The organism is Burkholderia sp. MSMB1078WGS, assembly GCF_001528895.1.
GTDB lineage: Bacteria > Pseudomonadota > Gammaproteobacteria > Burkholderiales > Burkholderiaceae > Burkholderia.
On the sequence record NZ_LPDI01000078.1, the window covers coordinates 1 to 83750 of the forward strand.

75 protein-coding genes and 2 pseudogenes are annotated in these 83750 nt (G+C 66.5%); 29 read left to right on the forward strand and 48 right to left on the reverse strand.

The window, feature by feature from the left end; translation table 11 throughout:
- Positions 1-642, forward strand: a 642-nt coding sequence (locus WT24_RS35650; RefSeq protein WP_060035310.1) for a hypothetical protein, incomplete at its 5' end; no start/stop codon positions are given.
- A 2-nt stretch (positions 643-644) separates the two neighbouring features.
- On the opposite strand, the pseudogene WT24_RS35655 reads toward WT24_RS35650, so the two are convergent.
- A pseudogene (locus tag WT24_RS35655) lies at positions 645-1316 on the reverse strand (ESPR-type extended signal peptide-containing protein); the annotation flags it as partial.
- Positions 1317-1414: 98 nt separating this feature from the next.
- Here WT24_RS35655 and WT24_RS33035 point away from each other — a divergent pair.
- Complete coding sequence (locus WT24_RS33035; protein ID WP_082742215.1) at positions 1415-2065, forward strand: H-NS family nucleoid-associated regulatory protein; 651 nt, start codon at positions 1415-1417, stop codon at positions 2063-2065.
- A gap of 183 nt (positions 2066-2248) precedes the next feature.
- Positions 2249-2932: a response regulator transcription factor gene (locus WT24_RS33040; protein WP_179949369.1), complete on the forward strand. Its 684-nt coding sequence runs from the start codon at positions 2249-2251 to the stop codon at positions 2930-2932.
- Positions 2933-3380: 448 nt separating this feature from the next.
- Here the strand turns inward: WT24_RS33040 and WT24_RS17975 are convergent, their stop codons facing one another.
- Both WT24_RS17975 and WT24_RS33045 read right to left on the reverse strand, forming a co-directional pair.
- On the reverse strand, positions 3381-4652 hold the full coding sequence (locus tag WT24_RS17975; protein WP_060035314.1) for an MFS transporter: 1272 nt from the start codon (positions 4650-4652) through the stop codon (positions 3381-3383).
- A gap of 237 nt (positions 4653-4889) precedes the next feature.
- On the reverse strand, positions 4890-5822 hold the full coding sequence (locus tag WT24_RS33045) for an AraC family transcriptional regulator (RefSeq protein ID WP_082742217.1): 933 nt from the start codon (positions 5820-5822) through the stop codon (positions 4890-4892).
- Positions 5823-6630: 808 nt separating this feature from the next.
- On the opposite strand from WT24_RS33045, the gene WT24_RS17980 reads away from it, so the two are divergent.
- Complete coding sequence (locus WT24_RS17980) at positions 6631-7473, forward strand: hypothetical protein (protein WP_059499341.1); 843 nt, start codon at positions 6631-6633, stop codon at positions 7471-7473.
- A gap of 119 nt (positions 7474-7592) precedes the next feature.
- On the opposite strand, the gene WT24_RS17985 is transcribed toward WT24_RS17980, so the two are convergent.
- Positions 7593-8855: a glycosyltransferase family 9 protein gene (locus WT24_RS17985; protein ID WP_060035316.1), complete on the reverse strand. Its 1263-nt coding sequence runs from the start codon at positions 8853-8855 to the stop codon at positions 7593-7595.
- 322 nt (positions 8856-9177) lie between these two features.
- Here WT24_RS17985 and WT24_RS17990 point away from each other — a divergent pair, with 322 nt between their 5' ends.
- Together WT24_RS17990 and WT24_RS17995 are read left to right on the forward strand one after the other, a co-directional pair.
- Positions 9178-9648, forward strand: a complete 471-nt coding sequence (locus WT24_RS17990) for a hypothetical protein (RefSeq protein WP_257127512.1) — start codon at positions 9178-9180, stop codon at positions 9646-9648.
- A gap of 538 nt (positions 9649-10186) precedes the next feature.
- The gene (locus tag WT24_RS17995) at positions 10187-11371 is read left to right on the forward strand and encodes a porin (RefSeq protein WP_060035381.1); all 1185 of its coding nucleotides are present in this window, start codon (positions 10187-10189) and stop codon (positions 11369-11371) included.
- 124 nt (positions 11372-11495) lie between these two features.
- Here WT24_RS17995 and WT24_RS18000 read toward each other — a convergent pair whose 3' ends face one another.
- The 9 genes from WT24_RS18000 to WT24_RS18040 all read right to left on the reverse strand — a co-directional run bounded on the left by WT24_RS18000 (position 11496) and on the right by WT24_RS18040 (position 18614).
- The gene (locus WT24_RS18000) at positions 11496-12383 is read right to left on the reverse strand and encodes an ABC transporter permease (RefSeq protein WP_059499338.1); all 888 of its coding nucleotides are present in this window, start codon (positions 12381-12383) and stop codon (positions 11496-11498) included.
- Positions 12380-13369 carry an ABC transporter ATP-binding protein gene (locus WT24_RS18005; protein ID WP_059499337.1) on the reverse strand — a complete coding sequence of 330 codons (990 nt, stop codon included), beginning with the start codon at positions 13367-13369 and terminating at the stop codon, positions 12380-12382. The genes WT24_RS18000 and WT24_RS18005 overlap by 4 nt, the downstream gene beginning before the upstream one ends.
- 67 nt (positions 13370-13436) lie before the next feature.
- Positions 13437-14468 (reverse strand): ABC transporter substrate-binding protein, encoded by a 1032-nt coding sequence (locus tag WT24_RS18010; RefSeq protein WP_059794265.1) that lies wholly within the window; start codon positions 14466-14468, stop codon positions 13437-13439.
- A gap of 48 nt (positions 14469-14516) precedes the next feature.
- The gene (locus WT24_RS18015; RefSeq protein WP_060035320.1) at positions 14517-15443 is read right to left on the reverse strand and encodes a TauD/TfdA family dioxygenase; all 927 of its coding nucleotides are present in this window, start codon (positions 15441-15443) and stop codon (positions 14517-14519) included.
- A gap of 200 nt (positions 15444-15643) precedes the next feature.
- Entirely contained in the window at positions 15644-16648 is a 1005-nt protein-coding gene (locus tag WT24_RS18020; protein ID WP_060035322.1) for an SDR family oxidoreductase, read from the reverse strand.
- Positions 16649-16705: 57 nt separating this feature from the next.
- Positions 16706-16987 carry a hypothetical protein gene (locus tag WT24_RS18025; protein ID WP_060035324.1) on the reverse strand — a complete coding sequence of 94 codons (282 nt, stop codon included), beginning with the start codon at positions 16985-16987 and terminating at the stop codon, positions 16706-16708.
- 120 nt (positions 16988-17107) lie between these two features.
- On the reverse strand, positions 17108-17380 hold the full coding sequence (locus WT24_RS18030; RefSeq protein ID WP_179949370.1) for a DUF2934 domain-containing protein: 273 nt from the start codon (positions 17378-17380) through the stop codon (positions 17108-17110).
- Positions 17381-17406: 26 nt separating this feature from the next.
- Positions 17407-17832: a CBS domain-containing protein gene (locus WT24_RS18035; RefSeq protein WP_059794252.1), complete on the reverse strand. Its 426-nt coding sequence runs from the start codon at positions 17830-17832 to the stop codon at positions 17407-17409.
- 71 nt (positions 17833-17903) lie between these two features.
- Entirely contained in the window at positions 17904-18614 is a 711-nt protein-coding gene (locus WT24_RS18040; RefSeq protein ID WP_060035327.1) for an MgtC/SapB family protein, read from the reverse strand.
- A gap of 407 nt (positions 18615-19021) precedes the next feature.
- Between WT24_RS18040 and WT24_RS18045 the strand changes: the two genes are divergently transcribed.
- Together WT24_RS18045 and WT24_RS18050 are read left to right on the forward strand one after the other, a co-directional pair.
- Complete coding sequence (locus WT24_RS18045; protein ID WP_059499329.1) at positions 19022-19306, forward strand: helix-turn-helix domain-containing protein; 285 nt, start codon at positions 19022-19024, stop codon at positions 19304-19306.
- Positions 19296-20600, forward strand: coding sequence for a HipA domain-containing protein (locus tag WT24_RS18050; protein WP_060035329.1), 1305 nt, complete (start codon positions 19296-19298; stop codon positions 20598-20600). Before WT24_RS18045 ends, WT24_RS18050 begins: the two co-directional genes overlap by 11 nt.
- Before the next feature lie 64 nt (positions 20601-20664).
- Here WT24_RS18050 and WT24_RS18055 read toward each other — a convergent pair whose 3' ends face one another.
- Positions 20665-21630 carry an SDR family NAD(P)-dependent oxidoreductase gene (locus tag WT24_RS18055; RefSeq protein ID WP_060035331.1) on the reverse strand — a complete coding sequence of 322 codons (966 nt, stop codon included), beginning with the start codon at positions 21628-21630 and terminating at the stop codon, positions 20665-20667.
- A gap of 139 nt (positions 21631-21769) precedes the next feature.
- Here WT24_RS18055 and WT24_RS18060 point away from each other — a divergent pair, with 139 nt between their 5' ends.
- The gene (locus WT24_RS18060) at positions 21770-22690 is read left to right on the forward strand and encodes an AraC family transcriptional regulator (protein ID WP_060035333.1); all 921 of its coding nucleotides are present in this window, start codon (positions 21770-21772) and stop codon (positions 22688-22690) included.
- Positions 22691-22849: 159 nt separating this feature from the next.
- Here the strand turns inward: WT24_RS18060 and WT24_RS18065 are convergent, their stop codons facing one another.
- Positions 22850-23062, reverse strand: a complete 213-nt coding sequence (locus tag WT24_RS18065; protein ID WP_006489184.1) for a twin transmembrane helix small protein — start codon at positions 23060-23062, stop codon at positions 22850-22852.
- Positions 23059-23409, reverse strand: coding sequence for a hypothetical protein (locus WT24_RS18070; protein WP_034209179.1), 351 nt, complete (start codon positions 23407-23409; stop codon positions 23059-23061). Before WT24_RS18070 ends, WT24_RS18065 begins: the two co-directional genes overlap by 4 nt.
- A 240-nt stretch (positions 23410-23649) precedes the next feature.
- Here WT24_RS18070 and WT24_RS18075 point away from each other — a divergent pair, with 240 nt between their 5' ends.
- The gene (locus tag WT24_RS18075) at positions 23650-24408 is read left to right on the forward strand and encodes a YoaK family protein (RefSeq protein ID WP_059499325.1); all 759 of its coding nucleotides are present in this window, start codon (positions 23650-23652) and stop codon (positions 24406-24408) included.
- Between the two features lie 89 nt (positions 24409-24497).
- Entirely contained in the window at positions 24498-24683 is a 186-nt protein-coding gene (locus WT24_RS18080; RefSeq protein ID WP_006489181.1) for a ribbon-helix-helix protein, CopG family, read from the forward strand.
- Positions 24684-24740: 57 nt separating this feature from the next.
- Here WT24_RS18080 and WT24_RS18085 read toward each other — a convergent pair whose 3' ends face one another.
- Together WT24_RS18085 and WT24_RS18090 are read right to left on the reverse strand one after the other, a co-directional pair.
- A complete protein-coding gene (locus WT24_RS18085; protein ID WP_060035334.1) occupies positions 24741-25577 on the reverse strand; it encodes a spermidine synthase in 837 nt (278 codons plus the stop codon).
- Positions 25578-25642: 65 nt separating this feature from the next.
- Positions 25643-25996, reverse strand: coding sequence for a zinc ribbon domain-containing protein YjdM (locus WT24_RS18090; RefSeq protein ID WP_373557108.1), 354 nt, complete (start codon positions 25994-25996; stop codon positions 25643-25645).
- A gap of 358 nt (positions 25997-26354) precedes the next feature.
- On the opposite strand from WT24_RS18090, the gene WT24_RS18095 reads away from it, so the two are divergent.
- The 3 genes from WT24_RS18095 (at position 26355) to WT24_RS18105 (ending at position 27810) form a co-directional block, all read left to right on the forward strand.
- Complete coding sequence (locus WT24_RS18095; RefSeq protein ID WP_059499323.1) at positions 26355-26618, forward strand: HPr family phosphocarrier protein; 264 nt, start codon at positions 26355-26357, stop codon at positions 26616-26618.
- Positions 26619-26684: 66 nt separating this feature from the next.
- Entirely contained in the window at positions 26685-26906 is a 222-nt protein-coding gene (locus WT24_RS18100; protein ID WP_034209183.1) for a hypothetical protein, read from the forward strand.
- Between the two features lie 337 nt (positions 26907-27243).
- A complete protein-coding gene (locus tag WT24_RS18105) occupies positions 27244-27810 on the forward strand; it encodes a GNAT family N-acetyltransferase (protein ID WP_060035336.1) in 567 nt (188 codons plus the stop codon).
- A gap of 21 nt (positions 27811-27831) precedes the next feature.
- Here WT24_RS18105 and WT24_RS18110 read toward each other — a convergent pair whose 3' ends face one another.
- Positions 27832-28053 carry a hypothetical protein gene (locus WT24_RS18110; RefSeq protein ID WP_059794237.1) on the reverse strand — a complete coding sequence of 74 codons (222 nt, stop codon included), beginning with the start codon at positions 28051-28053 and terminating at the stop codon, positions 27832-27834.
- Positions 28054-28076: 23 nt separating this feature from the next.
- Positions 28077-28409: a hypothetical protein gene (locus WT24_RS18115; protein ID WP_060035338.1), complete on the reverse strand. Its 333-nt coding sequence runs from the start codon at positions 28407-28409 to the stop codon at positions 28077-28079.
- 590 nt (positions 28410-28999) lie between these two features.
- On the opposite strand from WT24_RS18115, the gene WT24_RS18120 reads away from it, so the two are divergent.
- Positions 29000-29710 carry a response regulator gene (locus tag WT24_RS18120; protein ID WP_060035340.1) on the forward strand — a complete coding sequence of 237 codons (711 nt, stop codon included), beginning with the start codon at positions 29000-29002 and terminating at the stop codon, positions 29708-29710.
- A gap of 65 nt (positions 29711-29775) precedes the next feature.
- Here the strand turns inward: WT24_RS18120 and WT24_RS18125 are convergent, their stop codons facing one another.
- The 3 genes from WT24_RS18125 to WT24_RS18135 form a co-directional block, all read right to left on the reverse strand.
- Positions 29776-31419, reverse strand: coding sequence for an efflux transporter outer membrane subunit (locus tag WT24_RS18125; protein WP_156441831.1), 1644 nt, complete (start codon positions 31417-31419; stop codon positions 29776-29778).
- Between the two features lies 1 nt (position 31420).
- A complete protein-coding gene (locus tag WT24_RS18130; protein ID WP_059499318.1) occupies positions 31421-33013 on the reverse strand; it encodes a DHA2 family efflux MFS transporter permease subunit in 1593 nt (530 codons plus the stop codon).
- Between the two features lie 85 nt (positions 33014-33098).
- Positions 33099-34487, reverse strand: a complete 1389-nt coding sequence (locus tag WT24_RS18135) for an HlyD family secretion protein (protein WP_059794232.1) — start codon at positions 34485-34487, stop codon at positions 33099-33101.
- A 172-nt stretch (positions 34488-34659) separates the two neighbouring features.
- Here WT24_RS18135 and WT24_RS18140 point away from each other — a divergent pair, with 172 nt between their 5' ends.
- Positions 34660-34860, forward strand: coding sequence for a hypothetical protein (locus WT24_RS18140; protein ID WP_059499316.1), 201 nt, complete (start codon positions 34660-34662; stop codon positions 34858-34860).
- Between the two features lie 199 nt (positions 34861-35059).
- Positions 35060-35533 (forward strand): NUDIX hydrolase, encoded by a 474-nt coding sequence (locus WT24_RS18145; RefSeq protein WP_059499315.1) that lies wholly within the window; start codon positions 35060-35062, stop codon positions 35531-35533.
- On the opposite strand, the gene WT24_RS18150 is transcribed toward WT24_RS18145, so the two are convergent.
- The 9 genes from WT24_RS18150 to WT24_RS18190 form a co-directional block, all read right to left on the reverse strand.
- Entirely contained in the window at positions 35508-35990 is a 483-nt protein-coding gene (locus WT24_RS18150; RefSeq protein WP_060035342.1) for a hypothetical protein, read from the reverse strand. The genes WT24_RS18145 and WT24_RS18150 overlap by 26 nt on opposite strands.
- A gap of 111 nt (positions 35991-36101) precedes the next feature.
- Positions 36102-36581, reverse strand: coding sequence for a BON domain-containing protein (locus tag WT24_RS18155; RefSeq protein WP_060035345.1), 480 nt, complete (start codon positions 36579-36581; stop codon positions 36102-36104).
- A gap of 181 nt (positions 36582-36762) precedes the next feature.
- Positions 36763-37266: a low affinity iron permease family protein gene (locus WT24_RS18160; protein ID WP_059499312.1), complete on the reverse strand. Its 504-nt coding sequence runs from the start codon at positions 37264-37266 to the stop codon at positions 36763-36765.
- Positions 37267-37427: 161 nt separating this feature from the next.
- Complete coding sequence (locus WT24_RS18165) at positions 37428-38168, reverse strand: FRG domain-containing protein (RefSeq protein WP_060035347.1); 741 nt, start codon at positions 38166-38168, stop codon at positions 37428-37430.
- 127 nt (positions 38169-38295) lie between these two features.
- On the reverse strand, positions 38296-38679 hold the full coding sequence (locus WT24_RS18170) for a DUF305 domain-containing protein (RefSeq protein ID WP_059499348.1): 384 nt from the start codon (positions 38677-38679) through the stop codon (positions 38296-38298).
- A 98-nt stretch (positions 38680-38777) separates the two neighbouring features.
- Positions 38778-40448, reverse strand: a complete 1671-nt coding sequence (locus WT24_RS18175; RefSeq protein ID WP_060035349.1) for a GMC family oxidoreductase — start codon at positions 40446-40448, stop codon at positions 38778-38780.
- Positions 40435-41100, reverse strand: a complete 666-nt coding sequence (locus WT24_RS18180; RefSeq protein WP_060035351.1) for a gluconate 2-dehydrogenase subunit 3 family protein — start codon at positions 41098-41100, stop codon at positions 40435-40437. Before WT24_RS18180 ends, WT24_RS18175 begins: the two co-directional genes overlap by 14 nt.
- The gene (locus tag WT24_RS18185; RefSeq protein ID WP_059499308.1) at positions 41097-41948 is read right to left on the reverse strand and encodes a hypothetical protein; all 852 of its coding nucleotides are present in this window, start codon (positions 41946-41948) and stop codon (positions 41097-41099) included. The genes WT24_RS18180 and WT24_RS18185 overlap by 4 nt, the downstream gene beginning before the upstream one ends.
- 18 nt (positions 41949-41966) lie before the next feature.
- A complete protein-coding gene (locus tag WT24_RS18190; RefSeq protein ID WP_060035353.1) occupies positions 41967-43067 on the reverse strand; it encodes an enolase C-terminal domain-like protein in 1101 nt (366 codons plus the stop codon).
- 131 nt (positions 43068-43198) lie between these two features.
- On the opposite strand from WT24_RS18190, the gene WT24_RS18195 reads away from it, so the two are divergent.
- Positions 43199-45043: a thiamine pyrophosphate-requiring protein gene (locus tag WT24_RS18195; protein WP_060035355.1), complete on the forward strand. Its 1845-nt coding sequence runs from the start codon at positions 43199-43201 to the stop codon at positions 45041-45043.
- Positions 45044-45068: 25 nt separating this feature from the next.
- Here the strand turns inward: WT24_RS18195 and WT24_RS18200 are convergent, their stop codons facing one another.
- Together WT24_RS18200 and WT24_RS18205 are read right to left on the reverse strand one after the other, a co-directional pair.
- Positions 45069-46847 (reverse strand): glycoside hydrolase family 15 protein, encoded by a 1779-nt coding sequence (locus WT24_RS18200; protein ID WP_060035385.1) that lies wholly within the window; start codon positions 46845-46847, stop codon positions 45069-45071.
- A gap of 5 nt (positions 46848-46852) precedes the next feature.
- The gene (locus WT24_RS18205) at positions 46853-47836 is read right to left on the reverse strand and encodes an SDR family oxidoreductase (protein ID WP_060035386.1); all 984 of its coding nucleotides are present in this window, start codon (positions 47834-47836) and stop codon (positions 46853-46855) included.
- Between the two features lie 312 nt (positions 47837-48148).
- On the opposite strand from WT24_RS18205, the gene coxB reads away from it, so the two are divergent.
- Genes coxB through WT24_RS18225 form a run of 4 tightly spaced genes read left to right on the forward strand, consistent with a single transcriptional unit; the run spans position 48149 to position 53826 of the window.
- On the forward strand, positions 48149-49204 hold the full coding sequence (gene coxB, locus WT24_RS18210; RefSeq protein ID WP_059499303.1) for a cytochrome c oxidase subunit II: 1056 nt from the start codon (positions 48149-48151) through the stop codon (positions 49202-49204).
- A gap of 13 nt (positions 49205-49217) precedes the next feature.
- On the forward strand, positions 49218-51857 hold the full coding sequence (gene ctaD, locus WT24_RS18215; RefSeq protein ID WP_060035357.1) for a cytochrome c oxidase subunit I: 2640 nt from the start codon (positions 49218-49220) through the stop codon (positions 51855-51857).
- A complete protein-coding gene (locus WT24_RS18220) occupies positions 51854-52255 on the forward strand; it encodes a hypothetical protein (protein WP_060035359.1) in 402 nt (133 codons plus the stop codon). The genes ctaD and WT24_RS18220 overlap by 4 nt, the downstream gene beginning before the upstream one ends.
- The gene (locus tag WT24_RS18225; RefSeq protein ID WP_060035360.1) at positions 52246-53826 is read left to right on the forward strand and encodes a cytochrome c; all 1581 of its coding nucleotides are present in this window, start codon (positions 52246-52248) and stop codon (positions 53824-53826) included. Before WT24_RS18220 ends, WT24_RS18225 begins: the two co-directional genes overlap by 10 nt.
- 101 nt (positions 53827-53927) lie before the next feature.
- On the opposite strand, the gene WT24_RS18230 is transcribed toward WT24_RS18225, so the two are convergent.
- The 7 genes from WT24_RS18230 to WT24_RS18260 form a co-directional block, all read right to left on the reverse strand.
- Entirely contained in the window at positions 53928-54326 is a 399-nt protein-coding gene (locus WT24_RS18230) for a RidA family protein (RefSeq protein WP_060035362.1), read from the reverse strand.
- A 109-nt stretch (positions 54327-54435) separates the two neighbouring features.
- Positions 54436-55212, reverse strand: a complete 777-nt coding sequence (gene benD / locus WT24_RS18235; protein WP_059794205.1) for a benzoate diol dehydrogenase BenD — start codon at positions 55210-55212, stop codon at positions 54436-54438.
- Positions 55209-56231, reverse strand: coding sequence for a benzoate 1,2-dioxygenase electron transfer component BenC (benC, locus tag WT24_RS18240; RefSeq protein WP_060035363.1), 1023 nt, complete (start codon positions 56229-56231; stop codon positions 55209-55211). The genes benD and benC overlap by 4 nt, the downstream gene beginning before the upstream one ends.
- Positions 56232-56270: 39 nt before the next feature.
- A complete protein-coding gene (gene benB / locus WT24_RS18245; protein ID WP_059499297.1) occupies positions 56271-56759 on the reverse strand; it encodes a benzoate 1,2-dioxygenase small subunit in 489 nt (162 codons plus the stop codon).
- Complete coding sequence (locus tag WT24_RS18250) at positions 56756-58114, reverse strand: Rieske 2Fe-2S domain-containing protein (protein ID WP_060035388.1); 1359 nt, start codon at positions 58112-58114, stop codon at positions 56756-56758. Before WT24_RS18250 ends, benB begins: the two co-directional genes overlap by 4 nt.
- Before the next feature lie 117 nt (positions 58115-58231).
- Positions 58232-59173, reverse strand: a complete 942-nt coding sequence (gene catA, locus WT24_RS18255; protein ID WP_060035365.1) for a catechol 1,2-dioxygenase — start codon at positions 59171-59173, stop codon at positions 58232-58234.
- Positions 59174-59224: 51 nt separating this feature from the next.
- Positions 59225-60361 carry a muconate/chloromuconate family cycloisomerase gene (locus WT24_RS18260; RefSeq protein ID WP_059794200.1) on the reverse strand — a complete coding sequence of 379 codons (1137 nt, stop codon included), beginning with the start codon at positions 60359-60361 and terminating at the stop codon, positions 59225-59227.
- 645 nt (positions 60362-61006) lie between these two features.
- On the opposite strand from WT24_RS18260, the gene WT24_RS18265 reads away from it, so the two are divergent.
- The 5 genes from WT24_RS18265 (at position 61007) to WT24_RS18285 (ending at position 67103) form a co-directional block, all read left to right on the forward strand.
- Positions 61007-61603: a Crp/Fnr family transcriptional regulator gene (locus WT24_RS18265; protein WP_257126858.1), complete on the forward strand. Its 597-nt coding sequence runs from the start codon at positions 61007-61009 to the stop codon at positions 61601-61603.
- A gap of 137 nt (positions 61604-61740) precedes the next feature.
- A complete protein-coding gene (locus tag WT24_RS18270; protein WP_060035367.1) occupies positions 61741-62676 on the forward strand; it encodes an SDR family oxidoreductase in 936 nt (311 codons plus the stop codon).
- Between the two features lie 459 nt (positions 62677-63135).
- Positions 63136-64605 (forward strand): benzaldehyde dehydrogenase, encoded by a 1470-nt coding sequence (locus tag WT24_RS18275; RefSeq protein ID WP_060035368.1) that lies wholly within the window; start codon positions 63136-63138, stop codon positions 64603-64605.
- A 14-nt stretch (positions 64606-64619) separates the two neighbouring features.
- Complete coding sequence (locus tag WT24_RS18280) at positions 64620-65747, forward strand: NAD(P)-dependent alcohol dehydrogenase (RefSeq protein ID WP_060035370.1); 1128 nt, start codon at positions 64620-64622, stop codon at positions 65745-65747.
- A gap of 165 nt (positions 65748-65912) precedes the next feature.
- Positions 65913-67103, forward strand: coding sequence for a helix-turn-helix domain-containing protein (locus tag WT24_RS18285; RefSeq protein ID WP_257127514.1), 1191 nt, complete (start codon positions 65913-65915; stop codon positions 67101-67103).
- Here WT24_RS18285 and WT24_RS18290 read toward each other — a convergent pair.
- Complete coding sequence (locus tag WT24_RS18290; protein WP_059499291.1) at positions 67100-68284, reverse strand: sugar transporter; 1185 nt, start codon at positions 68282-68284, stop codon at positions 67100-67102. The genes WT24_RS18285 and WT24_RS18290 overlap by 4 nt on opposite strands.
- A 196-nt stretch (positions 68285-68480) precedes the next feature.
- Here WT24_RS18290 and WT24_RS18295 point away from each other — a divergent pair, with 196 nt between their 5' ends.
- Positions 68481-69155, forward strand: a complete 675-nt coding sequence (locus WT24_RS18295) for an HAD family hydrolase (RefSeq protein WP_034209221.1) — start codon at positions 68481-68483, stop codon at positions 69153-69155.
- 144 nt (positions 69156-69299) lie between these two features.
- Here WT24_RS18295 and WT24_RS18300 read toward each other — a convergent pair whose 3' ends face one another.
- The 3 genes from WT24_RS18300 to WT24_RS18310 all read right to left on the reverse strand — a co-directional run bounded on the left by WT24_RS18300 (position 69300) and on the right by WT24_RS18310 (position 78052).
- A complete protein-coding gene (locus WT24_RS18300) occupies positions 69300-71387 on the reverse strand; it encodes an alpha-galactosidase (protein ID WP_257127515.1) in 2088 nt (695 codons plus the stop codon).
- A gap of 297 nt (positions 71388-71684) precedes the next feature.
- Entirely contained in the window at positions 71685-75119 is a 3435-nt protein-coding gene (locus WT24_RS18305) for a hybrid sensor histidine kinase/response regulator (RefSeq protein WP_082742221.1), read from the reverse strand.
- 320 nt (positions 75120-75439) lie between these two features.
- Positions 75440-78052 carry a YadA-like family protein gene (locus WT24_RS18310; protein WP_257127516.1) on the reverse strand — a complete coding sequence of 871 codons (2613 nt, stop codon included), beginning with the start codon at positions 78050-78052 and terminating at the stop codon, positions 75440-75442.
- Positions 78053-78082: 30 nt separating this feature from the next.
- On the opposite strand from WT24_RS18310, the gene WT24_RS35375 reads away from it, so the two are divergent.
- Positions 78083-78370: a hypothetical protein gene (locus WT24_RS35375; RefSeq protein WP_257127517.1), complete on the forward strand. Its 288-nt coding sequence runs from the start codon at positions 78083-78085 to the stop codon at positions 78368-78370.
- A gap of 231 nt (positions 78371-78601) precedes the next feature.
- Here the strand turns inward: WT24_RS35375 and WT24_RS35830 are convergent.
- The 3 genes and pseudogenes from WT24_RS35830 to WT24_RS18320 all read right to left on the reverse strand — a co-directional run.
- Positions 78602-78733, reverse strand: a pseudogene (locus tag WT24_RS35830) (ESPR domain-containing protein); the annotation flags it as partial.
- A gap of 271 nt (positions 78734-79004) precedes the next feature.
- Complete coding sequence (locus WT24_RS18315; protein ID WP_060035376.1) at positions 79005-79727, reverse strand: OmpA family protein; 723 nt, start codon at positions 79725-79727, stop codon at positions 79005-79007.
- A gap of 108 nt (positions 79728-79835) precedes the next feature.
- The coding region (locus WT24_RS18320; protein WP_179949371.1) for a YadA family autotransporter adhesin at positions 79836-83750 on the reverse strand (3915 nt) is incomplete at its 5' end.

The window sequence follows — 83750 nt, forward strand, 5'->3', positions numbered from 1 at the left end:
GCCGACGTCGACAGTGAAGTGACCGAGCTGTTCGTCGAGCTCAGGCCGGTCGAGAGCGACGTCACCCCGCTTTGCGCTGTGCTGATGCCCGTCGAGGCCGACGTCGACAGTGAAGTGACCGAGCTGTTCGTCGTGCTCAGGCTGGTCGAGAGCGACGTCACGCCGCTTTGCGCCGTGCTGATGCCCGTCGACGCCGACGTCGACAGTGAAGTGACCGAGCTGTTCGTCGTGCTCAGGCTGGTCGAGAGCGACGTCACGCCGCTTTGCGCCGTGCTGATGCCCGTCGACGCCGACGTCGACAGTGAAGTGACCGAGCTGTTCGTCGAGCTCAGGCCGGTCGAGAGCGACGTCACCCCACTTTGCGCCGTGCTGATGCCCGTCGACGCCGACGTCGACAGTGAAGTGACCGAGCTGTTCGTCGAGCTCAGGCCGGTCGAGAGCGACGTAACCCCGCTTTGCGCCGTGCTGATACCGGTCGACGCCGAGGACGACAGCGACGTGACCGAACTGTTGGTAGAACTTAGCCCTGTCGAGAGCGATGCAATTGCGCTACTTTGCGACCCAGAACTAGAATTGGCAACGACAGTAGACAAGCTGGAAACACGCGAATCGACGGCAGTGACAGCTAAGTTTGTTGAATAAAGTTGCGATCCGTTTACCGCATCCGTACTCGTTGACAGTAGCTGCCCCGCAGCGACATTGGTAATAGTTCTCTCAGAACCGGCGGAGCCCACGCTGACGGTCCCGATAGGACCAATTCCAGCGAAAACATAGGTCACACCGTTGATAGTCGCCCATCCAGTAGCGACCGCACCGCTCGATTTTGAGCCATTCCCTAAAGCCACGTCGTTAGTGCCTCCAGCCGTGGCGTAATAGCCGATCGCAGTCGCGCCCGCAGCCGCCGCGAGACTACCTGAACCGAGTGCCGTAGCGTTCTTTCCGGTCGCGCTTGCAAGGTGCCCCACCGCTACGGACTCAAAGCCGGTAGCAGTTGCATACGAGCCGACAGCTACCGCTGGGACGTAGGTTGCAGTTGGGCTCGAAACCGAATTCGCAAGAGCCCCTTGTCCGATGGCGATATCGCCGGCGCCCGTCGCAGTCGAGGTCGATCCGATCGCGATCGTGCCAGTTTGAGTTGCAATCCCGCCGTCGGCAGAATATTGCGCCAAAACCAATTGGGGACAAGCGACCAAAGCAACCGCGACCAACGCGGCGACACTTCGTTTGTTAGGTTTCCCACGAGCCGACTCATTTTCCGATGCCGCTACCCAGGCGCCGAGCGCCTCGTTCCAAATTGTCCTGTAACTCTTGTTCATTTTCGACCCACCCGAATCACGCAAAACGGTGCTATCACCATCCAGCTTTCACACCACACCGATCTCTGGATAAAGATCGGCAATCTGACGGTGGCCGAATGAATCTATTCCACCGATTAGCCGTGATTTTCCAATCCATCGTCATCACCAGGGCTGAACGTTTATCAACATTGCGCACCACTTCGGTGAAAAATTGCAAACTTTCGCAAAACAATCTCGCACTCGATCAATCGCCAAATAATTGGCGAGTGTCGTTTTCTCTGAACTTTTCAAAAATTTTTCACTTCCGCATCGATCACGAAAATTTCGAAAGCACGAGCGTGACATTCGTGACAATATTTCACGGAAGGCTACAAAAAGGTATTTCCAAGGATTTTTCCGGCATCAAGAACCGATGTAGCCCCCTTAGGCCAAGAGCAGCCACAACGCAATCCGATTTACCTTCCAGGGGAAAAATATTGGAAAAGTATCGAAAATATATTGAATTCAAAAATCGACTCGATCAAGAGCTCGAACTCGAGCGAAGGAAGGTGATTGATGAGGTGATTTCGGAGATCCGCGCCTGTATCGATTTGTTCAAACTCTCTGAGGTCGACATTTTTCCTCATAAACACGAACATCGACGAACAAGGAAACCGAAATACTACGACCCGGTCTCTGGCCAAACATGGTCGGGAGTAGGTCGTGAGCCGCTCTGGATTAGGAATGGAGATCGAAGCAAATACCTTATCAAACAAACCGATCTTTAGTAAGCTCGAATAACATAAATCCCGACACCCCTATAAATACTCGCCGGGCACCCAAGAAGTGCGAAGTCCATATGTGAATATAGGGGCATTCAATCGAAACATTCGATGGGACCCCACGTCGGATCTCACACTCCAGCACGTCTCATTCGCAGACGGCATTCGACCATTTATCGGCAGTTAGATATGAAGATATTGTTATTGGATAGCAACCAAGCGCACCGCGATTACGTGATTGCCCTTGAGAAATCCAAAGAAAATGACGTGACTTTCGCAATCAATGGCGCTCAAGCGTTGAATATTCTTCGCCGAGCCATGTTTGACCTCATTATTCTCGACTTGTCATCTCCACATATTTCTGGAATAGATGTACTTCGATGGATTCGCAACAATCTTGGCAATAAAATTCCGGTTGTTATTTTTTCGAGCAAATCTACAGATTATTCTCCAGTAGAAGCATTAAACGCCGGCGCAGACGACTGTATCAAAATGCCTGTAAGCACAAGTGAGTTTATCGCAAGAGTGAATGCCGTCTCTAGGCGCGCGATCGCCCGAGAAGATTATGACGGAACGATTTCAGTCGGTGCGTACGTTGTTCCGCGGGGAGGGCAAAATATCTTCGTCGACGGGCAAGCTGTGAAAGTAACCAGAATGGAGTTCGACATTATTGCCGCACTTTTTAGAAATATCGGACACACGGTTCCGCGCGAGCACTTTATTACTTCTTTGTGGGGAAGCAGGGTCGATATATCCTCACGTTCGCTCGACACTCATGTGTATCGCGCCAAAAGTAAACTTCGATTAAATGGTTCTCACGGATTTCTCTTGCGGTCAATATACAATCTCGGCTACCGCCTTGAAAGGGTCTGAAAAAATGACCAAGTCATTGTAGGTGGCCCGCGATCTCATGAGCGGTGTCTGACGAAGAGATTCAATGACGTGTCCGTTCTATTGCTGTATTTCTGGTTTAGCAGCAGCGTCTCAAACACCGTGCAACCTCGTCAAGGAAAACGCTCGTTAGGAGTATTCGGATCACTCCGCGGTTGCCCACGGTTCTCGGATCCGCAGTGTACTCAAAATCTCTTTCATGGAAAGCGAGGGATATGGTGGAAAGCAACGTCCACCACACTCTCTGAAAATAAGGACCCACCCAAGACGATCCGGCAAGCGTCGGCCGCCGACTGTCGATGCCCTATTCCGTCAGCTGCGGCCAATGAGGCTGTTTGCCGGCAAAAAAGCTTGCAGACCGACAGCTTCCGATAGATGGCGGCCGTTGGATGGCGAGCAGTCTCCGGGTTCAGGCACGCAGAACGTCTCCTTACCAAACGAGGATATTGTCAAACGTTCGAGTGCCTCTCAACAAGACGATAAGCAACGCCGCACCGATGAGGTCATATGCGCCAAATGCGGCAAAGAAAATCCCATAGCCCAGTTTGTCGGCTGCTAAACCCAATAGTAGAGAAAATCCGAGACCTCCCAAGGAGGCGAACATCCCTATCATGCCAGCCGCTGTACCCACTTCGCCAGGTTCAAAGAGATCTGTAGACAAGGTATTTAGAAGAACAGAAATCATTTGATGAGCAAATCCTCCGACGCAGAATAATGCGATTGCTTGATAGGGAGAAGCCGTCAATCCAATGCAAGCCGGCCCCAGCATCAGAACTGCCCCAAGGGCAACGCCGACGACACGCGATGCGACTAAGGATATGTGGAAGCGCTCGGTCACGAAGGGAGAAAGATACCCACCAAACAGACCACCCAAATCAGCAGCCAGGAACGGCAACCAGGCGAACATTGCAATCTGCCTCAAGTCCATGTGCCGTTCTGTTGCAAGATAAAGCGGTACCCAGAAGATTAGCGTTTGCCAGACCGGTTCAGCGAAGAAACGTGCTTGGGCTATTGCCCAGAAACCACGCTCTCTAAGAATTTTTCCCACGTGGCGGATCTTGTCGTTTGGTTCGCTCGTGATTTGTAGGTATCCGTTTCCACTTTTAGCTCGTACCCGAATCATACCAATGTACCGTGCCGGGGAGCGGTAGGCGAGATACCAAATTACTGACCATACAAAGCCAAGGCCGCCCGTAATCGCGAACGCACTTTGCCAGCCGTACTGGCGCACCAGGAAAATGACGACTGGTGGGGCGAATAGGGACCCGAGCGACGTTCCAGCATTAAAGTAGCCGACTGCCACCGATTTTTCTCGATGCGGAAACCATTCGGAAACAATCTTCATGCCAGCTGGAATCGCAACAGCGTCTGCGGCTCCCTTTACAGCGCGTAGCGCCGCCAATGAAAGCCATCCGCCCGCGAATCCATGCAGTACACCAGAGAACGAGGATATGCAAATAAAAATGGCTACCCCCGCCCGCAGACCGATAGAGTCAAGGATCAGTCCACATACCGGCTGCATCACCAAGTAGCCAACCTGAAACGCGCCCACTACATACGAATATTCTCGTGTACTAAGGTCGAGCACGGACTTTAGTTCAGGCGCCATCACCCCTAATGCGTTGCGAGACAGATAATCGATGATTGTGCCGAGACACCCCAGAACCACGATCCACCAACGCATGCCTGATGGTTGACTCATAATATTTTTGGATGCAATTGTAACAGCAGTTGGCGGCTCGACGACACAGTAGCCTCTAAACCAATATTCCCCAATCAACAAAGTTGGCGTCACGAACAACCTATCGAATACCACTCAGAAAAATCAAATTCCATGGCGCACAAATACCCCGCTGAATATCGGTTAGCACCGGTACGGGAAATTGATCACATAATGCACAGGCGACGCAAATCGCGGACAACGATTGCCGAATTAACGTCAATCAACCACCATTTCTTGATTGAATCGATTCCGCTTGATTAATTCTGATGGCCTAACCTTCCACCGTCGCTTAAAGGAAGTTGAAAAATGGCTCATGTTGTTAAACCCGCATGACAAAGCGACATCGGTTACGCTAATATTTCCTTGAAGCAACATGTTCTTTGCCTGTTCAAGGCGCGCCTCCATTACATATTGATGCGGGGGAAGACCAGTATACTTAGAAAACAAGCTAACGAATCCATACAGATTTGATTCGAAGCCGGCGGCGTTTGCGATCTCCCGTACACGGAGCGTTGTATCAAGTCCGGAGTGAATGAACTCCAGGGCCCTGTCCATGATCGCATCTACGCGAGTCATGTCGCACTCCCACGTGGTATTCCTCGCCAACGCAGTGAAACGATAAAGCGCCGAGAGTGCTAGCCATTCGGAATGCTCGATTCCGGCTGGGGTACCAGACAACGCGTCCTGTGCGATCTCCTCCAGGAGTTGCACTAGTACGCGATCGTGGATCCCTGCATACCATCCATGCAGCGGGATTGGCCCTGGGCCGGTTACGCCCTGAAGCCAGTCTACGTTGATGACGAGGTGGGTCTGATCGAGGCTCGTTCCCCATCGGTAATTCAACGCTGCATTGGGCGGACCATATGCCACACTGCCATCTGAAGCGTCCACATATTGCCACCGCCCGAAACGGTTTAGGCTCTCGACTTGCTTGTGAGGCTTTCGATACAAGCAGAGGAGAAGATTGGACTCGAACCTCAAATCCCGAACTTCGCCTTCTTCGCCAATGTGATAGCGATGCACCTGCATTCCGTCCCAGGGCGATGCTATCGGTCCAATTTTCCATGCATCCGGCAGGTCCGTCAGAACCCGCCCCTCAGCCGGGGAATTGTCGAAAGGCGGCGACTGCCCCACCGAATTATTGCTCATGGTCTGTGACGTTTGGCGTACAAAGTCAAGGTAATTGGACCATATTTTGGACACAACTGCGAGATGATCATTTTGTATGACGAAAATTTAGCCAGCCTCAGCGCCCAATGCACCTAATGCAAAACGCTAAGAGCGTTCAGTAGAGCAAGAGGCTTCCGTACAACCTCTCTGGCCAAGGATTGGCCAACATTCTTGTCCATCTCCAACAGGTGAATGGCAATGCTTCGTCTGCACGACAAACGTCCCACATTGCTTGCGCACGCCCGGACAGCAGTTTTGGCCACTTCGGAGCAACAACCCTTAAAATTCCCCTACTTAGCGTTCGTCGGAGGCGATCAAGATTGCTTCCATCGCGCACTAACCGACGGCCTGTCCATCGCTCGAATTGCGCAATTGCTCAGCGATTGCACCCATACCATTCGGAATTACGTCGCGGACCACGCGCCAATTCCGTGGCATCGCATCGAGCTGCTTCGACTGCTCGCACGCAAAGTCGATGCACCGCCGGTCCGTGCTGTAGCCGCATCGACGACGACCGAACAACCGGCCGTGGTCGCGAACATCGAGACGGACCCCGCCCCCCCCCGGCGCTCTGCCCGACGAGATGCTCGCATGGGTCGGCGTTCACGTCGCATTTCCTCTCCAGCCAACACCGCATTTCGTGATATTCCCGATCCGGGAAGCCGGCTTCCTGAACTGAACGAACCGACAACGCGTTATATTCTGGCCCCAGGGCAGGACCACTCCGGAGCCTCCCGCCATCGCCACCCTTCCCTACGCGCTTCTTCACCCCGAGAGAACGATAAAAATGGACCACGCGCAATATTTCAACCAAAGCTCGATCCAGGCCGCGAATCTTCGCCTGCACTACCTATCGCAGTTGCTGCGCGAGCAGACGGGCTCGATCGTCCAGTACGGCATCCTGCGCGGGTTTCCGATCGGTTTCAGTCATTGGGCGGAAGTCGCGGTCGGCGGCTATCTGCTCGGCACCTACGAGATCGCCGTTTGCGCGATCCTGGAAGCGCTCGGGTCGCCTGAAAAGGTGCTGGTCGATCTCGGGGCCGCCGACGGCATTTTCGGCATCGGCCTGGTCAGGAACAACGTCTTTGCGCGCAGCCTGTGTTTCGAGATGGACGAGCAACGCCGCCACGCGATCCAGCACCGCGCCGCGGAAATGGGGCTGGCGGACCGCGTCGCCGTCTACGGCAAGGCCGATCGCAACCTGCCCGCGATCCTGTCGGAGCACGGCGGGGAGCCGGCCGGACGGGTCATCCTGTGCGATATCGAAGGCGCCGAGTTCGACCTGTTCGACGACGCGCTGCTGGAGCAGCTCTCCGGCAGCCACGTCATCGTCGAAATCCACGACTTCCTGCTTGCCGACCCTGAGCAAGCCGCTCGCGCATTCGATGAATTGAGTCAGCGCGCGAGCAAGTACTTCAACGTGTACGAGATCCGCGACGGGCTGCGGGACATTCGCAACATCCCGTTGCTGCGACACTGGTCGGACTGGGACGCATGGCTGATGTGCGTCGAGGCACGCTACCGCATGATGCGGTGGCTCTGGCTCGAGCCGAAAAGCCAGCCGCGGCGCTCCGATCACGACATCGATCGTCTGATCCTCGACTACCAGCGCCGAATTTTCGCCGTGTGACGGACGCGCGCGGCGTGTAACCGCCGCGCGCGGCCGGCAACGTCACGATCGGGCGCATCCGGGCGAATCGCCGCCCGTTCGAACGAATGCGCGCTGACGATGGATGTGGACGGTAGCGCCTACCCGATTGCATCGTCGCCGGACAACGCCTGCGCCATCTCCGATATCGGCCTGCTCCAGTCACCCAATGTCGCTTGCCGATACAACTGCATCGACCTGTACCACGGCGTGTCTCGATGGCAGTTGGACCAACGCTCGTCGCACGCCGCCGACAGCAGTACCCACACTGGCCGTCCGAGCGCGCCGGCGAGGTGGGCAGGCCCCGTATCCACCGTGATCAACAAATCGAGCGAATCGAGGATCACGGCCGTGTCTCCGAGATCGCTCAGCTCGTCACTGATGACGCCAATGCCATGTTTATCGAGCACCGCATATTCGTCGTCGGTGATCTTGCCGAACTGCAGCGCATGGAAGCGGCTCTGGGGCGCACCGAACAACGGCGTAAGTTGCGCCAGCGAGATCGATCGATAGGGTTCATGGCGCACCGAGGTACCGCTACGCCAGATCAGGCCAATTTCGCGAACGCCGTGGCGTCGATTTTTGAAAATGTCGGCAACCCGCGCCGTCATTTCCCGTCCGGCCGGTGCCTGCAAGTATGAATCGGTGTAGCTGGGAAAGTATGGCGTCGCCTGATAGCGCACGAAGAGGTCGAAGGTACAGATGACGCAATCACTTTGGTCGATCGCACTGCGGGCATCTTCTACGACGGTGATCCAATCCCATGCGGAAAATATCGCCGCCAGTGTGTTCGGCGCCTGCAACACGACAGCCTGTGCCCCTTCGTCCCGCAAGAGATGCAAATACCGAGAAAACATGATCACGTCGCCCAGTCCCCCCTCCTGAACGACGAGGACACGCTTTCCCGCGACCGATTCGTCGAATCGCAGAAGCTTGCCGACGATTTTTTCGTACTCGACGGTATCGCTCCGATAGATATTGGAAACGATAGCGGCTCGGCTCCAGGTATCGCGTAGCCGTCGGCTCAGGGCGTGGGCCTCGCGAAAACGACCTTGAGCGTATTGCGAGATCGCGAGTTCGACCTGCACGATTCTGAGATCAGGCTCATGATCGAGTTCGGTGATGGCTCGAGCCAATAGCGTTTCGGCCTGCGAAAAAAGGCCGAGATAGTTCATGTCGATGCCGATCTGCGCGCGAAAGAATGGCTCTTCAATGCGATCCGCGAGCTCCTTCACCAGTCGAATCGCTTCCTCCGCGTGGCCCGACAACCTGAGCGCGCGGCCCAGCGCGAGGCCGGTGCTCGCGGACTTCTCGCGAAGGTAGGCGTTGTATGCAACGTCGAGCGCGAATTGATCGCTTGTCAATTTATCCCCGCATGGAATTCCGGTGATTCGGTTTCTATATACGATCGAGTTTTATTTTGGGCGCCGTCGACACGACGACGTATCGCGTTCGCCATTTCCGGTATCCGCCACCGCCACGCGATTCCCCAGTATCGGCAGCTTGCGGTCGCAGGCTGCGGGAAATATACCGCTTGCGCGCGCGACCTCAATCCGCGAACGCGACAGGAAGATGGCCGGCCGTCGGAGGCATACCGCTACGACGCCGCGGCCACTTGCCGAACCTTACACTTTGCCCGCGCGACATAAAAGCCCTCCGCCCGGGAACATTTGTCAAATAACTTGAATGACCGACAATGGGCCGACGATTTCCCTTAACATCCGCCGTCATGTCGGCTCACGTCGAACACGGTCGACCGACCGTCGGGCATCGGCTATCGATCGTTCTATTGGACGCCCACCCGGCACCGATTTCATCCGCACCCCAGGACCGATCATGTTCCAGACTCCAGGAGATTCCTTCGTCAACGGTTCGTTGCTGGGCCTGTGCGTCGAGGTGCCGATTGCCGTGCTGGTTTCGCTGGCCATGCACGGTGTCGACTGGAACGGCCCGCGCGTCGCGATGCTCGTCGCCACGCCCGTGCTGATCGCGTGCGTTGCGCTGCTGCCCCGTCCGGTCGCATTCAGCACGGTATGGAAGCACAAGCGCTCGCCTTTCGAGCTCGACGACAATCTCCGCGCCTCGATCTATGGCCGGCTCTGCGGGATCGCGCTCGGCGTGGTGTTCGGCATCATGGTCGCGACGACGTTCTCCTGATCCGGTCGCCCGAACCTTCCGGCGAAACCCGCATCGCCATTGGTCGGCAAGCGCTTCCCGTTTCCTTGCATCACCCCGCCGCAACCGGCGGATCGAACGACGTATCCCACAACGGCGCGACACGGGCCGGGCCGTTCAACACGCCGATGCGGGCAAACAGGCCCGCTCCCGCCCTACCAACGTTTCGCGGAATCGATATGCGAACGTGCGTAGCGCATCGGTCGGCCCTCGCCTAGCGAGGCGTTGCGTAAACGCATCGTCATGCGAACGACGGGTATTGCGCACATCGAACGATTTCATCGATCGATATGACCGCACACGTGCATTTTCGACACGCAACGTTCGCGGTCCGCGCGATGCGTTCGCCACAGCAGGCGTGCCGGACGCGATCATGGCGCACATGCCGGGCCGACGGCAACGCACATTACAAATCGGCCGCGCAGCGATTTACAAACCACGGATCGGCCGTTCGTCGGCGCGTTCGTCGTCAATAGCATCGTGATCCTCACAAACGTATCGATAACGACAGAGGATGATCATGATCAAAAAAACGGTGGCGCTGGGTTTGGTTTCGATCGGGTCGGTCAGCGCGCATGCGCAGAGTTCGGTGACGTTGTACGGCGTGGTCGACGCCGGCATCGCGTATACGAACAACCAGGGCGGCGCGAGCAACATCCAGCAGACGAGCGGCAAGCTGAGCGGCAGCCGCTGGGGCCTGAAAGGCGCGGAGGATCTCGGCGGCGGCCTGCAGGCGATCTTCACGCTGGAAAGCGGGTTCCGGCCGAGCGACGGCGGGCTCGGCCAGGGCGGCCGCCTGTTCGGCCGGTCCGCGTACGTGGGGCTCGGCAAGAAAGGCCTCGGCACGCTGACGTTCGGCCGTCAGTACGAGCCGATCACCGATCTCGTCGCGCAGTACTCGGGGGCCGGTTTCTGGTCGCCGGCCACGCACGTGGGCGACAACGACAACATGAACCAGAGCTTCCGGCTGAACAACGCGGTGAAGTTCCGCAGCGACACGATCGCCGGCTTCACGGCCGACCTGCTCTATGCATTCAGCAACCAGGCCAATGGCGGCGCGGGCACCGGATTCTCGAACAACAACGCGTGGGGCGCATCGGCGAACTACGTGAACGGCCCGCTGTCGATCGGCGGCGGCTATGTGCGATTCAACCATCCGAATACGACGTCGAATACGAGCGGCGCGGTGGGCGGCGCGACCTCGAGCACCGGCAACGACTACAGCGGCGCGTTCTTCTACGGGCTGAACGGCGGCGTACTGAAGCAGCAGATCGGCGCGGTGGGCGCGAACTACGCGCTCGGCCGTACGACGCTCGGCTTCGCATGGAGCCACACTCAGCTCGACTATCTCGACGGCTCGTCGCGCAAGCTCAACAACTACGACTTGAACGCACGCTACCAGATCACGCCGGCGGCCACGCTGATCGGCGTCTACACGTTTACCGACGGGCGCGCGAGCGGCTTGCCGGGCACGAGCGGCCAGACGCTGAAGCCGCGCTGGCACCAGTTCACGCTCGGGTTCGACTATGCGTTGTCGAAGCGCACCGATATCTATGTGTCGGGTATCTACCAGCTCGCAGCCGGCGATGCGAGCACCTCGACGCCGGGCGGCTATCGCAAGATCGCGGCGATCTCGAACATCGGCAGCGCGTCGTCGACGAACCGCCAGCTTGCGTTCGTCAGCGGGCTGCGCGTGAAGTTCTGACGGCACCTGCATCGGGCGCGGCGCGACAAGCGGCATCCGTAGCGTATCGGGACGCCCCGGCGCATGTGAAAAGCCGCTTTCGGCCTACGTCATGCATGCGCCGGGATCGATCGCGCCAGGCCCGTCAGTGCTGGATGCCCCAGCGCCGCACGGTCGCGCGTTCGAGCGTATCGAACACGAGGTTCTCGATCAGCAGCCCGATCACGATGACGGCCGCGAGGCCCGCGAACACGCGATCCGTATACAGCTCGTTGCGATTCTGGAAGATATACCAGCCGAGGCCGCCCTGCCCGGCGCTCGCGCCGAACACGAGTTCGGCCGCGATCAGCGTGCGCCATGCGAAGGCCCAGCCGACGCGCAAGCCGGACAGGATCGACGGCAGCGCGGCCGGCACGAGGATCAGCGCGATCTGGCGCAGCCCCGTGAGCCCGTAGTTGCGCCCCGCCATTTTCAGCGTGGCGGGCACGCCGGCAAAGCCGGTATACATGCTGAGCGCGAGCGGCCACAGCACCGCATGCACGAGCACGAACAGCAGGCTGCCGGTGCCGAGCCCGAACCACAGCAGCGCGATCGGCAGCAACGCGATCGACGGCAGCGGATTGAACATCGACGTGAGCATCGTGAGCAGATCGCGGCCGATGCGCGTGGATACCGCAAGCGACGTCAGCGCGAACGCCAGCAGCACGCCCAGCGCATAGCCGCGCAGCAGCACCGACATCGAGATGCCGGTCTTGACCAGCAGTTCGCCGGACTCGATGCCTTGCACGAACGCGGCCAGCGTTGCGCCGAAAGTCGGGACGAGCAGATCGTTCGCGACGATGCGCGCGACGATCTCCCATGCGGCGATCAGCACGAGCGCGATGACGCTGCGGCGAAACCACGCGGCGGCGCCGATGCGGCGCATGAGCGGCGCCGGCGCCGCGCGCTCGGCGTCGGGCAGCGCGTCGAGCGTGCGCGTGTATTCGGCGCGCACGGGCGGCAGCGGCGGCAGGAGGGGATCGAGCGTACTCACGATGCGGCGTCCTCCGTCGTCGGTGCGTGGGGTGCGTCGGTGTCGAACAGGAGGCGATGGATCCGCGCGACGTTGTCGCGGAAGTCGCCGGTGTCGACGTCGTCGAGCGAATGCTCGTGACTGTTGAGCTCGGCGCGCACGCGGCCCGGATGCGGCGACAGCAGCAGAATCCGGTTGCCGACCACGAGCGCCTCCTCGATCGAATGCGTGACGAACAGCAGCGTGAAGCGGAATTCGTCCCACAGTCGCAGCAGTTCCTCCTGCATCTTGCGGCGCGTCAGCGCGTCGAGCGCGGCGAACGGTTCGTCCATCAGCAGCACGCGTGGCTGCATCGCCAGCGCCCGGGCAATCGCGACACGCTGTTTCATGCCGCCCGACAGCGTATGCGGATAGGCGTCGGCAAACGTGCCGAGGCCAACCTTGTCGAGATAGTGCAGCGCGCGTTCGCGCGCTTCGGCACGCGACAGCTTCGCGGCGGCGCGCAACGGAAACGCGACGTTCTCGACGACCGTCTTCCACGGCGGCAACTGGTCGAACTCCTGGAACACGACGATGCGGTCCGGCCCCGGCCCGCGTACCGGCCGGCCGTCGAGCGCGATCGAACCCGAGACGGGCTCGATGAAGCCGGCGATCGCCTTCAGCAGCGTCGACTTCCCGCACCCCGACGGGCCGAGCAGCACGAAGCGGTCACTGCCGTACACGTCGAAGCTCACCCGATGCGTCGCGCGAACGATCCGCGCGCCGCTGCGGTATTCGAGGCTGACCTCGTCGATGGCGAGCAGGCGTTCGCTGTGCGTGCCGGCGGGCGCGGCGTTCGCTGCGGGCCGGCCGGCGGCACGTATGTCGGGCGCGGCGGATGCGGCCGGCGACGCGCCGTCACGCGCCGCATAGGGCGGCAACCAGGTTCGGGGAGAAGTGGCGTTCACGATCGAATCTCTTGCGGGCAAAGCATCAACATACGGCCGGGCGTCGTGCGGACCAACCATCGATTGTGCATATCGAAACCGCGCCGACGCATAAGCGTCGATCGCGGCGTCGCAGCATCGGCGCCGCTCAACTGCCGCCCGCCGTCGCGGGATCGTCGAAGAAGTAGTCGCGCCACGACTTCGGTTCGTTGCGGATCGCACCGGTGCGATGCATGAACTGCGCGAGCGGCAGCGTATTCTGCGGCGCGGTCTTGAACTGCACCTGCGGATTGCGCAGGATCTTCAGCAGCAGCGCGCGATCGATCTTCGACGCGTTCACGCGAATATAGGTATCGGCCGCCCGCTCCGGATCGGCCGCGATCTGCCGGGCTGCATCGGCCAGCGCGGCGACGAACGCGCGGTAGGTCTTCGGGTTGTCGTCGCGGAATTTCTCGGTCGCGTACAGCACCGTCGCGGAGCTCGGGCCACCGAGCACGTCATACGAATTCAGCACGATGTGCGCGTTCGGGTTGCCGGCGAGTTCCTGCTCCTGGAACGGCGGATTGCCGAAGTGACCGGTGATCACGTTGCTGTTCGCGAGAATCGCGGCCGTCGCGTCGGGATGCGGAATCGCCTGCGTGAGTGCGTCGAGCTTGTCGAACTGCTTGTCGCCCCACTGCTTCGCGGCCGCGTACTGCAGCACGCGTGACTGCACCGACACGCCGACCGCCGGCACCGCGATCCGGTCCTTCGCGCTCAGGTCGGCGATCGTCTTCACGTTCGGGTTGCTGCTCACGAGGTAATACGGAAAATTGCCGAGCGACGCGACGCCCTTCACGTTCTGCCGGCCGCGCGTGCGGTCCCACACGGTCAAGAGCGGGCCGACGCCCGCGCCCGCGACGTCCACCGCGCCGGACAACAGCGCGTCGTTCACGGCCGCGCCGCCCGACAGCCGCACCCAGTCGACCTTGATGTCGAGGCCCGCCTTGCGCCCCTCCTTCTCGATCAATTGCTGGTCGCGCGCGACGTTCAGCATCAGGTAGACGACGCCGAACTGCTCGGCGATGCGGATGCGGCCCTCTGCGTGCGCAGCTTGCGGGATCGCCGCGCCCGCGAAAGCGAGCGCGGCGGTGAGTGTGGCCGCCAGCGCGCGACGCGCCGGCAAAAACGAAAACGACATCGGAACTCCGGTCAGGAAGGGGCGAAAATGAACGACGCGGCGCGCGGCTCAGAAAGGCGCGTCGCCTTCGATCGTCGTGCGGTACAGCTTGCGGCGCAGGTGGTCGGGCGTGCCGGCGGCGAGATGCATCAGCGAACGGTTGTCCCAGAACACCAGGTCGTGGTCGCGCCATGCGTGTCGATACAGGTGCTCGGCGCGCACGCTGTGCGCGAACAATTCGTCGAGCAGCGCGCGGCTTTCGTCGTCGGGCAACCCGACGATGCGCGTCGTGAAATGCTCGCTGACGAACAGCGCCTTGCGGCCGGTTTCCGGATGCGTGCGCACGACCGGATGAACGACCGCCGCGACCTGCGCGATCTGCTCGGGCGACAGGTTGGGCCGCCACGGGCTGCGCGCCTGCAATTCCGCATAGCGCGCCAGATACGTATGCTCCGCGCGCCGCCCTTCGACCGCGCGGCGCAGATGGGCCGGCAGCGTGTCCCATGCGAGATGCATGTTCGCGAACAGCGTGTCGCCGCCTTCCGCCGGCAGCTCCTGCGCGTGCAGCAGCGAGCCGAGGCTCGGCTTTTCCTTGTACGACAGGTCGGAATGCCAGAAATGGCCGGCGTCGCCGAGCCCGATCGGTTTACCGTTCTCGACGATGTTCGACACGATCAGCACTTCCGGGTGGCCGGCCAGCGCGAACTGGTGCAGCACGTGAATCTGCAGCGGGCCGAAGCGGCGGCTGAACGCGATGTGCTCGTCCGGCGTGATGCGCTGATCGCGAAATACCAGCACGTGGTGATCGAGATGCGCACGATGGATGCGCGCGAAATCGTCGGCACCGAGCGGTTTTGACAGGTCGAGGCCGATCACTTCGGCGCCGAGCGGCGCGTCGAACGGCACGATGTCGAAGTGCTGCGCCACGCCGTCCGGCCGCAAGGCGGGATGCCCGGTGGAAAGCGTTGCGGCGTCGCGGAGGGCGGTAGTCGTCACGGCACGGCTCCTGATTCGGTCAAAACGCGAATCTACGAGGGCGTGCCGGCGGGCGTCAACGAAGCGATTCGGATACGTTTATCTGCTGCGGTGATAAAGATCGCTGCTCGCGCATACGGCGCCGATTCGGGCGGAATCGGCGATCGGCGTCGATGGCGGGAGGTTCCGGCCGCGTCCGACCGCGTCGCGCCGCCAGCCAACTAAGGTTGCCCGGCGCCACCCGACGCGCCATAGATCTGCCCGGTCACATAGCTTGCGCGCGACGACAGCAGCTCGACATAGATCGACGCGATCTCGGCCGGTTGTCCCGGCCGCCCCATCGGCACCTGTTCGCCGAACGTCTCCACGTTGTGCGTCGTCTGTCCGCCGCTGACCTGCAACGGCGTCCAGAACGGCCCCGGCGCGACGCCGTTCACGCGGATGCCGCGCTTGATCATCTGCTTCGCGAGCCCCTTCGTGAAATTTGCGATCGCCGCTTTCGTCATCGCGTAGTCCAGCAGATTCGCGGACGGGTCGTACGCATTGACCGACGTCGTATTGACGATCGCCGAACCGGGCGGCATGTGCGCAATCGCGGCCCGCGTGATCCAGAACATCGCGTAAAGGTTGGTGCGCAGCGTCCAGTCGAACTGCTCCGTGCTGATGTCGAGGATCGATTCGTGGCTCTGCTGGCGAGCCGCGTTGTTCACGAGGATGTCGAGCCCGCCGAGCGCGGCGACCGCCCGCTCGACGAGCCCGTTGCATGCGCCTTCGCTGCGGATGTCGACCGGCAGCGGCACCGCCTTGCGTCCCGCGCTGCGGATGAGGTCCACGACTTCGCGCGCATCGGGCTCCTCGTCGGGCAGATAGACGATCGCGACGTCCGCGCCTTCTCGTGCACAGGCGATCGCTACCGCGCGGCCGATGCCCGAGTCGCCGCCGGTGATCAGCGCCTTGCGGCCGTCGAGCCGGCCGCTGCCGCGATAGGTGCGCTCGCCGTGATCGGGACGCGGCGTCATGCGGCCCGCAAGGCCCGGCCACGGCTGGTGCTGCTGCGGAAACGGCGCATGCGGGTAGAGCGTGCGCGGATCGCGCGGCGCCGTATCGCCGGCGTCGGGCGGGCCGCCCGTTTGCGCGATCGTCGGCAGCGCGACGCTGGCGACCAGTCCGGCCGTCGTGCCCTGCACCCATTTGCGACGGGATTCGGAAACTTCGTCTGATGACATGATGGACTCCGGTGCGTGGATGGCGGAACGGAACGGGCGATTCGGGCGGCGGCGCCGCTACAGCGGTCGCGGCCGGTTGCCCGAATCGTCGGGCGCGTCGTGCTCGTCCGGCCACGGCTTGCCAGCCGGATCGCGCGCCTCGGTCTGGCGCGGATCGTCCGGCACGACCTGGCGCGCCTGATCGTCCGGAATCGTGTCCAGCTCGCCGCCGCCGGGTGCATGGCCGGAGCGCGCGGTCGATGCGCGGCCGGGTGTCGGCTTGCGCCGGTCCGGCGCGCCGGCCGCCTCGCGTGCCGGGTCGGGCGACGCGGGGTTCTTTCGTCGAGTGTCCTGGGTCATGACTATCTCCCTGTTCGGATGGTGTCGGGCCGACCACGCGCGGGGCGGACGGGATCCGTAATCGCACGTGGTCCGCCTGCGTCGTCCCGCGGCTGCCGCCGGGTCGCGGCCGGACACGTTTCACCGCCGGCGCCGCCTTTCGTGCGCGACCTCGCCGGTCGGCACCGCGTCGACGTCCTGCAGCGGCTCGCCGGGGATGCGGCGCTTCGCGGACTGATCGGCCGGCAAATCCTCCGTCTGCCCGGCGCGCCCGTCCACGCTGCTGCCGCCTTCCGCATCGAGTTGCTGCTCGGCCCGCCGCCAGTATTCGTCGGCGCTGCCGTCCGGCGCGCCATCCGCCTGCCACAGCCGGTATGCGCGCTCGCGGATCTGCGTTTCCCTGTCTTCGTTCATGCCGTTCTCCGTGTCTGCCATGGCGATCACCGATCCGGGCGCGACGGCGCCGACACCGCGCCGAGCGTCGACGACATTCCGCCGTCCGCGGCGGTAGCGAGATCGCCCAGCGCGACGATGCCGACCAGCCGCTTCTGTCGGTCGACCACCGGCACGCGGCGAATCTGCGCGTCTTCCATCTTCTTTTGCACCGCCGAAACGTCGTCGTCCTCGTAACACCAGTTCGCGGGTCCGCTGACGACGCCCTCGACCGCCTCGTCCGGCGGCACGCCCATCGACACCGCGCGCACGACGATGTCGCGGTCCGTCAGCATGCCGATCAGCCGTGTGCCGTCGCACACGGGCAGCGCGCCGACGTTCAGGTCGTTCATCAGCCTGGCCGCATCGCGCAGGCTCTGCGTCGGGCCGATGGTCGCGGCATCGCGCGTCATCACTTCCGATACACGTGTCATGTTTCGCTCCTTGGAAAGCCGCCCACGGCGGCCTGCTGCACGAGCATCGCGCGTTCCGGCCGTCGCGCGGGTCAGTTCTCCGCCGAGCAGCGGACCGACGTGAGGCCGGCCGATTCGAGGATCCGCATCAGTTGCTTCAGCATCACGTCGTCGTCGGCCGCTTCGCGCCACTGCACAAACATCTCCTCCTCGCGCGCCGCGCATGCAGTCGTTTCGCGAAAACTCCTCGTTCGGCACGTGAAACCCGCGTCGCGCAATTTCCCGCCCAGTTGGTTGCGCGCGGCCGACCCCAGCGGATATTCGACCGTGACCAGCGCGGTCCTGGTGCGCCGCAAGCGCTGCTCGACGAACCGCAGCGGCCAGACGACCAGCAGCGCCAGCACCAGCCCGAGCGCACCGAGCGACAACTGGCCGCCGCCGATGCACAGCCCGATGACCGTCACGAACCACAGCGTCGCGGCGGTCGTGACGCCGGACACGAGGCCGTCGCGATGAAGAATCGCGCCGCCGCCGATGAAGCCCATCCCGGTCAGGATGCCGAGCGGCAGCCGCATCAGGTCGAGCACCGAGAACGCGCCCTCCGGTTTGCCCGCTTGCAGCAACAGCGCATTGACCTGCAGCATCGACAAGCACGCGGCGAGGCAGACGAGGATCGTCGTGCGCAGTCCGGCCGTCTTGCCGGATTCGCTGCGATCGATGCCGATCAGCCCGCCCGCGACGAGCGCCAGCAGGATCCTGACGAGAACGTCGTGCCACTGCAGTACGACCGGCATCGGTTCCATGCGCGCCTCCCCATGCGAATCGTCATGTGCCGGGGCGCGAACGCCGCCGACGACGCTGAACCGAGCAAGGACCGGGCCCGCGTTCGGGGTATGGCGGCGCGTGTAGCGAGTCGGACGGAATTGTAGAAAGGGGCGTTCCGCGCGAGAGCGGCGAACGGCTGCCGTCGGCGTTGGCCCGCGCTTTGCGACGACCGGACAAAATGCGTTCGATAGATCGCTTTCCGTATCCGAGCGGATACGGACATTCTCTTCGCAATCATTTCACGACATTCGGTTCCCGATCGGGTACGAAACGACGCCCCGGGCGTCGCGACTACTTTTTCGTTCCCGCACGAATACGAAGTGGTGCCCGCGCCCGCGAGTTATGCAATACTGTTCCCGATCAGATACGAAGCACGGAGAACGTCATGTCGGAGTCCCGGTCCGTCGACACGATCGGCGCGCTCGCCCACCTCATTCGCGCGACGCGGATCCAGCAGGGATTCACGCGGGACGAGCTCGCGAACGCGACCGGGCTGTCGCCAAAATTCATCAGCCAGGTGGAAGCCGGCAAGCCGACCGCGCAAATCGGCAAGGTCATGCTGTTGCTCGGCGAACTGGGGGTGCGGCTGTATGCCGAATCGTCGATCGAGATTTCCGAAGCCACCGCGCTGAAGGCCGCGCAACGCCGCAGGAGCAGCCATGGCGGCTAGAACGCTGATCGCGTCCGCGAACGGCGTGCGCATGGGCACGCTGACCGACGACAAAGGCATCTGGTCGTTCGCGTACGACGCGAACTGGCTCGCGTCGCCCGCCGCGTATCCGCTGTCGCCGGCGTTCCCGCTTCGCGCCGGCGTCTTCACCGACACGTCGACCGATCGCCCGGTTCAGTGGTTCTTCGACAACCTGCTGCCGGAGGAAGGCATGCGTACGTCGCTCGCGCGCGAGGCGAAGGTCGATGCGGCCGACGCGTGGGGCCTGCTCGCGTACTTCGGCCGCGAATCGGCCGGCGCGCTGACGCTGCTGGCCGACGGCGAGCACGAAGCGGCCGGCGGCCTGCAACCGCTGCCGCTCGACGAGCTCGAGCGCCGGATTCAGGCGATGCCCGAGCGCGCGCTGACGGCCACCGCACCCAAGCGCATGTCGGCGGCCGGCGCGCAGCAAAAGCTCCTGCTGGTGCTGCGCGGCGATGCGCCCGACTACGCGCTGTTCGAGCCGGTCGGCAGCGAGCCGTCGATGCACCTGCTCAAACCCGACATGCGCGCGGCCGGCTATCCGCATTCGGCGATCAACGAGTTCTTCTGCATGCAGCTCGCGAAGAAGATGGGGCTCGACGTGCCCGACGTTCATTTCCTGCGCGCGCCGTCCGCCTGCTACGTGATCGACCGGTTCGACCGCGACGTCACGTCCGAACCGGCCGGGCGCGTGCATACGATCGACGCGATGCAACTGCTGAACTACGACCGCGGTTTCAAATACCAGCGGGCCAATGCGCAGGAGCTTGCCCGTGCGATCGACCGCACCAGCACGCGCGCGCTGACACGCCTGTCGGTGTTCCGCTGGACCGTGTTCAACGTAGTGGCCGGCAACGCCGACGCGCACCTGAAGAACCTGTCGTTCTTCGTCGACGCGCGCGGCTACCGGCTCGCGCCGTTCTACGACATCGTCAGCACGGTCGCGTATCACACGCCGACGCACCGCCCCGGCCATCGGGGCGATCACTGGCCGCACTGCGAGCTGACGATGCCGCTCGGGCATGCGACGCGGTTTGCCGATATCGACGTGGAGGCGCTGGTCGCGTTCGGTCAGGCGCTCGGGCTCAGGGAGAAAGCGGCCGCCACTGAATTGCAGCGTTTTCTCGAACCGCTCGATCGTCACGTCGAGCAAACGCTCGATGAAGTGCGGAACGTCGCGCATCCGGACGCCGGGGAAATGCGGTTGCTGAATTCGATCGTTGCCATGCCGATCGCGGAGATGGGGCGCGTGCTGCGGCAGACGCGCGGATAGGCTGCCACGCGCGGGCGTCGTGCCGCCCCCGATACCCGCGCGGCGCCCGGCGAATGTCGGGGCGTCAGCGGCGCGCCGCAAAAGCATCGACACCCGTCGCTGCCGCGGACCACGCCCACAGCCGCGACGCCTCCTCCGGATCGATCGCATGCGGCCGCACGCCCGATTCCTCGTTGCCGCGCGTCACCGCCGCAACGTCGCAATCCTCGCAATAGACGCCGCCGAGATCGGCGATGCGCGGCGACGTCGCCGCCCATACCTGGGTTGCCGCCCCCTGCGCAGGCGTCTTGAACGTCGGATCGACCGGCACGCCGTGCTCGTCGACCCAGCCCTGCGCCATCATTTCTTCTCGCGTCAGATGACGCTGCAGCGGCGTCGCGATCTTGCCGGGATGCAGCGAATACGCTCGGACACCGAACGGCGCCCCAAGCACGTCGAGCTGCACCGCGAACAAGGCGTTGGCGGTTTTCGACTGCGCGTACGCCAGCCACTTGTCGTAACCGCGCGCGAACTCGATATCGTCCCAGCGGATCGGCGACAGCCGGTGCCCGAGCGACGACACCGCAATCACGCGCGCGCCGTCGCCGTGCGTCAGCACAGGCCACAGCCGGTTGACGAGCGCGTAGTGACCGAGGTGGTTGACGGCCATCTGCGCTTCCCGACCGTCGCCGACGCGCGTCTCGGGGCACGCCATGATGCCTGCGCTGTTGATGACGATATGCACGTTGCGCCGCGCGTCGACGAACCGCGCGGCGAATGCGGCCACGCTCGCGGCGTCGGCGAGTTCGAGCGGCGCGATCTCCACGCCGGCGATGCCGCGGGTCGCTTCGCGCGCGGCCGCGATGCTCCGTGCGCCGACGACGACGTGCGCGCCGGCTTGCGCCAGGGCACGCGTGGTTTCGAGGCCAAGGCCCGAATGGCCGCCCGTGACGACGGCGGTCTTGCCGTGCAGGTCGACGCCGGCCAGGACGTCGCTCGCCGTCGAGGCGGCGTCGAATCCGGAATGAAGAGGGTGCTGCCTGCTCGTCATTGAAGGCTCCAGGAATGGTGCGCGAAGCACGCGGCCGCCCATCGGCCGCGTCACCGCACGAGATCATTCTCCGGCCGTACAACCGGACTGTGAATGCAATAGAATCCGGTTTTTCGTCGAGATCGTCCGGGGGCTGTGCGTGGACCCGCTATCGGAAGTGCTGTCGCTGCTGGAGACGCGCGACTCGTTTTTCACCGGCTTGCGGGCCGGCGGCCCGTGGGCGGTCGACCTTCCCCCACCCGACGGGATCAAGTTCAATGCGGTGGTCGAAGGCAGTTGCTGGCTGACCGTCGACGGTGCGGGACCGCCCGTCCGGCTGCGCGCGGGCGACTGCTTCCTGCTCGCCGCGCCGCGGGCGTTTTCGCTGGCGAGCGATCCGTCGGTCGCGCCGATCCCGGCCGCCGACATGTACCGGCATGTCGAACGCGGTATCGCGCACTATGGCGAACCGGCCGACTGCTTTCTGATCGGCGGCCGCTTCGCGTACGAGGAAGGCATGCCGCTGCTGCTCGGCAACCTGCCGCCCGTGGTGATCGTGAGCGGCGATTCCGAATCGGCAGCGGTGTTGCGCTGGTCGCTACAGCAGCTCGCGCGGGAATTCGACGCGTCGTCGCCGGGCGGGTCGCTGATGGTTCGGCATCTCGGCCACATGATGCTCGTACAGATTCTGCGGCGCTATGTGGACGCCGGCGCGAACGGCGATGTCGGGTGGCTTGCCGGGTTCGCGGATTCGCGGGTCAGCGCGGCGCTGGCCGCGATTCACGCCGCGCCCGAGCGACGCTGGACCGTCGACGCCCTGGCGGCCTGCTGCCACGTGTCGCGTTCCACGTTCGCGCTGCATTTCAAGCGGCGGCTCGGGTTCGGGCCGCTCGAATACGTGCTGCGGTGGCGGATACAGATGGCGATGCGCGAACTGCGCCGCTCGAACGCGCCGGTATCGACGATCGCGCAGCGGCTCGGCTACGACTCGGATAGCGCGTTCGGTCATGCGTTCAAGCGCATCGTGGGTTGTTCGCCGCGCGCATATCGTCACGGCGTGACGAGCGAGTCGGGCAGCTAGCGTCGTTACCGCACCCCGGGCATGCGAGTTTGCGATTCCATCGACGCCACGCATTCGCATCGCGACTATCGGGATAAGTATTCTTATCACAATAGCTTCATTATCCGATCAAACCAGCGTTTGCGAAAACGCCCCGCCTGCGGCGAGGCGTCCACCGGTTCACCGCCCGATCGGCAATCCGGTCGGTTCGATCCAGCCGAGCTTGTATGCGATCAGCAGCGACAGAAACAGCGTGACCGACAACCCGACGCGCGCGGCGAGCGACCACGCCATCCGCTTGGACTTGCCGCGATCGTGATTCATGAAGTACAGCGCGAAGATCAGGCTCGCGATGATCATCGCGAATGCCACAGAGACCAGCAGGGTTTTCATTGCCGTTGCCTTTGAAGTTCCGAATCGGCCCGAATCAGTTCGGCCAGTTTGTGCCGCTCGTCGGCGACGCCGCCGACGCCCGATGCCGGCCAGTCCAGCGCGACGCCGTTGCCGAGCGAATCGCGCACGAGTGCCTGATAGCGCCGGTCGTTGATCGTGCCGTGCGCCATCGTGTCCGAGATCTCGCGCCGGAACGGCAGCGGGAAACTCGCGTACGCGCGCGACAGCGCCGCGTATTGTCTCGCATCGATCTCTTTCGACGATGGTATGACAGTCCAGATCACCACGGCGACGATGGCCGTGAACGGAATCGCCGTGTAGCGAAGGATGAACTTGATCGGGGTCATGAAGCGGTGAGCAGAAGTGATCGCAAGCGCGCGCCGCGCAGCGGCGAAACGGCCAGCCAGCGGCACTTTGCATCATTGTACTGAAAGCACCATCCAGCCAACAGAGTATGATAATGACATTACCATGTTGATCACATGATTCGATGGCCCGGCATCCGCTGCGGGCGGTGTGCCCGTCACGCCGCCCGCAGCGGTTTTCCGCCCGTACCCGCGAACCCGCGACGATTGAGCGAAGCCCTTATGCCAGCGCAGTACTTCCGAAACCTGACGGGAAAACACCGCAGTGCGACCGCGAACCGCCAGCTCGGGTTTTCGCTCGCGTTCGTTGCCGGCGCGGCCAATGCCGGCGGTTTTCTCGCGGTCAAGCAGTACACGTCGCACATGAGCGGGATCGTGTCGGCGATCGCCGACCAGACGGCGCTCGGCGACGTGCGGTTCGCGCTCGCCGGCATCAGCTCGCTCGGGTCGTTCCTGATCGGCGCCAGTTGCTCGGCAATCCTCGTCAACTGGGGGCGCCGCCGCGGGCTGCACAGCCAGTTCATGCTGCCGCTGCTGGTCGAAGCCGCACTGCTGTTGCTGTTCGGGCTGCTCGGCAGCCATCTCGCGCTGTGGGAAACCTTCTTCGTGCCGGTGACCGTGACGCTGCTGTGCTTCATCATGGGGCTGCAGAACGCGACGATCACGAAGCTGTCGGGCGCGGAAATCCGCACGACGCACGTGACGGGCATCGTGACCGACCTCGGCATCGAACTCGGGAAGCTGTTCTACTGGAACCGCTCCGCCATCGACGTCGACGCGCACGCGGTGATCGCCAACCGTTCGAAACTGAGGATTCACGCGACGATGCTCGCGTCGTTCTTCGTCGGCGGCCTCGCCGGCGCCATCGGTTTCAAGCACGTGGGCTACGTATCGACCGTGCCGCTCGCGGCGATGCTCGTCACGCTCGCGATCGTGCCGGTGATCGACGACCTGCTCGCGCTGCTGCGCAGCCGACGCTGATCGTGCGCTACGGGCGGTGCTTGCGCACGGTAACGCCGAAAGCGGATCGATTATAATTTGATTAACATATCGACCACCCTCGCCCCGTCATGGAAACGAAAACCGCCCGCCTGACCGTCCTGATCGATCCCGCGAAGAAGGAAGCCTTCGAGATGCTCTGCGCGGAGCAGGATCTTACGCCATCGCAAGTCGTGCGGCAGTTGATCCGCGAATATCTCGACCGGCACGGCGTCACGTACAAGACCCGCAGCGCGATCGGCAAGCGCGTGAAGTAAGCGCGACCGCAAAGGCGCGCGCCGCCGCTCAGTGCCCCCAGGTATCCGCAACGATCGTTACGTGCCGATCTCCCAGCGTTCGTGCGACTGCGCGCGCCTGACCAGCCGGCGTGGATCGATGCCCTCGCCGTGCTTCATGCGCCTCGCGGTGGCCGCCAGCTTCAGCTCGCCGGCCTGCGGGCAGGCGAGCGCCCGCTCCAGCAGGATACGCAACGACGGCAGCCGGCTGCCGTCCTTCCATGCGAATGCAACGAAGTTGTTGTCGTCGCCGCACGGCGCCAGCGCATACGACGAACCGAATACCGCTCGCAGTTGCTCGAGGTGTTGCGGCAATGCCGGATCGTCGTCCATGAAGTTGATCGCGAGCACCCCGGATTCGCTCAGGCGCGCGCGGCACGCATCGAGGAAGGTGCGACCCGTACAGCGGCCGCGCATACCGTCGGCGACGAACGCATCGTGCAGGATCACGTCCGTGCGGACGTCCGCCCGTTCCAGATGATCCGCACCGTCCGCGCATACCACGCGAAAGCGCGCATCGTCGGCAGGAATCCTGAACACGTTGCGCAGCGCGATCACGTCCGGATTGATCTCGACCGCGTCGATCGCCGTGCCGGGCAGGTGGCGATAGCAGTACTTCGCGAGCGAACCGCCGCCGAGCCCGAGCATGCAGATGTGTGCGGGCTCGGCCTGCAGCAGCAGGAAACCCATCATCACGCGCGTATAACCGAGCGTCAGCTGCACCGGATCGCGCAGCGACATGAAGCTTTGGGTGCCGAAATGATCGAAGTGCAGCGAGAGCGCGTGCTGCGTCTTCAGCACGAACGGCCGGCCGTCGTTCAGCGGCGTCGCCAGGAACCTGACGAACGCGTCGTAGGAAGTTCGATCCTCGGCCATGCGCGGGTACTCGGCTGAAAACGCGGCGGATGAAAACGCGGATGCAACGGTCGCTAACCGCGCGCTCAGACCTTCTTCAGGTAGCACGCCTTCAGCATGAAGCCGCCCATGTCGGTCTTGCAATCGACTTCGTGATCGCCGCCGACGAGCCGGATGCTCTTGACCTTGGTGCCCATCTTCAGCGTGATCGACGAACCCTTCACGCGCAGATCCTTGATCAGCACCACCGAATCGCCGTCCGACAGCACGTTGCCGTTCGCGTCCTTGACGACGTCGCCTGCCGGTTCGTCGCCGGCCTCGGCGCCGGCGTCGGCCGACCATTCATGGCCGCAGTCCGCGCACACGGTCAGCGCGCCGTCAGGGTAAGTGTTTTCCATCGCGCATTGCGGGCAGGCGGGGGCGTTCATTGCGGTTTCCATTCGGGGAGGCATTCGGGTCGATCGACGATGCCGGGCGAGCAGATTGCGCGCCCGGAGGTGCGGCGACTCGCCCGCGGCAGGACCGCAGGCCGGCATCGGCGCACACGGCATTATAATGCAATTCACATGATCGGGCCGATGCATTATAATCGTCCACTTTCGACAATCCGCGAATTTGAACGCACCTTTGCAGCCGATGTCGGCAGGTTCGCGCCGAATGACGCATGCAATCCGCCCGGCCGGCGCCTCGCAATCCTGCGGGAAATCTGCGCGCCGGCCGCCCGAGGTCCCGCAGCACGTGCGCAACCGTGCATGTCGCGCGCTGCCGCGCCCACCCGCCCGGAGGCTTTCCAGCATCGTGGCAACCGTCGTGTACGTTGAAATCGGCCCCGCATGGAACCGCAATCGGGGTCGCGCCGCGCGCGACGCGGCCGTCGCCGCGGCACGCCGCTTCGAGAGCGACATCCAGTTGATCGCGAACGGGCTCGGCAGCAATGCAAAAGACAGCGGCGCGATTGCGGCGCTCCAGGTTCACGGCGGCACGTCGGCCCAGGTGCTCGCCACCGGCCCCGACGAGGAAGCGGCGCTGCACGCGCTGCTGCCGTTGCTCCAGGCAAGCTGATGCTCGGCGCCGCCGATCCCGCGGCCGCGCGCCGTCCACCCCGAAACGCCATTTCCCGAGGAAGCGATGAACGACAACCTGACGTCCAACACCCCCAACCTGTCGGCCTCCGCGATCTGGGCGCTCGAACGCCTCGCCGATGTTCGCTACGGCCGCGACGCGCCGGCGCTCGGCTGGTCGATCGAACAGGAACTCGTCGGCGCGGGCTTCGTCAGCCATGCGGCGAACGGACGCTCCGGCGCGTCGATCACCGCGCAGGGGCGCAATTTCCTGAAGAGCCGCAAGTAACCCGCCATTCGGCACGGGCACGATCTCGCGTTGTACGCAACACGCAGGCGCGTCGATTGCCGTTGTCAGCAAGCGGACCGACAACTCACCCCAGGCCGTGTTCGCACCGGTATTCGCCACACGGCGGCGAACGGCCCGCATCCGTCGAGCGCCCCGCGTGACGCGCACCAGACCGCGACGCCGTCACGCGAGCCGGTCCGTGCGAGCACCGCCGGCCCCCGGCCATCCGCATGATGCGGTCGCATGCGCCGATGCGGGCGGGGATTGCATCCACATCGCCGTTTAGCGGTATCGTAAGGGGCTCAAGCGCGGCGCCCTGCGTCGCCATCCCTTCCTCATGGAACGCCCGATGACATTCAGCGCCGCCCCCTCCGTCTCGTCCCCGCCCGTTCTCGATACGCCGCGCCTGATTCTCGAAGGCCATCCGCTCGGCGACTTCGACGCACTCGCCGCGATGTGGGCGGAACCCGGCGTCGTCGCGCACATCTTCAACGGCGAGCCTTCCAAGCCGCGCGACTCGTGGATGCGCATGCTCGCGTATCGCGGGCTGTGGCCGCTGCTCGGCTATGGCTACTGGGCGATCCGCGAAAAGGCGTCGGGCCGCTATGTCGGCGATCTCGGCTTCGCGGATTTCCACCGGAACATCGAGCCGCCGATTCGCGGCGTGCCGGAAGCCGGCTGGGCGCTGGCGACGTGGGCGCAGGGCAACGGCTATGCGACCGAGGCGCTCGCGGCCGCGCTCGGATGGCTCGACGCGCAGCAGCGGTTCGAGCGCAGCGTATGCCTGATCGCGCCGACCAACGTCGCATCGATTCGGGTCGCGGAGAAAGCCGGTTACGGCGAGCCGCTGCGCATCCGCTTCAACGACGCCGATTCGTTGATGTTTTCGCGAAAGTGTCGCTGAGCACGGCGAGTCGGCGCCGGGTCAATCGGCGACCGGTTCGTAGCAGTGCATGAACAGGCCGTCGTCCATCGGCCAGCAGTTGCCGCATTCGTCGCGCAGGATCCAGTCGCCCGGCTTCACCGAGCGCCAGCCTTCCGGCGTCGCGACCGCCCACTTGCCGTGACGGCGCTCTACCCGTTCATGGTCGCCGTCGGCGAACCAGCGCGTTGCCTCGACTTGCCCGGCGCGTTTTCTGAATTTCATGCCACCACCGAAAGAAACGAATCTCAGTGTCGCGTTGCCGCGGCACCGGTGTCGTGCGACTGCGGCCACACACTCGGCGCGCTCGTTGTCGCGCGGGCCGCGTGCAACGCCGCCCAGCCTTCCGCGATGAGCGCCTCCAGCGTGTCGCGCGCGACGGTGGAGATCCGGACGTCGATCTCCTGCAGTTTCATCAGCGCCGACACGACCTCGTCCGGTTGATCGGGTGCGAGCGCAACGATGAACGCCGAACGCCTCTCGGCAGCCCGGACGGCCTCGCTCCAGTCGGCACGCGCCACCGCTGCTTCGATCGCATGCGTTAGCGACTCGAGACTCAGGACGACTTGCAACGGCGTCATTTCGCCTCCCGTTGAATAATTCGCACTGTCCGCTTGCCCGCTCGCCGGGAGCCGGCGCGGCGTCGATCCGACCCGTGCGCCTCCGGTCACGCATGCGCGCATGCATGACTCGACGTGTCGCCGAAGCAGGCAGTCGATGCGACCGGGAAACGGACGCCACCGCAGTATGCGATGCGCGCGAGTCAGGTTCGGGAATTGTAGGAAGCGAGACGCGACAACGTCGGTAATATTTTGTAATGATATGTCGACTAACCTTGCCTGGCTTAGGTTCGGCCGGTGCGGGCCAGATTCGCGACGCCGGATTGGCGCAAACGTTTTCGTCTGAAGGATGCCCGCTCGCGCATCGTCGCGCGCGCCGCGCCGGATCTCGCATCGACCCGTTTCGATCTCACCCGCGGCCCGGCGCCGCCCGCCCCGCGCTTTCCCCCCTCCAGCAGCGATTTGCCCATAGCTCAGTTCACCGAACGATTCAGATTTCGTCACATACCGCCGGAATGTTGCGCAGTATCATCCACGTCGCTTCGGCTACGACGCGCTCGGACTGGGCCTGACCGCTCGCCACCTTCCCGTTTTGCCCCCTTCGTTTACCGATGCCGATCCGAATCCTGCTCGTCGAAGACGACGTCCCGCTGTCCGCGCTGATCGCCGACTATCTGCGCAAGCATCATTACCAGGTGGATACGCTGTACGACGGTGCCGGCGCGGTGTCGGCGATCGTCGCGAGCCGCCCCGACCTGGTGCTGCTCGACGTCAACCTGCCGGGCAAGGACGGTTTCGAGATCTGCCGCGAAGCGCGCGTGCATTACGACGGTATCGTGATCATGGTGACGGGCCGCGACGAACCGTTCGACGAATTGCTCGGCCTGGAACTCGGTGCGGACGATTTTCTCCGCAAGCCGGTCGAGCCGCGCCTGCTGCTCGCGCGGATCAAGGCGCAGTTGCGGCGCACGCGCGTGCCGGCGAGCGACCCCGTGCCCGATACGCCGCAGCGATACGTATTCGGCAAGTTTTCGATCGACCGGGCCGATCGCCGCGTGCATCTTCCCGACGGCAGCGTGCCGCGTTTGACGTCGACCGAATTCGACCTGCTGTGGGCCCTCGTGTGCCGCGCGGGCGAGGTGGTCAGCCGGGAAGAGCTGACGCTGCTGCTGCGCGGCATCGCGTTCGACGGCCTCGATCGTTCGATCGACGGCCGCATCTCGAAGCTGCGCCGCAAGCTGCGCGACGATGCGAACGAACCGAAACGGATCAAGACCATCCGCTCCAGGGGCTATCAGTTCAGCAAGCACGCGTGGGATTGAGGCCGCGCGTGGACCGACGAACGGCATCGCACGCGCGGCCCGCGATGTCCGGCGCGCGCTCGCAGCTATTGCGGGCGAGCCGTACCGGTATCCGCATTCGTGCCCGCGCCGGCCTGCCATCCGCCGCCGAGCGCCTTGTACAGCGCGACGAGATCGGTCGTCGTCTGCAACGCACCCTGCTCGGCCTGCTGCCGGCCCTCCGACCATTGCCGCTCGGCGTCCAGCACGTCGAGGAACGGCGACAACCCCTTTCGGTAACGATCGCGCGCGAGGTCCAGCGCGCCCTGTTCGGCCTTCACCGCATCGTCGAGCGCGGCCGCGCGCGCCTGATCGGTGCGGTACACGGCCAGCGCATTGTCGACGTCGCGCAGCGCGACGAGCACCGCCTGCCGGTAGGCGAGCGCCGCCTCGGCCTGGCGCGCCTGCGACAGCCGCAGGTTCGACACGAGCGCGCCGCCGGAAAAGATCGGCAGGGACACGGCCGGCCCGAACGCATAGAACAGATGCGACCAGTGCGCGAGTTCGCGCACGTGCGACGCGCGCAGGCCGACCTGCCCCGTCAGCGAAATGTCCGGATAGAACTGTGCGACCGCGACGCCGACGTCGGCGGTGGCCGCGTGCAGTTCGGCTTCCGCGCGGCGGATGTCGGGGCGCCGGCGCGCGAGCGTCGACGGCAAGCCGACGGGTACGGTCGGCGGCACGTCCGGCAACGCGCGCGGGGCGGCAAGCCAGTCGTCGAGCGCGCCCGGCGCGCCGCCGACCAGGTACGCGAGACCGTTGCGCAGCAGCACGATCTGCTGGTCGAACTGCGGCAGTTGGGCGCGAATCTGCGCGAGCCGCGCGTCGGCGCTGCGCACGTCGAGATCGCTCGCGAGACCATGCGCGGCCTGCTCGCGCGTCAGGTCGAGCAGGTCGCGCTGCGCGCGTTGCAGGTCGTCGGCCAGCGCGCGCTGCGCTTGCGCGCCGCGCAGTTGCAGATAGGTCTGCGCGACCTCGGCCTCGAGCGACAGCAGCGCGTCGTCGCGGCTCGCGACCGCCGCGCTCGTCTGGGCGCCGGCCGCTTCGACCGAGCGACGCACGCGCCCGAACAGGTCCAGTTCCCATGACGCGTCGAACCCGGCCTGCCACAGGTTGACCGGCGCTTCGAGGGCATCGAGCGCGCCGCGCGCGCCTTGCTGCACGCGCGCGCCGGTTCCCGGCCCGAACCGGTCGAGCGGTGATCCCGGCGCGCCGAGACGATCGACGCGCTGGTCGATGCCCTGCTCCTCGACGATGCCTTTCAGGCCGAGCTGTTCGCGCTGGTAGCTGGCGGTCGCACGCACGTCCGGCAAACCCTGCGCGGCGGCGGCGCGAACCTGCGCGCGCGCCTGTGCGATGCGCAGCACGGCGGCCTGCACATCGAGGTTGTCGTGCGCGGCGCGCTCGACGAGCCGGTCGAGCAGCGGATCGCCGAACGCGCGCCACCAGCGCGGATCGGGGTCGGCGTCGATCGTCGGCGAAGACCGGACGGCCACGCCGGATGCGGGGGCCGCCGCCCGACCGTCCGCCTGCATCGCATGCCAGGTGTCCGGCGCGTCCGCGTGCGGCGGCTGGTAGTCGGGTCCGACGGTGCAGCTTGCGATACCGACGCATCCGATGAATATCGTCACCGTGCGACACGCGATAGCGCGAATCCAGCGGCGGTTGCGGTGCTCCCGATGCATGCGCATGTCAATGCCCTCCCGCGCCGCCCGCGGCCTTCGCCGGCGTGAACAGGAACGTCAGCGGAATGCTGAATGCGCAGAACACCGCGAGGATCGCGAACACGTCGATATACGCGAGGATCGTCGCCTGCGCGATGAATGTCTCGTACAGCCGCCCGTTCGCCGTCTGCAGCGCGGCCGGCGGCGGCGCGCCCGTCAGCGCGGCGATCGCGCGCGCGTTCTCCTGCAGCGCGTCCTGGAAGTTCTGCGACAGCGTCGACATGTGCGTGGACAGATGGGCCATGCGCGCCTGCGTGCGTTCGCGGATCAAGGCGGTCGACACCGAGATGCCGATCGAGCCCGCGACGTTGCGGAACATCGTGAACAGCGCGGACGCGTCGTCGTTGAGCCGCTGCGGCACGGTCAGGTACGCGAGCGTCGTGATCGGCACGAACATGAAGCCGATCGCGAGCGACTGCGCACACCGGATCATCATGAGGTGCGTGTAGTCGATGTCGGGCACCAGCGTGCGCGAATAGATCAGCGAGGCGCACAGCAGCACGAAACCGAACCCGACGAGATAGCGCGTCTGCACGTGCGGCATCAGCCGGCTCACGAGCGGAATCTCGAGCGTGATCAGCAGCGCGCCGGGCGACAGCACGAGGCCCGCGAGCGTCGCCGTGTAGCCGAGACGCTGCTGCGCGAGCTGCGGCACGATCACCGCGCTGCCGTACAGCACGGCCGCGAACGTCGCGATCGTCACGCAGCCGAGCGCGAAATTGCGATCGCGCAGGCACGACAGGTCGACCACCGGTTTCTTCGTACGCAGCAGCCACAGCGTCGCGCCGATCAACCCGAGTGCGGACAGCACGGCAAACACGCGGATGAAGTTCGAGCCGAACCAGTCCTCGTCCTCGCCGCGATCGAGCATCACCTGCAGGCAACCGAGCCCGATCGCGATCAGCCCGATGCCGATGTAGTCGATGGAGATCCCGCGGTCGGCGCCGCGCCGCCACGGCGGATCCTCGACGAGCTGCATCACCGCGAGCACGGTCAGCGCGCCGATCGGCACGTTGAGCAGGAACACCCAGCGCCACGAGAAATGGTCGGTGATCCAGCCGCCGAGCGTCGGCCCGAGCACCGGCGCGACGACGATCGCGATCGCCGAGATCGAGAACGCGCGGTTGCGCTGCTCGGGCGGAAACGTATCGAGGATGATCGACTGCTGGTTCGGCTGCAGGCCGCCGCCGAACAGTCCCTGCAGCACGCGGAACACGATCAGTTCGCCGAGGTTGGTCGCGACGCCGCACAGGAACGAGCACACGGTAAACGCGGCGATGCACAGCAGGAAGTAGCGCTTGCGGCCGAGCATGCGCCCGAGGAAGCCCGAGATCGGCAGCACGATGCCGTTCGCGACGAGATACGACGTGAGCGTCCAGGTCGCCTCGTCGTAGCTCGCCGACATCGTGCCGGCGATGTGCGGCAGCGCGACGTTGACGATCGTCGTGTCGAGGATTTCCATGAACGCGGCGAGCGTGACGACGATCGCGATGAGCCACGGGTTCGCGGCGGGACGCCACGTGCCATCGGATGCGCCGCTGCGATCGGGCGGCCGGTTCATCGGCGGGCCTCGTCAGGCGGGAACGGCATGCGGGTATCGGGCATCGGATCGCTCCGGTCGAAACCGGCCGCGGCACGGCGGCCGGTCATTTCAGATGGACGGTCGGCTCGACCGACAGGCCGAGACCGAGCGGCGGACGGGTCGGCAGCGGGCCGTCGAGCACGATCTTCACCGGCACGCGCTGCACGATCTTCACGAAGTTGCCGGTCGCGTTCTCGGTCGGAAACGCGGAGAAGCGCGACCCGCTGCCGAGCTGGATGCTGTCGACGTGGCCGTGCAGGTCGAGATCGGGGTACGCGTCGACCGACACGTCGACGCGATCGCCGATGCGCATCCGCTCGAGCTGCGACTCCTTGAAATTGGCGGTGATCCACACGCGCGGCGTGACGATCGAGAAGATCGACGTGCCCGGTTGCAGGAACGAGCCCAGTTGCACGTTGCGTCGCGTGACCCAGCCGTCGGACGGCGCACGCATTTCGCAGTACGACAGGTTCAGGTTGGCCGTCTCGAGCTGCGCGCGCGCCTGCAGCACCTGCTGGCGGCGTTCCTCGACGGCCGTCTCGGCCTGCCGGATCTGCTGCGGCACGAGGCTCGCGGTACGCGCCTGCGCCTGGGCCATCGCGACGTTCGCGTCGGCGGTCGCGCGCTGCGCGTCGGCGGCGTCGATCGCCTGCTGCGACGTCGCGCGCGCATCGACCGCGCGCTGCCGCGTCTGCGCGGCGAGCGCCTGCCGGTACGCGGCTTCCGCGGACTCGATCTGCGCGCGCGCCTGCCGGTACTGGGCCGGATACTGCACGCGCGCGATATCGAGCTGCACGCCCGCCGCGTCGAGCTGCGCCTGCGCGAGACCGAGCTGCGCCTGCGCCGCGTCGACCTGCGCGCGGTAGTCGCGCGGATCGATCTCGACGAGCACGTCGCCGCGCCGCACGAACGTGTTGTCGTCGATCGCCAACCGCGTCACGTAGCCGGACACGTGCGGCGCGACCGCGACCGCGTTGCCGTCGGTATACGCATCGTCGGTGCTGACCTGGTTGCGCGTCGCGAACCACCAGACGAACCCGGCGACGAGCAGCACGACCACCACCGCGCCGAGGATGATCAGCGGCTTTTTGCCGGGGCGCTTGCGTTCGCCGTCGCCGTTGCCGCCCTCTCCGTCGCCGCCGGTGCGGCCGCCGCGATCGTCGTGCGGATGATCATCGCCGCCACCGCCGCCCGGGGCGTCGGTCGGGCGCTCGCCGTCGTTGCGGCCCGGCGCGGCCGCCGAGCCGCTGCCGCCGCCGGACTGGCCGTCGCCCGCACGCGCGAGCTCGGTCGGCCAGCGGGCGTGCAGCGGCGTCGACAGGGCGACACCGGCCGCCGCCGACGCGAACGCGTCCGGCGCGCCGGTGCCGGGCGGTCCGGGCGTCAGCGCGCGCCGGACCGCGGCGCCAAATCGCTCACGAACGGACAACGGGCACAGGATCGCATCGGGCATAAACGGAACTCCAGGCGGTGGCCGCAAGCGTCATTGCCCGCGCCGACCTCAAGCGCGCGCTCAAGCAAACAGCGGACCCGGGGGCGTGCTTCGCCCGAAACCGGCAGCCCGGACCCGGCACGCCCGATGCGCGACACGTACGCTTCGACGGCCCCGACAGGACTCGCGAACCATGAAGCGCTCGACCTCACTCGATACCGACACGCGCAACGAAGATCGCGGCGACAGCACGCCCGGCCCCGAAGGCAAGCGCCGTGGCACAGCCACGCCGCCGCCGCGCAGCGCCCGCGACCCGGCCGAAGGCAAGCCGGCGGAGCCGGAAGGCGGGACGCCGCCGCATCCCACGCCATCGAGCGAACACGGCGATTCGTGAGCACCGCGCGCCGCACGGAATCACCGCCCGCGTGGCCGCGACAGGCGGCGGCAGAAATGACAAGCCGTTGAAAAATCGCGGACGACGGCCCGACAGGCGGCCCCGAAACGCTCGCGCGACGGCCGGCGCGGCGGCGACGCAGGAACGCATGTTGCGGCACCGGATCATGGATCTTTCAATCACCCGTCGCCTGCCCTTCATGACGCTCCCCGACCCGTCCGATTTCCCTGTTCGCGCGGTACCGCTGGCGCCGCTGGCGAAGGAACGCGCGACGATCGTCTGCCATCGCAACCAACGCGTGCTGCTGGTCGCCCGCGGACCGTCGTCGCGCTGGACGCTGCCGGGCGGCGTGATTCGCCGGGGCGAATCGGCGCTCGACGCCGCGCATCGCGAACTTCGGGAGGAAACGGGGCTCGCCGATCTCGAGCTCGCCTATTTCTTCTACGTGGACGGCAGCGTGAAACGCCATCACGTATTCGTCGCGAACCTGCCGCGCGGCGCGCACGCGTGCCCGGGCCGGGAAATCGCGCTGTGCCGCTGGGTCGGGATCCACGCGGTGCCGCACTGGCCGGCGAGCGCGCCGACGCAGCGCATCATCCGTCAGTTCGCGGACCTGTGCGCCGCGTGCGGCCTGCCGCCGGCGCCGGTCACGCGTCTTTCGTCGCCTCGTTGAGTCCGGCGACCGGGGATTGCGGATCGCGCGCGAGCCCTTGCGCGAAGACCTTCAATCCTTCGAGAAGCGGCGTCAACGCATCCCACAGCGCCTCGTCGTGCAGCAGCCGGTAGATGCCGCGCACGCCGGGCGCGACATGCTCGTGCTGTGCCGGCTGCCATGCGCCGACGTGATGCAACGCGTCGGCTGCCGCAAACGCGGCGCGGCCGAACTGTTCCGGCGGAATGCGCGACAGCGCCGTCACGAGCATGGCGAGATTCTGCATGCCGCTCTGCATGCCGGGTTTGTCGAGCGCGTCGACGAACGTGTCGGCCAGCCGCGCGTTCGCGCTGACCACCTCGTTCGCGAAGCGCAGGAAGCCGTGCCGATGCAGGCTGCCGAGCAGGTGTTCGAGCGCGTCGTGCGCGCCGGGCTCCGGATGCGGAGACGTCGTGTCGGGGGGCTGGCGTTCGGTCATGGGCTTGCTCCGGGTGGGGCGCCAGGCCGCCGTCGTGCCGGCAGCCGTGCGTGCGCCGAATGCTTGTCGTATTCGTTCACCGGCCTGCCGGTGCAGGCAGCCGCCGCCGCGTCAGTGCGCATGACTGCCGGGCGGCGCCTTGTATTCGCTGCGCGCGCCCATCGCATCCTCGACGCGATGCACGCCATGCAATGCGGCGACGCCGTCGATCAATGCCTGCCGTTCGGACTCCTCGACCTGCCCGGTCAGGCACACGTTGCCGCGCTCGACGCTCACGTCGATGTCGCGCGGGCGACCGACGAGCCGGCCGAGCGCAGCACGCACGCGCTCGGCGACCTGCACGTCGCTCGCATCGCCCGCGAGCCAGTCCGCCCGCAGGCCGGCAATCGCGCCGCGCGCATGGTCGGCCGCCCGCTTCGCCTGCGTATTCGCATAATCGGCCACGCCATGCCGGCCCGCGACCGCCTTGTCGCGCAAATAAGCGCGTCGCCGCCGGCCGGACGAAGGATCGAGGAAGTACATCGCGGCCGCCCCGCACGCAACGGCCACCGCAAGATTCAACAACGGATTCGAAGGGGTTCTGGAGTTCATGGAGGCACCGTAGGCAATACCCGGGACAGCCGGGCTTCGTTTCGGTATGCAGCACGTGCCGTTCCCCGGTGCAAGCGTCGAGTGCAAGCCGCCGCGCGGCGATGCGGCGCCGGAAACGACAAGCGTTTGAAAAATCATCGGGCCGCGCATCGCTCGACCTGAAGATCGGAAAATCGGAAGATCAGGATTCGGGCGTGCCGGCCGTTTCCGCCCGCTTGCCGCCCGGCTCGTCCTCGCCGCGCTCGGCCGCGCGCTGCGCCATGTCGACGTAGGTTTGCGCCAGCGCGCGCAACTCTTCCTCCGACGCATCCTCGATCCCGATCAGCCGGTCGCTCGCCGCGCGCGTGACCGCGAGCAGTTCGTCGAGCTTCAGATGCAACGCCACGCTGTCGCGGTTCTGGTTGCGTTGCAGCAGGAACACCATCAGGAACGTGATGATCGTGGTGCCGGTATTGATGACGAGCTGCCACGCGTCGGAGTAGTGAAACACCGGCCCGCTCACGAGCCACAGCACGGTGATGGCGACCGCGCTGCCGAACGCCACCGGCGAGCCGGCCCAGGTGGTCACGCTCGACGCAAAACGTTCGAACGCGCGGGTGACGGCGTGCCCGGCCGGCCGGGAACCGGCGCCGGCCTCGCACGCCGTGTCGCGACGGTCGCGCGGTGGTTCGTTGGGTTCGCGCATGAGAGCCTCCGATTCGATGGTTGGTTTGAATGCGCATGAACCGCGTCGCCGCCCGCCGCGGAGCGCACGCAAGCGAGGGCCGCTCGGGGTTCGGTCCCGTCTGCGCGCCGTCGAGACGAGCATCGCGCGTGCCCGCCCGCACACCCCATCCGGCGGCGGCTTCACTGCGGCGCGTGCGTGTCCTCGTCGTCCGGGAAAAAGCGCGTGTCGGTCAGCTGTGCGATGCCGTCGAGATCCGGAAAGATCGTCGCGACGCTCACGCCGACGCCGGCAAGCTCCTGCCGGATCGTCGCGAACCGGGCGCCCGGCACGACGATGCGCATGAGGCGGCCGGCGAAGTCCGCATGCTCGTCGAGCGGCACGAAACGCTCGGCGCCGGCGTCGTAACAGTGAATCGTGAACCAGCCATCCTGCGCGGTGATCCTCGGCATCACGTGGCGCGGCCGGAACACCTTGGTGCGCGCGACCTGCAGCGGGGCGCGCCGTTCGGCGGCGGTCGCGATGTCGTCGGCGTCGTGCGACAGGCACCACACCACGCCGTCGCCGCCCGATTCGCCCGCGCGCCTGACCGCGAACCACAGCGCGGCCAGTGCGTTGCCGGACCAGTCGAGCAGACGCGTGCGCATCCCGTGCTGCTGCGCGAGCGCGAGCCAGTCGCACGCATCGAGGTTCTGCCCGGGTTCGAGATGCGGGAGCGCGCGCCGCGTGAATTCGTCCAGCATCCGCGCTTCGACGTCGGGCGACGCGCGCTGCCGCGCGATGCCCGGAACGAGCGGCCAGCCGGCGTTGCACTGGCCGCGAAAGAGCCGCAGCGCCATCGTCCGGCGCTGCGCGCCGATCACGGCCATGTAGTCGGCCACGCTGTCGATCGAGCGGCCTGCCGCCTCGTGCTCACCGTCCATGCGTCGCGCCTCCTGTCGCGTCTGCCCGTATTCGCGGCCGTCTCGGCGGCACGCGTTCGGCAGGGTCGCTTGCCGGATGCGGCGCGACCGGTACGGCCGGCTGCGTATCGCCGTATCGCATCGCGGCTCACGGCGTCTTGCCGTGCTCCTTCTGCCAGCGCTCCATCAACGCGATCTCGTCGCGCTGCGCGGCGACGATCCGGCTCGCGAGCTGCCGCAGCGTCGGGTCCTTGCCGTATTTGAGTTCGACCTGCGCCATGTCGATCGCGCCCTGGTGATGCGGCGCCATGTGCGCGACGAAATCGCGATCGGCATCGCCCGTGTACGGCGCACTCTCCATCGCTTCCATCATTTTTCGGTCGGCGCGCTTGAACGCCTGCGTGGACGTGTCGGGCACGCTGACGGGATTGGCGGGGCGCAACTGCCCGGCCGCGGGCAGCGCCGACGCGCACGCCGCCAGCAGTGCGCAGGCGGCGCAACGGCGCAGGGATGAACGGTTGAATACTGGCATGAGACGATTCCTCGACAAGAAAGTGAACGGTTCGCTCGCGGCATCCTCGCTCGTAAGCACGCGTCGTATCGGTCGCTGCGGGGGCCGCGCCGTGCGATTCACCGCCATCGCGCTCGCGCATGCGAATCGCCGCGTGCGACCAGCGCGCGGATGCGGTCGGCGGTGCGGCACGCGATCGCCTGGATCGTCAGCGACGGATTCACGCCGCCCACCGTCGGAAACACCGAGCCGTCGCACACCCACAGGTTCGGTATGTCCCAACTGCGGCAATCGGCATCGACGACGCTCGTCGCCGGGTCGTCGCCCATCCGCACGGTGCCGGCGAGATGGCACGTGTCGTCCTCCTCGTGCCAGATGTCGCGCGCGCCGGCCGCTTCCAGCGAACGCCCCATCTGCGCGAGCGCATGGCGGATCATCCGGCGATCGTTGTCGTCGTACGAATAGGTCACGCGCGCGACCGGCAACCCGAACGCGTCGCGTTCGTCGGCGAGCGTCACGCGGTTGTCCGCGCGCGGCAGCGTCTCGCCGACGATCTTCAAGCCGGCCTGGAAGTTGTAGCGCGCCATCTCGCGCTTCAGCGCGTCGCCCCACAGCCCGCGCGCGGCGACCTTGCGCGCCCATTCGATCGGCAGCGGCCCCTGGCTCATCCAGCAATAGCCGCCGAAGAAATCCTTGCCTTCGTCCGCATAGTTCCAGTGCTCGGTGATCGACAGCGACGGCGGCCCCTTGTACCAGCGCACTTCGTCGTCCATCGTCCCCCACGAAGCCTGGTTGAGCTGCGCCATCAGGTAGCGGCCGACGAGGCCCGAACGGTTCGCGAGCCCCTGCGGATGCCGCCCGTTCGCAGACAGCAGCAGCAGGCGCGGCGTCTCGATCGCATAACCGGCGACGACGACGTTGCGCGCGCGCTGGAACCGGGTGCGGCCGTCGCGCGCGTAGTGCACGCCGGTCACGCGATCGCCGTCGGCCTCGATCCGCAGCGCCATCGCGAGATCGCGCACTTCGGCGCCGGCCGCGACCGCCCGCGGAATCCACGTGACGAGCGCACTCTGTTTCGCGTTGGTCGCGCAGCCGGCGATGCAGAAGCCGCGGTACACGCACGGATGCGCGCGGCCGCGCGGCGCGGACAGCGTCGCGAGCGGCGTCGGCGTCCAGTCGATGCCCAGTGCCTCCGCGCCGCGCGCCAGCACGAGCGCGGCCGCGTTCAGTTCGTGCGGACGATACGGATAGCGCGGGCGCGGCGGCCCCCACGGGTAGTTCACCGGCCCGCTGATCTTCAACGCCTGTTCGACCTCGCGGTAGTAACGCCACATCTCGCGCCAGTCGAGCGGCCAGTCGACGCCGTAGCCGAGCGCGGTGCGCGAGCGAAACCACTCGGGCCGGAAGCGCAGCGACACCATCGCGAAGTGCACGGTGCTGCCGCCGATCGCGCGGCCGCTGTTGTTGGTGCCGAGCGTGAGCGGATCGGCGCCGTCGCAGATCCGCTCGTCGGTCCAGAACAGCTTGTGCTGATGCGTCTCGTCGGACGCGAATTCCTCCAGGGGCCGCCACCATGCGCCCGCGTCGAGCGCGACGACCGAGAAGCCGTATTCGGCGAGCTTGCACGCGAGCGTGCCGCCGCCGGCGCCGGTGCCGACGATCACGAAGTCGACCGCGTCGTCGTCGCGGAACATCCGCATCGGCGACCAGCCGCCGACCCGCAACGGATCGGGCGCACGGCCGTCGCGGCCGCGCGGCGACGGGGCGGACAGCGGTTCATCGGCGGCCATCGCGATCGCCCTCCTCCACGCGCATTTCCGCTTCCCACGGGTCGCGCCGGTTGAAGTCCATCCGCACGTAGCCGCGCGGGCTCGCGGGGCCGCCGAAGCCGATCTCGTTCCACGCGAACGGATGGCCGTAATACGCACCGCAGATATCCATCAGCACGCGCTTCGCGAAGAACGTGCGCGGGTCCATGCCGGCCCAGGCCGGTTCCACCTGTCGATCGACGTCGCCTTTCTGCACCGCGTGCAGCAACGCGTCGGCGTCGCGCGCGGCGAGCGCCGCGAACGGGCAGCCGTGCGCGTGCCGCGCCATCGCGTCGAGCGCGGCGAGGCCCGTCTGCCACGCGGCGCGCAGCGGGGGAAGACGCGCATCGCGATAGCCGTCGCCGTCGTCGGCCGCGAGCCGCGCGTCGACCAGCGCGGCGGTCGGGATCGCGCCCGCGCCGCCCGGCTGCTGCGGCACGATGCGCGTGCACAACGCACCGAGCGTCGCGAATCGTTCGGCATCCAGATGACGCGGCGCATTCGCAGCCACGCGCAGGCGCGCATCGATCGCGCGCCGCGTCGCATCGTTCCACGACGGCGTGTCGCGCTTGGCGAGCACGTCGTAGCCCGGATAGCGCGGCAGCGCGACCGGCTTGCGGTTCGCATCGTTCATGACGCCTCCTGTTCGGCGAGCGCGGTCGCGGCCAGCCCCGCGATCGCGAGCGCGGTGAAGCTCGGCGGCGCCGGCAGCGGTGGGCCCGACAGCAGGTTCTGCGACCAGTTGCGCCAGCCGCCCATCTGCCGCGCGACGCCGCGCGCATGAAACGCGACGCCGACGAACCCGAGCACGGCCGTCGCGCGCAGCCACCCGCGGCAGAACCGCCGGTCGGCACGCGGGCGCGACAGCGCGAGCCGGGCAGTCGCCAGCGCGGCAAGCGGCGGCACGACGAGCGGTGCGAACATCGCGCGATGCTGGAAGGCGCCGCGAAAATGCAGCAAGCCGACTTCGCCGAGCGTGCCGACGAGCCCTGCCGCGACCAGCCCGGCAAGCGCCCGCCCGGCGGGCAGCCCGGCGAGCCGCGGCGCATCGGCCGGACTCTCGCGCAACCGCTCGCCCGCCGCGCCCAGCGCGCCCGACAGCAGCAGCGCGAACGGCGCGCCGAGCGGTGCGCCATAGAACAGGTTGTGCCAGCTGAAACCGCCCGGCCGCTTCGTCACGTTGTACAGGTGGAACGCGGAACCGGCGACGCCGACCGCGGCCGATGCGACGTGCACCGCGTCGCGCAGCCGGTGACGCACGGGCGTGTCGTCCGCGTGGCCGTGCACGCTCGCGATCACCGACAGCGTCGACATCGCGAGCGGCGCGAGCATCGCGCGATTGTGAAAGGTGCCGCGATAGTGCTCGACGCCGCTGTCGGCGAGCACCGAGCCGGCCAGCAGCAACGCGCTGCGGTTCAGCAGCCGCGCGGCGTCGGCCAGCAGCCTGTCGCGCTCGGCGGCGCGATGTCGGCGGTGTCGCATCGTTCCTCCTCGTCGAGGTTAAAGCGCGAAATCCAGCAGATCGGCGGTGCGCAATTCGAGGCCGAGCCCGGCGCGCGTCGCGTCGATTTCCAGTGCGCCGTCGACGAGCATCGGCGCGCCGTCGAACAGCATCCGCTCGATGCGGACGTGATCGTGAAACCATTCGACGTGGCGCAGGCGCGGCGCCGCGCAGCCGATGTGCCGATGCAGCGCGGGCGCGCAATGCGCGGACAGGTCGACGTGGTGCGCATCGGCGAGCGCGGCGGCCGCGAGAAAACCGCTGACGCCGCCGCAGCGCGTCGCGTCGGCCTGCAGCACGTCGACCGCACGGCCTTCCAGCAAGCGCCGGAAATCGTCGGGCGTATACGCGTACTCGCCGGCCGCGACGTCCACCCGCGCGCCGACGTGCTCGCGCACGAATCGCAACCCGGCGGCGTCGTCGCTGCTGACGGGCTCCTCGAACCAGCGAACGTCGCAATCGGCGGCCGCCTGCGCGAACGCGAGCGCCGTGCGCGGCGCGTACGCGCCGTTCGCATCGACGAACAGGTCGACGTCACGCCCGAGCGCATCGCGCGCCGCGTGCACGCGCGCCGGATCGCGCGCGTCCTCCACGCCGATCTTGATCTTGCACGCGCGCACGTGCTCGGCGCGCCATCCGTCGAGTTGCACGGCGAGCGTCGGCGCATCGTAAGTCGTGAACCCGCCACTGCCGTACACCGGCACCCGTTCGCGCAGGCGGCCCAGCAGCAGCGCGAGCGGCACGTCGGCGAGTTTCGCCTTCGCGTCCCACAGCGCGGCATCGAGCGCCGATATCGCGGTCGCCGCGATCCCGCTGCGGCCGAGGTTGCGCACCGCGCGCCACAGCGCGTCGACGGCGGCCGGGATGTCCACCGCCGGCCGGTGGCGCAGCACGCCGGCCAGCAGCGACGTCACGAGCGGCACGGCGCTCGCATCCGTGTACGTATAGCCGAGCCCCGTCACAGGCCCCGCGTCGATCTCCACGACGACGACCGTCGTCGCGGTCCATGCATAGGTGCCGTCGGCTTCGGGCCGGTCGGTCGGCACGCGATACGCGCGAGCGCGCACGGCGTCGATCGCCGGTGCGGCGGAAAGGGCCATCGTTGCGCTCCGGTCAACTTGCTTTTTGCTTGCGGACCACGCGTGCAACCGCTGTGCCCGACGCGCGCGGCGCGGCACGTGCCTTGCGCCGCTGCCTCGCATCGGCTCATCCCGAACCAAGGAGAAACGGCATGGCGACAGTGGCGGATTTCATCGTCGAGCGGCTGTACGAGTGGGGCGTGCGCCGCATCTACGGCTACCCGGGCGACGGCATCAACGGCTTTTTCGGCGCGCTGAATCGCGCCGACGGCAAGATCGAATTCATCCAGGCGCGCCACGAGGAGATGGCGGCCTTCATGGCGTCCGCGCATGCAAAATTTACAGGCGAGCTCGGCGTATGCGTCGCGACGTCGGGGCCCGGCGCCGCCCACCTCGTGACCGGCCTGTACGACGCGCGGCTCGACCACATGCCGGTGCTCGCGATCGTCGGCCAGCAGGCGCGCGCGTCGCTCGGCGGCCACTATCAGCAGGAAGTGGATCTTCCGGCGCTTTACAAGGACGTTGCGGGCGCATTCGTTCAGCTTGCGACGGTGCCGGGCCAGGTGCGCCATCTGGTCGACCGCGCGGTGCGCACAGCGCTCGGCGCGCGCACGGTCACCGCACTCGTGCTGCCGAACGACCTGCAGGAACTCGACTACGCGCCGCCGAAACGCGCGCACGGCACCGTGCATTCGGGGGTCGGCTATACGGCGCCGAAAGTCGTGCCGTATGCGGACGACCTGCGGCGCGCGGCCGACGTGCTCAACGCAGGGTCGAAAGTCGCGCTGCTGGTCGGCGCCGGCGCGCTGCACGCGACCGACGAGGTCATCGCGGTGGCCGACCGGCTCGGCGCGGGCGCCGCGAAAGCGCTGCTCGGCAAGGCCGCGCTGCCGGACGACCTGCCGTGGGTCACCGGCTCGATCGGGCTGCTCGGCACCAAGCCGAGCTACCAGCTGATGACCGAATGCGACACACTGCTGGTCGTCGGCTCCGGTTTTCCGTATTCGGAATTCCTGCCGAAGGAGGGGCAGGCGCGCGGCGTGCAGATCGACCTGAAGGCCGACATGCTGAGCCTGCGCTACCCGATGGAAGTCAACCTGGTCGGCGACAGCGCCGAGACGCTGCGCGCGCTGCTGCCGCTCTTGAACGAGCGTCGCGATACCGCGTGGCGCGACCGGATCGCGAAATGGAACCACGACTGGCACGAGACGCTCGCGGCCCGCGCGGCCGCGAAAGCCAGCGCGGGGCGCGGCGTCAATCCGCAGCGCGCGTTTACCGAGCTGTCGCCGCGCCTGCCCGACGACGTGATCCTGACGAGCGATTCGGGCTCCTGCGCAAACTGGTATGCACGCGATCTGATGATGCGGCGCGGAATGATGGGCTCGCTGTCCGGCGGGCTCGCGTCGATGGGCGCCGCGGTGCCCTATGCGATCGCCGCGAAATTCGCGCATCCGGTGCGCCCGGTGATCGCGATGGTCGGCGACGGCGCGATGCAGATGAACAACATGGCCGAACTGATCACGGTCGCCAAATACTGGCGCCAGTGGCCCGACCCGCGCTGGATCTGCATGGTGCTGAACAACGAGGACCTGAACCAGGTCACTTGGGAGCAGCGCGTGATGGAGGGCGACCCGAAATTCGACGCGTCGCAGCAGATCCCGAACGTGCCGTATTACCGCTTCGCGACGCTGCTGGGCCTCAAGGGCATCTACGTCGACGATCCGGAGCAGCTCGGCGCCGCGTGGGACGAGGCGCTCGCGTCCGACCGGCCGGTCGTGCTCGAAGTGAAGAGCGACCCCGAGGTGCCGCCGCTGCCGCCGCACGTGACGCTGCAGCAGGCGAAGCATTTCGCCGAAATGCTGGTGAAGGGCGACGCGCGCGAAGCCAACGTGATCGTCGAGACCGCACGGCAGGTGCTGTCGGCCGTGCTGCCCGGCAACGGCGAACACAGCGACAAGGCCGGCAAGGGCAGCAAGGAAGGGAAAGGCGAATCGTAAGCCGGGCAAGCGCGGAACGGCGCGACTAGTCGATGTCGACGTCGTCCCGCCCGTCGCCGTGCAGCGCGAGCGCCGCATTCACGAGCCCGACCTGCGCGAGCGTGAACGGAAAATTCCCGCACATGCGCCGCGCGTTCACGTCGTACTCCTCGGACAGCAGCCCGACGTCGTTGCGCAAGCCGAGCAGCCGCTCGAACAGCGCGTGCGCGTCGTCGTCGCGCCGCTGCATCCGGTACGCCTGCACGAGCCAGAAGCCGGCCGCGAGAAACGCGCCTTCGTCGCCTTCGCAGCCGTCCGCGAAACGCGGCGGGCGATAGCGGAACGGCAAACCGTCGTCGACCAGCTCGCGCTCGATCGCGGCGACCGTCTCGACCACGCGCGGGTCGGACGCGTCGAGCATCCCCGTGAGCGGAATCAGCAGCAGGCTGACGTCGATGCCATCGCCGTCGAAACGGTCGACGAAGCGGCCGAGCGGCGCGTGGTAGCCGCGTTCGAGCACCTCCGTGCGCACCGCGTCGGCCCAGCGGCGCCACACGTCGAGCGGCGCGTGGTGGCCGAACGCGCGTGCGGAGCGATACGCGCTTTCGACCGCGGCCCACACCATCACCTTCGACGACGTGAACGGGTGACGGCCGCTGCGCACCTCCCAGATGCCTTCGTCCGGCTCGCGCCAGATCGTCGCGAGATGTTCGAGCAGGCGCCGCTCGAGCGTCCATGCGTCGTCGTCGGGCGGCAGCCCGTGCCGGCGCGCCTGATACAGCGCGCCGAGCACCTCGCCGTACACGTCGAGCTGCAACTGGTCGGCCGCCGCGTTGCCGAAGCGCACCGGCTGCGCGCCTTCGTAACCGGCCAGATGCGCGGCCTCCCACTCGGCCGCGCGCCGGCCGCCGTCGGCCGCATACAGCACCTGCAGTTGCGACGGATGATCGGCGATCGCCCGCACGAGCCAGTCGCGCCAGCGCGCGGCCTCGTCGCGATAGCCGCAGCGCACCAGCGCGCGCAGCGTGAAGCTCGCATCGCGCAGCCAGCAGAACCGGTAGTCCCAGTTGCGCGCGCCGCCGAAGCGCTCGGGCAACGAACTGGTCGGCGCCGCGACGATGCCGCCGGTGCGCAGGCTCGACAGCAGCTTGACCGTGATCAGCGCGCGTTCGACCGCGTCGCGATACGGGCCGTCGGCCGCGTTGCAATCCGACCAGGCGCGCCAGAATGCCTGCGTGTCGCGCAGCGACGCATACGCATCGGGCACGGCCGGCGCCGGGTCGAACGAACGCGCGTAACTGATGCAGAAATCCGTCCGCTCGCCCGCCGAGATCCGGCGTGTGCCGACGAGCCGGTCGCTCTGCACGTCGAGCCGCGCATCCGTGTCGAGCCACATCGCATCGCCGCCCGTCATCATCCGCCAGCGCCGGCCGAAACGCCGGCACCACGGCAGCGCGCTGCCATAGTCGAAGCGCACGCCGAGATCGACGTCGATGTCGACCGTCCCGCGCTCGCCGCACACGCTGCGGATCAGGCACGGATCGCGCACGTTCCAGCTCATCCAGTCGGTGATCACGATGCAGCCGGACGGCGTATCGAACGTCGTCTCGAGTATCGCGGTGCCCGGCAGATAGCGACGCGTCACGCGCGCATCCGGCTCGCTCGGCGCGATCCGGAACCGGCCGTTGTCCCGCGTGCCGACGAGCGCGGCGAAGCACGGCGGCGAATCGAAGTCCGGCCAGCACAGCCAGTCGATGCTGCCGTCGCGGGCGACGAGCGCCGCGCTGCGACCGTCGCCGACGAGCGCGTAATCCTCGATCCGCATCGCGCTCACCGGTTCCACTTGCGCGCGACGGCAAGCGCGGTCGCGAGCACGGCGAGCGCCGCGCCGAACGCGAGCGCACGCGATGCGCCGAGCCCGGCCTCGACGCCCGTGCGGCACGCTTCGTCGGTGAACGCGCCGCGCGTCGCATGCCCGCCGGGCACGGTCGCCCACAGGTTCGACGGGCGCGGCCCGGCCGGCGCGGCGCGCTGCTGGCCGCGCACCGCCGTTCGTGCGAGATAGCGGTCGAAGCAACCGGGCGCGATACCGTTCGCGACGATCGCGGCGAGCGACGACCAGCCGACCCAGCGCTCGCGGCACGGATGCCGCGCAGCGTGCACGATCGCGTCGGCCGCCACCTCCGGCGCATAGACCGGCGCAACCGGACGCGGCGCGTGCGGCAGCACGGATTCGGCCCAGTCGAACTGCGGCGTGTCGATCGCGGGCAATTGCACCATCGTCACGCGCACACGGCTGTGCGCATGCAGCAGTTCGCAGCGCAGCGCGTCGGTAAAGCCGCGGATCGCGTGTTTCGCGCCGCAGTACGGTGCTTGCAGCGGAATCGACCGGTACGCGAGCGCCGAGCCGACCTGCACGATCGTGCCGCGGTTGCGCGGCGCCATACGCGCAAGCGCGGCCCGCGTGCCGTACACGCAGCCGAGGTAGGTCACGGCCGTCACGCGCGCATAGTCTTCCGGCGAGATTGCGTCGAACGGCGCGAACACGGTGACCATCGCATTGTTGACCCACACGTCGAGCGGCCCGAGCTCGTGTTCGATCCGCTCGGCGGCCGCGTCGAGCGCGGCCGCATCGCTGACGTCGACGGCGATCGGCAGCGCCCGGACGCCGTACGCACGCACCTCGCACGCGGTGTCGTGCAGTGCTTCCGGGTCGCGAGCGAGCAGCGCGACGTTCGCGCCGCGCCGCGCGAACGCGTGGGCGGTCGCACGGCCGACGCCGGCGCTCGCGCCGGTGATCGCGACGGTCTTCACGGTCGGTTCCTCCCGTTTTTCGATTTTTTCGATGAGGGCCGGCATGCCGACGAAGCTTTTGCGCCGCTGCGTGCCGGAACGCGATCGGCGCAGCAAACGACATGCCGCGGACGATGCGGACCCATGCGGACCGTATCGTGCCGGCGCGCGCCGTGAACGGCCACCCGATTTACAAACCGGCTGTAACGCACCGGCGCGTTGCGTGCGCCATTCCGCCTCGCCGCGGCCGCAAGCATGCGAGCCGCGTACGCACGAAACTTGCTCGGCCGCGAACGGCTTTCGTCATGCCGCCGCCATCGGCAAGGAGTCGCGTTGCTCGTTCCGCTGTTCAGAAAAACGCGTCATATCGCATGCATCGCACCGTTCGCGTGGGCGGTCGCGCCGCTCGTCGCGCGCGCGGCCGCCGAGCCTGCGGAGTCCGGCAATCCGGCCGCGCCGCTGCCGCTCGCCTACGTCGTGCACGCGGCCGGCCCCGCCGCGCAGCCGGTCTTCGTGCTCGGCTGGGCGCTGCTCGCGCTGTGCCTGTTCGTCTGCGTCGCGATCGCCGTGCTGCTGCTGATCGCGCTGTTTCGCCGTCGCGCGCGGGCGGGCGGCGGCCATGGCAGCGGGCTGACGATCGTGACCGTGGGCTCCGCGATCTCGATCCTGCTGCTGTTCGGCGCGCTCGTCTACATGCTGCGCGTGCTCGGCGCGATCGCGACACCGCCGCGCCCGCCCGCACTGACGATCGCGGTGACCGCGTACGACTGGTGGTGGGCCGTTCGTTATCCGGACGATGCCGGCGGCCCGGCCTTCGTCACCGCGAACGAAATCCATATTCCGGTGGGCGAGCCGATCGCGATCGAACTGAAAAGCGCCGACGTGATTCATGCGTTCTGGGTGCCGCAACTCGCCGGCAAGACCCAGACGATTCCCGGCCAGACCAATCGCCAATGGCTGCAGGCCGACCGGCCGGGCGTCTATCGCGGTCAGTGCTCGCAATACTGCGGCGCGCAGCATGCACACATGGCGTTCGAAGTGGTGGCCGAGCCGCCGGCCGCATTCCGTGCGTGGCTCGCCGCGCAGCGCCAACCGGCCCCGGCGCCCGCGGCCGGCGCCGAGCGCCGCGGCCAACGCGTGTTCGCCGCGCGCTGCGCGGGCTGCCACGCGGTGCGCGGCACCGACGCAACGGGCGACGCGGGCCCCGATCTCACGCACGTCGGCACGCGCCGGCTGCTCGCGGCCGGCACGCTCGACAACACGCCCGACAACCTGCGCCGCTGGATCGCGCATGCGCAGCAGATCAAGCCGCAATCGCTGATGCCGTCGATCGCGCTCGCGCCGCGCGACGCCGACGATCTCGCCGCGTATCTCGCGACGCTGCACTGAACCGAGGATGCCGATGGCCATTGCCCGCGACACGCCCACCCCGCTCAGCCGCGTACCCGATCTCGGCGAAGCGCCGCCCGGTTCCGCGCACGAGCGCGCGCTGGCCGAGCAATGGGAGTCCGAACCCGGCTGGCGCGGCTGGCTCGGCACCGTCGATCACAAGCGCATCGGGCTGCGCTACATCGTCACCGCGTTCGCGTTCCTGCTGCTGGGAGGCGTCGAGGCGCTCGTGATGCGCATCCAGCTCGCACGGCCGAACGCGACGCTGCTCACGCCCGCGCAATACGATTCGCTGTTCACGATGCACGGCGTCACGATGATCTTCCTGTACGCGCTGCCGGTGCTGTCCGGCTTCGCGAACTACTTGTGGCCGCTGATGCTCGGCTCGCGCGACATGGCGTTTCCGCGGCTCAATGCGTTCTCGTACTGGGCGTTCCTGTTCGCCGGGCTGTTCCTGTACGCGAGCTTTCCGCTCGGTGCGGTGCCGGACGGCGGCTGGTTCAACTACGTGCCGCTCACGTCGCTCGACTACAGCGCCGGTGCGAACATCGACATCTATGCGCTCGGGATGATCCTGCTCGGCATCTCGACGACGGGCGGCGCCGCGAACTTCGTCGTCACGCTGCTGCGGATGCGCGCGCACGGCATGTCGATCGACCGGCTGCCGATCATCGTGTGGGGCACGCTGACCGCGTCGGTCGCGAACCTGGTCGCGGTGCCGTCGGTGAGCCTCGCGTTCCTGCTGCTGTGGCTCGACCGCAATGCGGGCACGCACTTCTTCGACGTCGCGCACGGCGGCCGGCCGCTGTTGTGGCAGCACCTGTTCTGGATGTTCGCGCATCCGTGGGTCTACGTGGTCGTGCTGCCGGCGATGGGGATCGTGTCCGACGCGCTGCCGACCTTCTGCCGGCGGCCGCTCGTCGCATACGAGGCCGTCGCGGTATCGACCGTCGCGACGATGCTGATCGGCTTCGAAGTGTGGGTCCACCACATGTTCGCGACGGGCATCGCGCCGCTCGCGCTCGCGTTCTTCGGCGCCGCGAGCATGCTGATCTCGATTCCGAGCGCGGTCGCGGTGTTCGCGTGGATCGCGACGATCTGGACCGGCCGCCCCGTGTTCCGCACGCCGTTCCTGTATTTCGCGGGCTTCGTGCTGATGTTCGTGATCGGCGGCGTGTCGGGCGTGATGACCGCGGCCGTGCCGCTCGACTGGCAGCTCACCGATACGTACTTCGTCGTCGCGCATCTGCATTACGTGCTGCTCGGCATCAACGTGTTTCCGGTGCTCGGCGGCGTCACGTACTGGTTCCCGAAGTTCACCGGGCGAATGATGAACGAGCGGTTCGGCCGCTGGACCTTCTGGGTCGTGCTGGTCGGCTTCAATCTCGGCTTCTTTCCGATGCACGTGTCCGGGCTGCTCGGGATGCCGCGCCGCATCTATACCTATCCGTCCGGGATGGGCTGGGACACGTCGAACCTGCTGACGACGATCGGCTCGTTCGTGTTCGGGATCGGCATCGCGATGTTCGTCGTCAATGCGCTGGTGAGCGCGCGGCGCGGCACGCGCGCCGGCGACAACCCTTGGGGCGGGGCCGGCCTCGAATGGTCCGTCGCGTCGCCGACGCCGGTGTACAACTTCGCGGTGCTGCCGCTCGTCGCGTCGCGGCATCCGCTGTGGGAAACGCGCGACGATCCGGCGCGCACCAGCCTGCGGGTCGGCTACCGGCTCGCGGACGGGCGCGAGGCGCTCGCGGTCACGCCGCTCGCCGCGGCACCCAGCGCGATCCTGAAGATGCCCGAAGACAGTTGCGTGCCGTTCGTGCTCGCGCTGCTGGCGACCGGCGTATTCGCGGCGATGCTCGCGCGCTCGCCGACCCTCGTCTGCGCGGCCGTCGCCGGGTGCGCGATCGCCACCGCCGCATGGCTGTGGCCGCGCCGCACGCTCGGGCAGCGCGCGCGCCTGCCGGCCCGCGCCGACACGCAGGCGCCCGCCGCGGCCGCCGGGCCGCATCCGGACGAGCCGCCGTCCGCGACGGCGCCGGCCGGCGCCCCGGCCGCGTGCATCGAGCCGCTGCCGGTCGGCAGTTGCGGCGAGCGCGCAGGCGGCTGGTGGGGCGTGCTCACGCTGATCGTGACGGAGGCCGGGCTGTTCGGCTACCTGCTGTTCTGCTACTTCTACCTGCAGTCGCAATGGTCCGCGCCGTGGCCGCCCGAAGGAATGCCGAAGATCGGGCTCGCGGCCGCCAACACGGTCGTACTGCTGTCGAGCAGCGTGTTCGTGTGGCTCGCGGAACGCGCGGTGCGCGCCGACCGGCAAGTGCGCGCGGTCGCGATGCTCGTCGTCGCGCTGGTGCTCGGCGCCGCGTTCGCGCTGGTCCAGTGGCACGAATGGCGCGACCATCCGTACGGCCCGACCGCGCATCTGTACGGCAGCCTCTATTTCACGATCACCGGCTTCCACCTCGCGCACGTCGTGGCCGGCCTCGCGATCCTTGCGCTGCTCGCCGGGTGGACGGCCGCCGGTTTCTTCGGCCGCGAGCGACGCGTCGCGTTGACGGTCGGCGGGCTCTACTGGCACTTCGTCGACATCGTGTGGCTGTTCATCTTCACCGCGCTGTACGTATCGCCATTCTGGCTGAGGAGTACCGGATGAACGACGCACGCCGCGCGTGGACACCGCTGCTCGCGATCGCGGCCGGCCTGGTCGGCGCGCCCGCGCTCTGGTTCGCGCAGATGCTCGTGTCGGAGACGCTCGCGTCCACCGCGTGCTATCCGCTCGGCGTCGCACAGGCCGCGCCGCGCTGGGCGCACGTCGGCGTGTGGCTCGCGCTGATCGCCGCGGGCGCGTTCGCGCTGGCCGCGGCCTGCGCAACGTGGCTCGCGCGCGCGTGGCGGCAGCGGCACGATGCCGATGCGCCCGTCGCGGCGCGCGACGACAGTACGCGCTTTCTCGCGCGCTGCGGGATGCTCGCCGCGCTCGGCTTCGTGATCGGTCTGGTGTTTACGGGGATCGTCACCGCTTTCGTGGGGCCTTGCAGCCCATGGCGCTGATCTCGTTCGCTCCGTGCTTCGTGCCGGGCCGCCGCGCGGGCGCCGCGGTAGCGGTCGCGATATGCGTCGCGCTCGGCGGATGCGACATGCAGCGCGACGACAACGCGGCCGCTGCGGACACGGCCGGCGCAGCGTCGGCGGCGCAAGCGCCCGAGCCAGCATCGGGCTGGCGGTTCGTGCGGATTCGCACGTCGGCGGCCGATGCCGGCGCGTCGATGTCAGCTCGCGCGAGAGACGACCCACGCCTTTCCCGGTCGCGGGCGGCGGATTCCGGCGCATCTGGCGCATCTGGCGCGGCCGCCCAGCCTCCGCATGCGGCTTCCGCTTCGACCGCCCGCCGCCCGACGATCGCCGCGGCTGCCGCGAGCGCCGACGCCGCGACGCTCGCGCGCGGCCGCTACCTCGCGCTCGCCGGCGACTGCGCCGCGTGCCACGACGCGGCCGACCATACGCCGTACGCGGGCGGTCAGCCGGTGAATTCGCCGTTCGGGCCGATCTATGCGCCGAACATCACGCCGGACCCGACGCACGGAATCGGCCACTACACGCTGCGCCAGTTCGACGATGCATTGCGGCGCGGCGTGCGCGCGGACGGCAGCCGGCTGTATCCGGCGATGCCCTACCCGTCGCTCGCGCACCTGAGCGACGACGACGTGCGTGCGTTGTATGCGTATTTCATGCGCGGCGTCGCGCCTTCGCCGAACGCGGCGAAGCTCACGCAGTTGCCGTTTCCGTTCAACCAGCGCTGGGCGCTCGGGCTGTGGAGTCTCGCATTCGCGAACCGCGACCGGTTCGCGCCGCAGCCGTCTCGATCGGCGGAATGGAATCGCGGCGCCTATCTGGTGCAGGGGCTCGGCCATTGCGGCGCCTGCCATACGCCGCGCGGGCCGGCCTACAACGAACGCGGCTACGACGAGCGCAGCCCCGCGTTTCTCACCGGCGGCATCAACGATCACTGGTTCGCGCCGAACCTGACCGGCGCGGACCCGGACGGCCTCGGCCGCTGGTCGGCCGACGACATCGCCGCATTCCTGCGCAGCGGCCATGCGGCGCGCGGCGCGGTGTTCGGCGCGATGGCGCCGGTCGTCGGCGAAAGCACCGCGTTGCTGACGGATGCCGACCGCCATGCGATCGCGGTGTACCTGAAGTCGTTGCCGGCGCAACCGACTGCCGCGACGAATCCGGTGGGGGTGGGCGTGCCGCGGCTGACGGTGGCCGGCCCTCGTCCGGAAAGCGGCCAGCAGGCGCCGGGGGCCGGCGTGTATGCGGGGTTCTGTGCGCGTTGCCACGGTGCCGAAGGCAAAGGCGTCCCCGATCGCGGGCCGGCGCTCGCGGGCAGTTCGATCGTGCTCGCGGCCGATCCGACCAGCACGATCCGGATCGTGGTCGAAGGCGCGCGGCCCGCGCCCGGGAAGCCCGGGCCGGTGCAGCGGATGCCGGCGATGCGCGGCGCGCTGACGAGCGGCGAGATCGCCGCGGTGGTCAGCTACGTGCGCGGTGCGTGGGGAAATCGGGCCGCGCCGGTGTCGGAGCGGGATGTGAGGCGGTTGCGGGGGGCGATTCACAAGTAGGGTGTCGGTTTCGTCGCCAAGCAGCAGCCGGCTGCGTCACCTGTCGACATCACCACCCCTCACGCCGGAGGACGCAAAGTAGCGTTCGGCGACGAACCGAATCAGCGTGCCAGCACCGCCACCGCCTTGATTTCGACGATATAGCCGGGCGAGCCGCCGAGCATGTGCGCGCCGGTCGCGGTCCACGCCGGCCGCGGATGCGCATGGAAATAGCGGTCGCGTACCTGCATGAACAGCGGCAGGTCGCGCATGTCCGTGTGAAACGTCGTGAGATCGACCACATCGTCGAACGATGCGCCGGCCGCCTCCAGCACTTGCCGCAGGTTCTCGAACGCCTGCACGATCTGGGCTTCGCGGCCCTCGATCAACTGCATCGCCGCGTCGCGGCCGATCTGGCCGGATACGTAAACGGTATCGCCGACCTTGATCGCCGGCGCATAGCCGATTTTTTCGTACACGGCCTCCATGCCGGCCGGGATGATCGCTTCGCGTTTGCTCATGAATGTCTCCGTGGCCGGGCTCGCCGCGCCGGCCGGTTATGTGATCGTCGTCGCACGCTCGACCACGGCGCGTGCCGCTGTGGAACAAGCGAATCGGCAGGCGCGCCCTTCAACCCGTATCCCCACCCGCGACCGGCAGCACCGTACCCGTGATGTAGCTCGCCTCGTCCGACGCGAGGAACAGGATCGGCGCGATCTGCTCGTCGAGGCTGCCGTAGCGCTTGAAGTACGTCGATTCGGTCACCTGCCGCACGGCCTCGGCCATCCACGCCTGTTCCTGCTCGGTGTCGCCGGCCGCATTGCGCGGCACGCGGCGCGGCGGCGCGTTGGTCCCCCCGGGCGCGGTGGCGACGACGCGGATGCCGTGTTCCGCGTATTCCATCGCGAGCGCCGACGTCAACGCGTTCACGCCGCCCTTCGCCGCCGAGTACGGCACGCGGCGAATGCCGCGCGTCGCGTTCGACGAGACGTTGACGATCGTGCCGCCGCCGCGCGCGATCAGATGCGGCAGCACCGCATGGCACGCATAGAGCGTCGGCATCAGCGAACGGCGGATTTCCGCGTCGATCTGCGCCGGCTCGAACTCGGCGAACGGCCGCATGCGGATCGCGCCGCCGACGCCGTTGATCAGGATGTCGATGCCGCCGAAGGCCTGCACCGCGCACGCCATCGCCGCATGCGCGCCGTCGTACGTCTCGAGATCCGCGACGAAGCCGGCCGTATTGCCGCCCGGCGCTTGCGCGGCCACCTCCGCCACGAAATCCGCGCGATCGACGAACAGCACCTTGCCGCCCTCGGCCGCCGCGCGCAGCGCGACACCGCGGCCGATGCCCTGCGCCGCGCCGGTGACGACGACGACCTTGCCGGAGAATCGTTGCATGGTCATGCCGCCTTTGCCGTGACGTTGGGGGTGAACTTCTCGTAGTGGAAGCTGTGCGGCTTCACGCCTGCGTCGTCGAAATACTGGCGCACCGCATCGACCATCGGAGGCGGCCCGCACAGATACACGTCGACGTCGCCGTCGTTCAGCGCGTCGGCCGGGATGTGCTGCGTGACCCAGCCCTTGCGCGGATGGCTCGACGCGGCGTCCGCGACGACCGTCGCGAAGCTGAAGTTCGGCAGCTTCGCCGCCACCGCCTCGATCGCGTCGACCAGCACGAGATCGAGATCGCGCGTGACGCCGTAGATCAGGTGCACCTTCTGCTGCGACCCGCTGCGTGCGAGCACGTCGAGCATCGACAGGAACGGCGCGAGGCCCGTGCCGCCGGCGAGGAACAGCAGCGGCCGCTGTACGTCGCGCAGATAGAAGCTGCCGAGCGGCCCGTGCAGTTCGAGCGTGTCGCCCGGCCGCGCCGATTCGAGCCACGTGCTCATCACGCCGCCGGGAATCTTCTTGATCAGGAAGCCCACCTTCGCGTCGCCCGGCGCGGACGAGAACGAATACGAGCGGTGCTGGCCGCTGCCCGGCACGCCGATGTTCACGTACTGGCCCGGGAGGAACACCGGCGCGCTCGCGCCGACATCGAGTTCGAGCACGACGGCCGCATCGTTGTGCTGCTCGACCTTCGCGACCGTCGCGGCAAAGCTGCTCTGCCCGGTCTTGCAGGCGACCGACGACGTCGGCACCGCGATCACGCAATCGCTTTGCGGCACCATCTGGCACGTCAGCACGAGGCCGTCGTCCTTCTCGTCCTCGGTGAGCGCGTCGTCGATGTAATCGTCGCCGAGATCGTAGCGGCCGCTTTCGGCGCGGCACTTGCAGGTGCCGCACACGCCGTCGGAGCAATCCATCGGCAGGTTGATCTTCGCGCGAAAGGCCGCGTCGAGCACTTTCTCGCCAGCCTTGCAGTCGATGAAGCGGGTGACCCCGTCCTCGAAATTCAGTGCAATCTTGTAGGTGGACATGACGTCGCCTCCCTTTCCTTCCTGTCGAAACGATCGGCGTCAGACGTGGTACACGTCGAGCACCTGCCGGATGTAATCGTTCTTCAGCACGATCTTCTTGTGCGAGATCAGCAGCGCGTCGCCCACCTTGCGCAACGTGACGAACATCGTGCCGAAGAAGTGATCGGTCACGCGGTAACGGTGGTTCAGCGTGTGAAAGTTGTAGCGCACGTCCACCTCGCCATCGCGCTCGGCCAGCACCTCGACGTTCGTCACGTTGTGGCTGGTGCGCGGCTCGGGTGTCGATGCGCCGCTGCGCTCGGTCTTGATCCGGAACACGCGATCCTCTAGACCGCCGCGGTCCGCGTAGTACATCAGCGAGATCTGGCTGGTCGGATCGTCGGTCGGACGATCGTCGTCGTCCCACGCGGGCATCCAGTACGTGACGTCCTCGGCGTAGCAGGTCAGCCACTCGTCCCACGCGCGATCGTCGAGCAGGCGCGCTTCGCGATACAGCGCCGCGCAAATCGTCCGGTAATCGAAGCTCATGCCGCCACCTCCCCGCGTTCCTTCTTCAGCGCATCGCGCATCACGTTCACCCAGTGTTCGTGCTGGCACACGAACAGCCCTTCGTCCTCGCTGCGCTCGCCGGAAATGCGCGGGTTCAGCCCCATCCTTCTCGCGTTCTCGTCCGGCCCGTCGATCCACAGCGGCGCGCCGCGCGACAGGTCGTTCCACATCGCCGTGATGCCCGCATAGCCGGCCTGGCACGCGCGGAACTCCTCGAGATCGTCGGCCGTGCCCATGCCGGTCACGTTGAAGAAATCCTCGTACTGGCGAATCCGCGTCGTGCGATCCGCTTCACTCTCGCCCTTCGGCGCGAAGCAGAAGATCGTGACCTCGGTCCTGTCGACGCCGAGCGGCCGCACCACGCGAATCTGCGTGCTGAACTGGTCCATCAGGAACACGTTCGGGTACACGCACAGGTTGCGCGTCTGGTTCACGATGAAATCGGCCCGCACGTCGCCGACGCGCGCACGGATTTCGTCGCGGTGCCGGTACACGGGCCGCACTTCCGGGTTCATCGTCCGGGTCCACAGCAGGATGTGGCCGTGGTCGAAGCCGTACACGCCCGCGACCGACTTGCTCCAGCTGTTCGCATCGACAGCCTTGGTGCCGTCTTCCTTGCGACGGCCCATCGTCGCCGCATAGTTCCAGTGCACGGTGCTGACGTGATAGCCGTCGCAGCCGTTCTCCATCTGCATCTTCCAGTTGCCTTCGTAGATGTAGGACGAGTTGCCGCGCAGCACTTCGAGCCCGTTCGGCGCCTGGTCGACGATCTGGTCGATGATCACGCGCGCTTCGCCGAGGTAATCCTCGAGCGGCAACACGTCCGCGTTGAGGCTGCCGAACAGGAAGCCGCGATAGTTCGCGAAGCGCGCGACCTGCTTCAGGTCGTGCGAGCCGTGCGTGTTGAACTGCACCGGATACTCGGTCGTCTTCTCGTCCTTCACCTTCAGCAACTTGCCGGTGTTCGAGAAGGTCCAGCCGTGGAACGGGCACGTGAAGCTGCCCTTGTTGCCATGCTTGCGGCGGCACAGCATCGCGCCCTTGTGCGCACACGCATTGATGACCGCGTGCAGCTCGCCGGTCTTGTCGCGCGTGATGACGATCGGCTGGCGGCCGATCCACGTCGTGTAGTAATCGTTGTTGTCCGGAATCTGGCTTTCGTGCGCCAGATACACCCAGTTGCCCTCGAAGATGTGCTTCATCTCGAGCTCGTACAGTTCCGCGTTCGTGAAGATGTCGCGGCGGCAGCGGAAAATGCCGGCCTCCTTGTCATCCTGCACGGCGGTTTCGAGCAGGTGATCCAGTGTGTCGGTGTGGTCGATCGTGGCGGACATGATGGCTCCTTCCATGCGCGTGCCGCGTCCTGCAAGCACGCTCGCATCGGTATCGGTTGAATCTCGGGGGACCGGCCGGCAGCGGCGGCGCACACGCGCCGCCCGAGCCGCCGGCGGTTATGCCGCGGCGGAAGCGCGCGGGCGTTCGACGATCTGGTTGTCCCGGCCCTGCACCAGCGGCGTCAACACGAAGTTGAACTCGATGTCCTGGTACGCATCGGCTTTCATGCCGAGCGCCGTGCCGCCGGTCTTGGCGACCACGGGCGGAATCAGCTCCTCGCGCGTCGCATACGCGAAGTCGTCCCAGATCAGCGGATCGCCGTCGATGTTGAACTGCGTCGTCAGCTTGCGGTGACCGGGACCGTCGACGAAAAAGTGCACGTGCGCGGGACGATTGCCGTGGCGCCCAAGGCGGTTCAGCAGTTGCTGCGTCGCGCCCTGCGGCGGGCAGCCGTAGCCGACCGGCATCAGCGTGCGGAATTCGTATTTGCCGTCCGCACCCGTCCTCACCGCGCCGCGCAGGTTGAAATCGCTCTGCGCGCCGGTCGGGTCGAAGTGCGAGTAGAAGCCATGCGAGTTCGCGTGCCAGCACTCGACCAGCGCGCCGGCCACCGGCTTGCCGTCGAGGCCCGTGACCGTGCCGTGAATCACGAGCGGGCCCGCGCCGTCGTCGGCATCGAGGTCGATCTTCGCGACGCCTTCGCGCACCGGTGCGCCGGCCACGTACAGCGGCCCCTCGATCGTGCGCGGCGTGCCGCCGTGCAGGCCGATCGCTTCGTCCTCGGCGTCCATCCGGATGTCGAGATATTTCTCGAGACCGAGGCCGGCCGCGAGCAGCGCTGCTTCGCCATCCTGACCAAGCTTGTTCAGATAGTTCACGCCGGCCCAGACTTCGTCCGGCGTGATGTCGAGATCGTCGATCGCCTTGAACAGGTCGCCGAGCAGGCGCAGCACGATCTGCTGCGTGCGCGCGTCGCCCTTCGTGCCGTTCGCGCCCGCGTTCGACGCGGCCTTCAGCAGGTCCTGAACTTCCCTGGTATCGAAAACTTTGACGCTCATGATGCTGTCTCCACGTGTATTTGGGGGAATGACGGTCTTTGCCTGACCCGATTACCGCACGACTTTCGTCAGCCCGTCGCGGGTGAAACGCCTGACCTTGTCCTCGTCGAGCGCGATGCCGAGACCGGGGCCGTCCGGCACGGTCAGTTCGAAGTCGCTGTAATCCAGCGGCTGCGTCAGGATTTCTTCGGTGATCAGCAGCGGCCCGAACAGCTCGGTGCCCCACTGCAGGTTCGCGACACTCGCGAACAGGTGCGCGGACGCCACCGTGCCGAACGCACCTTCGAGCATCGTGCCGCCGTACAGCTCGATGCCGGCCGCGTCCGCGATCGCGGCCACGCGCTGCGCGGCGAACAGGCCGCCGCTCTGTTCGATCTTGATCGCGAACACGTCCGCGCCGTGATGCTTCGCGATGTCGAATGCGCTGTCGGGGCCTTGCAGGATTTCATCGGCCATCAGCGCGACGGGGAAGCGGCGCATCAGGCGCGCCAGCGCCGCCGCGGACGCCACCGGCTGCTCGACCAGCTCGCAGCCCGCATCGGCGAGCGCCGGAATCGCGCGGGCGGCCTGCGTTTCGCTCCACGCCATGTTCACGTCGACGCGCACCGACGCGCGATCGCCGAGCGCCTTCTTGATCTCGGCGACGTGGCGGATATCCGTTTCCGGCGCTTTCGCGCCGATCTTCAGCTTGAATACGTTGTGGCGGCGCAGGTCGAGCATCCGTTCTGCTTCGGCGATGTCGGTGGCCGTGTCGCCCGACGCGAGCGTCCACGCGACCGGCAGGCGATCGCGGCGACGGCCGCCGAGCAGTTCGCTGACCGGCACGCCGAGCCGCTTGCCGTGCGCGTCGAGCAGCGCGGTTTCGAGTGCGCTCTTCGCGAAGTGGTTGACCTTTGCGAGCTTGCCGACGAACGCCATCAGCGTCTGGACGCGCGTGGCGTCCTTGCCGACGATCGCCGGTGCGAGGTACGCGTCGATCGCGAGCTTCATCGCTTCCGGGCTTTCCGGGCCGTAGGCCATCCCGGCGATCGTCGTGCCTTCGCCGATACCGATCGCGCCGTCGCTGCAGAACACCTTCACGAGCATCAGCGTCTGGCCGTGCATCGTGGCCACCGACAGCTTGTGTGGACGGATCGTCGGCAGATCGACGAGGCGGGTTTCGATGCGTTCGATGGTGGCGGAGGACATGGGGCACGCTGCGTGGGGGGAGTTCATGGGACGGATTTATACGCGGCGGGGAAATGGAGCGTCCAATACTTTTGGTCGGGATTTTTGATACCTGATGGGTATGGAAATGCCGGTCAAGATGCGAAATATTGCGTTGCACCATACCTGATTTGGCTAGGTATGCGGGCTGGAAGGCTTGCTGGAGCGCGGGTGCGGGGGGCGGGATATCGCTTGGGTGAGAGCGCGATGCAGCTGCTTTCTGCAGCGGGAAAACCGGCCGAAATCGGCGGCCGGCCTGGGTCGATCAGGGTTTTCCTGATGGGAAAACGGTGGTGCGGGACGCGCCGGAAGATTCCAATTCCTTTGCTCGGGCGTTCCACGCATGGACAGGAAAAACGCCGCAAAAGGCACGAACGGAAATGGGCGCGATCATCGGTGAGCCGAATACGGGGGTGGCTGGGGAGTAGAGAATTCCAACGACTCGTCGGGATTCGATCTGGGCCAGCCATCGGCCAAGAGCTGTCCTTTACTCTGGCAGGTTGATGTCCAATTTGATCACGTTCGCGAGCATTCGCCCCGCGAGCGCTACTTCAGGTCTCAGCAATGGATTCAAAAGGGCTGATCCATCGTCTTAACATGTCTCCCTCGCCGTCATGAGTACGGCATTTGCGACTCGATCTGGCCTGTGCCATATTGCGACTCATGCACGTAAACACTGTCCTACGCGACTATTTTTTGGAATTCGGCGAAGACGTCCATGTCGATGCCAATAAGCCACTGTTGCGTGCGAGCGAGGTCGCCAAATACCTGTACCTCATTCAGTCCGGTGCAGTGCGTCTCTGTGTGCGCAATGCCGAAGGTGCGGAAACTACAGTTCAGTTCTTCTTCGAAGATGACATGGTTTGCTCGCTGGAAAGCATGCTGAGCGGTTGCCCTAGTGGACTTGAACTGATCACTATGGAAGCATGCCAGTTGCGTGTGCTGCATCGGGATACGGTGCTGACCAAGTTTCAGTCCCATGCGACCATGCCATCCGAACTGCTGGCGCTCACGCAACAGCGACTCGTCGAGTACATCAATCTTTACACGACCGCCATCGCCCAAACGCCGACACAGCGCTACCAGACCATGCTGGTATCCCAGCCGGACAAGCTCGCACGGATTCCGCTGCACATTCTGGCGGGCTATCTGGGCGTGACCCCGGTGCATTTGAGCCGCATTCGGCGAAGACTGAAATCCGGCCCGGGATCACAGGCGTTCTGAACATTTGTAAATGACAGCATTGCATCGACCGCGCACCATCGGCCCATCACGACTTTCGTTGGGCCTCATCGAGCGTATCTCCCTGACGGAAGTAGAGCGACGGTATAACGACTCCCACATATTCCGGAGAACCTTCGATGGCGATTGATGCGTCTGTTGTACTGCAATTGGGCGGCGCGGCACTTTTAATCTGGGCACTGGTTGGGCTGGCCCGCTGGCTTTGGCTCTATCTTTGGCTACCACAGCGGTTGAATGGAGAGCACCTGGCCGAGCGTTTTGGCCCCGGAAGCTGGGCGCTCATCACCGCGGCCAGCGATGGACTGGGCAAAGCCTTCGCACAGGATCTGGCGCGCCACGGCTTCAACCTGATTCTGGTATCGCGCACGCAGTCCAAACTCGACCGATTAAAAGAGGAAATGCAGGCGCTGGGCGTTCAAGTTCGCACTGTGGCAGCAGACCTGTCGAACACCGCCCCGCAAACCTACGAATCCCTGGTCGCTGTTGCCCAGGATGTTGATTTGTCGGTGCTCATCAATTGCGTGGGCACCACGGTGCATCGGCGCTATGGCGATGTACCGCCCACGACCCTGCGCCATTTGCTGGCCGTAAATGTCAGCACAACGGCCATCGTGACATACACGCTGCTTCCGCTCCTGTTGCGCCATGCCGCGTCCACCGGACGGCGTGCGGCGCTGTTGAACGTGGGCTCCATCGTCGGCCGATTTTACTGGCCTGGCACTCAGCTCTATGGGGCATGCAAGGCATTTATCGACCACCTGAGCATTCCACTGGCCTATGAGTATCGCGATCAGTTGGATGTGCTGTCCTTCCAGCCCACCGTAATGGCCACGGCCATGGCTGCAGGCACCGAACCAGCGGCCATCACCATCCCTCCACAACAGGCCGCACATGCTGCGCTGTCACAACTGGGGCACGCGCTGACGTCCCATGGCCACTGGCGCCATGGCCTAATGGCTGCGTTCTTGGCGGTCTTGCCACGCGGGATCCGCAATGCACTTCTCTTAAAACAGGCACTGGCAATGGGGGAGGTCGAGTTGGCGAGAAATGAGTAAGCGACGGAATCAGAAAGACTTCTCTGACGTCCAAAGAAGGGGCAGTAAGTTCCACCTCAATGGTTCGCTTGTAGGCAGGACGACCGAAGTTGGCAGTAAAGCAAGCATTCGCCGGAGTCGGGTGTGTGGCTGCAATGGGTCGGCAACCGCCGCGCCGAAGAAGCATGAAGCGCATACGTCTATCTCGGCGCAGCTGCGCGCCGAGCCTTCAGACGCGGAATAGGTCGTACCGCACAACGATATCTGCGTGTTATCCGACAGCATGCGGCAAAAACTCCACAGCAACTGTTCAGTTTCCGCACACAGAATCGCAAACACCTCCCAATCCACGCGCCCTCCGCGCGTGGGAAGAAACCCGGATAGCCCCGCTTCTCCGCCCCCGCCTACCTTCCCACGCATGCCGGCCGGCCCTCAAGCAACAACCCCGCCCCGGCCGATCCGAATTCCACAGGAGCGCAAATGGATAGCAGCACCCCCGCCCTATTCGACCCCGACGTCTGGCGCGGCAAGACCTTCACCGGCCGCTGGCACGCGAGCCCGCACGCGGCCGACGTGATCGAACCGGCGACCGGCAACACGCTTGGCCGCATCGGTCTCGCCGACGGCGCGGCCATCGCCGAAGCGTCAGCCGCCGCGCATCACGTACAGCCCGCATGGTTCGCCCTGCCCTACGACGAGCGCGCGGCGGTCCTGCGCCGCGCGGCGGCCGTCGCGCAAACGCACTTCGACGCAATCGTCGACTGGCTCGTACGCGAAAGCGGCTCGACGCGTGCGAAGGCGGCATTCGAAACGTCGGTCACGATCAAGGCGCTCCACGAAGCAGCCGGCCTGCCATCGCGCGCGGCCGGCGAAGTGCTGCCGTCCGCAGCCGGCCGGCTGTCGCTCGCGCGCCGCCGCCCGCGCGGCGTGGTCGGCGTGATCTCGCCGTTCAACTTCCCGCTGTACCTCGCGATGCGTGCGGTCGCACCCGCGCTCGCGCTCGGCAACGCGGTCGTGCTCAAGCCCGATCCGCGCACCGCCGTATGCGGCGGCGTATCGATCGCGCGCGTGTTCGAGCTCGCCGGCTTGCCCGAAGGCGTGCTGCACGTGCTGCCCGGCGACGGCGCGGCCGGCGCGGCGCTGGTCGCCGACCCGCACGTCGCGATGATCCAGTTCACCGGCTCCACCGCGGCCGGGCGCAAGGTCGGCGAAGCGGCGGGCCGCTACCTGAAGAAGGTGTCGCTCGAACTCGGCGGCAAGAACTCGCTGATCGTGCTCGACGATGCCGATCTCGACCGCGCGATCGCCAACACCGCATGGGGCGCGTACCTGCATCAAGGCCAGATTTGCATGGCGACCGGCCGCGTGCTCGTGCAGCGCGCGATTCACGACCGCTTCGTCGCGAAGCTCGTCGAGAAGGCGCGCAGCCTGCGCGTCGGCGACCCGGCCGCCGGCGACGTCGGCCTCGGCCCGCTGATCAACGCCGCGCAACGCGACCATGCCGCGAACCTGGTCGACGCGGCGCGCCGCGCGGGCGCACGCGTGGAGACGGGCGGCGGCCATCGCGGCATGTTCTTCGAGCCGACCGTGCTGAGCGGCGTCGCGCCGGGCAATCCGGCTTTCGACGAGGAGATTTTCGGGCCGGTGGCAGTCGTCGTGCCGTTCGATACCGACGAAGACGCGATCGCGCTCGCGAACCGGACCGAATACGGGCTGTCGATGGCGATCCTGTCGGCCGACGTCGGCCGCGCGCTACGCATCGGCGAGCGCTTGAACACCGGGCTGCTGCACATCAACGACCAGACGGTCAACGACGAGGCGATCAACCCGTTCGGCGGCGTCGGCGCGTCGGGCAATGGCTCGAGCATCGGCGGTGCGGCAAACTGGGAAGAATTCACGCAGTGGCAGTGGCTGACGATCAAAGGCGAAGCGCCGCTCTATCCGATTTGACGAGGAGACCGACCATGTACACCGAACACGATACACGCGCCGTCACCGCGGCCGTCGCGCGCGCCGCCGGCGCGCCCTTCTCGATCGAAGCGGCACGGATCCGCGCGCCGCGCGGCGACGAGGTGCTGGTGCGCGTCGTCGCGACCGGCTTGTGCCATACCGACCTGATCGTGCGCGACCAGTACTATCCGGTGCCGCTGCCGGCCGTGCTCGGTCACGAAGGCGCCGGCGTGGTCGAGGCGGTGGGCCCGAACGTGAAGACGCTCGCCGCGGGCGATCACGTCGTGCTGACCTACGGCGCGTGCGGCCACTGCACGTCGTGCGTCGGCGGTCACGGCGCGTATTGCCGGCAGTTCTTCGCGCTGAATTTCGGCGGCGCCGACGCCGACGGGCAGACCGCGATCCGGGACGAAGCGGGGCAACCGCTGCACGATCATTTCTTCGCGCAGTCGTCGTTCGCGAGCTACGCGCTCGCGCGCGAGAACAACGCGATCAAGGTGCCGAAGGAAGCGCCGCTCGAGCTGCTCGGCCCGCTCGGCTGCGGGATCCAGACCGGCGCCGGCGCGGTGATCCATTCGCTCGCGGTGCGCCCGGGCAGCAGCTTCGCGAGCTTCGGCGCGGGCGCGGTCGGCATGAGCGCCGTGATGGCCGCGCGCATCGCGGGCGCGACGACGATCATCGCCGTCGACATCGTGCCGTCGCGGCTCGCGCTGGCGCTCGAACTCGGCGCGACGCACGCGATCGACAGCCGGGAAGTCGACGTCGTCGACGCGATCCGCGAGATCACCGGCGGCGGCGCCGACTTCGCGCTCGAATCGACCGGGCTGCCGGCCGTGCTGTCGCAAGGGATCGAAGCGCTCGGCTCGCGCGGCACGATGGGCGTGGTCGGTGCGCCGAAGCTCGGCACGAAGGCCGAATTCGACGTGAACAGCCTGCTGCTCGGCGGCCACACGATCCGCGGCATCGTCGAAGGCGACAGCGTGCCGCAGACGTTCATCCCGCAGCTCGTGCAACTGCACCTGCAAGGGCGGTTTCCGTTCGACCGGCTGGTGAAGTTCTATCCGCTCGACCAGATCAACCAGGCGGCGGCGGACAGCAGCGACGGGAGCACGCTCAAGCCGATCCTGCGCTTGCCGCACTAGTTGGGGGCACCGCCGGCCGGCCGCCGACGCCAGTCGGCGCCATGCGGCGGGCGCCGTTGCCGGGAACGAAAATACCCGGCTTCGGGCACCGGGCTATATTACGCATTCGCGCGACACGCCGGGCCGGCAACACCGGCCCGGACATCGACCCAACTGGAGCGCAGCGTGAAGCCAGCCCCCGAATCCCTTTCACGGCCGGTCGACCTCGACCGGCTCCGCGCCCGCTTCGCCGCGGGCGAGCCGCTGCCGGAAACGGCCTTGCCGGCCAGCGTCGCGCGCTCGTGGCTGCGTTCGCGCGACGCCGGGCTGCGGCCGTGGCAAGCCGCCCGCTATGAAATGCAGCGCGAACTCGACGAATCGCGCGCGGACCGGCGGCTGATCCGCTGCGTCGCGCAGGAAATCGAACCGCTGTGGGCCGCATTCGGCGGCAGCGAATGGACGATCATGTGCGTCAATCCGCACGGCACGATCGTCCATGCGCGGCGCAGCCCGCAATGCGACGACGCGCTGCTCACGCCGATCGTCGCCGGACGCCGAATCGTCGAACCGAACATCGGCACGACCGCCCCGAGCTGCGTGATCCACGACGGCGCCGAAACCGTCGTCGCGGGCGCGCAGCACTATCTCGACGCGTTTTCGCGGGTGTTCTGTCTCGCGGTGCCGCTGGTCGGCTTCGACGGCGAAGTGATCGGCGCGCTGGACATCACCGGCGTCGGCCGGCGCAACGTCGCGCAGTTGCGCGAGTCGTTCCGGCACGCGTCGCTGTCCGCCGAGCAGCGGCTCTATGCGATGCTGCGCGACTGCCATCTGCTGCAGGTTCAGCATGACGCGCGCTGGCTCGGCACGCCGCTCGCCGGCGTCGTCGCGCTCGACGCAGCGGGCCGCGTGCGCGCGGTGAGCCGGCTGGCGCGCCGCATGCTCGATCTCGCGCCGGAAGGGCCGCTCGGGCCGTACGATCTCCGGCAACTGTTTCCCGGCGCGACGCCCGCGCAGCAGCGTCGCTTGCTGACGCCATCGCGCACGCCGCAGCGGATCGCGCGCGACGACGGTAGCCACGTATGGGTGCGCACCGTGCGTGCGCCGCTCGATCGCGCGACGCCCGCGCGTCAGGCCGATGTGCTCGAAGAAGCCGCCGACGTATGCAACCCGGCGCCGGCCGCCGGTCCGCAGGCGAGCCTGCACGAACAGTCGCTCGATGCGATCCGCCGGGCGCTCGACGAGCACGACGGCAACGTGTCGGCGGCCGCGCGGCAACTCGGCATTTCACGCACGACGCTGTACGCGAAACTTCGGCAGCTCGATGCGGCGGGGATCCGGCACGACGGGCCGCATCGACGATTCGGGACGAAGCCCTAAGCCGCTGCCCGCCGCTCATGCAGCCGCAACGCGAGCCACGCGATTCCGGCCGCGAAGATCGCGACCACGCCGCCGAAGGTGCCGATCCACGGCAGCCCGAAGTCGCCCGCGATATGGTTGCCGAGCAGCGCGCCGGCGCCGATGCCGACGTTGTACAGCCCGGAATAGATCGATACGGCCAGATCGGTCGCCTCCGGCGCCAGCTTCAGCACCCACGCCTGCATCGCCAGCCCGAAACAGACGATCGCGCCGCCCCACGCCAGCGTGTGCACGGACAGCGTGACGACGTTCAGCGCGCACGGGAACAGGATCAGCAGGCAGCCCGACAGCGCGACGATCGACGCCAGCAGGAAATCGTCGGGCCGGTGCGGATAGAGGCGATTGAAGCAGACCGCGGCCGGCAGGCCGGCGACGCCGAACAGGATCAGCACGTACGTGATCCGGCTGCTGCTCGCATGGTTGACGCTCTGCACGAACGGTTCGATGTACGTGTACGACGTGAAGTGCGCGGACACGACGAGCACGGTGATCGCGTACAGCGCGACCAGCGCCGGCTTGCGCAGGAACACCCCGATGCTGCTCAGCGAGCCTGCGCCCTGGCTCGGCAGCAACGGCAACGTGGCGCGCAGCAGCAGCAATGCGACGCCCGCCGCGCCCGCGATGATCAGGAACGTGACGCGCCAGCCGAACGCCTCGCCGATCACGCGGCCGAGCGGAATCCCGGCCACCATCGCGATCGCCGAGCCCATCGCGAGCAGGCTGAGCGCACGGCTTTTGCGGTCGCTCGGCGCGAGCCGCACGGCGAGCGGGACCGAAATCGACCAGAACACCGCATGCGCGCACGCGATGCCGAGCCGGCCGATCATCAGCACCGTGAAATTCCACGCGACGCCGGTCACGACGTGGCTGCCGACGAACACCAGCAGCGCGACGCTCAACAGCTTGCGGCGCTCGACGTGACGCGTGACGAACGTCAGCGGCAGCGATACGACGGCAACGGCCCATGCGTAGATCGTCAGCATCAGGCCGACTGCGGTCGGCTGCATCTGCAGGCTGTCGCCGATCGCGCTCAGCAGCGCGACGGGCACGAATTCGGTGGTATTGAAGATGAAAGCGGCGAGTGCCAGGGCCAGAACGCCCCACCACGATTGTTCGGAACTGACGGCGTCGGGGGTTGCCATACGGGAATTCGAAGGTTGGGCGCGCGGGCGGCCCGCCCGGCGCATCGGCGCGATTGTACCAGCGCTGTTCGACACGCGGCCGCGGGCGCGGCGCGTGCGACGCGGGACATGGCGGTGACACGGCCGCGCGCCGATAATGTAACGAACCGTGTTTTGCCGACGATTTGCCCGAACGCTACCGGGCCAGGAGATTCGCATGCGTATTGAAACGTCATTTCTGTTCGATCTCGACGGCACGCTCGTCGACAGCGTCTATCAGCACGTACTCGCGTGGAAAGAAGCGCTCGATGCCGAAGGCATCGAGCTGTCGGTGTGGCGCATTCACCGCAAGATCGGGATGAGCGGCGGCCTGTTCCTGAATCAGCTGCTGCGCGAGACGGCCGGCGACATCGACGCGGCGCGCGTCGAGCGGCTCGCGCGGCTGCATGCGGCCGCGTACCAGCGGCTGCGCGCGCAGGTCCGGCCGCTGCCGGGCGCGCGCGAGCTGCTGGCCGCGCTGTCGAATGCGGGCATCCGCTGGGCGATCGCGACCAGCGGGCGGATGGAAACCGCGGCGATCAATCTCGAGGCGCTCGGCGTCGATCCGGCGAAGAACGTGGTCGTCACGCGCGATCAGGTGAAGTATGCGAAGCCGGACCCGGACCTGTTCCTGACCGCCGCCGCGAAGCTGAACGTGCCGATCGAGCATACGGTGGTGGTCGGCGACAGCATCTGGGACATGCTCGCCGCCGCCCGCTGCCGCGCGCTCGGCGTCGGCCTGCTGTCGGGCGGGTATGGCAGCGACGAACTGGAACGCGCCGGCGCGCTGCGCGTGTACGACGATCCGGCGGACCTGCTGTGGCACCTCGACGAGGTGGCGGCGCGGCCCTGAGCGCCGGGCGACCTGTTGACGTCGGCAACCGGCCCACACGAGGGTCGGTGCGGCAAGCGCACGTAAATTTCCGGCAGCTGCGTGGGCGACAAGCTCGACGTGAAGGCGCGGCCTGCCTGAATCGGCAGGCCGCGCGCATCGTCGTTACTGCTTCACCGGAGCGGCGATGCCGTCGATGTCGGGCGCCCAGCCCGTGGGGTTCGAGAATCGCAGCGTGTTCGCACTGCCCTGCTGGAACGTGCCGGTCACCGTCAGCGTCGATACGTTCCCCCAGCCGCCGGTCGACGGGAACGATACCGTGACCGGCGTCGCGCCGTCGAAGCTGATCTGCGCGTTACGCGGCGCCCCATCGCCGTTCGCATAGCTGATCGAAACACTATACGTCCCGCTCGCCGCCACGCTGATCCCGTTGATCGTCAGCGTGCCGTTGCTGGTTCCGTCGCCGTTGCCGATGTAGCCGACGTCCTGGCCGCCCGAGCAGCCGTTGCAGGACGCAACGCGCGCCGCACCACCGAGCGTGTTGGCGGGCGCCTCGGCTTCGTACGCCAGCGGCGGCGGGGGCGGCAGTTTCACAGGCCCGGCCACCACGGCGACCGACGCGATCTCGGGCGCCGGCGTGGCACCGTCCAGGCTCGACAGCGTCAACGTGTTCAGCCCCGACTTCAGCCCGACGTATACCGTCACGGTGCCGACAGACGCGCCGGCAGGCGGAAATGCCACCGTCGTCGGATTGCCGCCGTTCACGCCGAGCTGCGCTTTGGCGGTTTCCGGCCCGGCATTCAGGTAAGCGATCCGGACGAAGCCGCCGACCGTCGACGACGCGACGTTGTCGAACGTCACCGTGCCCAGCCCCGTGACCTTCCTGCCGCCCGCACAAGCGATGCAATTCGCATACGTGGCGCCCCCCGACAGCGTGCTCGGCAGGAACGTGGACGACGGCGCGTCCTTGCCGCGCAGCACCAGCATCACGGTGCCTCCGGCCGGAACGCTCGCGACCGTATAGGCGTCGGCGGCCGTGCCGAGATTCTTGTGCGCCCAGACATCGCGCACCGTGGCCCGGGTGCCCGCAGCCAGCCCCAGTTGCTTCCACGTCACCGTCATCGGGCTCGCCGCGGCGCCGTTGTTGAGCAGCAGGACCGCACGCCTTCCGCTGCCGGCCAGCAGCTTCGCCCAGATCTGCTGCCCGTTGGCGTCCGCGACCTTCAATCCCTGCAATCCCAGCGCATCCTGGTCGATCGCGATCAGTTCGGGGTTGGTGAGCAGGGTCACGCTGTCGCTCGAAAGCGGCTTCGACAGATCGTTGCCGAGGATCATCGGCGCGCCGGCGATCGCCCATAGATTCACGTGAGCGAGATCGTTCGCCGCCGTCATGCCCATGCCGGCAACCATCATGTCGGGATCGTTGTAGTAGCCGGTGTGCTGCCCTTCCGGATGATAGTTTCCGTTGAAGTTGCCCAGCACCGAGCTGAACTTCGGAACGCCGCTTCCGGGGCCGTAGATGTCCCCCGTCGTACGCCACGACGTGGCGATCCCCGCGCCCCAGGCCCACGGCCCCAACCCTGCATCGGGATAACCGCTCTTGCCCAACGTGCCCCAGTCGCACATGTTCAGCACCAGCAGCTTTCCGGTAGCGGCGTAGGCTTTCTGAATGGCCTGCGAAATGGCCGTATACGCTTGTTGCGGATCGTATCCGGCCGCGCTGCCGCCGCACCAGTCGACCTTGACGAAGTCGTAGCCCCATTGAGCGAACTGCAGGAAATCGTGATCGTAGTGCGCGTAATCGCTGCCGACGAAGTGCACGCCGTTCGTGCTACCGCAGCCCTGCGGCCCGGAGTCGATATAGATACCCGCTTTCAGCCCCTTGCCGTGAATGTAGTCGGCCATCGCCTTCATGCCGCCCGGCCACTGGTTGGTGGGATTGCCGTTCATGTCGACGTTGATGATGAAGTTGCCGTTCGCGTCGCGCTTTCGGGAGGTCCACCAGCCTTCGTCGATATTCACATACTGGTATTTGTTGCCCGACGCAATGCTTTCGTTCAGCTTGGCCAACCCGTCCGCTTGCGCCTTGATCGTATCGAAACTGACATCTTCCGCGAGGCTGTTCCATGACGACCAGCCCATCGGCGGAGGATTCACGGCGATCTGCTTTCGCGCGGCCGGTGCCGCGTCCGTCGTCGTGCCACCGTCGGACGTCGCGGCCGTCTCGGTACCGCCGGCTCCGGTAGTCGCCATCGCGACGCTGCTACCGACGGAGGCGGGGCTCGTATCGTCACCGCCGCACCCGGATATCACGCCGGCCGCCAGCAGCATGCCGACCGTCAATATTCCTAACTTATTTTTCAAATTCATCTGCGTCTCCAGATTATTTGAGTGGCGCGTACCCGTGTGTGCGGCACGCGTTCGCAGATTAGTGAGTTCCTTGGCGTTTATTCAATCTTTGCGACGCGCGGCCAGATACTGGGATCATTTCCGCAAGCAAGCCGAAAGATGCAATTATTCAAGCGATTCAATCAATTTCGGTTGACAGTCTTATGCTGCCGGACCGCTCCCACCAGCGTGGATAGCGTCGTCTTGCTGTCCGATCCCATCGATGCATGCGCCGAGCAGCAGGTTCACGGCGTCCGACAATCTCGCCAGCAACCCGCTCATCGCGTCAACATGCCCCGCACGGCCCTGCGCCTCGATTTCGGCGCAGATCGCGACTATCGCATGCTCCTGCACCATCGCAAATGCGCCCTTGATCGCGTGCACATGCCGCAGTATTGCTTCGATATCCTTGTTTGCGATCGCGGCGCGCGTCTGGACAATCGCGTCGGTCGTCGTCTCTGCGAGCAGATCGCGCAGTTCGCCATGCAGGTGCGACAGCACGGCCGGCGCCCCGTCGGCGGCATCATCCGACGGTTCGGACCGGTGCGAGCGCTTGACCTGCCGGCGCACGACCGCATCGATCTGGGCAAGCGACATCGGTTTGGTCAGCACCTCGGACATGCCCACTGCCTCGCAGCGCCGGATCTCTTCCATCGACGCGTGCGCGGTGATCGCAACGATCGGCGGCGCGTCGCCCCGCCCACGCAGGATGGCGGTCAACCGGTAGCCGTCCATCACCGGCATGCTCAGGTCGGTCATCACGAGGTCGTAACGCGTTTCGCTCATGCGTCGCAACGCGTCGAGGCCGTTTTCCGCGAGATCCGCGTCGTAGCCCAGCATGTCGAACTGGTCTTTCAGCAATGCCCGGTTGACCGGATGGTCCTCGACCACGAGCAATTTCGCGCGAACAGGCGCTTCATGCAGTACGTCGGCCGGCTCGGCAGCTTCGATATCGCCAGGCTGACCGAGCACACGCGCCAGCGCCGCGTGCAGCCCTCCGATCGCGTAGCACGAAACAGATACGCGTGGCCCCAGCACGACCGGTGTGCGCGGCCCGTCGGGCGATGCGTCGATCGTCCATTGCATCCGCTGCACCAGCGCTTCCTCATCGGAAACGGGCCACGGCCTGAGATGGCCGAACACGATCACGGCGTCGCAGCTGTCTGGCACCTCGGCCGGGCTGGAAACGAGTACCGCGTCGATACCCCAACATGCAAGGTGCTGCGCGATGCTGTCGCGCCAGCCCGCGGCCACCGACACCAGCGCGACATTCGGGCGACCCGCAAACGCGCCGCGCCGCTCGAACGACGCTTCGTGCGCATGCCGCCCGGACAACGACAGCACGAACGTGCTGCCGTGCCCCGGTGCGCTATCCACCGTGAGCGTGCCGCCCATGAGATCGGTCATCCTTTTGCACAGCGCGAGCCCCAGGCCCGTGCCTCCGAAGCGGCGCGCGATCGTCGCATCCGCCTGCGTGAATGCATCGAAGATGAAAGCGTGACGTTCGGGGGCGATGCCGACGCCCGTATCGCTGACCGCGATCTCGAGCCGCCCTCCGTTCTCGCGCACGTCGATGGCGACATGCCCGTCGTCGGTAAATTTCAGTGCGTTGCTGGTAAGGTTCGCGACGATCTGCCGGATCCGGACCGGGTCGCCAAGATAGCGCGGCGCCAATTCGGGATCGAAGCGGCACGCCAGTTCGATGCCCTTGTCGCCGGCAATCGGCGCGAACATCACGCACACCTGCTCGACCACGTCGACGACGTCGAATGCGATCGTCTCGACACTCATCTGTCCGGACTCGGCCTTCGAAAAATCGAGCACGTCGTTGATCACGCCGAGCAGCGCGTGCGATGACGACGTGATCGTCGCGAGCCGATCCCGCTGCAGCGCCGACAGCGGCGATCGGCCCAATAGCTCCAGGTTTCCGAAAATCGCGTTGAGCGGCGTGCGGATCTCGTGGCTCATCGTCGCGACGAACGTCGATTTCGCGCGATTGGCTTCGTCTGCCGCGCGCCGCGCCTCGTCGAGCTTGCGTTCCGTATGCTTGCGCGCGGTGATGTCGGAGAACCCGCACAACAATACCGGCTCGCCTTGATAGCGCGTCTTGACGAGGCTGACCGCCAGTTCGCTGATCTGGCCGTCGATTTCGACCACGAGCTCGGCATCGAGCGGCCCAGCCAATGCTTCGTGCGGATGAGCCTGCCGCCAGCGCTTGAAGATCTCCAGGAACCGCAGATGCAGCGGCGATGCGCCGTCGGCCGCATCCGCCGTGCCACGGTACCGCGCCATCACACCATTCTCCAGCATCATGTCGCCGGTGCGAACCGACAGCAGCCCAAGCCCGAACGGCGCCATCGCGATGATCGAGCGGTTCAGATGCTCGCTTTCGAACACCTGCTTCGAACGGCGATAAAGCGGCTTGAAGACCGTGCGATTGAAGTACAGCAGAAACGCCCACATCAAGGCGATGATGACGAATGCCGCTACGGCCCGGATCGCCAGATCAGGCAACAACGCGTTGACGACCGTGCGCCACGTATACGCATAGACGAGCGCCCAGCCGGTATCGGACAGGCGCTCGCCGATCGTGAACACGCCCTTCTCGTACCGCGCATCGAAGCGCTGAAACGCATGCTTCCATCCGGAGAGCTGCTGCACACGCTCGGCAAGGCGCTCGTGGGTATCGCGATCGATGTCCGCCTCCAGCATCACGTTGCCGGCCGGATCGAGCAGCAGGAATTCGCCGTCGTACGGCACCTCGCCGAGCTTCCTGCGCAGCACGTCGGTCGGCAAGTCGCTGACGAACACGACGAATGGCTTGCCATGCTCGAACCCCGGCTGCACCAGCCGGAACGATTCGACGCCCGTCAGCGGATCGCGCGACGGCGGTAGCCAGAACACCTTGCGCGATTCGAACAACATGCGGTCGTAGTCTGGATCGCGGAGATCGCCGATCGACGGCGCCACCTCGCGGATCAGCCCGGTCGTGTCCTTCGCGCCGAGCGACGCAACCGGATTGCCGCCGGGCGGCGGCGGCACGATCGAGATGAACGTGTCGTCGACATTGAACGCATAGCCGGACATCGCCTGGCCGCGCTGCTTCGCGCTCGCGCTCGTCGAATAGGCTTGTTCCTCGAAGAGCGCCAGATAGTCGGCATAGTCCGACGCACGCTGCCCGTGCGTCATCTCGCCCAGGAGCAGTTGCGGATCGACGTGCTTGCTCGGCTGCACGACGAGCCGGCCGCCTTTCTCTTCGAATTCCTTGACGAGTTCGTCACGCGGGCGACGACGATCGGCCCACAGCAGTTCTGCGTTGTAGACACCACGGCGCATCGCTGCCTGCTTGGTTTCCACCTCGACCAGCAGCAGCGCCTTGTGCGCGAGGAACGTCGAACGGCTGTCGGCGATGTACGCGCGGATCGCCGCCGCCGCGCCGATCGTCACGGCGAGCAGGATCGTCACGGTCATCGCGAAGCCGCCACCGTAGAGCAGTCGCTTCTGGTAGCGGCCGAGCAGGTGCAACTCGCCCGCGTTCGCTTTGGCGCGGCTTTTAGGAAAACGGAACATCGAACGAAAAGAAAGACGTTCAAGCATGAGAATTCTCGAGTAACGTCCACGTCCGGCTGGCGTATTGCACTGCCGGATCGAGAGGTAGATCGTGGGAGCCCTTCTCAGACATGCACGGTCCGGCCGGACCGTGCATGTCTGAGGATGAGGCTCGGTGAGCGTTGCTGGGCAACTTGCGTTCGGGGCTCGTCACGTATGCCCAACGCGCATGAAAAAAAGCGCCCGAATTGCTTCGGGCGCTTGCTGTGGCATGGCTACCGCATTCACGAACGCCGTGAGCACGGGCCGGTGAATCGTTAGCCGTTCAGCTGCCGGGCAACTGCCCGGCAAGCTGTCCGGCCCGCGACTTACCAGTAGAAGCCGCCGCCGATTACCGCGCCGACTTCACCGCGGCTGCTCGTGTTGACGGCTGCCTTGACCGTCCACTTGCCGTCACGCGTCATGTACGACGCACCGAGTGCCGAACCGTATTCGCCGCCGTACGTGCTGCCCGCGATCGACACGAAGGTGCGCCCCGGTTGCGTCGACTGCGGCAGTCCGGCCACGGCCATCGCCGCTGCCACGCCGCCCATTGCATCCTGGCGGGCGCTGCGTACCGAGTTCTGCATCTGCTGCACGTTGACCGCATCGGTCGGCGCCGTGCCGGCCGCGACGTTCGTGATCTGCCGCTCGTTGCCGGCCGAACCGACCGACACCGCGTTGTCGCGATCCGCGACCGAGCCCGCACCGAGCGCAACCGAGTTGTTACCGGTGGCGTTCGCGTTCTGACCGATCGCGGTACTGCCGGCACCCGACGCATTCGAACCGTTGCCGATCGCCGTGCCGCCACTGCCCGATGCATTCGAGCCACTGCCGATTGCCGTACTGCCGTCGCTCGAAGCCTTCGCTTCGTGACCGATCGCCGCGCTGTCCTTGCCCGACGCCTCCGAGCCGGCGCCGATCTCGACGCTTCTCTCGCCGCTGCCCGGCGCATCGATATTGCCCGAGCCATCGCCGGGGCCGCCCGGGTTGCCGGGAATGCCGCCAGCTTCCAGATCGGAGACACGATCGCCGAGGTCGGAGAACCGGTCCTCGAAGTCCTGCTGCATCGCGTACAACTGGCCGCCGTTCACCGCGTCCATGCTGCCCGACTCGATCCGGCCCGGTGCGACGTTGAGCAGCTTCGTGCCCATCGAGCCGCCGAACGTCACGCTGTCGAGGTCGATGCCGTCGTAGACCACGGCCGCGAGTTCCTTGCCCGTGTAGTCGATCAGGCCCGTCGCCTTCAGCTGCGCGATCGTCACGGCGTCGCTGTCGTTCACGCCGTTCGCGACACCCGACAGCGTGCGAGGACCGGCCGTGCCAGCGAAGTCCACCGACGTGCCGCCCGTCGCCGCGCCGACCGTGATCGCGCGCGTCGTCGGATCCTGCTGAACGAGACCGATCTGCCCCGATTCGAGCTGGTTGTTGATTTTCACGATGTCGCCTTCGTTGGTCGTCACGCGGCCGTCGAGGTTCGTCACCACGTCGCCGACGTTGTGGTACGTGTTCGAGCCGCCATTGCCATCGCCGACAGTGAAGGTGGGTGCCGAAATCGAACCGTCCGCGTTGACCGTCGAGCCCGCGCCGATCGCCGATGCGACGCTTTCCGACACGCCATGCAGCTGCGAGCCGTTCACCGCGTCAAAACTGCCGGCTGCGACTTCGCCTGCCGCCACACCGGTCAACTTGCGCTCGCCCGCCGTGCCCGTGAAGTCGACCGTCGTGCCGTCGGTGTTCGCGGCAACCGTGATGTTGCGCGACGTCGCGTCTTGCTGAACGAGGCCGACCGTACCGTTGCCGATCTGGTCAGCAAGGTTCGCGATGTCGCTTTCGTTGGTCGTCACGCGGCCGTCGAGGTTCGTCACCACGTCGCCGACGTCGTGATACGTGTTCGAGCCGCCATTGCCATCGCCGACGGTGAAGGTGGGTGCCGAAATCGAACCGTCCGCGTTGACCGTCGAGCCCGCGCCGATCGCCGATGCGACGCTTTCCGACACGCCATGCAGCTGCGAGCCGTTCACCGCGTCAAAACTGCCGGCTGCGACTTCGCCTGCCGCCACACCGGTCAACTTGCGCTCGCCCGCCGTGCCCGTGAAGTCGACCGTCGTGCCGTCGGTGTTCGCGGCAACCGTGATGTTGCGCGACGTTGCGTCCTGCTGCACGAGGCCGACCGTGCCGTTGCCGATTTGATCGGCCAGCGTCTTGATGTCGCCTTCGTTGGTCGTCACGCGGCCATCGAGGTTCGTCACCACGTCGCCGACGTTGTCGTAGGTAGCCGAGCCGCCATTGCCGTCACCGACCGTGAAGCTCGGCGCCGTGATCGTGCCGTCCTGATTCACCGTCGAACCCGCGCCGATCGCCGAGGCAACGCTTTCCGACACGCCATGCAGCTGCGAGCCGTTCACCGCGTCCAGGCTGGAAGCCGAGACCTCACCTGCCGCCACGCCCGTCAGCTTGCGCTCGCCGTCCTGACCGGTAAAGTCGACTGTCGTGCCGTCAGTGTTCGCGCCGACCGTGAGGTTCGCGCCGGGTGCCGACTGCTGAACAAGCCCGAGCGTGCCGCTCGACAGGTCGTTGATCTGCTGATTGATGTTCGTGATGTCGGACCGGTTCGTCTCGATATCGTTCTTCGCGATGGTCAGTTGACCGTCCAGCGCGTACAGCGCGTCGCCGACGGTGGATTGACCACCGCCGTTTACGAGATTGTATTTCGGGCCGGTGACGGCGCCCGTATTCGGGTCGATCGACGCGCCTCCGCCGAGTGCGGACACGACAGGCTCAAGCTGCGACACGTTGACCGCGTCGGTAGCTTGCGTGCCCGCGGCAAGGTTGACAATTTGGCGGGTGAAAAGCGTCCGTGCACTGCCGTCCGCATTGGTCGCAACATCATTGCCGACCGAGAAAACCTCTGCGCGGCTTGTTCCAGTGTCGACGCCCACCGAGGCGGAATTCTTCCCAGTAGTGCGGGCATGGGTGCCGAGAGAAAGGGCACCGAAGGCGGTGGTGGAAGCACCCGTTCCGAGAACAACGGTTCCACCATTTCCGTTCGATACGCTGTTTGCGCCGATCGCAATTGCGCCGGAGTTGGTGTTCTGCGCCCCTGCGCCAATGACAATCGCATTGTTGCCGCTCGCGACGGCGCCACTACCGATACCAATTGCGCCGGTAGGAATCCCGCCGACACCGCCATTGCGCACGGATGCTCCGCCAAGCGCCGTGGCATTCGTTACCCCGATATTCCCGCCGTCAATCGTTGAGCCTGCACCAATCGCCGTATTGTTGTCGGTCGAAGACGGATTTCTGATGATCTGTCCGCCGCCAGCCGTATAGTCATTCGCGCCCAACACACCGATATTGCGTGTGGCGGGAACCGTCGCTGATACGCTGACATTGGCAGGCGTGCACTTGCCGGCCGTGGTGAGCGAACCCGGCTGGAGATCTTCCGTCGTGCAGGCATCGGCCGCGAACGCGCCACCAACGGTTGCGGCTCCGATTCCAAGCCCGACAACCACCTTGCGGGCCACACGCGCCGAACCCTTCGAATGCGACTTCGCCGTTTCGGCGACCGCCGCCCACGTGCCCGTCACGGCGTTCCAGATATTGAGGTACGTTTTGTTCATTTCCCGGTTCCTTTCAGTTAGTCAGGTTGACGAATGAATGGTAGGGATTGGGCTCGACCAAGTCTGTCGTCCGGAACCGAATTGCCGGCCGGGGTCTTGTAGGGCCGGTCCTGCATTGCGGCCGGCATGTTGCAGGCATTGCCGCTTCAAAATGCGCGAATATCGCGCACAAAAAATGGCCTCGCACACCTTTTGGTGCGAGGCCGTGTCGACAACGGGCAGTAGCGCGATCCGTGTATCGCTTACGTCGCGATACCGCCTCGCAACGACGTCACCGAATCTCGACTCGCACTTCCACGCGCCGATTCTGCGCGCGCCCTTCCGCCGTCTCGTTCGGTGCAACCGGATCGGCTGCGCCCATGCCCTGCGCGTCGAATTGCTCGGCGCGCAGGCCCTTCGTGCGCAGGTACGTGACGACGGATCGTGCGCGTGCTTCGGACAACCTCAGGTTATGTGCTTCCGATCCCGTCGAATCGGTATAGCCGATCACCGTCACGCGATTGAAGGTGTTCGCCTGGTTCGCGCGAACGAATTCGTCCAGCGTGCGGCGCGCGCCGACGGTCAGCACTGCGCTGTCCGTCGCAAAGTTCGCGTTGCCTTGCAGCAGAATCTGACGCGGTTGCGGGGCCGGTTGCGGCTGCGGCGCCGGTTGCGGCTGTGCCTGCGGCGGCACGGGCTGCACGACCGGCTGCGGCTTGCCGCACATGAACGTGATTTCGCGCGGATCCTTCATCGGTGCATTGCTGCGCACGCGGTCGATCATCTCGAGCGGCGTGAAACCCTTGCCCTGACAGAACTCCTCTGCCGCGCGGGCACATGAATTCACGCTACCCAGCAGCCCGTCGCAGCTCACGCGGAACACGTTGTCCGGCTTGCCCGGGATCGACACCGCACGAATGTCGTAGGTCGGCCCCGATTGGGTCGTACAGGCGCCGAGCGCCATCGCGATCGCGCCGATCGAAGCAGCGCGCAACAACAGAGTTTTCATGGTCATGGTGAAACGTCCGCCCAGAGGCGGACGACAGAATTGAATTGGAAAGATGGAAACGCGTGATGCGGTGTCGCACGGGCGGAGCGGCGCAAACCGCCCCGCCCTGCGCGATTACCACTGGTACGACGCACCCACGCCGACGGTATTGCCGCCGCTCGACAGACCCACGCCGGCCTTCATCTTCAGGTTCTGCGTGATGCGGGCTTCGCCGCCGAACGCCACTGCCTGATAGCCCTTGTAGGTCGCTCCGCCGACGCCGAACGACAACGTCTTGCCCGGATCGACGCCAGGAATCATCGTCAGCGCGGTGGCTGCCGCGATGCCCGAGTACGCGTTCCTCGACACGTCGTTGATCTGCCCTTGCAGACCGCCGACCGCGCGGTCGAGCTGACCCTTCGTCGTCGCGTCGTTCGCGTTGATACCGTCCGCGATGTTGACGATCCGGCGGTTGCCGTCGTCGGTGCCGTTACCGAACGAGACCGTATTGGCTTCGTTCGCCACCGAGCCCGAGCCGAGCGCGACCGACTGGTTGCCCGACGCGTTCGCGCCGGAACCGATCGCGGTCGCCCCTTCGCCGGTGCTCGACGCACCCGAGCCGATCGCCGTGCCGTTGTCCTTCGACACGCTCGAACCCGAGCCGATCACGGTGCCGTTATTCGCGCCACCGCCGATGTTCGAACCCGAGCCGGCCGCCGTGTTGCCCGTGCCGGTACCGGCGTTGGCGGGGTTTTCGTCTCGCGCGCCGGTATCAGTGCCGGCGAAGTACGGGTTGTCGCCCGAACCGCCGCCACCACCGCCATTGCCCGGATTCTGCTCGAGGGCGCCGACACGATCGTCGAGACCGCTGAACTGGTCACGCAAGTCGCTCAACTGGCCGAAGTTCACCGCGTCGTACTTGTTCACACCGTCAGCAACGTTGGTCAGCACCACCGGCGCCGCGCCCGTCCCGCCCAGCGTCACCGAGCCGTAGTTCGGCGTGCCGTCGTCCTTCAGATCGTAACGCACCGCGAGCGAATCGGTCGCGCCGTACTGGGCCGCTGCCTGGACTGCCTCGGCAACGGTCTTGTACTTGTTCCCGTTCACTTCGATCGCCGTGTCCACGAGCTTGCCGTCATCGTCGACCGTCGTGCCGCCGCCGATTACGTCCGCGACGCTCTGCGCCGTGCCGTACAGCTGCGAACCGTTCACCGCGTCCTTGCTCGTCGCGTTCACCGCGCCCGCGGCCACGCCGGTCAGCACGCGTTCGCCCGCGGTGCCGGCGAAGTCCACGACAGTACCGTCCGTATCCTTCGCGACCGTGATGTCGCGCGACGTCTCGTCCTGCTGGACCAGACCGATCGAGCCGTCGGCCAGGCTGTTCGAGATGTTCGTGATCGCGTCGCCGACGTTGTTGAACGTCTGGTTGTTGACCACATACGTCGGGCTCGTCACCTTGCCGTCCGCATCGACCGTCGAACCGCCGCCGAGCGAATCGGCCACGCTTTGCGCCACGCCGTGCAACTGCGCGCCGTTCACCGCGTCCGTGCTGGTGGCGCTCACCGCGCCCGCCTTCACATTCGTGATCGTCGTGCCGCCCTTGCCGGCCAGAACGACCTGATCGAAGTTCGCCGAGCCGTCGGTGTTCTTGCCGTACGTGACGGCGAGCGACGACAGCGTGCCCGGGTTGCCCGGATCGGCCGGCGCGACGAGACCTGCGTCCTGAAGCTGGCCGACGTTCACCGCGTCGTTACGCGCCACACCGTCCGCGACGTTCGACACCCGCACCGGGCCGCTACCGTTACCCAGCGACACCGAGCCGTAGTTCGGCGTGCCGTCCGCGTTGCGGTCGTACGTCACTGCCGCGATCGACTGCCCCGTCACCGGATCCACCAGGCCCGAATCGGCCAGTTGGTTCTGGATGACCGTGATGTTCGTCGTGTTGTCCACGACACGGCCATCGAGGTTCGCCAGCGCGTCGCCCACGTTGTGGTAGTCCGCCTTCTGCGATGCGTCCGCCGGGTCAGCCAGCGAGTACGTCGGGTTCGTCACGTTGCCGCTCGCGTCGACGGTCGAGCCGCCGCCCAGCGAATCGGCCACACTCTGTGCGGTGCCGTGCAGCTGCGAACCGTTGATCGCATCCTTGCTCGTCGCCGTTACCGCGCCTGCCGCCACGTTCGTCAGCGTCGTGCCGTTCGCACCGCCCAGCGTCACCCGATCCTGCGACGCATCGTCGTACGCCACCGCGTTGGGCGTACCGCCACCACCGTTATCGGCAACGTACTTTTTCATCTGGTCGACGTTTACCGCATCGGTGCCGGCCGTACCCTCGGCCACGTTGACGATTTGGCGTTCGCCGCCGACGACACCGACCGACACCGAGTTGATGCGGTCCGCCCGCGAGCCCGCGCCCAGCGCGACCGAGTTGCCGGCGCTCGCCATCGCGCCATAGCCCATGGACGTCGAGTTGTTGCCGGTCGCGGCCGAGTTCGTGCCGATCGCCAGGCTCTGGCTGACCGCATTTGCGCCGTTGCCGATCGCAACCGCACTCGCGCCGGCTGCGCTAGCCAGCGAACCGATCGCCGTTGCGAAGTCCGCGCCGGCCGCAGTCGTCGCGCCGGAACCGATCGCCACGCTCGAGCTGCCGTTCGCCGTTGCACCGCCGCCGATGGCCGTCGCATTGCCGTTCAACGCCTGTGCATCGGTGCCGAGCGCTGTCGCCTGCGTACCGGTCGCTCGCGCGGCCGTGCCGACCGCGACGCCGCCGAAACCGCTCGACACCGCGCCTGCGCCCGCCGCAAGGCCGCCCTGGCCCGGCGTGACCGTCGGCGCATCGCTGCCGTCGCCAGCCCCGTCCGCCACGAAGTAGCCGCCGTCCGTCGTGGTCTGCGGCATCGCATCCAGCGTCGACTTGATTTGCGCCACCTGATCGTTGACCTGATTCAGCGTCGCGGTCGTGTTGGTCGCGAGCTTTGCGTCCAGCGTGCGCAGGTTGACCGCATCGGTGCCGCTCTGCGCGTCGCCGACGTTGACGATCCGGCGCTCCGCGCCCGCGTTGCCCACCGACACCACGCCGACCTGATTCGCGACCGAGTTCGCGCCCAGTGCCACCGAGTTCATCGCCGATGCGCTCGCGCCCGTGCCCAGCGCAAGCGCCGAGGTTCCGCTCGTCGATGCGTTGGCACCCAGCGCAACCGAACTACCCGCCGCTGCGTTCGCGTTCGCGCCGATCGCCACCGCACGGCCGCCCGTCGCCGACGCGTCGTCCGTGCCGTCGTTCCGGCCGTTCGCCTTGAAGTAGCGCGTTGCCGTTGCGATCTGCTCGCCGGTCGACGCTTGCAGCGCATCCAGCTGCGAACGGTTCACCGCATCGTTGGCATCCACGCCGTCGGCGACGTTCTTGATTTGCGTGCCACCGGTCGACGGATCGCCGCTCAGCGTGATCGTGCCTTTCGAAGCGTCGTCGTACGTGACCGCGGCAAGCGACTTGCCGTCGTCGCCGATCAGGCCCGAACCCTTCAGTTGGCTCATGTTCACCGCGTCCGTGTCGGCCACGCCCGCGTTCACGTTCGACAGCGTCACCGGAGCCGATGCGCTCGCGCCGCCCAGCGTCACCTTGTCCTTCGCCGCGCTGTCGTACACCACAGCCAGCGATTCGCCGGTCGTCGGGTCGATCAGGCCGCTGTCGTGCAGCGTGTCTTCGAGGTCGCCCACGCGTGCGTTCGTCGCGAACAACTGCGAGCCGTTCACCGCGTCCGTGCTCGTCGCCGACAGGTTGCCTGCCGCTACGTTCGTGATGCGCGTGCCGCCGATTCCGCCCAGCGTGATCGTGCTCAGCGTCGCGTCGTCGTACGTGACCGCTGCAAGCGATTTGCCGTCGTCGCCGATCAGGCCCGAACCCTTCAACTGGCTCACGTTGACTGCATCCGTGTCGGCCACACCCGCCTTCACGTTCGAGATCGTCGTGCCATCAGCGCCCTTCAGCGCCACTTCGTCGAAGTTCGCCGAGCCGTCCGGGTTCTTGCCGTACGTGACCGCCAGCGACATCAA

Bases quoted from the DNA above. Each gene is read 5' to 3' on its own strand.
- WT24_RS18315 (WP_060035376.1), bottom strand. From the start codon at position 79,727: ATGACCATGAAAACTCTGTTGTTGCGCGCTGCTTCGATCGGCGCGATC.
- WT24_RS18300 (WP_257127515.1), bottom strand. From the start codon at position 71,387: ATGGCGACTACCGGAGCCGGCGGTACCGAGACGGCCGCGACGTCCGAC.
- WT24_RS18150 (WP_060035342.1), bottom strand. From the start codon at position 35,990: ATGACCGAACGCCAGCCCCCCGACACGACGTCTCCGCATCCGGAGCCC.
- WT24_RS33040 (WP_179949369.1), top strand. From the start codon at position 2,249: ATGAAGATATTGTTATTGGATAGCAACCAAGCGCACCGCGATTACGTG.
- WT24_RS18195 (WP_060035355.1), top strand. From the start codon at position 43,199: ATGGCGACAGTGGCGGATTTCATCGTCGAGCGGCTGTACGAGTGGGGC.
- WT24_RS18190 (WP_060035353.1), bottom strand. From the start codon at position 43,067: ATGGCCCTTTCCGCCGCACCGGCGATCGACGCCGTGCGCGCTCGCGCG.
- WT24_RS18035 (WP_059794252.1), bottom strand. From the start codon at position 17,832: ATGACACGTGTATCGGAAGTGATGACGCGCGATGCCGCGACCATCGGC.
- WT24_RS18280 (WP_060035370.1), top strand. From the start codon at position 64,620: ATGTACACCGAACACGATACACGCGCCGTCACCGCGGCCGTCGCGCGC.
- WT24_RS33045 (WP_082742217.1), bottom strand. From the start codon at position 5,822: ATGAGCAATAATTCGGTGGGGCAGTCGCCGCCTTTCGACAATTCCCCG.
- WT24_RS18275 (WP_060035368.1), top strand. From the start codon at position 63,136: ATGGATAGCAGCACCCCCGCCCTATTCGACCCCGACGTCTGGCGCGGC.
- WT24_RS17990 (WP_257127512.1), top strand. From the start codon at position 9,178: ATGACCGACAATGGGCCGACGATTTCCCTTAACATCCGCCGTCATGTC.
- WT24_RS18165 (WP_060035347.1), bottom strand. From the start codon at position 38,168: ATGGACGGTGAGCACGAGGCGGCAGGCCGCTCGATCGACAGCGTGGCC.
- benD (WP_059794205.1), bottom strand. From the start codon at position 55,212: ATGACCATGCAACGATTCTCCGGCAAGGTCGTCGTCGTCACCGGCGCG.
- WT24_RS17975 (WP_060035314.1), bottom strand. From the start codon at position 4,652: ATGAGTCAACCATCAGGCATGCGTTGGTGGATCGTGGTTCTGGGGTGT.
- WT24_RS17980 (WP_059499341.1), top strand. From the start codon at position 6,631: ATGGACCACGCGCAATATTTCAACCAAAGCTCGATCCAGGCCGCGAAT.
- WT24_RS18270 (WP_060035367.1), top strand. From the start codon at position 61,741: ATGGCGATTGATGCGTCTGTTGTACTGCAATTGGGCGGCGCGGCACTT.
- WT24_RS18125 (WP_156441831.1), bottom strand. From the start codon at position 31,419: ATGCGCATGCATCGGGAGCACCGCAACCGCCGCTGGATTCGCGCTATC.
- WT24_RS18220 (WP_060035359.1), top strand. From the start codon at position 51,854: ATGAACGACGCACGCCGCGCGTGGACACCGCTGCTCGCGATCGCGGCC.
- WT24_RS18110 (WP_059794237.1), bottom strand. From the start codon at position 28,053: ATGAAATTCAGAAAACGCGCCGGGCAAGTCGAGGCAACGCGCTGGTTC.
- WT24_RS33035 (WP_082742215.1), top strand. From the start codon at position 1,415: ATGAATCTATTCCACCGATTAGCCGTGATTTTCCAATCCATCGTCATC.
- WT24_RS18305 (WP_082742221.1), bottom strand. From the start codon at position 75,119: ATGCTTGAACGTCTTTCTTTTCGTTCGATGTTCCGTTTTCCTAAAAGC.
- WT24_RS18105 (WP_060035336.1), top strand. From the start codon at position 27,244: ATGGAACGCCCGATGACATTCAGCGCCGCCCCCTCCGTCTCGTCCCCG.
- WT24_RS17995 (WP_060035381.1), top strand. From the start codon at position 10,187: ATGATCAAAAAAACGGTGGCGCTGGGTTTGGTTTCGATCGGGTCGGTC.
- WT24_RS18005 (WP_059499337.1), bottom strand. From the start codon at position 13,369: ATGGTTGGTCCGCACGACGCCCGGCCGTATGTTGATGCTTTGCCCGCA.
- WT24_RS18070 (WP_034209179.1), bottom strand. From the start codon at position 23,409: ATGACCCCGATCAAGTTCATCCTTCGCTACACGGCGATTCCGTTCACG.
- WT24_RS18050 (WP_060035329.1), top strand. From the start codon at position 19,296: ATGGCGGCTAGAACGCTGATCGCGTCCGCGAACGGCGTGCGCATGGGC.
- WT24_RS18080 (WP_006489181.1), top strand. From the start codon at position 24,498: ATGGAAACGAAAACCGCCCGCCTGACCGTCCTGATCGATCCCGCGAAG.
- WT24_RS18025 (WP_060035324.1), bottom strand. From the start codon at position 16,987: ATGACCCAGGACACTCGACGAAAGAACCCCGCGTCGCCCGACCCGGCA.
- WT24_RS18290 (WP_059499291.1), bottom strand. From the start codon at position 68,284: ATGGCAACCCCCGACGCCGTCAGTTCCGAACAATCGTGGTGGGGCGTT.
- WT24_RS18010 (WP_059794265.1), bottom strand. From the start codon at position 14,468: ATGTCGTTTTCGTTTTTGCCGGCGCGTCGCGCGCTGGCGGCCACACTC.
- WT24_RS18120 (WP_060035340.1), top strand. From the start codon at position 29,000: ATGCCGATCCGAATCCTGCTCGTCGAAGACGACGTCCCGCTGTCCGCG.
- WT24_RS18115 (WP_060035338.1), bottom strand. From the start codon at position 28,409: ATGACGCCGTTGCAAGTCGTCCTGAGTCTCGAGTCGCTAACGCATGCG.
- WT24_RS18045 (WP_059499329.1), top strand. From the start codon at position 19,022: ATGTCGGAGTCCCGGTCCGTCGACACGATCGGCGCGCTCGCCCACCTC.
- WT24_RS18260 (WP_059794200.1), bottom strand. From the start codon at position 60,361: ATGTCCTCCGCCACCATCGAACGCATCGAAACCCGCCTCGTCGATCTG.
- WT24_RS18030 (WP_179949370.1), bottom strand. From the start codon at position 17,380: ATGAACGAAGACAGGGAAACGCAGATCCGCGAGCGCGCATACCGGCTG.
- WT24_RS18065 (WP_006489184.1), bottom strand. From the start codon at position 23,062: ATGAAAACCCTGCTGGTCTCTGTGGCATTCGCGATGATCATCGCGAGC.
- WT24_RS18135 (WP_059794232.1), bottom strand. From the start codon at position 34,487: ATGCCCGATGCGATCCTGTGCCCGTTGTCCGTTCGTGAGCGATTTGGC.
- WT24_RS18040 (WP_060035327.1), bottom strand. From the start codon at position 18,614: ATGGAACCGATGCCGGTCGTACTGCAGTGGCACGACGTTCTCGTCAGG.
- WT24_RS18075 (WP_059499325.1), top strand. From the start codon at position 23,650: ATGCCAGCGCAGTACTTCCGAAACCTGACGGGAAAACACCGCAGTGCG.
- WT24_RS18295 (WP_034209221.1), top strand. From the start codon at position 68,481: ATGCGTATTGAAACGTCATTTCTGTTCGATCTCGACGGCACGCTCGTC.
- WT24_RS18185 (WP_059499308.1), bottom strand. From the start codon at position 41,948: ATGCGACACCGCCGACATCGCGCCGCCGAGCGCGACAGGCTGCTGGCC.
- WT24_RS18155 (WP_060035345.1), bottom strand. From the start codon at position 36,581: ATGAACTCCAGAACCCCTTCGAATCCGTTGTTGAATCTTGCGGTGGCC.
- WT24_RS18100 (WP_034209183.1), top strand. From the start codon at position 26,685: ATGAACGACAACCTGACGTCCAACACCCCCAACCTGTCGGCCTCCGCG.
- catA (WP_060035365.1), bottom strand. From the start codon at position 59,173: ATGAGCGTCAAAGTTTTCGATACCAGGGAAGTTCAGGACCTGCTGAAG.
- WT24_RS18090 (WP_373557108.1), bottom strand. From the start codon at position 25,996: ATGGAAACCGCAATGAACGCCCCCGCCTGCCCGCAATGCGCGATGGAA.
- WT24_RS18230 (WP_060035362.1), bottom strand. From the start codon at position 54,326: ATGAGCAAACGCGAAGCGATCATCCCGGCCGGCATGGAGGCCGTGTAC.
- benC (WP_060035363.1), bottom strand. From the start codon at position 56,231: ATGTCCACCTACAAGATTGCACTGAATTTCGAGGACGGGGTCACCCGC.
- WT24_RS18145 (WP_059499315.1), top strand. From the start codon at position 35,060: ATGACGCTCCCCGACCCGTCCGATTTCCCTGTTCGCGCGGTACCGCTG.
- WT24_RS18250 (WP_060035388.1), bottom strand. From the start codon at position 58,114: ATGTCCGCCACGATCGACCACACCGACACACTGGATCACCTGCTCGAA.
- WT24_RS18055 (WP_060035331.1), bottom strand. From the start codon at position 21,630: ATGACGAGCAGGCAGCACCCTCTTCATTCCGGATTCGACGCCGCCTCG.
- WT24_RS18170 (WP_059499348.1), bottom strand. From the start codon at position 38,679: ATGCCAGTATTCAACCGTTCATCCCTGCGCCGTTGCGCCGCCTGCGCA.
- WT24_RS18020 (WP_060035322.1), bottom strand. From the start codon at position 16,648: ATGTCATCAGACGAAGTTTCCGAATCCCGTCGCAAATGGGTGCAGGGC.
- WT24_RS18140 (WP_059499316.1), top strand. From the start codon at position 34,660: ATGAAGCGCTCGACCTCACTCGATACCGACACGCGCAACGAAGATCGC.
- WT24_RS35375 (WP_257127517.1), top strand. From the start codon at position 78,083: ATGGGTGCCGAGAGAAAGGGCACCGAAGGCGGTGGTGGAAGCACCCGT.
- benB (WP_059499297.1), bottom strand. From the start codon at position 56,759: ATGAGCTTCGATTACCGGACGATTTGCGCGGCGCTGTATCGCGAAGCG.
- WT24_RS18160 (WP_059499312.1), bottom strand. From the start codon at position 37,266: ATGCGCGAACCCAACGAACCACCGCGCGACCGTCGCGACACGGCGTGC.
- WT24_RS18200 (WP_060035385.1), bottom strand. From the start codon at position 46,847: ATGCGGATCGAGGATTACGCGCTCGTCGGCGACGGTCGCAGCGCGGCG.
- WT24_RS18085 (WP_060035334.1), bottom strand. From the start codon at position 25,577: ATGGCCGAGGATCGAACTTCCTACGACGCGTTCGTCAGGTTCCTGGCG.
- WT24_RS18175 (WP_060035349.1), bottom strand. From the start codon at position 40,448: ATGGCCGCCGATGAACCGCTGTCCGCCCCGTCGCCGCGCGGCCGCGAC.
- WT24_RS18180 (WP_060035351.1), bottom strand. From the start codon at position 41,100: ATGAACGATGCGAACCGCAAGCCGGTCGCGCTGCCGCGCTATCCGGGC.
- ctaD (WP_060035357.1), top strand. From the start codon at position 49,218: ATGGCCATTGCCCGCGACACGCCCACCCCGCTCAGCCGCGTACCCGAT.
- WT24_RS18130 (WP_059499318.1), bottom strand. From the start codon at position 33,013: ATGAACCGGCCGCCCGATCGCAGCGGCGCATCCGATGGCACGTGGCGT.
- WT24_RS18225 (WP_060035360.1), top strand. From the start codon at position 52,246: ATGGCGCTGATCTCGTTCGCTCCGTGCTTCGTGCCGGGCCGCCGCGCG.